The sequence below is a fragment of the Streptomyces sp. NPDC050610 genome (genome assembly GCF_040654875.1).
Taxonomy (GTDB): Bacteria; Actinomycetota; Actinomycetes; order Streptomycetales; family Streptomycetaceae; genus Streptomyces.
Genome location: NZ_JBFAIV010000001.1, coordinates 56,501 through 163,387 on the forward strand (window position 1 = coordinate 56,501; position 106,887 = coordinate 163,387).

99 protein-coding genes and 1 tRNA gene (1 of these 100 running past the window's edge) are annotated in these 106,887 nt (G+C 70.9%); 56 read left to right on the top strand and 44 right to left on the bottom strand.

Annotation, left to right across the window (positions count from 1 at the left end):
- From AB0I22_RS00265 to AB0I22_RS00275, 3 genes are all read left to right on the top strand, one after another.
- On the top strand, positions 1-2,159 hold the 3' portion of the coding sequence (locus AB0I22_RS00265; RefSeq protein WP_363128326.1) for a (Fe-S)-binding protein. Its footprint begins 106 nt before the window's first position; the window shows 2,159 of its 2,265 coding nt (coding positions 107-2,265); the start codon falls outside the window, past its left edge; it ends in the stop codon at positions 2,157-2,159.
- Positions 2,160-2,309: 150 nt separating this feature from the next.
- Positions 2,310-2,888, top strand: a complete 579-nt coding sequence (locus AB0I22_RS00270; protein WP_363128327.1) for a Uma2 family endonuclease — start codon at positions 2,310-2,312, stop codon at positions 2,886-2,888.
- Positions 2,889-2,991: 103 nt separating this feature from the next.
- Entirely contained in the window at positions 2,992-3,486 is a 495-nt protein-coding gene (locus AB0I22_RS00275) for a MarR family winged helix-turn-helix transcriptional regulator (RefSeq protein WP_363128328.1), read from the top strand.
- Between the two features lie 92 nt (positions 3,487-3,578).
- Here the strand turns inward: AB0I22_RS00275 and AB0I22_RS00280 are convergent, their stop codons facing one another.
- The 8 genes from AB0I22_RS00280 to AB0I22_RS00315 form a co-directional block, all read right to left on the bottom strand.
- A complete protein-coding gene (locus AB0I22_RS00280; protein WP_363128329.1) occupies positions 3,579-4,541 on the bottom strand; it encodes a hypothetical protein in 963 nt (320 codons plus the stop codon).
- Positions 4,542-4,983: 442 nt separating this feature from the next.
- Positions 4,984-7,554: an FtsX-like permease family protein gene (locus AB0I22_RS00285; RefSeq protein ID WP_363128330.1), complete on the bottom strand. Its 2,571-nt coding sequence runs from the start codon at positions 7,552-7,554 to the stop codon at positions 4,984-4,986.
- A 115-nt stretch (positions 7,555-7,669) separates the two neighbouring features.
- Complete coding sequence (locus AB0I22_RS00290) at positions 7,670-8,485, bottom strand: ABC transporter ATP-binding protein (protein WP_363128331.1); 816 nt, start codon at positions 8,483-8,485, stop codon at positions 7,670-7,672.
- 294 nt (positions 8,486-8,779) lie between these two features.
- On the bottom strand, positions 8,780-9,457 hold the full coding sequence (locus AB0I22_RS00295) for a response regulator transcription factor (RefSeq protein ID WP_363128691.1): 678 nt from the start codon (positions 9,455-9,457) through the stop codon (positions 8,780-8,782).
- A gap of 50 nt (positions 9,458-9,507) precedes the next feature.
- Complete coding sequence (locus AB0I22_RS00300; protein ID WP_363128332.1) at positions 9,508-10,947, bottom strand: histidine kinase; 1,440 nt, start codon at positions 10,945-10,947, stop codon at positions 9,508-9,510.
- A gap of 308 nt (positions 10,948-11,255) precedes the next feature.
- Positions 11,256-11,465, bottom strand: coding sequence for a DUF397 domain-containing protein (locus AB0I22_RS00305; RefSeq protein WP_363128333.1), 210 nt, complete (start codon positions 11,463-11,465; stop codon positions 11,256-11,258).
- Between the two features lie 27 nt (positions 11,466-11,492).
- A complete protein-coding gene (locus AB0I22_RS00310) occupies positions 11,493-11,693 on the bottom strand; it encodes a DUF397 domain-containing protein (RefSeq protein ID WP_363128334.1) in 201 nt (66 codons plus the stop codon).
- Between the two features lie 11 nt (positions 11,694-11,704).
- Complete coding sequence (locus tag AB0I22_RS00315; RefSeq protein ID WP_363128335.1) at positions 11,705-12,613, bottom strand: helix-turn-helix transcriptional regulator; 909 nt, start codon at positions 12,611-12,613, stop codon at positions 11,705-11,707.
- Between the two features lie 184 nt (positions 12,614-12,797).
- Between AB0I22_RS00315 and AB0I22_RS00320 the strand changes: the two genes are divergently transcribed.
- Together AB0I22_RS00320 and AB0I22_RS00325 are read left to right on the top strand one after the other, a co-directional pair.
- The gene (locus AB0I22_RS00320) at positions 12,798-13,280 is read left to right on the top strand and encodes an ATP-binding protein (RefSeq protein WP_363128336.1); all 483 of its coding nucleotides are present in this window, start codon (positions 12,798-12,800) and stop codon (positions 13,278-13,280) included.
- 102 nt (positions 13,281-13,382) lie between these two features.
- Entirely contained in the window at positions 13,383-14,465 is a 1,083-nt protein-coding gene (locus AB0I22_RS00325; protein ID WP_363128337.1) for a Yip1 family protein, read from the top strand.
- Positions 14,466-14,543: 78 nt separating this feature from the next.
- Here the strand turns inward: AB0I22_RS00325 and AB0I22_RS00330 are convergent, their stop codons facing one another.
- Entirely contained in the window at positions 14,544-15,041 is a 498-nt protein-coding gene (locus tag AB0I22_RS00330) for a phosphoribosyltransferase (RefSeq protein ID WP_363128338.1), read from the bottom strand.
- A gap of 84 nt (positions 15,042-15,125) precedes the next feature.
- Entirely contained in the window at positions 15,126-15,701 is a 576-nt protein-coding gene (dcd, locus tag AB0I22_RS00335) for a dCTP deaminase (protein WP_363128339.1), read from the bottom strand.
- Positions 15,702-16,181: 480 nt separating this feature from the next.
- On the opposite strand from dcd, the gene AB0I22_RS00340 reads away from it, so the two are divergent.
- Positions 16,182-16,255 (top strand) — tRNA-Gly (locus AB0I22_RS00340).
- A 161-nt stretch (positions 16,256-16,416) separates the two neighbouring features.
- On the opposite strand, the gene AB0I22_RS00345 is transcribed toward AB0I22_RS00340, so the two are convergent.
- Complete coding sequence (locus tag AB0I22_RS00345) at positions 16,417-16,833, bottom strand: FtsK/SpoIIIE domain-containing protein (RefSeq protein WP_363128340.1); 417 nt, start codon at positions 16,831-16,833, stop codon at positions 16,417-16,419.
- A 559-nt stretch (positions 16,834-17,392) separates the two neighbouring features.
- Between AB0I22_RS00345 and AB0I22_RS00350 the strand changes: the two genes are divergently transcribed.
- The 4 genes from AB0I22_RS00350 to AB0I22_RS00365 all read left to right on the top strand — a co-directional run bounded on the left by AB0I22_RS00350 (position 17,393) and on the right by AB0I22_RS00365 (position 21,805).
- Entirely contained in the window at positions 17,393-18,181 is a 789-nt protein-coding gene (locus AB0I22_RS00350) for a restriction endonuclease (protein ID WP_363128341.1), read from the top strand.
- 616 nt (positions 18,182-18,797) lie between these two features.
- Positions 18,798-19,628 carry a PIG-L family deacetylase gene (locus AB0I22_RS00355; RefSeq protein WP_363128342.1) on the top strand — a complete coding sequence of 277 codons (831 nt, stop codon included), beginning with the start codon at positions 18,798-18,800 and terminating at the stop codon, positions 19,626-19,628.
- Between the two features lie 926 nt (positions 19,629-20,554).
- Positions 20,555-21,349: a DUF1684 domain-containing protein gene (locus AB0I22_RS00360; RefSeq protein WP_363128343.1), complete on the top strand. Its 795-nt coding sequence runs from the start codon at positions 20,555-20,557 to the stop codon at positions 21,347-21,349.
- Between the two features lie 51 nt (positions 21,350-21,400).
- Positions 21,401-21,805 (top strand): nuclear transport factor 2 family protein, encoded by a 405-nt coding sequence (locus AB0I22_RS00365; RefSeq protein WP_363128344.1) that lies wholly within the window; start codon positions 21,401-21,403, stop codon positions 21,803-21,805.
- A 271-nt stretch (positions 21,806-22,076) separates the two neighbouring features.
- Here AB0I22_RS00365 and AB0I22_RS00370 read toward each other — a convergent pair whose 3' ends face one another.
- The 5 genes from AB0I22_RS00370 to AB0I22_RS00390 all read right to left on the bottom strand — a co-directional run bounded on the left by AB0I22_RS00370 (position 22,077) and on the right by AB0I22_RS00390 (position 26,706).
- Complete coding sequence (locus AB0I22_RS00370) at positions 22,077-22,340, bottom strand: hypothetical protein (RefSeq protein WP_363128345.1); 264 nt, start codon at positions 22,338-22,340, stop codon at positions 22,077-22,079.
- A 158-nt stretch (positions 22,341-22,498) separates the two neighbouring features.
- On the bottom strand, positions 22,499-22,915 hold the full coding sequence (locus AB0I22_RS00375) for a prevent-host-death protein (protein WP_363128346.1): 417 nt from the start codon (positions 22,913-22,915) through the stop codon (positions 22,499-22,501).
- Positions 22,916-23,041: 126 nt separating this feature from the next.
- Positions 23,042-24,544, bottom strand: coding sequence for a Na+/H+ antiporter NhaC (gene nhaC, locus AB0I22_RS00380; protein ID WP_363128347.1), 1,503 nt, complete (start codon positions 24,542-24,544; stop codon positions 23,042-23,044).
- A 201-nt stretch (positions 24,545-24,745) separates the two neighbouring features.
- Positions 24,746-25,954, bottom strand: coding sequence for a P1 family peptidase (locus tag AB0I22_RS00385; protein ID WP_363128348.1), 1,209 nt, complete (start codon positions 25,952-25,954; stop codon positions 24,746-24,748).
- Positions 25,951-26,706, bottom strand: coding sequence for a GntR family transcriptional regulator (locus AB0I22_RS00390; RefSeq protein WP_363128349.1), 756 nt, complete (start codon positions 26,704-26,706; stop codon positions 25,951-25,953). Before AB0I22_RS00390 ends, AB0I22_RS00385 begins: the two co-directional genes overlap by 4 nt.
- A 272-nt stretch (positions 26,707-26,978) precedes the next feature.
- Between AB0I22_RS00390 and AB0I22_RS00395 the strand changes: the two genes are divergently transcribed.
- The 6 genes from AB0I22_RS00395 (at position 26,979) to AB0I22_RS00420 (ending at position 31,373) form a co-directional block, all read left to right on the top strand.
- Positions 26,979-28,025: an asparaginase gene (locus AB0I22_RS00395; protein ID WP_363128350.1), complete on the top strand. Its 1,047-nt coding sequence runs from the start codon at positions 26,979-26,981 to the stop codon at positions 28,023-28,025.
- Positions 28,026-28,629: 604 nt separating this feature from the next.
- Positions 28,630-28,899, top strand: a complete 270-nt coding sequence (locus AB0I22_RS00400) for a prevent-host-death protein (RefSeq protein WP_363128351.1) — start codon at positions 28,630-28,632, stop codon at positions 28,897-28,899.
- The gene (locus AB0I22_RS00405; RefSeq protein WP_363128352.1) at positions 28,889-29,347 is read left to right on the top strand and encodes a type II toxin-antitoxin system VapC family toxin; all 459 of its coding nucleotides are present in this window, start codon (positions 28,889-28,891) and stop codon (positions 29,345-29,347) included. Before AB0I22_RS00400 ends, AB0I22_RS00405 begins: the two co-directional genes overlap by 11 nt.
- Positions 29,348-29,472: 125 nt before the next feature.
- On the top strand, positions 29,473-30,219 hold the full coding sequence (locus tag AB0I22_RS00410; RefSeq protein ID WP_363128353.1) for a DUF1838 family protein: 747 nt from the start codon (positions 29,473-29,475) through the stop codon (positions 30,217-30,219).
- Between the two features lie 138 nt (positions 30,220-30,357).
- Complete coding sequence (locus AB0I22_RS00415; protein WP_363128354.1) at positions 30,358-30,705, top strand: transcriptional regulator; 348 nt, start codon at positions 30,358-30,360, stop codon at positions 30,703-30,705.
- A complete protein-coding gene (locus tag AB0I22_RS00420) occupies positions 30,702-31,373 on the top strand; it encodes a nucleotidyl transferase AbiEii/AbiGii toxin family protein (RefSeq protein WP_363128355.1) in 672 nt (223 codons plus the stop codon). The genes AB0I22_RS00415 and AB0I22_RS00420 overlap by 4 nt, the downstream gene beginning before the upstream one ends.
- 158 nt (positions 31,374-31,531) lie before the next feature.
- Here AB0I22_RS00420 and AB0I22_RS00425 read toward each other — a convergent pair whose 3' ends face one another.
- Together AB0I22_RS00425 and AB0I22_RS00430 are read right to left on the bottom strand one after the other, a co-directional pair.
- Positions 31,532-33,283, bottom strand: coding sequence for a BCCT family transporter (locus AB0I22_RS00425; protein WP_363128356.1), 1,752 nt, complete (start codon positions 33,281-33,283; stop codon positions 31,532-31,534).
- Between the two features lie 297 nt (positions 33,284-33,580).
- A complete protein-coding gene (locus tag AB0I22_RS00430; RefSeq protein ID WP_363128357.1) occupies positions 33,581-34,864 on the bottom strand; it encodes an FAD-dependent monooxygenase in 1,284 nt (427 codons plus the stop codon).
- Positions 34,865-34,960: 96 nt separating this feature from the next.
- Here AB0I22_RS00430 and AB0I22_RS00435 point away from each other — a divergent pair, with 96 nt between their 5' ends.
- Positions 34,961-35,620, top strand: a complete 660-nt coding sequence (locus tag AB0I22_RS00435; RefSeq protein WP_363128358.1) for a PadR family transcriptional regulator — start codon at positions 34,961-34,963, stop codon at positions 35,618-35,620.
- Positions 35,621-35,706: 86 nt separating this feature from the next.
- Here the strand turns inward: AB0I22_RS00435 and AB0I22_RS00440 are convergent, their stop codons facing one another.
- The 3 genes from AB0I22_RS00440 to AB0I22_RS00450 all read right to left on the bottom strand — a co-directional run bounded on the left by AB0I22_RS00440 (position 35,707) and on the right by AB0I22_RS00450 (position 40,692).
- Positions 35,707-37,050 carry a lanthionine synthetase C family protein gene (locus tag AB0I22_RS00440; protein ID WP_363128359.1) on the bottom strand — a complete coding sequence of 448 codons (1,344 nt, stop codon included), beginning with the start codon at positions 37,048-37,050 and terminating at the stop codon, positions 35,707-35,709.
- The gene (locus tag AB0I22_RS00445; RefSeq protein WP_363128360.1) at positions 37,047-40,382 is read right to left on the bottom strand and encodes a lantibiotic dehydratase; all 3,336 of its coding nucleotides are present in this window, start codon (positions 40,380-40,382) and stop codon (positions 37,047-37,049) included. Before AB0I22_RS00445 ends, AB0I22_RS00440 begins: the two co-directional genes overlap by 4 nt.
- Positions 40,383-40,563: 181 nt before the next feature.
- Positions 40,564-40,692 (bottom strand): hypothetical protein, encoded by a 129-nt coding sequence (locus tag AB0I22_RS00450; RefSeq protein WP_363128361.1) that lies wholly within the window; start codon positions 40,690-40,692, stop codon positions 40,564-40,566.
- A gap of 581 nt (positions 40,693-41,273) precedes the next feature.
- On the opposite strand from AB0I22_RS00450, the gene AB0I22_RS00455 reads away from it, so the two are divergent.
- Together AB0I22_RS00455 and AB0I22_RS00460 are read left to right on the top strand one after the other, a co-directional pair.
- Positions 41,274-42,263, top strand: coding sequence for a CoA ester lyase (locus tag AB0I22_RS00455; protein WP_363128362.1), 990 nt, complete (start codon positions 41,274-41,276; stop codon positions 42,261-42,263).
- Between the two features lie 131 nt (positions 42,264-42,394).
- A complete protein-coding gene (locus AB0I22_RS00460; RefSeq protein WP_363128363.1) occupies positions 42,395-42,970 on the top strand; it encodes a hypothetical protein in 576 nt (191 codons plus the stop codon).
- Positions 42,971-42,985: 15 nt separating this feature from the next.
- Here the strand turns inward: AB0I22_RS00460 and AB0I22_RS00465 are convergent, their stop codons facing one another.
- Entirely contained in the window at positions 42,986-44,596 is a 1,611-nt protein-coding gene (locus AB0I22_RS00465; protein ID WP_363128364.1) for an MFS transporter, read from the bottom strand.
- Positions 44,597-44,971: 375 nt separating this feature from the next.
- On the opposite strand from AB0I22_RS00465, the gene AB0I22_RS00470 reads away from it, so the two are divergent.
- Positions 44,972-45,478, top strand: a complete 507-nt coding sequence (locus AB0I22_RS00470; RefSeq protein WP_363128692.1) for a MarR family winged helix-turn-helix transcriptional regulator — start codon at positions 44,972-44,974, stop codon at positions 45,476-45,478.
- Between the two features lie 301 nt (positions 45,479-45,779).
- Here the strand turns inward: AB0I22_RS00470 and AB0I22_RS00475 are convergent, their stop codons facing one another.
- Positions 45,780-46,277: an NUDIX domain-containing protein gene (locus AB0I22_RS00475; protein ID WP_363128365.1), complete on the bottom strand. Its 498-nt coding sequence runs from the start codon at positions 46,275-46,277 to the stop codon at positions 45,780-45,782.
- Between the two features lie 103 nt (positions 46,278-46,380).
- Complete coding sequence (locus tag AB0I22_RS00480; protein WP_363128366.1) at positions 46,381-47,301, bottom strand: LysR family transcriptional regulator; 921 nt, start codon at positions 47,299-47,301, stop codon at positions 46,381-46,383.
- 138 nt (positions 47,302-47,439) lie between these two features.
- On the opposite strand from AB0I22_RS00480, the gene AB0I22_RS00485 reads away from it, so the two are divergent.
- Positions 47,440-47,913, top strand: coding sequence for a nuclear transport factor 2 family protein (locus AB0I22_RS00485; protein ID WP_363128367.1), 474 nt, complete (start codon positions 47,440-47,442; stop codon positions 47,911-47,913).
- A gap of 155 nt (positions 47,914-48,068) precedes the next feature.
- Here the strand turns inward: AB0I22_RS00485 and AB0I22_RS00490 are convergent, their stop codons facing one another.
- A complete protein-coding gene (locus AB0I22_RS00490; protein ID WP_363128368.1) occupies positions 48,069-48,455 on the bottom strand; it encodes an STAS domain-containing protein in 387 nt (128 codons plus the stop codon).
- Positions 48,456-49,046: 591 nt separating this feature from the next.
- Here AB0I22_RS00490 and AB0I22_RS00495 point away from each other — a divergent pair.
- Both AB0I22_RS00495 and AB0I22_RS00500 read left to right on the top strand, forming a co-directional pair.
- Positions 49,047-49,520: an ATP-binding protein gene (locus AB0I22_RS00495; protein ID WP_363128369.1), complete on the top strand. Its 474-nt coding sequence runs from the start codon at positions 49,047-49,049 to the stop codon at positions 49,518-49,520.
- Positions 49,521-49,852: 332 nt separating this feature from the next.
- Positions 49,853-50,272, top strand: coding sequence for a metalloregulator ArsR/SmtB family transcription factor (locus AB0I22_RS00500; protein ID WP_363128370.1), 420 nt, complete (start codon positions 49,853-49,855; stop codon positions 50,270-50,272).
- Positions 50,273-50,368: 96 nt separating this feature from the next.
- Here the strand turns inward: AB0I22_RS00500 and AB0I22_RS00505 are convergent, their stop codons facing one another.
- Positions 50,369-51,769 carry a nitrate/sulfonate/bicarbonate ABC transporter ATP-binding protein gene (locus tag AB0I22_RS00505; RefSeq protein ID WP_363128371.1) on the bottom strand — a complete coding sequence of 467 codons (1,401 nt, stop codon included), beginning with the start codon at positions 51,767-51,769 and terminating at the stop codon, positions 50,369-50,371.
- Positions 51,770-51,843: 74 nt separating this feature from the next.
- Entirely contained in the window at positions 51,844-53,598 is a 1,755-nt protein-coding gene (locus AB0I22_RS00510) for an ABC transporter permease subunit (protein ID WP_363128372.1), read from the bottom strand.
- 572 nt (positions 53,599-54,170) lie between these two features.
- On the opposite strand from AB0I22_RS00510, the gene AB0I22_RS00515 reads away from it, so the two are divergent.
- Together AB0I22_RS00515 and AB0I22_RS00520 are read left to right on the top strand one after the other, a co-directional pair.
- Complete coding sequence (locus tag AB0I22_RS00515) at positions 54,171-55,820, top strand: NRAMP family divalent metal transporter (protein ID WP_363128373.1); 1,650 nt, start codon at positions 54,171-54,173, stop codon at positions 55,818-55,820.
- A gap of 292 nt (positions 55,821-56,112) precedes the next feature.
- Positions 56,113-57,507 carry an alkaline phosphatase gene (locus tag AB0I22_RS00520; RefSeq protein WP_363128374.1) on the top strand — a complete coding sequence of 465 codons (1,395 nt, stop codon included), beginning with the start codon at positions 56,113-56,115 and terminating at the stop codon, positions 57,505-57,507.
- 97 nt (positions 57,508-57,604) lie between these two features.
- Here the strand turns inward: AB0I22_RS00520 and AB0I22_RS00525 are convergent, their stop codons facing one another.
- A complete protein-coding gene (locus AB0I22_RS00525; protein WP_222974187.1) occupies positions 57,605-57,808 on the bottom strand; it encodes a cold-shock protein in 204 nt (67 codons plus the stop codon).
- A gap of 399 nt (positions 57,809-58,207) precedes the next feature.
- On the opposite strand from AB0I22_RS00525, the gene AB0I22_RS00530 reads away from it, so the two are divergent.
- Positions 58,208-58,552, top strand: a complete 345-nt coding sequence (locus AB0I22_RS00530; protein WP_363128375.1) for a MerR family transcriptional regulator — start codon at positions 58,208-58,210, stop codon at positions 58,550-58,552.
- A gap of 19 nt (positions 58,553-58,571) precedes the next feature.
- On the opposite strand, the gene AB0I22_RS00535 is transcribed toward AB0I22_RS00530, so the two are convergent.
- A complete protein-coding gene (locus AB0I22_RS00535) occupies positions 58,572-58,793 on the bottom strand; it encodes a hypothetical protein (RefSeq protein ID WP_363128376.1) in 222 nt (73 codons plus the stop codon).
- 247 nt (positions 58,794-59,040) lie between these two features.
- Between AB0I22_RS00535 and AB0I22_RS00540 the strand changes: the two genes are divergently transcribed.
- The 5 genes from AB0I22_RS00540 to AB0I22_RS00560 are packed head-to-tail and all read left to right on the top strand — an operon-like array spanning position 59,041 to position 63,226.
- Positions 59,041-60,618, top strand: a complete 1,578-nt coding sequence (locus AB0I22_RS00540) for an ATP-binding protein (RefSeq protein ID WP_363128377.1) — start codon at positions 59,041-59,043, stop codon at positions 60,616-60,618.
- Positions 60,615-61,016 (top strand): roadblock/LC7 domain-containing protein, encoded by a 402-nt coding sequence (locus AB0I22_RS00545; protein ID WP_363128378.1) that lies wholly within the window; start codon positions 60,615-60,617, stop codon positions 61,014-61,016. The genes AB0I22_RS00540 and AB0I22_RS00545 overlap by 4 nt, the downstream gene beginning before the upstream one ends.
- Complete coding sequence (locus tag AB0I22_RS00550; protein WP_363128379.1) at positions 61,013-61,369, top strand: DUF742 domain-containing protein; 357 nt, start codon at positions 61,013-61,015, stop codon at positions 61,367-61,369. The genes AB0I22_RS00545 and AB0I22_RS00550 overlap by 4 nt, the downstream gene beginning before the upstream one ends.
- Positions 61,350-61,958, top strand: a complete 609-nt coding sequence (locus tag AB0I22_RS00555) for an ATP/GTP-binding protein (protein WP_363128380.1) — start codon at positions 61,350-61,352, stop codon at positions 61,956-61,958. The genes AB0I22_RS00550 and AB0I22_RS00555 overlap by 20 nt, the downstream gene beginning before the upstream one ends.
- Positions 61,955-63,226: a cytochrome P450 gene (locus AB0I22_RS00560; protein ID WP_363128381.1), complete on the top strand. Its 1,272-nt coding sequence runs from the start codon at positions 61,955-61,957 to the stop codon at positions 63,224-63,226. The genes AB0I22_RS00555 and AB0I22_RS00560 overlap by 4 nt, the downstream gene beginning before the upstream one ends.
- Before the next feature lie 15 nt (positions 63,227-63,241).
- Here AB0I22_RS00560 and AB0I22_RS00565 read toward each other — a convergent pair whose 3' ends face one another.
- From AB0I22_RS00565 to AB0I22_RS00585, 5 genes are all read right to left on the bottom strand, one after another.
- Positions 63,242-64,480, bottom strand: a complete 1,239-nt coding sequence (locus AB0I22_RS00565; protein WP_363128382.1) for a cytochrome P450 — start codon at positions 64,478-64,480, stop codon at positions 63,242-63,244.
- 175 nt (positions 64,481-64,655) lie between these two features.
- Entirely contained in the window at positions 64,656-65,060 is a 405-nt protein-coding gene (locus tag AB0I22_RS00570; RefSeq protein WP_363128383.1) for a rodlin, read from the bottom strand.
- Between the two features lie 180 nt (positions 65,061-65,240).
- Positions 65,241-65,648 (bottom strand): rodlin, encoded by a 408-nt coding sequence (locus AB0I22_RS00575; RefSeq protein WP_363128384.1) that lies wholly within the window; start codon positions 65,646-65,648, stop codon positions 65,241-65,243.
- Between the two features lie 161 nt (positions 65,649-65,809).
- Entirely contained in the window at positions 65,810-66,949 is a 1,140-nt protein-coding gene (locus AB0I22_RS00580) for a HoxN/HupN/NixA family nickel/cobalt transporter (protein ID WP_363128385.1), read from the bottom strand.
- A gap of 190 nt (positions 66,950-67,139) precedes the next feature.
- Positions 67,140-67,634, bottom strand: coding sequence for a universal stress protein (locus AB0I22_RS00585; protein WP_363128386.1), 495 nt, complete (start codon positions 67,632-67,634; stop codon positions 67,140-67,142).
- A gap of 235 nt (positions 67,635-67,869) precedes the next feature.
- Here AB0I22_RS00585 and AB0I22_RS00590 point away from each other — a divergent pair, with 235 nt between their 5' ends.
- Entirely contained in the window at positions 67,870-68,931 is a 1,062-nt protein-coding gene (locus tag AB0I22_RS00590; protein ID WP_363128387.1) for an alpha/beta hydrolase-fold protein, read from the top strand.
- A 136-nt stretch (positions 68,932-69,067) separates the two neighbouring features.
- Here the strand turns inward: AB0I22_RS00590 and AB0I22_RS00595 are convergent, their stop codons facing one another.
- On the bottom strand, positions 69,068-69,481 hold the full coding sequence (locus tag AB0I22_RS00595; RefSeq protein ID WP_363128388.1) for an ATP-binding protein: 414 nt from the start codon (positions 69,479-69,481) through the stop codon (positions 69,068-69,070).
- A gap of 250 nt (positions 69,482-69,731) precedes the next feature.
- Here AB0I22_RS00595 and AB0I22_RS00600 point away from each other — a divergent pair, with 250 nt between their 5' ends.
- From AB0I22_RS00600 to AB0I22_RS00610, 3 genes are all read left to right on the top strand, one after another.
- The gene (locus AB0I22_RS00600) at positions 69,732-70,583 is read left to right on the top strand and encodes a helix-turn-helix transcriptional regulator (protein ID WP_363128389.1); all 852 of its coding nucleotides are present in this window, start codon (positions 69,732-69,734) and stop codon (positions 70,581-70,583) included.
- A gap of 12 nt (positions 70,584-70,595) precedes the next feature.
- Positions 70,596-70,787 carry a hypothetical protein gene (locus AB0I22_RS00605; protein WP_363128390.1) on the top strand — a complete coding sequence of 64 codons (192 nt, stop codon included), beginning with the start codon at positions 70,596-70,598 and terminating at the stop codon, positions 70,785-70,787.
- A gap of 63 nt (positions 70,788-70,850) precedes the next feature.
- A complete protein-coding gene (locus tag AB0I22_RS00610) occupies positions 70,851-71,042 on the top strand; it encodes a hypothetical protein (RefSeq protein ID WP_363128391.1) in 192 nt (63 codons plus the stop codon).
- 50 nt (positions 71,043-71,092) lie between these two features.
- On the opposite strand, the gene AB0I22_RS00615 is transcribed toward AB0I22_RS00610, so the two are convergent.
- The gene (locus AB0I22_RS00615) at positions 71,093-72,328 is read right to left on the bottom strand and encodes an alpha/beta hydrolase-fold protein (RefSeq protein WP_363128392.1); all 1,236 of its coding nucleotides are present in this window, start codon (positions 72,326-72,328) and stop codon (positions 71,093-71,095) included.
- 171 nt (positions 72,329-72,499) lie between these two features.
- Here AB0I22_RS00615 and AB0I22_RS00620 point away from each other — a divergent pair, with 171 nt between their 5' ends.
- The 7 genes from AB0I22_RS00620 to AB0I22_RS00650 all read left to right on the top strand — a co-directional run bounded on the left by AB0I22_RS00620 (position 72,500) and on the right by AB0I22_RS00650 (position 80,490).
- On the top strand, positions 72,500-74,263 hold the full coding sequence (locus AB0I22_RS00620; RefSeq protein ID WP_363128393.1) for a phosphatidylglycerol lysyltransferase domain-containing protein: 1,764 nt from the start codon (positions 72,500-72,502) through the stop codon (positions 74,261-74,263).
- Between the two features lie 100 nt (positions 74,264-74,363).
- Positions 74,364-75,677 carry a sensor domain-containing protein gene (locus tag AB0I22_RS00625; RefSeq protein ID WP_363128394.1) on the top strand — a complete coding sequence of 438 codons (1,314 nt, stop codon included), beginning with the start codon at positions 74,364-74,366 and terminating at the stop codon, positions 75,675-75,677.
- Complete coding sequence (locus tag AB0I22_RS00630; RefSeq protein WP_363128395.1) at positions 75,665-76,360, top strand: response regulator transcription factor; 696 nt, start codon at positions 75,665-75,667, stop codon at positions 76,358-76,360. Before AB0I22_RS00625 ends, AB0I22_RS00630 begins: the two co-directional genes overlap by 13 nt.
- Positions 76,361-76,740: 380 nt before the next feature.
- Positions 76,741-77,676: a radical SAM protein gene (locus tag AB0I22_RS00635; RefSeq protein ID WP_363128396.1), complete on the top strand. Its 936-nt coding sequence runs from the start codon at positions 76,741-76,743 to the stop codon at positions 77,674-77,676.
- Between the two features lie 3 nt (positions 77,677-77,679).
- Positions 77,680-78,816, top strand: a complete 1,137-nt coding sequence (locus AB0I22_RS00640) for a protein-L-isoaspartate(D-aspartate) O-methyltransferase (protein WP_363128397.1) — start codon at positions 77,680-77,682, stop codon at positions 78,814-78,816.
- Positions 78,817-78,877: 61 nt separating this feature from the next.
- Positions 78,878-79,198, top strand: coding sequence for an antibiotic biosynthesis monooxygenase (locus AB0I22_RS00645; RefSeq protein WP_363128398.1), 321 nt, complete (start codon positions 78,878-78,880; stop codon positions 79,196-79,198).
- 122 nt (positions 79,199-79,320) lie between these two features.
- Positions 79,321-80,490 (top strand): glycoside hydrolase family 88 protein, encoded by a 1,170-nt coding sequence (locus AB0I22_RS00650; RefSeq protein WP_363128399.1) that lies wholly within the window; start codon positions 79,321-79,323, stop codon positions 80,488-80,490.
- On the opposite strand, the gene AB0I22_RS00655 is transcribed toward AB0I22_RS00650, so the two are convergent.
- Entirely contained in the window at positions 80,480-81,421 is a 942-nt protein-coding gene (locus AB0I22_RS00655; protein WP_363128400.1) for an NADP-dependent oxidoreductase, read from the bottom strand. The genes AB0I22_RS00650 and AB0I22_RS00655 overlap by 11 nt on opposite strands.
- 197 nt (positions 81,422-81,618) lie before the next feature.
- Here AB0I22_RS00655 and tatA point away from each other — a divergent pair, with 197 nt between their 5' ends.
- Entirely contained in the window at positions 81,619-81,918 is a 300-nt protein-coding gene (gene tatA, locus AB0I22_RS00660; protein ID WP_363128401.1) for a Sec-independent protein translocase subunit TatA, read from the top strand.
- A gap of 100 nt (positions 81,919-82,018) precedes the next feature.
- On the opposite strand, the gene AB0I22_RS00665 is transcribed toward tatA, so the two are convergent.
- Entirely contained in the window at positions 82,019-82,435 is a 417-nt protein-coding gene (locus AB0I22_RS00665; protein ID WP_363128402.1) for a hypothetical protein, read from the bottom strand.
- An 8-nt stretch (positions 82,436-82,443) separates the two neighbouring features.
- Positions 82,444-82,962, bottom strand: a complete 519-nt coding sequence (locus AB0I22_RS00670) for a SigE family RNA polymerase sigma factor (RefSeq protein WP_363128693.1) — start codon at positions 82,960-82,962, stop codon at positions 82,444-82,446.
- 315 nt (positions 82,963-83,277) lie between these two features.
- Here AB0I22_RS00670 and ligD point away from each other — a divergent pair, with 315 nt between their 5' ends.
- A complete protein-coding gene (gene ligD / locus AB0I22_RS00675; protein ID WP_363128403.1) occupies positions 83,278-84,171 on the top strand; it encodes a non-homologous end-joining DNA ligase in 894 nt (297 codons plus the stop codon).
- Between the two features lie 422 nt (positions 84,172-84,593).
- Positions 84,594-86,642 (top strand): VWA domain-containing protein, encoded by a 2,049-nt coding sequence (locus AB0I22_RS00680; RefSeq protein ID WP_363128404.1) that lies wholly within the window; start codon positions 84,594-84,596, stop codon positions 86,640-86,642.
- Here the strand turns inward: AB0I22_RS00680 and AB0I22_RS00685 are convergent.
- Together AB0I22_RS00685 and AB0I22_RS00690 are read right to left on the bottom strand one after the other, a co-directional pair.
- Positions 86,581-87,858: an ATP-binding protein gene (locus tag AB0I22_RS00685; RefSeq protein ID WP_363128694.1), complete on the bottom strand. Its 1,278-nt coding sequence runs from the start codon at positions 87,856-87,858 to the stop codon at positions 86,581-86,583. The two genes, AB0I22_RS00680 and AB0I22_RS00685, sit on opposite strands and share 62 nt — an antisense overlap.
- 14 nt (positions 87,859-87,872) lie before the next feature.
- A complete protein-coding gene (locus AB0I22_RS00690; protein ID WP_363128695.1) occupies positions 87,873-88,526 on the bottom strand; it encodes a response regulator transcription factor in 654 nt (217 codons plus the stop codon).
- 269 nt (positions 88,527-88,795) lie between these two features.
- On the opposite strand from AB0I22_RS00690, the gene metG reads away from it, so the two are divergent.
- The 4 genes from metG to AB0I22_RS00710 all read left to right on the top strand — a co-directional run bounded on the left by metG (position 88,796) and on the right by AB0I22_RS00710 (position 94,487).
- A complete protein-coding gene (gene metG, locus AB0I22_RS00695) occupies positions 88,796-90,526 on the top strand; it encodes a methionine--tRNA ligase (RefSeq protein ID WP_363128405.1) in 1,731 nt (576 codons plus the stop codon).
- A gap of 415 nt (positions 90,527-90,941) precedes the next feature.
- Positions 90,942-91,595, top strand: coding sequence for a response regulator transcription factor (locus tag AB0I22_RS00700; protein ID WP_363128406.1), 654 nt, complete (start codon positions 90,942-90,944; stop codon positions 91,593-91,595).
- Between the two features lie 31 nt (positions 91,596-91,626).
- Positions 91,627-92,319, top strand: coding sequence for a DUF4255 domain-containing protein (locus AB0I22_RS00705; protein ID WP_363128407.1), 693 nt, complete (start codon positions 91,627-91,629; stop codon positions 92,317-92,319).
- Between the two features lie 128 nt (positions 92,320-92,447).
- Positions 92,448-94,487: an ATP-binding protein gene (locus tag AB0I22_RS00710; RefSeq protein WP_363128408.1), complete on the top strand. Its 2,040-nt coding sequence runs from the start codon at positions 92,448-92,450 to the stop codon at positions 94,485-94,487.
- Positions 94,488-94,581: 94 nt separating this feature from the next.
- Here the strand turns inward: AB0I22_RS00710 and AB0I22_RS00715 are convergent, their stop codons facing one another.
- A complete protein-coding gene (locus AB0I22_RS00715; protein ID WP_363128409.1) occupies positions 94,582-95,985 on the bottom strand; it encodes a hydrogenase expression protein in 1,404 nt (467 codons plus the stop codon).
- Between the two features lie 342 nt (positions 95,986-96,327).
- Entirely contained in the window at positions 96,328-96,525 is a 198-nt protein-coding gene (locus tag AB0I22_RS00720) for a hypothetical protein (protein WP_363128410.1), read from the bottom strand.
- 154 nt (positions 96,526-96,679) lie between these two features.
- On the opposite strand from AB0I22_RS00720, the gene AB0I22_RS00725 reads away from it, so the two are divergent.
- Together AB0I22_RS00725 and AB0I22_RS00730 are read left to right on the top strand one after the other, a co-directional pair.
- A complete protein-coding gene (locus AB0I22_RS00725; protein ID WP_363128411.1) occupies positions 96,680-97,402 on the top strand; it encodes a GntR family transcriptional regulator in 723 nt (240 codons plus the stop codon).
- A 135-nt stretch (positions 97,403-97,537) separates the two neighbouring features.
- Positions 97,538-98,341 (top strand): aminoglycoside phosphotransferase, encoded by an 804-nt coding sequence (locus AB0I22_RS00730; RefSeq protein WP_363128412.1) that lies wholly within the window; start codon positions 97,538-97,540, stop codon positions 98,339-98,341.
- A 3-nt stretch (positions 98,342-98,344) separates the two neighbouring features.
- Here the strand turns inward: AB0I22_RS00730 and AB0I22_RS00735 are convergent, their stop codons facing one another.
- On the bottom strand, positions 98,345-101,425 hold the full coding sequence (locus AB0I22_RS00735) for a BTAD domain-containing putative transcriptional regulator (RefSeq protein ID WP_363128413.1): 3,081 nt from the start codon (positions 101,423-101,425) through the stop codon (positions 98,345-98,347).
- Positions 101,426-101,864: 439 nt separating this feature from the next.
- Between AB0I22_RS00735 and AB0I22_RS00740 the strand changes: the two genes are divergently transcribed.
- From AB0I22_RS00740 to AB0I22_RS00760, 5 genes are all read left to right on the top strand, one after another.
- Positions 101,865-103,454 carry a phage tail sheath subtilisin-like domain-containing protein gene (locus AB0I22_RS00740; RefSeq protein WP_363128414.1) on the top strand — a complete coding sequence of 530 codons (1,590 nt, stop codon included), beginning with the start codon at positions 101,865-101,867 and terminating at the stop codon, positions 103,452-103,454.
- A 130-nt stretch (positions 103,455-103,584) separates the two neighbouring features.
- Complete coding sequence (locus AB0I22_RS00745; protein ID WP_363128415.1) at positions 103,585-104,028, top strand: phage tail protein; 444 nt, start codon at positions 103,585-103,587, stop codon at positions 104,026-104,028.
- Positions 104,028-104,486 carry a hypothetical protein gene (locus AB0I22_RS00750; RefSeq protein WP_363128416.1) on the top strand — a complete coding sequence of 153 codons (459 nt, stop codon included), beginning with the start codon at positions 104,028-104,030 and terminating at the stop codon, positions 104,484-104,486. The genes AB0I22_RS00745 and AB0I22_RS00750 overlap by 1 nt, the downstream gene beginning before the upstream one ends.
- The gene (locus AB0I22_RS00755) at positions 104,483-104,641 is read left to right on the top strand and encodes a DUF6760 family protein (protein WP_363128417.1); all 159 of its coding nucleotides are present in this window, start codon (positions 104,483-104,485) and stop codon (positions 104,639-104,641) included. Before AB0I22_RS00750 ends, AB0I22_RS00755 begins: the two co-directional genes overlap by 4 nt.
- A 6-nt stretch (positions 104,642-104,647) precedes the next feature.
- On the top strand, positions 104,648-106,887 hold a 2,240-nt coding region (locus AB0I22_RS00760; protein ID WP_363128418.1), incomplete at its 3' end, for a hypothetical protein.

Below are 106,887 nucleotides of genomic sequence, written 5' to 3' on the forward strand. Positions count from 1 at the left end.
CCGTACCCGCCGGCTCCCGGACCGACGACCCCAAGCAGCGCACCATCACCGTGGCCAAGGAATTCCTCGGCCACACCCGCATGAACCGCTGGGGCGTCGTCGGCGTGGCGCACTGGTTCGTGGCCGTGGGCTTCTTCTCGCTGCTCCTGACGATCGTCAACGCCATCGGCCAGCTCTTCAAGGCGGACTGGATCCTCCCGGTCATCGGCGACTGGGCCCCGTACAACGTCTTCGTCGAGTTCCTCGGCCTGATGACGACGCTCGGCATCCTGACCCTGATCGTCATCCGGCAGCTCAGCCGCCCCGGCGACGCGGGCCGCAAGTCCCGCTTCGCGGGCTCCAACTTCGGCCAGGCGTACTTCGTCGAGGCCGTCATCCTCATCGTCGGCGTCTGCATCCTGACGCTGCACGCCCTGGAGGGCGCCCAGCACCACGTGGACGGCTACGAAGCCTCGTTCTTCGCCACGTACCCGCTGGTCGCCGCCTTCAAGGGGATGAGCCTCGGGGCGCTGCAGAACCTCACCTACCTCTTCGCGATGATCAAGATCGCGACGTCCTTCATCTGGATGATCACGGTCGCGCTCAAGACCGACATGGGCGTGGCCTGGCACCGCTTCCTCGCCTTCCCCAACATCTGGTTCAAGCGCGAGGCGGACGGCGACGTCGCGCTCGGCGCGCTCCAGCCGATGGTCAGCGACGGCGTGCCGATCGACTTCGAGGACCCGGACGAGAACGCCCAGTTCGGCGTCTCGCAGATCGAGCACTTCTCCTGGAAGGGCATCCTCGACTTCTCCACCTGCACCGAGTGCGGCCGCTGCCAGTCGCAGTGCCCCGCCTGGAACACCGGCAAGCCGCTCTCCCCCAAGCTCCTGGTCATGGCGCTCCGCGACCACGCCCACGCCAAGGCCCCGTACCTGCTCGCGGGCGGCGGCAAGGACGAGGAGGGCAACGAGAAGGCGACCGCGGAACAGCTCGCGGACGTGCCCGCGGCGGCCCTCGCCGAGGCCGAACGCCCCCTGATCGGCACGCTGGAGGAGAACGGCGTCATCGACCCCGACGTCCTGTGGTCCTGCACCACGTGCGGGGCGTGCGTGGAGCAGTGCCCGGTCGACATCGAGCACATCGACCACATCGTCGACATGCGCCGCTACCAGGTGATGATCGAGAGCTCCTTCCCGTCCGAGGCGGGCACGATGCTCAAGAACCTGGAGAAGAAGGGCAACCCCTGGGGGCTCGCCAAGAAGCAGCGGCTGGCGTGGACCAAGGAGGTCGATTTCGACATCCCGGTCGTCGGCAAGGACGTCGAGGACCTCACCGAGGTCGATTACCTCTACTGGGTCGGCTGCGCGGGCGCCCTGGAGGACCGCGCCAAGAAGACGACGAAGGCGTTCGCCGAACTGCTCAACATCGCGGGCGTCAAGTTCGCCATCATGGGCGGCGACGAGGCGTGCACCGGCGACTCGGCGCGCCGGCTGGGCAACGAGTTCCTCTTCCAGCAGCTCGGTCAGCAGAACGTGGAAATGCTGAACATGGCCTTCGGCGAGGACGCCGAGGAAGGCGTGAAGGTCGAGAAGTCCAAGAAGAAGATCGTCGCGACCTGCCCGCACTGCTTCAACACGATCGCCAACGAGTACCCGCAGCTCGGCGGCGAGTACGAGGTCATCCACCACACCCAGCTGCTCCAGCACCTCGTGGACGAGGGCAAGCTCGTCCCGGTGACGCCGGTCGAGGGCCTGATCACGTACCACGACCCGTGCTACCTCGGCCGCCACAACAAGGTCTACACGCCGCCGCGCGAGATCATCGCCAAGGTGCCGGGCCTGCGCAACGAGGAGATGCACCGCCACAAGGAGCGCGGCTTCTGCTGCGGCGCGGGCGGCGCGCGCATGTGGATGGAAGAGCGCATCGGCAAGCGCGTCAACAACGAGCGCGTGGACGAGGCCCTCTCCCTCAACCCGGACATCGTCTCCACCGCCTGCCCCTTCTGCCTCGTCATGCTGACCGACTCGGTCAACGGCAAGAAGAACGACGGCAAGGCCAAGGAGTCCATCCAGGTCGTGGACGTCGCCCAACTGCTGCTGGAGTCGGTCAAGACCCCGGCGGACCCGGCGGACGAACCGGAGAAGACGGACGAGCCGGAGCCGGCGCCGGTGAAGTGACGTAAGTGACATAACGGAGCACGCGGGCGGTACGTGCGTACGTACGCCTCGACGGCCGGTCCTCGCACATGGCGGGGACCGGCCGTTGTCGTAGGCGGGTGCGACGATGTGCACGCACTGAGCCCACGCCCGACGGACGGAGTTCGGATCGTGAACTACGCCTACGCCAAGGCGCGCGCCGCCGCCGACGAACTCCTTCAGCACGCTCCCGATGCCGTACGGGGCATGGAGATCAGAGGCAGCCACCTGATCCTGATGATGCCCCGATCGGGCACCCATGAGCTGACGGCCTGGAAGCTGCGGCGCCAGCTGGACCAGCAGGTCGCGGACGGCCTGGCGGCCCATACGGGCGGAGGTGTGGAAGACGCCTCGCTCGGCATCCTGTGCAGCCCGGATCTCATCGTCCTTCCGGTGGCCGCGATGGACACGCCGGGCGGCTTCCGCCCTCGGGACCTGCTGCTGGCCGGGGAGATCGTCGCTCCTTCCGCGCACATCGACGAGTACGCGTGGAAGACGCGCGGCTACGGGGCCATGGGCGTCCCTCTGTACGTGGTGGTCGATCCGCGCGAGGGGACCGTCGCGGTCATGTCCGACCCGGGCGTCGGCGGCGACGGCCGGCACCGCTACCGGGCCCGCCACGACTACGCGTTCGGGGACAAGGCGGCTGTCGGGCCGTGGACGATCGATACGTCGGAACTGCCGCTGTACGGCCCCCGGCACGCCTCTTGACTTAAACCTTGGTTCAACTTTTAGCGTGGTCGTAACAGCTCATCGCGAACGAGCGCGAGACGCGCTCGGGTTGCTCCCGAGCCGACCGTGAAGGTGAAGCCTCATGACGACGCCCGTAGCCCCCGTAGCCGCCCCTTCGCCCGCCGACCCGGACGCAACGGACGAGGTTCTCGCCTCGCAGCCGATCGGGTACTGGAGCGGGGTCGCGCACCAAGCGGTCATCAAGCACCTCCGTGACGCGATGGCGCGACAGGGGATCACTCAGCCGCAGTGGTGGATCCTCAACCAGGTGGACAGCAGCCCGAACGGCCAGACGCGCGAGGAGCTGGCCGACCGGCTCGCGAGCGTCGCCGACGGTCCGTACGAGATCTCGCGCTCGGTGGATCTGCTCCTCCACCAGGAGTGGCTGGCCGCCGGCGAGGACGGCCGCTTCCGGCTCACCGACGCGGGCCGCGCCGCCAAGGCCCGTATCAAGCAGCTCGTCATAGACCTCCGCGCCGAGATGCACGACGGCATCAGCGACGAGGAGTACGTGGCCGCCCTCAAGGTCCTCCGCCGCATGATCCGCAATATGGGTGGTGTGGACGCGCTGCGTTGACGGGGCGCGCCCGGCGGGCTGTGGTCGCCGGGCGCGTCGTCTGCGGCGAGCTCTCAGGACGACCTCTCAGAGCGATGTCTCAGGGCGATATCTCAGGCAGCAGTGCAGTGTTTCTGCGCGTCCACGCGCACCTTGCGCCCGGTGAACTCCTCCACGATGGCGATGTTCTCCGGCGCGTAATTCGTCGCCGTGATCTTGTCGGCGTCCTTGCTGCCCAGCTTGCCGGTGTAGGGCGCGGACTTGTCCAGCCAGTAGGCCGTCCGCAGGAACTGCGTCAGGACCAGGTCGCGCAGCTTGGGCTCGGCCTTGATCTTGGCCCAGTAGTCGGGGTGCCGGTCCTTGGCGACGCGCAAGTAGAGCAGCAGGTAGCGCAGGTTGGTGGCGGCGATGTCGCGGGCGTTACTGGCGCCGACCCCCTTGATGTACTCCTGGAGCACCGTCACCGCGGGCAGCCCCGTCAGCCCGGCGTTCTGCTCCGCCAGCACCCCCTGGAGCAGGTACGAACCCTGCGTGCTGTCCCGCAGGTAGATGTCGTCCATGGAGGCGGAGAGCCTGTCCTTGATCAGCGGCAGGATCTCCTTGCGGGGGAAGCCGCCGTGCACCGGCACCGTCAGCGCCTGCTGTCCGCCGTTGATCCACGCCGCGATGCTGACGTCCCACTTGGTCCGGGACGGGTCGAGGTCCCACATGTGGGTCTCCTCGTGGATCGCCACCATCATCGACTCGGCGAACCCCTCGAAGCTCCGCTTGTTCACGAACTGGTCCCAGTACTTGTCCTTCGCCTGCGCGACCGCCAGCGCCTCCCCGCTGGGCCAGCGCCGCTTGTACACGGCCTGGAGAGTCCGCATCCAGTTCGAGGAGTTGAAGGCCGCCTTCAGGTCGCCGACGTCGGCGTTCGGCTGCGACGGTTCGCCGTAGCAGTAGGGCTCGGCGGAACCGGAACCGGAAGCGGGCGCGGGACCGGCCGACGCGGTTCCGGACACGGCCGCGGTGCCCGACCCGAGGGCCAGGACAAGACAGACGGTCAGCAGGCGGGGGGAGTGTCTACGGCTCACGAGGACCTCGTCTCGTAGCAACGCGTGGGGATGCGACCGGGCCGGGCGCCGCACCGCCCGCGGCCCATCGCCCACCGAACCTACTGCCCCGCACGCCCCACGCCCACTGCCATCACCCCATAGCATTCGGGCATCGCATAAACGGGCATCGCATCCGCGCATTGCATCCGGCGTCAGGTGGGCGGAGTCGACGGGCGTGTTCGACGGGCGTGTTCGACGCGGTCCCGCGTATGCCGGCCACGAACCAGGTGTGCTCGACTGCCAGTTCGTCCATGGGTACGAGCACGATGCCGACGGAGTCCGGCGTGCCCTCGGCCTCCGGCCGGACGACCCCGAGGACCGCCCATGCTCATCAACCCTCTGGCCGACGACGAACTGGGCCAACTGCACAACGCCCTGACCACGACCGCACCGAACCGACCACCCCGTCACCCGTCCCCCTCTACACCTCCGCCACAGCCTCCAACGGGCTGAGGGCAGCGGCCCGCCGGGCGGGCAGGGCGGACGCGACCGCGCCGACGGCGAGGGAGAGCAGGACCACGAGGGCGAGGGTGCCCCAGGGGAGGGCGAAGGAGTACTGCGGGATCGCGCCGTTGGCCAGCCCGCTGACCTTCCACGCCCCGAACAGCCCGCCGGCCAGCCCGAGCAGGGTGCCGAAGGCGGCGACGCAGACGGCCTCCAGGCGGATCATGCGCCGGACGCCGGAGCGGTCCATGCCGATGGCGCGCAGGACCCCGATCTCGCGGGTGCGCTCGGAGACCGACATGGCGAGGGTGTTGACCATGCCGAGCGCGGAGATCAGTACGCCGATGGCGAGCAGCCCGAACACCATGGTCATCAGTTCGCCGGCGACCCCGGCCTGCTCCCGGACGAGCTGGGCACGGCTTTGGACCTTCAGCAGCGGGCTGCCGCCCACGGCCGCGCGCAGGCGCTTCTCCAGGTCCTTGGAGACCGCGCCGTCGGCGGTGCGGACCAGGACGCGCTGCACGGAGTCGCGCAGGTAGCCGTGTTTCTGCACGTCGGCGCGGTAGCCGAGGACGTCCTCGGCGGTGGGGTTGTCCTGGTAGACGCCGACGACGGTGTAGAGCTCGTCCCGGTCGCCGGTTCCGGGACCGATGCTCGCCTTGACCTGCCGGCCGGTGGTGACGTGGTGGTCGCGGGCGAAGCTGCGGGAGACGGCGAGCTTGCCGGGTCCGAGGTCCTTGGCGGAGCCGCTCAGGTAGTGGAGCCCCATCACGTCGTCCACGGTCTTCGGGTCGACCCCGGAGACGCTCTTGACGTGGGGCCCGGCGGCGATGGTGGAGTCGGCCACGGCGGAGGCGGTCCGTACGCCGGGCACGTCGGCGACCCGCCGGACGGCGGCGGAGTCGACGGCGGTGGTGGTGGAGCGGGTGCTGATGACGTAGTCCGCGCTCAGTCCGGCGGCGGCCTGGGCGTCCAGGGCCTCGCTCGTGGACTGGTTCACGACGGCGAGGCCGGAGACCAGCGCCGTACTGATCATCAGGGCGACGGCGGTGGCGGCGGTACGGCGCGGATCGCGCAGCGTGTTCTCGCGGGCGAGATCGCCCACGGCGCCGAAGCGGGTGAGGAGCCGGCCGAAGACGCGGATCACCGGGCCGGCGAGCAGCGGGGCCAGCACGATCAGACCGGCCACGAGGATGCCGCAACCGAACATCGCGGTTTGCAGGTTGGCATCGGTGGCGCTCGTCGCGCCGCTCAGTGAGAACAGCAGCCCCACGCCCACGACGGCCAGGACCAGGCCGACCGCGCCGCGGACACGGGCGGCCACGGCGGACGGCGGCTGTTCGGCCGTACGCATCGCCTCGACGGGCGCGATCCGCGCCGCGCGGCGCGACGGCAGCCAGGCGGCGAGCACGGTGACGCCGACGCCCACGGCGAGCGAGGCGAGGACCGCGGTCGGGCCGATCACCAACGGCCCGCTGGGCAGCGGCTCGCCGGACGTCTCCAGTACGTGCGGCAGCACCGTGGCCACGCCCAGGCCCAGTACGAACCCGAGTACGGACGCGGCGACCCCGACCAGGGCCGCCTCGGCGAGGACCGAGCGGACCACCTGGCGGCGGGTGGCGCCGATCGCCCGCAGCAGTGCGATCTCGCGACCGCGGCGCGCCACGAGCATGGTGAAGGTGTTGACGATGAGGAACGTGCCGATGAACAGCGAGACGGCGGCGAAGAGCAGCGGAAGGCGCTCGTAGCTCTTCGTCTTGGTCCCGATGAAGAGGGACTGCTGGTCGGCCAGGCCGGCAGCGGTGGTGGCCTCGGCGCGGCCGGCCGGCAGCACGGCGGCGACCCGTTCGGACAGTTGGAACTGGTCGGTGCCCGGCGTGGCGGTCAGGTCCATCCCGCTGTAGCGCCCCGGCGCGGTGAACAGCTTCTGGGCGGTGGCCATGTCGAACAGCGCCAGGGTGGTGCCCCCGGCGTTCACCTTGCCGTCCTTGGTGGACACCAGCCCCACCAGGCGCGGCTTGAGGACCGGCCCGTCCACGGCGAGCGTGACGGTGTCGCCGAGGGAGTAGCCGCCGGCCGCCGCGGTCCCTCGGTCCAGCGCGACCTCCCCCCTGTCGCGCGGAGCGCGGCCCGCCGTCAACGGGTAGCGGCTGTCCTCGCCGTCCGGGCCCGGTACGTAGGCGGCCCCGGACCCGCCCGCCGGGCTGTCGCCGTGCATCGGCGTGCCGTCCTTGGCGGCCAGGGTGGCCGAACCGTCCGCCTCCGGGCGGACGGAGGCGACGCCGGGAACGGCGGACAGCTTCCGCGCCAGAGCGTCGTCCATAGCTCCGTACTCCTCGCCGACGGCGTCGCCCGGACGGAATTTCGGGATCACGCTCACGGCGATGTCCGCGTAGTTCTTGGACATGGAGGCGCGGTAGGCGGCGGTGGTGGAGTCGGCGAAGACCAGAGATCCGGAGATGAACGCGACACCGAGGCAGACCGCGAGCACGGTCATGATCAGACGGGCCTTGTGCGCGAGAACGTTGCGCAGGGCTGTTCGCAGCATGGTGGGCTTTCGATGTATGGGGAGACGCGCGGGAAGGCGTACGGGGAGTCGTACGAGGGGTCGTACGAGGATGGGGCGGGGAAGCGGCGTACGGGGGGGAGGAACGGCCGTACGGTCAGCGGGCGCGGTGGCCCTGGGCCTCGAACGCGAGCATCCGGTCGAGCACGGCGTCGGCGGTCGGCTCGTACAGCTCGTCCACCAGCCGGCCGTCGGCGAGGAAGACCACCCGGTCGGCGTGCGCGGCGGCGACCGGGTCGTGGGTCACCATCACCACCGTCTGCCCCAGTTCCCGCACCGAATCGCCCAGGAAGCCCAACACCTCGGCGCCGGAACGGGAGTCGAGGTTGCCGGTCGGCTCGTCGGCGAACACGATCTCCGGACGGGACACCAGCGCGCGGGCGACGGCGACGCGCTGCTGCTGGCCGCCGGAGAGCTGGGCCGGGCGGTGCGCGAGGCGTCCGGCGAGCCCCACGGTGGCGACGACGGTGTCCAGCCAGGCCGCGTCGGGCCGCCGGCCGGCGAGGCGCAGCGGGAGCGTCATGTTCTCCAGCGCGGTCAGGGTGGGCAGCAGGTTGAACCCCTGGAAGACGAAGCCGACCTTCTCCCGCCGCAGCTCGGTGAGTTGACGGTCGTTCAGCGAGGCCAGTTCCACATCGCCGATCCGGGCCGAACCCGAGGTCGCCGGGTCGAGGCCCGCCATGCAGTGCATCAGCGTCGATTTACCGGACCCGGACGGCCCCATGACCGCGGTGAACCGCGCCCGCGCGAACTCCACGGACACCGAGTCCAACGCGGTGACCTGGGTCTCGCCCTTCCCGTACGTCTTGGTCAGATCGGTGGCGCGGGCGGCCGATCCGGTGCCGTGGGCACCGGGAGAACCGGGAGAACCAGGAGCACCGGAAGCTCCGCGGGAAACGAACATCTGCGACATGAGGACTCCGCCTGGGGGCCTGGGGACGGCGGCCCGCGGCCGACGCGCGGGCTGGGGGGACGTACCCAGCCTCACGCCTCCAACCTGCGGAAAAGTCGTTCCGCAGGCGGTAGTTGAGCTCTGCCGAAGAGGAGAGTACGAGCCGCCCGCCCCTGCCTTTCGGCAGACCTCCGCCGACCCGTTCTCTGCCGTTGGTCGGGCCCGCGGCACTGCCGGGAGAGTGCCGGCCGAACGCGCCCCACACGCGCTCACGCCGCATAGTGCCGAACAGCCGGAGACCAGGGGACGGGATTGTCAGGGACACAGCCCGGCACGGTGCGCGAGGAGGGCCGCCTGCACCCGGCTCGTCGATCCGGTCTTCTCCAGGATCGCGCCCACGTGCGTCTTCACGGTCCCGATGCCGATGGCCAGCCGTTCCGCGACGTCCTGGTTGGACAGCCCCTCGCCGAGCATCGCCAGCACCTCCCGCTCGCGCCCGGTGAGCCGCGCGATCCGTTCGTCCCGCGCGGCCGGGTCGTCGGCGCGCGACGCGCCGCCGCGCAGCATCCGGGCGATCACCGACCCGGTGACCCCGGGCGAAAGCACCGCGTCGCCGGCCGCCGCGGCGCGGACCGCGCTGATCAGTTCCTGCGGCCCCTCGTCCTTGAGCAGGAACCCCGCGGCGCCGTCCCGCAGCGCCCGCAGCACGTTCTCCTCGTCGCCGAAGGTCGTCAGCATCACCACACGCGGCGCCGGGTCGAGCGCGAGCAGCGGCCGGATCGCGGCGAGCCCGTCGCAACCGGGCATCCGGATGTCCACCAGGGCGACGTCCGGGCGGTGCGCGGCGGCCTCCTCGACCGCCCGGTGCCCGTCGGCGGCCTCGGCGACCACGTCGATGCCGTCGGCGTGCCGCAGGATCAGCCGCACCCCGTGCCGGATCATCGCCTCGTCGTCGGCGAGCAGGACACGGATCGGTTGTACGGGCTCGGTCATCCGGACGGGCTCGGTCATCCGAACAGGTTCCGTCATCCGGACAGGCTCGGTCACGGGGTCTCCCAGGGCGAGGCGTCCCGTACGGACGGGACGGTGAAGCGGTCGATGGAGATGAGATGCGACGAGGCGTCGAAGCAGTACCGGGTGACGGCGAACTCGCCGGGCCGGGGGTCACGGCCGGCGGGCGGGTAGACGCAGCCCGCCGTACCGCTGGGTCGCGGCGGTTCGTGCCCGGTGGCCGCGGCGCGTTCGGCCGCGCTGTCGAAGACCCCCTTCAGCTCCTGGTACGACATCCCGAGGCGCGGCTTCGGAGGCGGGGTCAAATGCCTCGGCTGGCCGTACACCAAGGCGATCGCGAGCGCCATCAGCACCCACAGCCCCGCCGTCCCGAGGCCGAACGTCAGCACCCTGGCGGTGCGCGGCCCGCGCGACAGCGCCGCGGCGTCGTCGCTCGCGGCCGACACGGAAGCCCTCGCGCCGCCGCCCCCGAACTGGTTCCCGGCGGCTGCGTCGTCCGGTTCCGCCGGGATGGCCGCGATCACCTGGAACCCGCCGGACGGCAGCGCGTCGGCCTCGAAGGTGCCGCCGAGCAGTTCGACCCGCTCACGCAGGCCGGTCAGCCCGCGCCCCGTACCGGCCTCGGACGGTGCGCCGGACGGAGCGGGCGGCGCCCCATTGCGGACCGTCACCCGCACCGTCCGGTCGTCGTGCTCGACCCGCACGGCGACATGGGCGGCCGTCGCGTACCGATGTACGTTCGTCAGCGCCTCCCGCACCACCCGGTGCACCGCGCGCCGCACCCGCGCCGGGCATCCGTCGAGGTCAAGGCCGCTCCACTCCAGCCGTACGCCGATCCCGCCGTCCCGGGACTCCGCTACCAGCGCCTCGACGTCCGCCCGGGTGCCGGTCGCGTCGGTGAGCGCGTCCGGGCCCGTGTCCCGCCCGAGCGGGCCGAGCACCCCGAGCGCCTGCCGCAGTTCGCCCATCGCGTCCCGAGTGGCCCGCCGGACGAGCACGGCCTCCTCGCGCAGCTCCGGCGCGGCCCGGTCGAGGGCGAGTTCCAGGCCGCCGGCGTGCAGCGAGACGAGGCTGAGCCGGTGGCCCACCAGATCGTGCATCTCGGCGGCGATCCGGGCCCGCTCCTGGGTACGGGCCTCACTGTCCGCGAACCGGCGCGCCCGCTCGGCCTCGTCACCGCGTTCGCGCAGCGCCCGCAACAACCGCGCCTGCTGCCCGTACACCGTTCCGACCAGCCCCGGCACCACCACGGCCGTCGCCGCCAGCACCACCCCGAGCTCCAGCCCGTAGACGGCCGTCCCCGCACCGACCGAAGAGCCGGTCGCCAGCCCCGACGCCATGACCAGCAAGCTCGCGCCCCCGAGCCGCCGGGTCCGGTGGCGCGGCCGAACCGTGCCGAGCGCCACCGTGTACGCCGTCGCCGCCAGCACCGGACCGACCACGGGCGCCGCCCCGGCAAGAACGGCGAGCACGGCTAGTACGGCATCGGCCCCGCGCCGCCGCAACGGAAAGAGCCCCACCGCGACCCCGACCGCACCCACCTGAAACCAGACGTGCGGCAGATTCCACAGCCCCCGCGCAACCGCCAACAGCCACAACGCGGCAACCGCCACCCCGACCGTCTCCGCCACGCCCCGCCCCACGGCCCCCGGCGGAGGACGGACGGAACGGCGGAAACGGCTGGTAAGGGGCACGCCACCCAGTATCGAACGCTACGGGCACGCAAACATGGACCTCAGGACCGATCCGCCCCTCTGCCTTTCGGCAGAGCCGACCGTCCCTATGCGCGGTGGCCCGCCTGGCCTGCCTGGCCCGCCTTTACGGCCCGCAGCAGCGCGCGGAGGGCGGCCGGGGTGGCGGCGATGACGTCGCTGGGGGCGTCACTCTCACGGAGCCACACCATGCCGTCGACGGCAGCCAGTTCAAGGCAGTTGTCCCCGTCGTCGCCGCCCGAGAAGGAGGACTTCTGCCATTTCGCGGCCCTTGCCATTTCCTCGCTCCTCACAGCTCAGCCACCTCAGGCGAGGCGGCCTGACTCGCCGGCCTTTACGGTCCGCAGAAGCGCGCGAAGCGCAGCCGGAGTGACGGCAATGACGTCGCCGGGGGCGTCACTCTCACGGAGCCACACCATTTCTTCGACGCTGGCCAATTCAAGGCAGTTCGCCCCCTCACCCCCGCCCGAAAAAGAAGACTTCTGCCACCCGATGGTCCTGGTCATCTGCCTACCTCTCACAGTTCGTTCACCATTTGCCGCAGGAAGTCCCGCGACTCCTCAACTCCGAGCGAAGCCGCCTCAACCTTGCGAAAGAGACTGCCGAACCTCGCGACCTGCGATCGCGCGTCCAGGAAGCCCCCACCAAGGGGTGCGTCGAGTTGCACAGTATCGAGCTGCGGAACGGGGCCGCCCGCATGAAGCATGGAGCAGTTGGCCCCAGCGAAGCCGTCGACGCTAAAAGGAATCACGCGTACGGTGACGTTCTCCCACTCGGACATTTGAAGGACCAACTCGATCTGAGCACGGGCGACCTTGCTGTCCACCACTTTGAAACGCAGCGCCGCTTCGTGGATCACAGACCTGTATTCGGTGGGGGCATCCCCTGAAAGCACAACACGCCGATGCATCCTGTGCGCGACACGAGAATCGATCTCACCCTGCGGCATCGGAGGCACCAAGTACCCGAAGACCGCCCGCGCATACTCCTCAGTTTGCATCAGGCCAGGAATGTTGACGATGTCTATCGTGCGCAGGAATCGTGCATGGTGTTCCAGTTCGGCCAGATCGAGAAACCCCGACGACATGGCCCCCCGGTACTCCTCCCACCACCCGCGCCCACGCTCCATTGCCATGGCGACCAGCGCGTCGACCAGATCACTATCGGCACAGGCGTAGTTCGACGCGAGCCGACGCAAGCGCTCTTCGCTGATCCCCGCCCGCCCCGACTCCATCTGACTCATCTGGATCGGGTTGGTCCCCAGCAGCCCCGCGGCTTCGCGCGCGGTCATGCCTGCCGCCTCACGCAGCTTTCGCAGTTCCGTGCCCAGCCGCTCCTGACGTGCGGTGGGTTGTCTCCTCGGCGGCATGCGTTCCCTTCTCCGTAGCTGGACAAAGTCTGCCGCGCTTGCGGCACTTGGGTCCATTCACACCTACGAAGGAACCACGAGTCTTAAGCTTGCGACGGGAGAACCTTAGGCCCTACTGTACGTAACGCGCTACCCGCACAGTGCTCACCGATAAGCCGGAAGCGCACCGTGCCCGCGCGTCCAGCGCGGGTCGCGACAACGCCACCGCACGGCGCACACCCCCCACGGCACGGAGGCCCGTATGACGAACTCCGCTCACTCAGAAGAGACTTGGGACTACACCCTCTACGTCCCGCACGACACCCGCGCAGCGGCCATCGCCCGTGTGACCCTGCGGGCGGTGCTCACCCTCCACGACCTCCCCGATCTCATCGACCGGGCCGAACTGCTCGCGACCGAACTGCTGTCCAACGCGCTCCGCCATACGGACGGGCCGGCATCGATGCGCCTGTGGTGGTCGCACGGAAAACTTCGCATCGGGGTCTGGGACACGAACCCGACGCCTCCCCACCTCCGAGAGGCAGCAGAGACGGCGGAGGCGACACAGGCAACCGACGAGGAAACGGGGCGTGGGCTTCAGCTCGTGACGCTCTGCTCGGACGACTGGGGCTGGTACGGGCTCGGGGAGGAGTTCTTCGGGTTCAAGGGCAAGTACGTATGGTGCGATCTGACGGGTGAGGGACCGCTGGCCACCACCGTGCCGAGGTACCTGACCAGCGCTTGAACCCCCAGTTTTCCCTTAGGGGATGTCACAGCTCGGCAGCAATGCCGGGCTGTCCGCCCAGGCCCGGCACCGTGGTTCGACAGAACGGGTACGTTCGAAAGCGTGGCTGGATTCAGGATCGGACGCGGACGGGACTCCCAGTCCGCACAGCAAGGGCAGCAGCGCCCCGGGCAGCAGCAGAACCCACCCCCGGCGCAACCGCCGTATGGGCGGCGACAAGGTCCGTACGACGGCCACCAGGGAGGTGGGGGCGGCGGCCAGGGCCAGCAGTGGCAGCAGTCGGGGGGCCATGGCGAGCCGGAGTACTTCGGCGGCCCGCCGACGGCGTACGGGCAAGGGCCGGGTCCGGGATCGGGCCCGGGGCCGGGCAGACCCCATGACCCGCACTACGGCCGAGGCCAGACCCAAGGGCAGGGGCAGGGGCAAGGTCAAGGGCAGGGACAGGGACGTCAGGACAACCCTGGTCACACCCAGCAGTTCGGCGTGGGAGAGGGACCGGGCGCGTACGCCCCGTACGGCGGCCAGGCCCCGTACAACGACGGCTCGTACAACGACGGCGGGTACAACCAGGGCCCGTACAACGACGACGGTTACGACGGCGGCAACACCTACCAGGCCGGTCAGGCGCCCCCGCCGCCCGTCGGTCCGCGGTTGCCGTGGAAGGACCTGCTGAGCGGCATCGTGCTGCGGCCGAGCGCCACGTTCTGGCAGATGCGCGATCACCAGATGTGGGCGACCGCGATCACGGTCACGTTCATCTACGGCCTGCTCGCCGTCTTCGGCTTCGACAAGGCGCGCCGGGATGTGCTGAACGCCACGCTGTCCAACAGCATCCCGTGGGTGCTGACGACGGCCGTGATCGTCGTCATCGCGAGCCTGATCCTGGGCACGGTGACGCACACGCTGGCGCGGCAGCTGGGCGGTGACGGGGAGTGGCAGCCGACGGTGGGGCTGTCGATGCTGCTGATGTCGATCACGGACGCGCCGCGGCTGCTGTTCGCGATGTTCCTGGGCGGCGACAGCCCGTTCGTACAGGTGCTGGGGTGGGCGACATGGCTGGCGGCGGGGGCGCTGTTCACGTCGATGGTGAGCAAGTCGCACGATCTGCCGTGGCCGAAGGCGCTGGCGGCGTCGGCGATCCAGCTGGTGGCGCTGCTGACGATCATCAAGCTGGGCACGTTCTGACCTGACGCCCGATCCGTACGCACGGGGGCCCGGCCGCCAAATGGCAGCCGGGCCCTCCGTACGTTCCGTACGTACTCTTTAAGCGTCGAGAACCTGGCCGTCACGCCGTACGACGGGCGGCTCGACGCTCCACGGGAAGTTGATCCAGTCCTCGGTGTGCTTCCAGACGTACTCGCACTTCACGAGGGACTGCGGCTTCTCGTAGATGACGGCGCAGCGCACGTCGGCGACGTGGCCGGCGCAGAAGTCGTGGACGAGCTTGAGGGTCTTGCCGGTGTCGGCGACGTCGTCGGCGACGAGGACCTTCTTGCGGCTGAGGTCGACGACGTTGGGGACGGGCGGCAGCATGACCGGCAGGTCGAGGGTCTGGCCGACGCCGGTGTAGAACTCGACGTTCATGACGTGCAGGTTCTTGACGTCGAGGGCGTAGCCGAGGCCGCCGGCGACGAAGAGGCCGCCGCGCGCGATGGACAGGATGATGTCCGGCTCGTAGCCGTCGTCGGCGACGGTCTGGGCCAGCTCGCGGATGGCCTCGCCGAAGAGCGGATACGTAAGGTTCTCGCGCTTGTCACTCACTGCCGTGCTCTACCTGTTCCCTCTGCGATGTCCGTGGTGTCCGCGGTGTCTGCGATGCCTGCGGTGTCTGCGATGCCTGCGGTGTCAGACCTGGGTGCGGTGGAAGTTCTGGAAGGAGCGGGAGGGCGTGGGCCCGCGCTGCCCCTGGTAGCGGGAGCCGTACTTGGCGGAGCCGTACGGGAACTCGGTCGGCGACGTCAGCCGGAACATGCACAGCTGGCCGATCTTCATGCCGGGCCACAGCTTTATGGGCAGGGTCGCGACGTTCGAGAGCTCAAGGGTGACGTGCCCGGAGAAGCCGGGGTCGATGAAGCCGGCGGTGGAGTGCGTCAGCAGGCCGAGGCGGCCGAGGCTGGACTTGCCTTCGAGGCGGGAGGCGACGTCGTCGGGGAGGGTGACGACCTCGTACGTGGAGGCGAGCACGAACTCGCCGGGGTGCAGGATGAACGCCTCGTCCCCCTCCGGCACGACCTCACGCGTCAGGTCCGGCTGCTCGACGGCCGGATCGATGTGCGGGTACCGGTGGTTCTCGAACACCCGGAAGTAGCGGTCGAGCCGCACATCGATGCTCGACGGCTGCACCATCGACTCGTCGTACGGTTCGATACGCACCCGGCCGTTGTCGATCTCGGTCCGGATGTCCTTGTCTGAGAGAAGCACGCCACGAGGGTACGCGCACGCCGCGGGCCCGGCCCAATCGGACCGGGCCCGCGCGCCGCCCAGACGCGGCTCTCTCTTGGCTATCGCTCCTCGGCAGCGACCGGCACGGAGTGCCGGAGCCGGGCGCATCGCGGACAGCGCAGAAGCCGCCCAGGGCCGATCCGTCCGGCGTTGAGGTGCTGCATCGGGAACGACGCGGTGCTGAACACGTGCCCTTCGGCACAACGGACGACGGTGCGCTCCATCGAGTCCCTTTCCCCATGTACGTGAAAGACAAAAGCCACATTAGGGGATGGCTCGGGCGCACTCACACGCGGCACTCCGACCGACTTCCGCGCCCACACCGTACGCCCCAACTCCCGCACCCCGCAGCCGCATCCCCCTCCCCCCACACAGCACAAAACCCCACGGCAAATGCGCCGAGGGGCGGCCATGGGGTACAGTGTGCGACGGTACGAAGCCCCGCTCACGGGGCTCCGTGCGGGTGTAGTTTAATGGTAGAACATGAGCTTCCCAAGCTCAGAGCGCGAGTTCGATTCTCGTCACCCGCTCCACGACAGACCCCCAGGCCGGCGGCCCGGGGGTTGTTTGTCGTCCGGACCACGCTAGGCGTCGCGTGCCAGATGCCTGAACATCAGCGTCGCTCCGACCTTCACGCCCTTCCCTCATCCGCGCGTACGCGTGCGTCGACGCCGGTCGCCACGTCCTTCACCACTCACTCGTCGAGTGCTGGTAAATCAGCGCGCCCCCGCTCCGATATGAGCCGGATGAGGACGGGCAACATGTCGGCCGCCTGTGCGGGATCAGCGGCCGGGGCCAACAGGCATGGGGCGAACGGGGCCAGTTCCACCCCGCGCTTGCAGTCGATCCCGACCTGCGCGACCGATTGCCAGGCAAGGCCGGTGATCAGATGGCGCAGGAACATGGACTTGCCCGAGAGGGTGGCCCCGAGGGTGAGTTGGTGCGGGGTGGTCCGGTAGTCGCGCACGAAGGGCGTCGCGTCCTCCCGCATCTCCACCGGCACCTTGAGGAAGTCGCCGCCGATCTCGCGCGGCATGCGCACTTTTCGCAGGATGTCGAAGCCGACGAGCCCCAGGTCGACCACGCCGGGCTTGACGACCCTCACGTGCACGGCGTGAACTCCCCAGGGGTTCGGCGGAGGCGTCGTCGTCGGCCGGTCCCTGGTCGGAGGCGAGCCGGAGCCGACACGTAAGCCGGTGGCCGTCGGCCGCAGGACGCCCCGGCAGAGCGGGACCGGCCGGACTTCCCGGCGGGTGAGTGCCTGAGTGGCCCAGGCGCGGAGGCGGGAGGGCGGGACGGTCAGGCCGCAGGAGTCCATGGCGGACCCATACGTACTGAGCAGCCGCACGGCGACGACCGGCAGGCCGACGGTCGGCCAGTACGCAGCGGGGTGCCGGGCCCGGAGGTAGGCGGCCCCGCCAGCCGCAGCCGTCGCAGAGCCGCCTACCTCCATCAGCGTCGTCAGATCGGTTACAGGACTCAGGCCGCCTCGGGGCAGGCAGAGGCTGCCCGATCCGCTGGCGCGCGTAAGGCCCCCTGCCCCCTCGCGCCAAAGCAACTCTTGCCCAAAGCCGCTCCGCCGACCGCAGTGTCACGGCAAGGTTGCCAGTGTCGACCGCTAGCGTCAGCACGGGCAGAGCCGAGTAGAAACCAGCAGGGGAGCGCCCAAGATGCCGAACTCCGGAGAAACTTTCGAAAGCTATATCCAGTTCGTCTACCAAACACTACTCAACAACAGGGGAGAGAATATCTCCGTAGCCCGCAGGGCCACCGTGCGGGACAACCACGGAAATACCTACAACATTGACGTATTCTACGAATTTGACGTCGCAGGAGTTCACCATCGAGTAGCAATTGAATGCAAGGACACTCGTCGCCCCGTCGAGCGCGATGAGGCAATTTCTTTCGCCGGAAAAATTCGCGACCTCCCCAGCACGATTGGGATCTTCATCTCAAAGAGTGGCTTTCAGCGAGCGGCGAAAAAGTACCTGGAAGATCACGGCATCGTACACTATTCCGGTGGGGATCTACCACACCTTGGGCAGGTTGTCGCCTCGATGATCTCATCGATCGCACTGCCCGGCAATTCAGCCACTGGCCAGCCATTTTGGACCTTAATGGGGGGTAATGACGGAGAGCCTGACGGAACTTGGCGAATGATTCCGTTGCAGAGTGAGAGCGGAGAACAGGAGGAAGCTTTCCCTCTCTTCTTTTCAAAGCCTCAAGCAGAGGCTTTTCGCGCGCGGTGCGCACCAGAGGCATGCGTTCGAGGAGTCGAGCAGGGCATGCTTAGATTCTTGATGCTTTGCGCAAACAATGAGAATCGCCATTTTGTCGTCTTTCGCCCTGCGCTAACCGACGATGGCGTACGACTCGGCCCGGAGGTCTGGACTCCACGTGAACTCGCCAGTGAGTTCTCCACAGAGGACATCTCAGTCAAGATGAAGGGCTCTCAATGAAACTTGCAGGCCCCTTCCCACGGAATCGTATGACGCGACGTGATTTCACAAGAAGTGATGCGCCTGGGGTTTCACCCCGCCGATTGGCTCCGCATCACATCGCACCAGAACGACCGGTGAAGCGCGGTCAACAGGGGGCACCACACTGTGCGCACCACCCGGCAGAAACCCAGCATCCGACCAGCTCAGACCCGCAGTTGCCATCAAATGATCAGTGATTCCCAAGCATAGAGCGCGAGTTCGATTCTCGTCACCCGCTCCACGACAAACCCCCAGGCCGGCGGCCCGGGGGTTGTTTGTTGTCCGAACCGGTTCAGGGACTCCGCACCGCCTCCGCGCCACCTACGCATCAAAAGTCTTCGTGCAGGTCGTGCCTGTACCTCGTTCGCGTTGGAACACCGGCGTCCGGAAGGCCAAGCGGCCTCGCCGGGAACAACCGGTCCGGCCCGCACGGTTGCATCGACGGAGAGACCGGCGCCGCACGGGCGGGGAAGCCGGCACGGAGACCACAAGGTCGTCCGGCCCACCAGGATTCGGCCCCGGGGCCCGGCCCCGGGATCGCGGTACGCCCGCCGCGCACTCGGACCAAGACCCATTTCCGCAGGAGGACTGTTCCATGACTGACTGGCCCTTGACGCTCATGGCCGTACACGCCCACCCCGACGACGAGGCCACCAGCACGGGAGGGGTCCTCGCGCAGTACGCGGCGGAAGGCATCCGCACGGTTCTCGTGACGTGTACCGACGGCGGTTGCGGTGACGGACCGGGGGGCGCCAAGCCGGGCGATCCCGGGCACGATCCGGCGGCCGTCGCCCTGATGCGACGTCAGGAACTCCAGGCGAGCTGCGACGCCCTGAAGATCAGCGACCTGGAGATGCTGGACTACGCCGACTCCGGAATGATGGGCTGGCCGAGCAACGACGCCCCCGGGTCCTTCTGGCAGACCCCCGTGGAGGAAGGCGCCGCCCGGCTCGCGGAGCTCATGGAGCACTACCGGCCCGATGTGGTCGTCACCTACGACGAGAACGGCTTCTACGGCCACCCCGACCACATCCAGGCCAACCGCATCACGACGGCGGCGCTGAAGATGACCGACCTGACACCGAAGGTCTACTGGACCACGATGCCCCACTCGGCGATGCAGCGGTTCGGGGAGCTCATGCGTGAGTTCGGGGACATGCCGGAGCCGGACCCCGCCGAGCTCGCCGCGCTGGCCGAGATCGGCCTGCCCGACGACAAGATCACCACGTGGGTGGACACCACCGAATTCAGCGGTCAGAAGTTCGATTCGCTGGCGGCGCATGCCAGCCAGGGCGAGAACATCTTCTTCCTCAAGATGGGCAAGGAGCGGTTCGGCGAGTTGATGGGCATGGAGACCTTCGTACGCGTCCAGGACACCACCGGCGCGGCCATCCCCGAGAACGACCTCTTCGCCGGACTACGCTGACCCGCTCGTCCGGCCGGGGCGCGGGAGGACCGGCCCCATCGGCCTCCCGCCCCGTCCCCCTCCGAAGGGCCGGCACATCCGGGTGGACCAGCTCCCAGCCCCTGCCCAGGCCGACCGTCTTCCCGGACTCGGCACGGCGGGGCCGTGCCACAACGTGTCAGTAGCGGCGGCCTTCGGCGCTGCATCGTCGGGTCCACCCCCGCAGTCGCGGGGAGCAGAGGACGTCAAGGAGCTTCTGCTTCTCGTCGTTGGGTCCATCCCCGCAAGCGCGGGGAGCAGCCTGACTGACCTGCGGGTTTCCCACGAAGCCAGACCACTTTGAACCAACCCCCGTGCCACTGCGTGCCAGGAGGGGCGGTGAGCAGCGGTCAAATAGGGCTCCGCGGACGGCCCCGAGCTTTGTTGTTTTCTGCACCACATCAAACACCGCGTGCCCGCTCCGTGCCCGACGCCTTTTGCAGCACTGCCCAGTAACGGGTGGGAGCTTCCTGTCGGGTGGACATGCCCCCAACGTGTACACGACTCCCAGTCACAGGGCCCGGGGTCGCTTCCTCGCGTCGATGCGGGAACACGGTCACTCAGCGCGGCGCGCTACCCGGCTTTGCCGTAACGGCAAACAATTTCGCTTATGTACTCGGGCCGGACGCAGCATCCGAACCACCGACCCCACCGGTCGGTCCGCGACCAGTCGGGCGTGCGCGGTGACGCGCCGTATGACGGCCCGCCGTCCACCGTCCGTGACCGTGCTGCGGCTGCTCTCGACCGGCCGTCGAACCGGTTCGGGGGTTCCCGGCCGGCGGTGGGTCCTGACGGCGGTCGCGAGCGACCGCCACATTGGAGGGGAGAACGCTGTGTCCAGTGATTGCTTCGGGGGCGAAGGAGCGTCGACCGGCTACGACAGGTGGCGTCGTAGCCGGTGGGAGGAGATGGCGGGCCCGGACGGGAAGGCGGGCCGCATCGCCTATCGGTTGATCACGGAACCGGGGCAGGAGGTCCCCGAGGTTCCGGGGCGGTGGACGTCCACCGGTTTCGCGGGGAGCCTGACGCTGACCGCGGCCCGTGCGGAGGGCGTGTCCGTCGGTGACCAGGCCGTGGACGGCACCGTGGAACTGACCAGCGCCAGCCGCCTGTCCTTCCCCGGCGGGCGGCGCGGCACCGTAGAGGAACTGCGGGGAGCCCATGTCCTGGTCGTGTGGGATCCGACCGCGCCCACTCTCGTCGGCCTGCGCGGGATCGAGGCGTGGCCGTGGGACCCGGCCTGGGCCGTCGAGGCGGAGTACCGTCCGGCGGATGCCGGGCGTCTCCTGGAAGTGACCCGGCTGACCAGCCCGAGTATGCGCGACGCCCTCCCGGCCCCTGGTGACTTCGTCTTCGATCTGCGAGGCGAGCGGCACACGCTCCGGGCGTTCGGGGTGGGCGGCGACACCCTGCTGATCACGTTCACCGATGGCACCAGCGGCACGGACACGCCCGGCATGGGCCGGTGGTTGATCCTGCCCGAGCCCAAGGACGCCGCGAGCACGGCCCGTATCGACTTCAACCGGGCTGTAGTCCCCCACCACGTGTTTTCGGCGGCCTTCCCCTGCCCGCTGCCGCCCCCGGAGAACCACCTCCCCCTACGCGTCGAAGCGGGGGAACGCGCGCCCGTCTTCGAAGAATTCGAAGAAGAAGCCGCCATCGAAGAAGCGGTCATCGACGCCGCGACCGGCCCCGCCGCCTGACATTCGCCGTTTGACATTCGCCCCAACCGGCGTACCCCGAAAGGAAATACGATGACATCCGACCAGGACCTTCGCGCAGCAGCGGTGCACTACCTCCGACAGTGGGAGGTGCGGGACTACGCCGCGATGCGGTCCCTGTGCACCGACACCGCCACCGTGTGGCACAACGACGGAAGCGGCGACCAGCCGATCGACGAGAACATGGAACTGCTCAAGCGGCTCGCCGCGGACGTCGACACGCTCCGGTACGACGTCGTGCGGCAGTTCCAGGACCGCGACGAAGTGCTCCAGCAGCAGGTACTCCGTCTGACGGCGACTGACGGGTCCCGCAGCGAGGTGCACGCGGCGATGTACTTCCGGTTCGACGGCGGCCTCATCGACCGCATCGAGGAGTACTTCAACGTCGTACCGATCAACGAATCCGTACCGTCGCCCAGGCCCCCCGCCCAGGGCTGATCGCGGCCGCCCCTGCGAAGCGGTCGGCCGCGGCAGAACCCGATCCCGTACAGAACGCTGTCGGTAGATCCGGGGCCGTGCGTGACGTCGGTCTTCAAGACCTGGTGTGGTCTTGAAGACCGACGTTGTCGTATGGGATGGGTACGAATGCCAAGGCCTGTTTTTCATCCAGATCTCGGACGTTTCAGGGGGTCCGCAGACCCAAGCGCCGAGGTACCAACAGAACCTGCGCCGAACAAGCGTGGTGGGGTTGCCCGTTGCCCGCTTGCGCTCAGGTTCCTTCGGTCCAGTACTGGTGGAGCCGAGTCACCGCGTCCTCCTTGGTCAGACCGGCTACCGCCTCCTCCGAGAGGCCGACCCGATGGATCAGCAAATACACCAGATCCACGGGCAATGCTTCCTTCGGCACCGCCGGGGCTCCCCGGTCCGGTAGCCGACCGTCAAGCACGCAGTCCCAGAATTCGTCCTCGGAGACGTCGAACTGGTGTCGCAGGATGTGGCCCCACATCCCCGCGCCGTAGACCGTACGGTCCACCGGGTGGGAGATCCGCGTACGCAGGATCCGCCGCTCGTACGGCCTCAGCTCATAGGTGGCGTAATGCGTACCGGTACGCCCGCGCGCATCCCGTACTCGCTCCTATTTCTCAACGGCACAGAACTTCTCATGGCGCTCACGGTCCGGCTGCGGTCGGTTCACCGGCCCGTTCCGACCAGCCAGTCGCCCAACTGCTGATCGTCGCTCAGAGCGATCAGCTGTACCAGTCCCCAACTGTCGTAATGATCGGGCGCCGTACGCAGGCGGTCCTGCCAATCCTCCGCATATTCGCGTAGGGCGTCGACCATTTCCCCGATGGCCTCATCGAAGGACGCTCCGTCCGCTGCCACCGGAAGCCCGGGAATGAAGATCGACCAGCCCCCGGGCTCGGCAACAGCCTGGGCCTTCGCCGGGCAGCCCAGTGACAGGTAGTGACGCAGCCGCTCGACATCCACGACCGCGGCGCGGTCGGCATCCCGCCGGACTGTCGCCACTCGTCCCTCACCGGCCGCGTCAAGGAGGTCCTTGAAATGCGTGCGCGCCTCGGTATAGCTCTCGTAGTGCACTGCGGACACGGCGTCCCCCCTCGGGCTCCCCGTCAGGATGCCTCTCCCTGGTACGTACGCCAAATACGTCACGTACCTCCGCAGCCCTCCTCGGCCCGCCTGTGGCGCCACGCACGTCCCGCACGGTGACGGAGGCTAAGGCCGTGCCGGCTCGGTGGGCGTGGTCTCCGGCTGTGTCGACTGTGTCGGCGGCGTCGCCTCGGTCGGTTTGCTTCGGGCGATGCCGATGCCGGTGTAGCCGCAGATCACCGCGAAGACGGCGCCCAGGTAGCAGAGGAAGGCGTACGGCGCGTAGGAGAGGGTGGCGACGCCGAGTGCGGTCGACATGTACATTCCGGCCTCGCTCCAGGGGAGCAGGGGCACCATCACGGTGCCGGAGTCTTCCAGGGTGCGGGAGAGGTTCTTGGGTTCGAGGCCGTGCTCGGCGTAGACCTGTTTGAACGCCTCGCCGGGGATGAGGATGGTCAGGTATGAGGTGCCGGTGGCCAGGGCCACGCCGACCGACGAGCCCACGGTCGCCAGCACGATGCCGCCGGTGCGCCGTACGCGCCTGAGCAGGCGGGCCATCAGGACGTCCATGCAGCCGGCTTCGGTGATGATGCCCGCGAAGGCGAAGCCCGCGAGGCCGATCAGTACGACGTTCGTCATGGAGGCGAGTCCGCCGCGGTTGAGCAGGGTCTCGGCCGCGGCCGGAACGGCATGCGGGACCCCGGCGTGGCCTGCGAGCAGGTCGACGCTGAAGCCGTCGGACGCGGCCGTGCTCAGGTCGCTGATGGAGAAGCCCTGCACCGCGGCGCCGAGCACCGCCGCGACCATGGACGACAGGATGATCGTCGGGAGCGGCGGCTTGCGCAGCACCGCGCCGGCCAGGACGACGAGCGGCGGCAGGAACAGCAGCGGGCTGAACGTGAACGACTTGTCCAGGAAGTCGAGCAGATCCTGCGTCTGGTGGCCCGTTTCCTGCACCGAGCCCGTGTTCTGCGTCAGACCGAGGAAGAAGTAGATGACCAGCGAGACGAGCGCGGCCGGGACCGTCGTGTAGAGGAGGTGGCGGATGTGCGCGAAGAGGTTGGTGCCCGCGACGACCGGGGCGAGGTTCGTGGTGTCCGACAGCGGGGACATCTTGTCGCCGAAGTACGCGCCCGCCACGATCGCGCCCGCCGTCATGGGGAGCGAGGCGCCCAGCCCGCCCGCCACGCTGATGAGGGCGACGCCGACCGTTCCGACCGAGCCCCATGACGTCCCGGTGAGGGTGGAGACGACGGCTGTGATCAGGAACGACACCGGAATGATCCAGTGCGGGTCGATCGCTTGGAGGCCGAGGTCCACCATCATCGGGATGGTCCCGCTGATCATCCAGGTGCCGGTGAGCATCCCGATGGATATCAGGATCAGCAGCGCCGGCATCGTCGAATGGATCTTGCGGCAGATGCCGGCCAGCATCTGCTCCCAGCTCACGCCGAGCCGCAGGGCGAAGGCTCCCGCGAAGGTACCGGCGACGATCAGCAGGATGACGGGGGCGATGTCCAGCCAGACCGTTCCGGTGACCAGGAGGACGATCATCACCACGACCGGGGTGAGGGCCTGGAGGAAGGTCGGCCTGCGCCGGGACGTCTCGGCCGGAGCGGTTTCTGGCATGAGTCGCTCTTTTCGGGGTGGTTGTGGGCGTTTCCGGGTGGTTGGGGGCAGGGTTCAGCCGGCCGCCGGGCGGTCCGGCGCACCGAGGGTCTCTGTGGCGGGGGGCTGCTCCTGCGGCGGAGATTTACTTCTGTTGTGGAGATTTACTTCTGTGGTGGGGGCGGGGGCGGGGGCGGGAGTGTGGGCGGGGGCGAGGCTTGGCTACGGCGCACCGCGCGGCGTACGGGACGCCTGGTGGTGGACGAGGTCAGCGATCCGGTCCGCGGGAAGGGCTGGGGCGTGGTGGCCCCGTACGCCGGTCACCGGGCGGGCGGCGAACAGGGAGCCGAGCACCGCCTCTTCGGTGGCTTCGGCGGCGGCCCGGAAGAACAGGTCGATCAGCGGGCCGTCCTCGGCGAGGGCCGAGGCGGCGCGTACGGGACCCGACGGGCGGTGCGGGACGCGGTGCGTCGTCGACCAGGCCAGGGCGTACTCGCCGCTGCCGTGCTGGACGATGCCGCCGGTACGGGCCAGGCCGACCGTCGCGCGCTTGGCGATGCGGCGCAGCTGACGGGCGTCGGCCGGGGCGTCCGTGGCGATGAGGACTACGCAGGACCCGGCGCCGCGCGCGAACTCGGCCTGTTCCCTGGCCTGATGCGGGGTGAGAGTGCGGCCCACCGGGACGCCGAGCACGGTCAGGTCGTCGGCCAACCCGAAGTTGGCCAGGACCAGGGCGCCCACGGTAAAGGCAGTGCCGCCGCCGGCGTCGACGAGGCGTGAGCTGGAACCGATGCCCGCCTTCCAGCCGAAGGCCACCATGCCGGTGCCCGCTCCCACCGCCCCTTCCTCCACAGGGCCGTCGGACGCCGCCGCCAGCGCGTCGAGGACGTGGGCCGGGCGCACGTGCAGGCCCCGGATGTCGTTGAGCCAGCCGTCGTTGCATTCGAGGACCACCGGGTTGACGGTGCCCGTCGTGGTACCGATCTCCGGGTGCCCGTCCAGCGCGTGCCGGGCCAGGCCCTCGAAGGCGGAACCGACGCCGAGCGTGTTCGTGAGCGCCAACGGCGTTTCCAGCACGCCCAGTTCGGCTACCTGGCTCAGGCCGGCCGCTTTCCCGAAGCCGTTGACGACCTCCAGGCCCGCGACCGGCTTCTCGCGGAACAGCGATCCGGGCGCTGGGACGACGACGGTCGCCCCGGTGCGTACGGGGAGTTCCGCGTCGTGTTGATCGAACGCATCGGGCGGATCGAGCGGATCGAGCGGATCGAGCGGATCGAGGGTGACGGGCGTATCGATAGTGACGGGCGTATCGATGGTGACGTGGCCTACGCGGACGCCGGGTACGTCGGTGAGGGAGTTCGCCGGGCCGGGAGGCAGGATGCCGGGGGCGATGCCCAGGTCGCGGGGGCGGGGGCGGTTGGCGCGCGTCATGGTGCGGTACGTCCCGACGGCGCGATACGTCCCGAGGGTGCCGTACCTCCCGAGGGTGCCGTACGTCGCGCCACGGGGCGCTCCTCGTCGCCGCCTTCAGGTTGCGCAGCCTGCATGGCCTGCAGCAGTTCGGTTTCCACCAGCGCGAGGTGGGCTTCCATCAGGTTCGCCGCGAGGTCGGCGTCGCCCTCCGCGACCGCCTCCGCCATCGCTTCGTGATCGCTCAGCGATGTCTCCGTGTGAGAGGTCCGCGAGGTGAGGCCGCTGCGCAACACGATCACCTGCTGTTGCACCAGCCACACCTGTTCGGCGATGCGCGGGCTGTGCGCCGCTTCCATCAGCGAACGGTGGAAGTCCAGGTCCAAGTCGTACAGCAGCTTGCGTCCCGTCTCGCGGGCCTTGCGGGAGCGCTCGCACACCTTGCGCAGGCGGGTCACTTCCTGCGGCCGGCGGCGGTGCGCGGCCATGCGTGCCGCCGCGCATTCGAGAGCCGCGCGCAGTTCGAAGAGCGCCGCCACGTCGTCGGGGCGGGCGGCGAAGACGGCGGCGCCCTTGTTGGGCACGTGGACGAGCAGGCCCTCGCTCACCAGCTGCCCGATGGCTTCCCGCAACGGGCCCCGGCTGATGCCCAGGTCACGGGCGATCTCCACCTCGTTGAGGCGGGAGCCGGGCGGTAGCACGCCGGTGAGGATCTGCTCCCGCAGCATCTCCACGACTTGTCCCGCCAAGCCGCGGTGGACCAGTCCGGTCATGGAAATCTCCAAGGGGGCGAGAGGGCGAGGGGCCGGCGCGGTGCTCGCAGTACAGCACTCGCGGGGGCGCGAACTGTCGACAGTCGCCACGAAAAGTGGTGACAGACGACAGTGGACAGGCGGTGCGGACCCGCTGTCAACGGTTGTCCACGACCGTCTTTCATCGTGGGCGGACCATCGACATGTGCGCCGGAAACTGATAACTGTCGACAGTTGGAAGGGCGTAACCCCTCGGCACGGCACGGCCCGCGCAATCGACCGAAGGAACGAACATGACCCCCGCAGCCCCCAAGGAAGACCCCCAGGAACCCGCCGCTCCCGCACGGGCGGCGCAGACCGCCTACCCCGTGCTCGCGGAGGTCTGGCGCGGCGACTTCCTGGAGTCCGTGCACCACGGATCGGTCGTGGCCCTCGACGCCGACGGCCACGCCGTGCTGACCGCGGGCCCCGTCGACACCCCCATGTACCCGCGTTCTTCCAACAAGCCGCTCCAGACCGTCGGCATGCTCCGGGCGGGCCTCGACCTCGACGGCGAACTCCTCGCGCTGGCCTGCGCGAGCCACTCCGGCGAGTCCTTCCACCTCGACGGCGTACGCCGCATACTCGCGGGCGCGGGCCTGACCGAGGAGGCGTTGCAGTGCACCGCCGCACTGCCCATCGGCGCCGAGTCGCAGCCCGCGCACCTGGCCGCCGGGCTCGGGCCGAGCCGCATCACCATGAACTGCTCGGGCAAGCACGCCGCGATGCTGGCCACCTGCGTGGCCGCGGGGTGGCCCGTACAGAACTACCTCGACCCCGACCACCCCCTCCAACTCGCCCTGCGTGCGGCGCTGGAGGACCTCGCCGGGGAGAAGTCGACCGCGGTCGGCGTCGACGGCTGCGGCGCTCCCCTGTTCGCACTCACCCTCAGCGGCCTCGCACGCGCCTTCGCCAAGCTCGCGACCGCCCCCGCGGGCAGCCACGAAGCGCGGGTTGCCGCGGCGATGAACGCCCACCCCGAGTACGTCGGCGGCACCGGCCGCGACGTCACCACCCTCATGCGGGCCCTCCCCGGCGCCGTCGCCAAAGACGGCGCCGAAGGCGTCTACGCCCTGGCCCTCCCCGACGGCTCCGCCGTCGCCCTCAAGATCGCCGACGGCGGCCAGCGCCCCCGCCCCGTCGTCATGACCGCGGCCCTGCGCCACATCGGCGTCGACACCGACACCGACCCCCGCCTCTCCGCCCTCACCACGGCCCCGGTCCTCGGCCACGGCGAACCCGTCGGCTCCGTACGGCCGTCGGGGGTGCTCGCCCACCCAACGCCCGCCCCTCACGCCTGACCGGCCGACCCGGCCCCCTCCTGAAACCTGACCACCCAATCGGACCGCTGCCCCGCTGAAGGCACGGGCGCGGGCATGCGCGGTAAGCACACCGTCACTCGCGCCCGACGAGATCCTCTCGGTGCCGGGGCTGCACCGGACTGCGGCAGTCGGCGGGTTGCGGCTCAGCACTACGCCGAGGACGTGCTGCCCAGGGAACGCTCGGCGTTGTCGACGAGCTCCTTGTATGTGAGCACCTCAACTCGATTCACATGGGTATTGAGTGTGCGAAGTGCTTCGGGCGAATCGCTTCCAGCATCTGGATCAGGGACTCCCTCCCCTGCGATGCCCCCAACTACGCCCCCAAATACCGCTGTTCATGTACCTCCGCGCCATCACGAGGGCTTCCCTCGCGTCCGGATGGACGGCCGCATCCAGTACATGCTCCAGCTGCGAATCCAATGAGAAGTCTGATCTGCCGGGCATGCGACGAGGGTGACCGAAGGGGCAGACGAAGGGGCTCCGAACCGGCCGATGCCATCACCTCGCGCGACCGCCGCTCGCACGATCGGCGGCCCCGGCTTCGCGTGTAGCACCTGGTGCTACAGGGTGCCATACTGGGGCAATGACAGCGCAGCCCGAGATCACCCAGCGCGACCTGCGCAGCCGTTCCAAAGAGATCATGGATGCCGTTCAGGGTGGGCAGGCCTTCACCGTCACACGCGACGGGCACCGGGTCGGGGAACTGACCCCGCTGCGCCGACGCCGGCGGTTCGTCCCCCGCTCCGAGTTCGCCGCCATGTCCCGAACAGCGTCGGGCATCTCCCTGGAGGCGTTCCGGTCCGACCAGGACATCACCGCCGAGCAGGAAGCGGACGATCCCTATGCCCACTGAATACGCGCAGGGGCTGCTCGATACCAACATCGTCATCCTGCGCAAGTGGATCAATGTCGAGGAACTCCCCGCTGAGGTGGCGGTCAGCGCCATCACCCTGGCGGAGCTGTCCGCCGGCCCTCACGAGGTGCGCAGGAACGAGGAGCAGGACGACTACGACGAGCATGCGGAGCGGGGCCGCCGCCTCGACATCCTGCAACGCGTCGAGAACGAGTTCGACCCCATCCCCTTCAACGCCGAAGCCGCCCGCCTCTACGGCAGAGTCTGTGCGGCCGTCATCAGCACCGGCCGCAAACCCCGGCGCAGGGTTGCCGACCTCATGATCGCTGCCATCGCCATCGCCGAAGAACTACCTCTCTTCACCACCAACCCCGATGACTACAAAGGCCTCGACGGACTTCTCACTGTCGTGCCCGTCACCCGCCCCGTCGTCCTTCACGACCGGTAGTACGGGCTGCACGACCGGTAGTCCAGGTCTGCCGCCCCCCGTCCGCACCAGCTGAGCCGGTACACCGCGGGCATCCAAGGTCATCATCGGGACCGTTCGCAGGAGGCTGGGGCACAGTACTCCGTATGACGACACCAACTGAGCTGCTCCGCGACTTCGCCCGGACCCGCGCCTCGCTCGACGGCGAGGAGGTTACGTACTGGTGGTCCGGGGACGTGTACTCCTGGGCGCCCGAGGAGCCCTACCAGCGCGTTTTCGGGTTTGAGGGGCTCAACGTCTCCCGCCTGGTCCAGGACGTCGAGGCCGGGCCGGACGCCTACCAACTGCTCACCCGCGAGGCCGCGTTCTATCTGGACCCTGTCAGCCGCGAGATCCTGGAGACGTGGCAGGACCTGCCGGTGGTGCACGTCTGGAACGACCCGGCGAACCAGAAGTGGCGGCCGTTCCCGATTCCGACGACCGAGCTCGGCGGGCAGGTCTGCTTCAGTCTGGAGATCCCGCTGGCCTATCCGTCGCCGCTGCCGGTGGCCGAGTATCCCGTCCACTCGTCCGGCGACACGTACAAGGCCCTGGAGCTCTTCCAGTTCTTCGCCGACCGCGCCGACCTGGCCGGCCCCGCGCCCAGCGTTCCGGCCACCATGTCGTGGTCCCGGATGTCCCCGTGGCTCCCGTGGATGGCCCGCGGCCAGGCGCCCGGCGGGCTCACCTTCCACTGCCGGGGCCGCAAGCTCGGCTCGTACGCCGAGGTCCCCGAGCGCACCCGCGCCTACATCGCCGACCACCAGCCGGAATTCGCCCACGCCCCGGAGAAGTGGAGCGCCCCGAACGAGACCAGCTGGACGTACTTCCGCAAGCTCAACCCGCCGCAGTAGCCACGCGGGCTTCCCCTGCCGCCCAGCCGCCTCCAGCCCTGGTCGGCGGCCCGAGGTTCTTCTGCTGGCAGGTTCCCGCAGGAGCTCGTGTCCGCGGATCGAGGAGCTCAGCATCGGCTCTTCCTGGATAATCGGCGTATGGCAGTACAGCCCGGTCTTTCCGATCTTCGCCGCGCCAAGTTCGCCCGGCGCTTGCCCGCAGCGCTTTCCGAACTTGTCGGCCCTGAGCACGGCACCGTCAGCCTGCCGCTCCACCTGGCGTGGTCGGGGCTGACCACGTTCGACGTCGATCAGCCCCGACTGCGGATGAGCTATTACCGCATCGTCCTGGCCGAAGGCTTGCACGACGACCTGGTCCAGTACCTCAACCGGGACCTTCTCATCAGCCTGTGGCCCACACTCCGCACACTGGTCAGCCGCGATGTCCGTGCGGTCTGGGAGAGCTCCTTCGACGAACTGGCCCAGAGCGCGCAGGCCGCCGCGTGAACCTCACCGATCTGCACCGCCGCTTGCTCACCGACGTGCTCGCCGTGGGCGGTGCCTACCCGCTGGCGCTCACCGGCGGCTACGCGGTCCAAGCGCACGGCCTGGTCGACCGGCTCAGCCAGGATCTCGACGTCGCTACCGAGAATCCGGACCGTATGGAGGACATCGCGACTGCCGTACTCACCGGACTGGAACAGCGTGGATGGCACGTCAGGGCTCTGGAGACAGACCCGCTGTCCGCACGTTTGATTGTCACGGATCCTGGCAGTCGTGAGGAGTGCGAGGTCGACATCCTCAAGGAGGCGCTCTGGCGCCCTCCCGTGCGCACCGAGCACGGCTTGGTGCTGTCCCTTGAAGACGTCGTCGGCACCAAGGTCCGCGCACTGGCCGGCCGGGGACTCGCCAGAGATCTGATCGACGTACAGGCCGCCGCAGATCGTTGGACCCACGTCGAACTCGAAGAACTCGGTCGACGCCACGCCCGCGACTCCTTCGACCTCGGCGAGCTCCAGGCACGGCTGGTCGGGTCCGACTGGATCGACGACACGGAATTCGCCGCCTACGGCCTCGACGGGCGAGCGATCGACGAGCTGCGGCAGTGGGCGCAGAAATGGGCGGACGGCATCGGGGAGCGGTTGCAGGAGCTTGAGGCTCCGCACGAGGACTGATGGCCTCAGGGATACCGGCCGTCGGGCAAGTGCGCGGCTTCCGGTTCACCGTTGACCGACGCAGTCCAGCAGACCCCGTATTACGCGCATCCCCCGCACCGGTTGGACCGGTGCGGGGGATGCGCCTACTTCGGCGGATCAGAGGTGTTGTCGTCCGCTCACTCGGTGGTGACGGTCGACTTCGCCGGCTCCGGTTCCGGCATCGTCTCCAGTTCCGGCTCCGACTTTGCCTTCGGCTCCGGCTCCAGCTCCGGCTCCCTTGGCAGGAGGCCCTGTTCCCGTGCCATCTGCTTGGCCACGCGTGGGGCTGTCCACAGGGTGGGGAGCATGATGAAGCCGACGGGGACGGCGGTGACGACGATGAAGGATTGCAGGGCGGTGATGCCGCCGTCGCCGACGAGGATGAGTACGGCGGCGGCCGCGCCCATGAGGAGGGCCCAGAAGGCTCGTACGGCTCGGGTGGGTTCGCCGGACTTCGTGCCGGCGGCGGCGATGCTGTAGGACATCGAGTCGGTGGTGGTCACCACGAACGTGATGGTCAGCAGGAGCAGCGCGACCGCGACGACGGCGCCCATCGGGAGGCGTTCGGCCATGGAGATGACGGCGGCGTCCATGCCGACGGACTTGAGGGGGCCCGAGATCGTGCCGGGGTGCTTCTGTTCGAGGTAGATGCCGGTGCCGCCGAAGACGGTGAACCAGAACATGGTGGCCAGCGGCGGGATGATCGCGGTGGAGATCACCAGGTCGCGCACGGTGCGGCCCTTGGAGATGCGGGCCACGAAGATGGACATCAGGGGCCCGTAGCCGAGGAACCAGCCGAAGAAGAAGACGGTCCAGGAGCCGAGCCACTGGTGGTCACCGCGGTTGAGGGACAGCGGCACGAAGTCCTGTACGTACTGGCCGAGTCCCCCGAGGAAGGAGTCGAGTACGAAGCCGACGGAACCGAGTACGAGGAAGACGGCCATCAGAGCGACGGCGAGCCAGATGTTGGCCCGGCTGAAGAACTGGATGCCCTTGTCGATGCCGCTGGCCACGGACGCGACGGCGACGACGGTCAGCAGGACGATGACGCCGAGCTGCACGGGGTAGCCGCCGGAGATGCCGAACACCTTGGAGAGGCCGTACGAGACCTGGAGGCCGAGGAAGCCGATGGGGCCGACGGTGCCGGCCACCACGGCGATGACGCAGACGATGTCGACGGCCGCGCCCAGCCGGGAGTGCCGGACGCGTTCCCCGAGGATCGGGTACAGCAGGGTCCGCGGGCGCAGCGGCATGCCGCGCTCCTGGCCCCGGATCATCACGATCGAGGCGAGGGTCCCGAGGACGGCCCAGGCGAGGAAGCCCCAGTGCGCGAAGCTCTGGGAGAGCGCCGCGTTCGCCGCCTGCTGCGTGCCGCTCTTGACGCCTTCGTAGAAGGGGGGCGTCTCGACGTAGTGCTGTACGGGCTCGCCCGCCGCGAAGAAGACGCCGCCGCCCGCGAGCAGCGTGGACATGATCATCGCGATCCACTGGAACCGGCCGTACTCCGGCCGTGCCCCGGCCCCGCCGAGGCGCACCTTCCCGTACCGGGAGAATCCCAGCCACAGCGCGACGCCGAACGTCGCGAGCAGCAGCACCTGCCACAGCGGGCCGAACCAGCGGGCGACGAAGGTGAAGACGGAGTTCACGGCGTCGCCGGTGGCCGTGGGCGCGATCAGCGCGGACAGGACGAAGGCGATGAGCAGGCCGCCGCTGACGGCCAGCACCGGGATGTCGGTGCTGCGCCCGATGAGGTTGGTGAGTCTGGAGCGGTTACGTTCTCCGGGCGGCGGAGTCGCCGTCGGATGGCACTCTTCGTCGCCGCCCGCGGCCGGCCCCGCCTCGGCGGGGGCGTCCGCGCGGGCAGCGGTACGGGCATGGGGACTCGGCATGGGATTCCTTGCTGAAGGGGTCATTCCGCGCACGGGGGCATGACGCACCACAAGGACTCACGCGCTCACAAGACGCAGGACCGCTCGGTGCGCGGGTCAGTGGAAAGGCTCCTATCCGTGGAGCTATGCGGTCAAATCGGGTCCGGGATCATGCGCCCCGAGACCCCTCCTGCCCCTTTTTGACCTGCGGATTCCCGGTTCCGGTGAGTGCGGTGTTGATGAAGGTCACGCTCCACGGCCGGGGTGTGGGTCCGGCCCAGGTCTGTGACCTGGGCCTTCTTAATTGAAGATCAGGGATCAGGGAGTGGCGGGCTCCGGTGTCGTCGCCCTCTCCCGCCAGTCGATCCGGTGGAAGTGCAGCGGGCGCAGCATGTCCTCCAGTGCCGGGAAGGCCGGGGCGGCCTTCTTGCCGGACTTGACCTCGTTGACGGCCGCGGCGTTCTCGCCGATCACCTCCACGCGCGGCCGGCGCAGCGCCTCGTACGTAGCGAACGCCGCTTCGTACGAGGGCAGGTCGCGCAGGCAGCGGGCCAGTTCGACGGCGCTCTCCAGGGCCAGCGAGGCGCCCTGCCCGGAGCTGGAGGACGGGGCGTGCACCGAGTCGCCGACCAGGACCAACCGGCCGCGGTGCCAGTGCGGTACGGACGGCATGCGCTCCATCGGGCCGACCGCCATCAGGTCGGCCGGGTCGGCGTGCCGCAGCATCCGTTCGCCCGGCACGTGGCCGGTGTACAGCTCGCGCAGCCGGTCCAGCCACTCGGCGGAGGGCGTGCGCGCCACCTCCGCCTGGGTCGGCGGGGTGTCCGTGGGCAGCCCGGCGAACCAGATCAGCCGCCCGTCCGCGGCTCGCCAGTGGCCCATGAACGTACGGCCGAAGGCGAAGTGCATCACGCCCGGCTCGGCCCCGACGCCGCAGTCCGCCGGCGCGTAGCCGCCGAAGCTCAATATGCCGCCGTACTCGGGGGCCGGGGCCAGCGGGTCGATCAGGGTACGGACGGTCGAACGGATGCCGTCGGCGCCGATCAGGATGTCCGCGGTCGCGGACGTTCCGTCGGCGAAGCGGGCCACGACGCCGTCGGGCGCCTCCTCGGCGGACACCAGCCGCTTGCCGAACTCGAAGCCGATGCCCTCGGCCACCGCGTGGTCCGTCAGCGCCCGGAACAGCCGGTCGCGCCGCAGGGTCAGCAGGGGCGGCAGTTCGGGGAAGCCGCCGAAGCTTGTGAGGCGGTTGCCCGCGCCGTCCGACATCACCATGCCGGGCACCGGGTGCCCGACGGCCCGTACGGCCGTGTCCGCGCCGACCGTCTCCAGCACGGCCAGGCCGTTCGGCGCCAGCCCGAGCCAGGCCCCGACGCCGTCCGCCGCCGCGGGGTACGCCTCATACACCGTCGCCTCGACGCCCGCCTTGCGCAGCGCCAGCGCCGCCACCGGGCCCGCCACTCCGCCGCCTATGACCAGCGCCGTACGGACGCCGGAACGGGCCTCGGAACGGACCTCGGGACGCCTGTCGGAACGTTCGTCGGAACGTCCGTCGGAACGGACGCCGAAGCCGTGATCCCTGTGGTCCCCGTTGTTGCTCATAACCCCTCCTGTGGGCTCGTCGCCATCCTCACCTCGCCATAGTTACAGAGTTACTAGTTTCATTGCAACTAGTCCTCTGGTCACTACCATGGCCTGATGACGACCGCCCCCGTGAAAAGCTCCCCGCTCGGCCTGACCGTGCTCGCGCTGCTCCATTACCGGCCGCTGCACCCCTACGGCATCCAGCAGCTGCTCAAGCAGTGGGGCAAGGAGCAGGTCGTCAATGTGGGCCAGCGCGCCGGGCTGTACCGGACGATCGAGCGGCTCCAGGCCGGCGGGCTGATCGCGGTCCGGCAGACGGAACGCGACCAGCAGTACCCCGAGCGGACCGTCTACGAGGTCACCGACGAGGGGCGGGCCGTCACCCGCGAGTGGCTGGAGCAGATGCTGGCCGTGCCGAAGGCGGAGTTCCCCGTCTTTCCGGCGGCGCTGTCGAACATGCTCATGCTCGACCCCGGCGAAGTGACCCCGATCCTCGAACGGCGGGCCGCCCACCTCGCCGAACAGCGCGCCGGACTGGAGCACGCCTTCACCGAGACCCCGCCCGGCCTGCCGCGCATCACGATGATCGAGAACGAATACCTGCTCGCCGTCCTCGGCGCCGAAGAACGCTGGCTGCGCGGGCTCATCGACGATCTGCGCGACGGCCGCCTGACCTGGTCGCGGGAGATGCTCACCACGTTCGGTGAGGCTTCGGGGGAGGCTACCGGGGCAGTTTCCCCCGAAGCCTCCGGACAGGCTTCGGAGTCGGAGTAACGGTCGGCTGCGTCTCGACCGCTTCAGCTCGCGTCCCAACCGGTGCAGTCCGTGTCCAGACCGTTTCAGCTCACGCCCCGACCGTTTCAGCTCACGAGGAGAGCCGCGTCCCAACCGCTCGCCGGCCGGGCGTCCGTCGCGTAGGCGTGGAGGGACAGGGCGATGCCGGCGGCCCCCGTCAGCAGTCCGACCCGGTTCTCCACACCGTTCTCAAAGCGATAGCCGTACGGACGCCGGGCGTCGTAATCCGCGAGGAGCCGTGCGGCCAGAGCATCGCCCCGCGCGGCCAGGCGGGCGCTGCCGCTTTCGGCGGCCATGACGCGGCAGATGTGCAGCAGCCCCGCCCGGCCATGGCAGAGGGCGTTGTCCGTCACCCGGCGAGGGTGGTCCAGGTCGGCGGCGAGCGCTTCGACCGCGGTCCGGCGCAGGTCGGCGCGGTCCAGGGCCTGGCCCGCGCGGAAGAGTGCGACGGCGGTGCCGGGCGTGCCGTAGCACCAGGCGGTACGGGCGGGTGGGGGCGGCGCCGCGCCGTACCGCTCCAGGGGCATCAGCGCGGGCCAGCCCCCCTCGCCCGTGCGGTGGGCAAGTAGTTCCCGGGCCAGGGCGGCCACCGCTCTCCGCGCTCCGGGAACGTGGACGCCCGCGCGCAGCGCCGCCGACAGGACCGCCAGCGGGCCGCTGATGCCGTGCGCCAGGCCGAAGTTGACGTGGCCCCGGGGGTAGGCCGGGTCCGGCGTCGGGTCGCCGGAGGGCCCGGACGGGGACCACCAGCCCGGTGCCGGTTCGCCGTTCACCGGGAGTGGGCGGGCCAGGCGGACCAGGTAGGACAGCGCCTCGGCCAGTGTGTCGTGGTGCTCCGCTCGCCGGGAGAGCAGCAGGCGGGTCAGGCCGGTGACCCCGTTGGCCAGGTCGTACCGGGAGCAGGGCACCCCGGCCCGGCCCTGTTCCAAGCGGTCGCGTTCGCCCTTCAGGGCACGCCGGAGCGCGCGGTCCAGCACCGGGTCCAGCCGCTCGAACAGGCCGCCATAGCCCTGCGGCGTCCGCCGGGCGGTGTGCGCGGCGAAGGCCAGCGCCGGTACGCCGTGGTAGAGGGCGGTGGCTGCCGGGCCGGGCAGATGGGCCGCCGCGGCGGCCAGGTGCGCGTGGGCGGACGCTCGTAACGCCGGGTCGTGGTGCGCGAGTTCGGCGAACAGCAGGGCCACACCGGGGTGTCCGCCGTCCAGACTCAGCGGCGACCAGGCTGAGGCGGCCGAAGAAGTCGAAGAAGCCGAAGCGGCTGAAGCAGTCGAGGTGGCTGAAGCGGTCGAGACGGCTGAAGCGGTGCGCTCGGGGTCCGCCAGTCGGGACGCCAGTTCGGCCGCCACCTCGGCGGCCCTGGCGCGCAACTCACTTCCCCCTGACGGCATTTCGACCGTAGAGACTGACGTCATCGGGCATGCCTCGCGCGGTCGGTGTGGGCCTGGGCCGCGCCGCGCGCCACGGCGTGCGCGAGGCGTTCGGCGTCCCGGTCCGCGCCGACCAGCCGGTTGTGGTGCATGTGCAGCAGGGAACTCAGCACGTGGTCCGGTTCAGACCAGCAGCGGGCGCCCGGCTCGCCCAACGGGCCCAACTCCTCCAGTTCCCGCAGCAGATGTCCGTAACGGGCGGTCGCCTCGGCACGCCGTTCCCACAGCGCGCGCAGCGTCTCGTCGGCGGCCGGGCCCGGACCGGGGCGATAGGGATCGATCAGGGGGAGCGCCTGGCGGCGGCGTCGCCGGAACGCCTGATGGCACTCCTCGTCCTTCGCTATCGACCGCAGCAGCCAGGCCGCGCCACCGCACTCCGCTTCCGTCTTCCTCTCCCCTTCCGCATCTCCCTCCCCCGCCGCATCAGCCGTCTCGTGGAACGCGCGCGCCAGGTCCGCGAAGCCCGCCGCCGCGAGCAGCAGCGGTTCCGTGGCGTCCCGGCGGTCGTAGCGGCGGCGCAGGTGTTCCAGTACGGCCACGCTGTCGGCGTGGAAGACCCGCTCCGCCGCCGCCATGGCCTCCGGCCCGCCGTAACGTTCCAGCTCCGGGTCGTAGCTGTCCCACACCACCCGGCCGATCATGCCGCTCTCGTGCAGCGCGGCGGCGGTCTGGTGCAGCCGGGGCAGCAGTTGCCGCGCCAGTACGGGCGACGGGGCGTGGAAGCGCAGCCGCAGGTGCGGGCCGCCGGCGTCGCTGTAGCGCAGGAAGAACCAGCGGTCGACCTGCGCGGGAAGGTCGCCGAGCAGCGGTGGCAGATGGGCGGCCAGCAGTTCCTCGTGCAGTTGGGCGGGTGCGTAGAGGCTGGCCTGGAGCCACTCCCCGCCCGGCAGGTGAACGGTCCCGGGCGGGCGTGCGGGAGCGGGGCGACGGCGGGGGGCCGGGCCCGAGGCACTGCGAGAGACCGGGTCCGAGGGGCGGCGAGAGGCCGGGTCCATCTCCGGATCATTCGAATGGCCGAAGCGCGGAACCCTCCGCAGCGGAATGACCACCTCTGCGTGGTGTGTCCCCGCCGCCCCCCGCAGCCACCCGTCCGGCGCCCCGGCCGCGTCGGCGGGCGTCTCGCGCAGTTCGGACTGGTCGGTGCGGAGCAGTTCGTGCCGCAGCAGTTCCGGGTGGCCGGGCCGGGCCAGGTCGAGCTGTACGTAGCGGTCCGCCCAGCCGACCTGCACCCGGTCGGGCACGCGCCACTGCCGCTGCCAGCGGCGGAACGCCTCCCACCACCGCGCGAACGGCGCACCGGGATCGCGCAGTTCCGCGTCCGGCCGCCAGCGCGCCGGGCTCAGGACCGTACGCCCGTAACGGACCCGCGGCAGGTGGGGCAGCATCTCGGCGCCGCTCCAGTGCCACATCTGCCAGCGCCGCCGCCCGCTCGCGGCGACCTCGCACACGAAGCGCGCCGCGTTGGGCAGGTCCCACCGCGGGTTGAGCATGTGGAAGACGGCGGGAGCCACCGGGCGGCCGGTGGCGGCCTCGGCCAGGTGGAGGCGCTCGTGGTCGGCGCGTACGGACAGGTCGCGCGGGTCGAGCACGCCGGGGTCGTCGGGGTCCGCGAAGCAGCCCACCGGCAGGAGGCGGTCCAGCCAGCGCGGCACCTGCGCGACGTTGCCGACCCGCGACCGGCCGGGGCGGAAGGCGACCTGCGCGCGCAGCGCGTCCCCCGGGCTCGCCTCCTCCCCTTCCCGTACGAGCGCGGCGACCTCGGCCTCGGCCTCTTTCCCCATCAGGTAGCCGAACCGCCCCAGCATCGCCCCGGCCTGCCGCGACCCGTTGGCCAGTACGAGCCGGAAGTCGCCGCCGGCCAGCGCGTCGGCGTCCGCCGCCAGCAGGTGGGCGCCCACCTCCAGCGAGGCCGGAGGCAGGCCGTGCGCATCGGCCGGCAGGCGCACCAGCGGGTGGTCCTCGTCGAGTACGACCTCACCGTCGCCCGTCAGCACCGCCTGCTGGGCCAGCGCCGCCAGGGCGCGGTCGCGCTCCTGGTCCGGAGGGTCGGCGGGGGCGCTGCGCGTACTGGGCGGGCGCAGATATCCGGCGGGCGCGCCCAGTCCGACGGCGGGGTCGAGTACGTCCGTCAGCGATACGAGGCGGTCGGTGCCGTAACGCTCCAGGAACGCCCGGTGGTACTCGCGCAGATGCGCCGGCCCCGCCGTGCGCGGGGCGAGCCGCCACAGCAGTTCCGCCGCGCGGGCGGCCTCGGCCGCGACGGCGGCGGGCAGCCGGGCCTCGGCGTCCAGCGCGAGATCGACGTGCAGCGGGTCGGACGCTCCGTGCAGCCGCCGCATCCGCGCGGAGAGTCCGCCCAGCGCCGGGCCGCCGTGGCCGAGCGGAGTGGCGGCGTACCGCTCCAATCCTTCTTTTACGGACGTCAGCTCGGCTCGTTCCGGCAGCGCCTGCCCAGGTATCCCGGCGCTGGCGCGCAGTACGTAGCCGAGCGGGTCGACCTCCTCCAGCGGCGGCCGGGCCCGCGTCAACAGGATCTCCTTGCCGACCAGTTGGGCCAGCACGCCGTCCACCGCCTGCGCAGTCGCGCCGGGGAACCGCTCCAGGAGCCCTTGGGCCAGCTCCGCCCCGAGGACGGGACGGCGGGCCAGTTCCAGGACGGCCGCGACCACGGAGGTGTGGCGCACGCTCACGTCTTGGACGGTGCGGGCATCGGCCTCATGGCCACCCTCGGCGGACTCGGCGGACTCGGCGGACTGCGGTACGTACGGCAGCACCAAGCGTCCGCCGCGCACCCGGCACAGCGAATTGGCCACCACTTCCAGCCGGCGCAGCACGTCGGGGCGCCGCTCCCAGGCGGCGACGAGGCCGGTCAGCCACTCGCGGTCGGGGCGTACCGCGCGGCGGTGCGCGGCGCCGAACCGCACCGCGGGCGCCTCGCCCGGACCGGCGAAGCGCACCGGGGCGACGCCGGCCATCAGCCCGAACGGCGTGGCGCGCGTACTCATCCGCAACCGGTACAGGGTCAACGCCCGCACCGCACGGCGGAGTTGGGGCAGACTCGCTTCCTCACCCGCGTCCAGCACCCGGCTCAGCAGCCCGGCCAGGGAGGGGCTGGAGACCGCGACCGCCTCTCGTACGAACGGGTCGGCCGCCAGGGCGCGGAGGGAGGCGGTGAGGCCGGCGGCGGATTCCTCCGCGGGAACATCGACCTCGCCCGCCGCCGGACCATCGGCCGTAGGGACGGACGCGTGCACCGGGAGCACCGGAGCGCGCAGCATGCCGATCCCGGCGACCTCGTAGCGGAACTGCTGGGACACCTGCGCGCACTCCTCACCCGGACGCGGCGCGGACAGCAGCGCCCGCCCGCTCTCCGCTCTCCGCTCGCCCGCCCACCCCTCAAGGGCCGGGGCTCATCGGCACCTCAGGGGCCGGGGCCCGGCGACACCTCAAGGGCCGGGGCCCGTCGGCTGCGCGCCGCGGGCCCCGGAACTGCCGGAATCAGTGGCAGATGAAAGTGATGACGCTGGTGGTCTCGGCCTTGGGGTCGTTGTCCCCGTTGTCGGCCTCCTGCTCGGTGACGGTCTCACGGAGGTCGAGGTCGAATTCTTCCATCAGAGCGGTAGGCATATCAGCTCTCCTATGGTGGGAAACGAAGTCAGTGCGCCACGGGGAAATAGGACACCGGCGGCCGAAAAGCTTCGGCGCAATACGGTGAACTCGCCGCACTCACCTGCTGGTTGATCAGGCGTTGGCAACCGTAGAACCGCCCGATCAGGGCTGTCAACAGGCACGGGGCCCTTAACGAACCCCTTACTCCACCCAAACTGAATGCCTGCCACTCATATGCATGTATCAGCCTGGCACCCATGCGGGGTAAACGCGATAAGGCTCAGAAGTTCCTCAACAAAAAGGACGTAAAGCCGAATGGCCTGTACCAACCGAAGGCCGGTGCTACACCGCCCGACAGCCCCCGCATTGCCGATCTCATGACGAAACCGATAGAGATGTTTGACGTCTTCATAAAGTGACCGGCCGGTACAACTACTGTGCGTCCAAGCCGACTCGCCCAATGCCACGTCGATGCCGTCGATGCCGTCGATCGAGGTAGTCCCGTACGAGTGCGCATCTCCGTAGCCACCGGGACGCCGAGGCGACGAGGCGACGAGAGGACGGGGCGCGTCACAGGGGCCCGTGGCGACCGGGGCAAGATGCAGGACGAAGACGATGCCCCGCAGCACCCGTACAAAGCAGATACAAAGCAGAACCAGGAGTACCCCGTGCCCGACCCGCTCGCGCGCCCGAACCCCCGCCCCCGCCGCTCCGTGCTCTACATGCCGGGCGCCAACGAACGCGCCCTGGAGAAGGCCAAGTCCCTCCCCGCCGACGCCCTCATCCTCGACCTGGAGGACGCCGTCGCCCCGGACGCCAAGGCCGCGGCGCGCGAGCGGGTCGCGGCGGCCGCCGCCTCGCGGGAGTACGGCCACCGCGAGGTGACGATCCGCGTCAACGGCCCCGGCACCCCCTGGCACGCCGACGACCTGCGTGCCGCCGCGGCGGCCGGCCCGGACGCCGTCGTCGTGCCCAAGGTGGACTCGGCCGCGACCGTACGAGCCGTCGAGCGCGCCCTCGAAGCGGCCGGCGCCCCCGACCGCACCGCCGTCTGGGCCATGCTCGAAACCCCGCGCGCCATGCTGGACGCCCGTACGGTGGCCGCCGCCGGCGAACGGCTCACCGTGCTCGTACTGGGCACCAACGACCTGGCGAAGGAGCTCCACGCCGAGCACGTACCCGGCCGGGCTCCCCTGCTGACCTCCCTTTCCCTCTCCCTCCTGGCGGCCCGCGACACCGGCAGGGCGATCCTGGACGGGGTCTACAACGACGTGCGCGACCTTGAAGGGTTCGAGGCCGAGTGCGTACAGGCGCGGCAGTTCGGCTTCGACGGGAAGACCCTCATCCACCCCTCCCAAGTCGACCCCTGCAACCGCGTCTTCGCACCGTCCGACGCCCAGGTCGACCACGCGCGACGGGTCATCGACGCGTTCGAGGAGGCCGCCCGCGCCGGTCGCGGCGTCGCCACCGTCGACGGCCGCATGATCGAGAACCTGCATGTCGAGGACGCCCGCCGCATCCTGGCCGTCGCGGCGGCGATCGACGGAACGGCCGACGGAACGGTCTTCGGGACCGTAGACCGGCACTAGAAACCGCCCATCGGCGACCGGGCGAGCGCACCCCCAATCCGAGGCCGAAGAAACCGGGGCCAAGGCGTGAAGGCACGAAGACGCGAAGACGCGAGGACGCCAAGGCACGAAGGCGCGAGGAGCAGCACAGCATGAGCACGAGCATGAGCACGGCCCGTACCGTCACCGACGTCCTTCAGCCCCGCAACGTCCTGCTGATCGGCATGCTCGGCATCGGGCTGGCCGCGGCCGGCGACTGGACCGGCCTGCTGTGGGGGCTTCTCGGCGCCCTGTGCGCCGGGATCGTTCCCGCCGGGTACATCGAGTGGGAGCGCAAGCGCGGCACCTGGGGCGACCGGCACGTGGTCGACCGTACGAAACGGGGGCCGATATTCCTCGTGATCCTCGGCTCCATAGGCGCCGGAGCCGTGATCATGGTTCTCGGGCACGCGCCGACGGCCATCCTCCTGGCGATGCTCGCCCTCTGGGCGATGACCGTCGTCCTCCTGGCCGTCAACGCCGTCTGGAAGATCTCGGTGGACTCGGCGGTCGCGTCGGCCGTCGTGGCGCTGCTCGCCGTCGTGCACTCCCCGTGGTGGCTGCTCGCGTACGCCCTGGCCATCGCCGTGTGCTGGTCCCGCGTCGCGCTGCGCTACCACTCCGTCGGTCAGACGGTCGCGGGGGCGACCCTCGGGGCGGCCACGGCGGGCGCGCTCCTGTTCGTCTGAGCCGCTGCACGGGCGTCACGGAGAGGGCAGCCGGCCCGTACGGTCCGTACTACTCGCACCACCTGCACCACCCACGCCACCTGCACCACCTGCACCACTCGCGCCACCCGTGCCACCCGTGCCACCCGCGCCCATAGTCCCCAGGCGGGCGCACAGGCACGCGGCGGCGAGGGCGAGGGCGGCCAAGGTCAGAGCGGTCGCGTCGAAGGAGTGGGCGAAGCCCGCGGCGGGGACGGGCTCGGCGGGGTTCTCCGGGTTGGCGCCCAGCACCGCGCGGTACAGGGCGCCGATCGCGGCGACGCCCAGCGCCATCCCGGCCTGGGTCACGGTGTTGAGCACCCCGGACCCCGCGCCCGCGTCGTCCGGGTGCACCCGCGCCAGCACCGTGTCGATCAGCGGCGCCACGACCAGCCCCTGCCCGAGTCCGGAGGCCCCCATGAGCGCGCCGAGCAACCAGCTCTGCGTGCCGGGGAGTTCGGAGGTCACGGCCGGTACGGCACACAGAGCGGCGGCCATGATGGCACCGCCCGCCACGGAGACCTTGATGCCGAAGCGGGCCGCGAGCCTGCGGCAGGCGGCGGACGCCACGACGAACCCGAGGCCGAGCGGCACGAAGACCAGGCTCGCCCGCATCGCCGACAGCCCGAGCCCGGACTGGAGGTGGTAGGTCAGGACCAGGAACAGCCCGGCGTTGCCGGCGAAGAAGACGGCCACCGTCGCCATGCTGGTGGGGAACCCGGGGGCACGGAGCAGCCGGCGCGGCAGCAGCGGTTCGGCGCCGGTGTCCTCCAGCCGCCGCTCCCAGCGCAGGAGAGCCGCTGTCAGCAGCACGCCGAGGGCCGCGCTCGGCCAGGTCCACCACGGCCGGCCCGCGTCCGGGCCCATGACGAGCGGTACGAGCGCGAGCGGCAGGATCAGTGCGGTCAGCACCACTCCGACCAGGTCCAGGCGCGGCCGTTCGGCGCTGCGGCTCTCGGCCAGGGCGGGCACGGCCGCGGCGAGGACGGCGATCCCGATCGGCACATTGATCAGGAAGATCATGCGCCAGCCGAGCCCGGCCACATCGAGATCGAGGAGAAGCCCGCCGCCGACGAGCCCGGCGATGACGCCGAGGCCGATGGCGGCCCCGTACGCGCCGATCGCGCGGGCCCGGTCGCGCTCGGCCGTGAACCGCGCCCTGATGATCGACAGCACCTGCGGCGTCATGAGCGCCGCCGCCAGCCCCTGGAGCACCCTGGCCGCGATCAGCGCACCGGGGGTGGGGGCGAGGGCACAGAGCAGGGAGGTCGCGGTGAACGCCGCCACGCCGTACTGGAACACCTTCTTGCGGCCGGCCCGGTCCCCGAACCGGCCGCCGGCGACCACGCCGGCCGCGTAGGCGATGACGTAGCCGTCGATGATGAACTGGGTCTGCCCGAATCCGGCGCCGAGGCCGGACTGGATGGCCGGGGCCGCCACATTCACGATGAACATGTCGATCTGGCTCATGAACATCGCGAGGAGTACGACGCCGAGCCCCGCCCACGCACGGCGGCCCGCGCGGGGCGCCGGGGCCCCTTCGCCGGGGCCGGCACCGGTCCTGGGCCCGGGCCCGGCCTCGGTCGCCTTGCCCGTCGGTACGGTCACGCCGCCCCCCTTCGCGAGGGTGGCATACTGAGGCCGCCCGCTCGTTTAGCTCTGAATTTAGAGCTAAACGTACACGCTCGCTGGAGGAATCGCATGCACCGGGGAGAACAGCCGGCCCAGCCGCCCGAGGAAGCCGACCGCCCCGCCGACCAGGGCGGCTCCGAGCAGGACGGCCCCACCCAGTTCGACCCCGACCAGAACGGTCCCGGCCAGAACCGTCCCGCCCAGACAGGCCCCGACCAAGCCGCTCCCGACCAGGCCGCCTCCGAACAGACCGGTCCCGACCAAGCCGGTCCCAACCAAGCCGGTCCCAACCAGGCCGCCTCCGACCCGGCCGTCTCCAGCGCGCCGGCCACCTCCGACCAGGTCGACGAGATCGCCGCCGCGTGGCAGCGCGAACGGCCCGGCACCCCGGTCGACGCCATCGGCGTCGTCACCCGCGTCTGGCAACTGGCCAAGCTCTTCGGCGACGACCGACGCCGCGTCCTGGCCGCCGTCGGCATCGACTCCGCCACGCTCGACCTACTCAGCGTCCTGCGGCGCGGCGGCCCCCCGTACACCCTCAGCACCCGCGAGCTGGCCGCCCAGTCCCTGGTCACCGCGGGGGCGATCTCGCAGCGGCTGACCAGGGCCGAGCAGGACGGACTGGTGACCCGCCGCGGCGCGGGCGGCCGTACGCGGGCCGTACTGGTGGAACTCACCCCGGCCGGACACGACCTCGTCGAGCGAACGGTCGACCAGGTCCTGACCCGCGAGGCCACCCTGCTCTCCGGCCTCCCCGAAGCGCGCCGCGACGAACTCGCCGCCCTGCTGCGCACCTTGCTGGAGGACGTACAGGAACGCGTGGGCCAACACGGGGTGTCGCATGTAGGCGGCCCCTGACCGCGACGGGCACGGGCCTGTAAACGCAGTATTTCAGCCCCGCCGCCAACACATGGCCGAAGCTTGACTGTTCGCGTTCGGACTGTCGCCCTAGGGTGACATTGCCCGGTCCCGACATCGCGGATTTTGTTCGCACACGTCGGCTCCGCGCCCGTCTGCCAGCGGTCTTCCCCGGGAGATGGGGGCCTCCCCCGTGGTCCCCAAGCGTCCGGGGAAGGCCGCTTTCCCATTACCGCCTTCCCGCTCCCCGCCTTCCCACCCTTCCGCTTCCCGCTTCCCGCTTCCCGCTTTGGCCGAACCGCTAGGTTCCCGGTCGCACAGCGAGATAACGGTCGAATGCCTCCCGGGCGTCGGGGACGAACGTCTCGCTCCGGACCAGCTCTACGAGTTCGGGTTCCGTCAGCCAGTCGTGCCAGGCGATCTCGTCGGGGTCAGGCGTGACGGGTTCGGTCACGACGGCCTCGTGCAGGGCAAGCCAGTACGGGCTGATCGTTCCCGCACACTGGAACTTGAACACGAACCTCAGCCGGCAGCGGACCCCCAGCTCCTCCGCCAACTCCCGTGCGGCGGCCCGTTCGTAGGACTCGGCGACCTCGACGGCCCCGCCGAGCATCCAATTGAAGTGGCCCGGGAAGCGTGAGGTGTTCTCGGAACGGCGGTGTACGAGCGTCCGCCCGTCGCCATCACGGCACACGATCGTGGCGATGCGGTGCAGCCAGCCGTTGCGGATCGCGTCGCCCCTGCTGACGATGCCCAGGACTTCGTCGCGGTCGTCAACCCGTTCAACAAGTTCACCCATGGGGCACAAGATGCCATGGAGCAGCGGGGGCCAGCCGGAATCAGCGGTTCGGCAGGACTTCACAGCGCAGGCCGGACGGCTGCTGCCGCAGGCCGGGCGCCTGTTACCGCAAGGCGGACGCCTGTTGCCCCAGGTCGGAAGCCTGTTGCCGCAGGGCGGCGACAGCCGCGTCGGCTTGCGCGGAGCGCCGTTCGTCGGTCACCGCGACGGTCGCGCGCCCCTGCCAGTGACGGTCCTCGACCCGGACGACGCGCACGCCGGACGGAGCGGAGGGGACCGCCATGCCCGGCAGCAGGCAGACCCCCAGACCGGCGGCCACCATCCCCAGCCGGGTGGACCAGCCGCGCGCCTCATGAACGACGACCGGCCGGACGAGGGTCGGCCAGGCGCCGTAGTACGGGGTGTCGCCGACGGCGCTCTCGACGATCCAGCCGTCGTGGCGCAGCTCGTCGGCCCGTACCAAGGAGCGGGAGGCCAACGGGTGATGCCGGGGCAGGGCGACCCGTAGGTCGTCCTCCAGGAGCGTTTCCTGACGCAACCCGTCGAGGTCGTGCTCCTGCGGCCCGGCGCACACTCCCACGACGGCGACGTCCAGCCGACGGGAGCGCAGCCGCCTCAGAAGAGTGGGGGTCGATTCCTCCGTGAAGCGGACGGTCACATCAGGGTGTTCGTCCGCCAGTTGCGCGAGGGCCCGGGGCGCCAGGGCCACCGCTGCGGCCGGGGTCGCGCCGATGGCCACGCTGCCCGTGACGCGCTGCCCCAGTGCGCCGACCTCGCGGACGGCGGCGTCGAGGCTCGCCAGCACATCGGCCGCGTGCCGCGCGAAGGCTACGCCGGCCTCCGTGGGCGTGACCCCGCGCGCCCTCCGCTCGAAGAGGGCCGTGCCCACGGCGGCCTCGACGAGCCTCATCTGCCGGGATACAGCCGATTGCGTGTAGCCGAGGGAGGCCGCCGCGTCGCTGAAGGAGCCCGTCGCGGCGACCTCACGCACCACCCGCAGCCCAACGAGAGTCACGTCCGTCATGTGCTCCACCCTATGCCGAGGTATTCCCATAAGGCATATCTGACGTTCTCAATCATCATTTGTTCGCACACCTGAGGACGTGCACGCTGGGTCTCACACACCGCCGGCAAACAACCACACGACATGGGAGGACCCGCGATGGAAGACACACGGGACGCACACCACGCACGAAACGCACAGGACTCACAGGACGCACAGGACTCGCACAAGAAGGCCGTCATCGAACACTTCCTGGGCCTCTACGCCAAGGGGCGGTGGGGAGCCGCCGACAACACGGAACCGCTGGACCAACTCCTGGACTGCCTCACCGACGACGTCGAGTGGTGGATGAGCGGGGCCCCAGGCGACGGTTACGTCACCAAGGACCAGTTCCGCACCCTGTTGGAACCGCTCGACTCACTGACGGACGGCCCCTTGGTCATCACGCCCACCGAATGGACCGTCCAAGGCCCCCGGGTCGCCGTGGAGGCGTACTCGACGATGAAACTGAAGAACGGGCGCGACTACCGCAACCGCTACCACTTTCTCTTCGAGATCAGCGGCGACAAGATCAGCAAGTACCACGAGCACCACGACACGGCGCACGTGAACAGCACGATGTGGGCTGAGTGAGAACGACCCCCGAGGGGGCGCCCCGCCCCGGACCGGGCCCCGCTCTCCACCGGCCCAGCTCCCCACCGGCCCCGCTCCCGGCCAGCTCCCGCTCCCGACCGGCGCCCGTCCCCGACCGGCCCCCGTACCCGGCCGGGCTGCGTCTCGCCGAGCGGCTACGCCGACACTCCATGGCCGCCCCGGTGCTCGGCAGCGGCCTCCAGTGCCACCGGCAGGCCGTCCAGCACGGTGAACGAGCGGTCGAGGCGGGTGAGGCGCAGGACCCGCCAGACCCTCGGCGAGGGCCGTACGATCCGCAACGCGCCGCCCTTGTCCGCCACTTGGTGCTTGATGCGCAACAGCATTCGCAGGCCGCTGGCGTCCAGAAAGGTCACCGCGCGCAGGTCCACCACCACATCCGGACAGGACCGGTCCAACAGTGACTCCACGTGACCGGCCAAGGTCACGGTCGACCAGATGTCCAACTCTCCGTACAACTCGATGACCAGCGTCTCGTCGGCAAAGCGTTCCCTTAGAAGGAAAGTTTTCTCTGCGTCACCCATGACCTTCCCCCGGTGGCTCCGGTGATTTCCCGCCAGTAACAGAGCGTTGAAGTACGCGTCGCCACCGAGGTCCGGGGTGGCCTCAAAGCGCTCTGCTCTCATCATGCCCCGCAACGGGCCACTTGTACCGCCCCGGACCGTACGCATACAGCGGCAACAAGCCCTGGACGCGCACTTTTGCCGCTACCGGGCCCCTCGCGGCCCCTCCGCGAGGCGGCGGCCCTGGACCGTTCCCCACACCTTTCCCAATCATCACCCTCTGTAATCATCCTTCCGTGTCAAGCTCAATCGGAAAACCCACTTTTCCCAATGACGCCTGAGCTACGGTGAGTTGATGGCATCTCACCCTGCGCATTCGGCGGGACGGAGCGGTCGCGCGCGAAGGGCCCGGCGGCCCGGCGCCGGACCGCCGGCGAGACGTACGGCCCGTGGCATCGCGCACCAGCAGCGCCCACCGCCCCCGCCATCACCGGCCTCAGCTAGCACGTCCCCACCCGCGTCCGCCCACAACGGCCGGACGGGAGCTTTCAACGGCTGGACGCCGCCGGGCGGTTCGACGGCCGTACGCGTCGCATCCAGCACGGAGACCTCATGATGATCATGACCCCGCCACCACCGCACCCCTCCCCTTCGCCGTCCCCGGCACGCCCCGCACCGGCCTCCCCCGCCGCCGCGCACCAGGACTTCCCCGGCGAACTCCGCTGCGTGGGCGCCGCCCGCCGCTTCATCACCCAGCACCTGCGCGACAGCTCGTACGAGCCGCTCATCGACGACGTCGTGCTCCTCGTCAGCGAGCTCGCGGGCAACGCCGTCGTCCATACGCGCTCCGGCGACCCCCGCGGCACCTTCACCGTGCGGCTGCGGCCGACCCGCTCCGCGCTGCGGATCTCCGTGCTCGACCAGGGGGGCCGCAAGGTTCCGCACGTCCGGTACGGCTGCGGCGAGCGGGGCCGGGGGCTCGGCCTGGTCGCCGCCATCGCCGACCGCTGGGGGACGGACGGCGACGGCGACGGCCGGACCGTCTGGTTCGAGGTCTCACCGCCGGCCGGCGGCCACGGCGCCTGACGGCGCGCGCCGCCCGCCCCGCACCACGGCACCGTTACACATGCGAATCGGCCGGCCACTCAAACGAATGCATTCCTCACCTAAAAAGCGAAACCCGACGGAACCCACAAGTCGCCGTACCCCTCTTTGACTTCAGAGAGTTCCTTTTCCCGGAGCTCCACGCCCAGCCGCTCCGAGCCGCGGACCCGCCCCACGCGCCGCCGCTCGGAGCCGAATGGACGGGGTCCTGTCCGTACACCCCCGAACGGCGGGACCCCGTCACCCACCCCGACCGCCCCATGATCGTTTCTGGGCCGCCCCGTTCCGCACCCACGGCCGGTTACGATACTTGCATGGGAGCGCAAGTTGAGGCATGGGATTCCGCCGCGGCCGACCGGGCGATCGCGGTACTGAAGGCGGTGGCCGACCCGACGCGGTACCGCCTGCTGTGGGCGCTGAGCCGCCAGGAACTCCCCGTCGGCAGCCTCGCCGAGATGCTCGGCGCGCACGTCGCCGCCGTCTCCCAGCACCTGGCGAAGCTGCGCACGGCCGGGCTGGTCGAGTCCCGCCGCGACGGCACCCGCATCTACTACCGAGCCGTCGGCCCGCACGTACGGGGCCTGCTGGAAGAGGCCGCCCTCGCGGCCTCCGCCTCCTTCGAAGACCCCGAACCCGCCGGCGGCCCCCCGGCCACCGCCGCCCGAACCCGCACAGCACGAGCCACAGCCCGAGTCCCCAGCGCTGCCCGGGCCCGCCGGCCCCTCGCGGAGTAACCGGACCGCAGGCCGGGCCCCGCGCCCGTACGGCCCCGAAGCCCGTACGGCCCCGGAACCCGTACGGGCGCAGAACCCGCAGCCCCGCACCCCCCGTCACCCCGCGGCCTCGCCGCCCCCCTCGTCCAGGCGGTACTCCTGCGGGTCGGCGTCGAAGGAGTACAGCTCGGCGTAGCGGCCCCAGTCGGTGGCTGTTTCCAGCTGCTGTTCGACCTGTTCGCTGGTGTAGTGGTGGGCGAGCAGGTCACGGAAGAAGCCCGCGCGGAGGGTGCCTTCGGGGTTCTGGCGGAGGCTGGTGGTGATGAGGCGGACGAGGGGGGCGTCCCAGGCCGCTTCGGCGAAGATCTTCTTCGACTGCTGGACGTCGGCCCCGGCGAAGGTGGTGCCGCGTTCGGTCAGCAGCAGGTCGTCCTCGCTGACCGTGGCGAGGTCCAGGAGTTCGAGGGCGTCCACGAGCGGGAGGAGGTCGTCGATCTCCAGTCCGAGGTCGTCGGCGAGGTCCGGGAGGTCGAAGCGGCCGCCGCGGTGGGCGACCATCTCGGCGAGGCCGGACAGGCCGTCGACGCTGGCCGTGGGCAGCGGCGTGTTGGCGGGGGTGCGCTTCTCCATCTCGACCGCTTCCGTACGGCCGGGGATGCGGGTCTCCTTGGCCCGGCCGGTCATCGTCCGGTACACCCGGTCGATGAGGTCCTCGAATTCGGCGGACTGCCGGTCGCGCGGGCGGTCCAGGCCGACCTCGAAGGTCTCGCGGATGGTGCCGGGGCGCGAGCCGAGCACGACGATGCGGTCGGCCATCAGCACCGCCTCCTCGATGTTGTGGGTCACCAGCACCACCGCACGGGTGGGGAACTGGCCGGACTCCCACAGCTCCATCAGCTCGCCGCGCAGGTTCTCGGCGGTGAGCACGTCCAGCGCGGAGAACGGCTCGTCCATCATCAGCACGTCCGGCTCGACGACCAGCGCGCGGGCGAAGCCGACGCGCTGGCGCATGCCGCCGGACAGCTCCTTGGGGTAGGCGGACTCGAAGCCGTCGAGGCCGATCAGGTCGATGGCCTGCACGGCGGCCTCGGCGCGGGCGTCGGGGGCGACGCCCCGGGCCTCCAGGCCGAGTTCGACGTTCTGCTGGACGGTGAGCCACGGCAGCAGCGCGAAGGTCTGGAAGACCATGGCCGTACCGGGGTTGGCGCCGGTCAGCCGCTTGCCGCGGTACGTGACGGCGCCGGAGCTGGCCGGGATGAGCCCGGCCAGGCAGCGCAGCAGCGTGGACTTGCCGGAACCGGACTTGCCGAGCAGCGCGACGATCTCGCCGGCCCGGATGTCCAGGTCGATGCCGGCCAGCACCGGCAGTTCGCGGTCCGCCCCCGCGTAGGACTTGGTGAGGCCGTCGGCGGCGAGCAGCACCTCGCCGTCCGCGGCGCGCGGCAGGACGGTGGGGGCAGAGCTGTTGGGGTTGTTGGGGTGCGTCGCGCGCATGCGGCGCAGGATGTTCAGGGCCATGACGGGCTCCAGAGAGGAAATCGGAAAGGTTCCGGAAGATTCAGGGGGCTACGAGCGTCAGCTCGCCCACGCGCTCAGAGCGCGTATCGCGTATCCGCCAGCCGGTACAGCCGCCGCCACACCAGGCGGTTCAGCCCCACCACGTACACGCTCATCACCGCGACGCCCGCGAGCAGATGCGGGAAGTCGCCGTCGGCCGTGGCCTGCGCGATGTACGCGCCGAGGCCGGTGGCGGTGAGCGTGGTGCCGCCGAAGGTGACGACCTCGGAGACGATCGAGGCGTTCCAGGCTCCGCCGGACGCGGTGATGCCGCCGGTGACGTACGCGGGGAAGACACCGGGGAGGATGAGCCGCTTCCAGCGCTGCCAGCCGCGCACACCGAGGTCGTCCATGGCCTCGCGCAGATCGGTGGGGATGGCCATCGCACCGGCGATGGTGTTGAAGAGGATGTACCACTGGGCGCCCAGCGCCATCAGCAGGATGCCGCCGATGTCGATGGACAGGCCCGTCTTGAGGAAGAACCAGACGGCCAGCGGGAAGAGGAAGTTGGCGGGGAAGCTGGCGAGGATCTGCACCAGCGGCTGGGCGATGCGGGTCAGTTTGGGCGAGAAGCCGATCCACACGCCGATGGGCACCCAGACGACGGTGGCCACGGCGACGAGCACGACGACCCGGGCGAGGGTGGCGAGGCCGAGCAGCAGCGGTTCGCCGAACACGCCCAGCCCGGTGCGCTCGTGCAGGTAGCCGCCGAGGTCGATCAGGCCCCAGAGGATCAGGCCGCCCGCGACGAGGGCGAAGGCGATGTCGCCGGTGCGCTGACGCCGGGGGTCGATGTCCAGCGGCCGGTCGTCGATGCCGAAGACGCGGCCGGCCCGGGCAAGGGCGCGTGCCGTCGGGCGCAGTACGCGGCCGAGCAGCTGGGACCAGTTGGAGCGGCGCAGGAACGCGAGGACGTAGCTGCGCTGCACCTCGGTGGCCTCGGACTGCTCGTTCTTGAACTTCTCCGCCCAGGCGGTGAGCGGCCGCCAGAAGAGGAAGTTCACGCCGATGACCATGACGGCCATGGTGAGGATCGCCCAGCCGACCTTGCCGAGGTCGCCGTCGGCGATGGCGGCGCCCGCGTACGAGCCGACGCCCGGCAGCGCGTAGTCCTTCTGGTTCACGCTGATCGCCTCGGACGCGACGAGGAAGAACCAGCCGCCGCCGAAGCTCATCATGCCGTTCCAGACCAGCCCGATGGCCCCGGCGGGCAGCTCCACCTTCCAGAACCGCATCCACCGGGTGAACCGGAACGAGCGGGACAGCTCGTCGAGTTCGCGCGGCAGCGAGGTCAGGGAGTGGTAGAAGCCGAAGGTCATGTTCCACGCCTGCGAGGTGAAGATCGCGAAGATCGACGCGCACTCCAGGCCGAGCAGGGAGCCGGGGAACAGGGCGATGAAGCCGGATACCGCGACGGTCAGGAAGCCGAGCACCGGGACCGACTGGAGGATGTCCAGGGCCGGGATCAGTACGCGTTCCAGGCGGCGGCTGCGGGCGGCGGCGTAGGCGTAGACGAAGGTGAAGACGATCGACGCGGCGAGCGCGACGAACATCCGCAGCAGGCTGCGCGCCGCGTCGTACGGGAGCTGCGAGGGGTCGGTGTCGACCTTCGCCGACTGGCTGGTGGAGAAGCGGACGGTGGTGCCCTGGCCGACCTTCAGGGTCAGGTAGAGCAGTACCAGGACGGCCGCGGCGACCACCACGTCCACCCAGGTCAGGCGGGTCAGCCGGCCCTTGAGGCGGGACTGCGGCGACTCTCGTGAGGCGGTGGGGTTCGTACGGAACGACATGACGGGAACCTCCGAACCACAGTGGGCATGACGCCGCGGCCCGTGCGTGGCAGGCGCGCCGACGGCACGGGCGGGAGCCGCCCAGCGTGCGGTGAAGAATCGGTGGGGAAGTACGGAGAGCGGGCCGGGGCCTTACGGCCGGGCGGGCGCTCTGCCGCGCGGCGCGGCGGGGGTCCGGCGCGCCGTCGGGTCAGCGGCTGCCGAGGAGGCAGCGCGGACTGGGAGGGTCGGCACCCATGGCTGCCTCCGTTCCGTTGCGTCGTTCCCCTGGAGCCGAGGTCGGCTTCGGGTTCAGGTCCGGGCCGGTTTCACGTGAAACCGAACCTGCATTCGTACGAGCCGGGGCCGGGCCCGTATGAACCGGCCGAGTCCAGGTCGCATCACCGGCAGTCTGCCGCTAATTGCGTTTCTACGCAAATAAGCCGGACCCTCGTCAAGACTCCGTCAAGTAGTTGCGTCAATGTGCAAGTATATGCCTACACTCCAGCCGTCCAGCGGGAACCGGGAGACGCCTCGCCAGGCGAGGCGCGTTCCCTCCGGAGCCCGGAAGGAACGGGCACAGGAGTCCCGTCATGACCGACCTGACCACCGCGGCGGCTCGCCCCACCGCTGCCGCCACCGCCACCGCCTCCACCGCCCCGCACGCCATCCGCGGCGCGCTCGGCACCATCGAGGCCGGCGACACCGCCCCGCGCCGCGGCCCGTCCGCGAAGTTCAAGACGCTGCTCGCCGTCGTCGGCCCCGGCCTGATCGTCATGGCGGCCGACAACGACGCGGGCGCGTTCGGCACCTACGCCCAGGCCGGACAGGACCACGGCACCCGGCTGCTGTGGACGCTGCTGCTGCTCATCCCCGTGCTGTACGTGAACCAGGAGATGTCGCTGCGGCTCGGCGCGGTGACCGGCGTCGGGCACGCGCGGCTCATCCTGGAGCGGTTCGGGAAGTTCTGGGGCGCGTTCTCCGTCATCGACCTCTTCCTGCTGAACGCGCTGACCCTGGTCACCGAGTTCATCGGCGTCGCCCTCGCCGTCGGCTATCTGGGACTCCCCCGCACCGCGAGCGTGCTCCTCGCCGCCGCCGTGGTGATCGCCGTCGCCGCCACCGGCTCCTTCCGCCGCTTCGAACGGGCCGCGATCGGGCTGGTCCTGGGCTCCCTGCTGCTCGTACCGGTCTACTTCCTCACCCACCCGGCCACCTCGCGCGCCGCCCACGACTTCGTCGTGCCCGGTCTGCCGCACGGCTCCCCGCTCTCCGACGTCATGCTGCTGATCGTCGCGATCGTCGGCACCACCGTCGCGCCCTGGCAGCTCTTCTTCCAGCAGTCGTACGTGGCCGACAAACGCGTCACGCCGCGCTTCCTGCGGTACGCGCGGGCCGACCTGGCCCTCGGCATCGCCCTCGTGATCATCGGCGCCGCCGCCCTGACGGGGATCGGCGCGGCCGCCTTCGCCGGGACCGCCGGGGCCGGGCACTTCACCGACGCCGCCGGGATCGCGCACGGCGTCGAGCACAGCGCGGGCCGGCTGGCGGGCGTGCTGTTCGCGATCGCGCTGCTGGACGCCTCGGTCATCGGCGCCGCCGCCGTCTCGCTGTCCAGCGCGTACGCGCTCGGCGACGTCCTGGGGTTCCGGCACTCCCTGCACCGGGGCGTGCGGGGCGCGGGCGTCTTCTACGCCGTCTTCGCCGGGCTCGTACTGGCCGCCGCCGGGACCGTGCTCGTCCCCGGCGCGCCGCTCGGCCTGCTCACCGAGGGCGTGCAGGCGCTGGCCGGGGTGCTGCTGCCGGCGGCCACGGTCTTCCTGCTGTTGCTCTGCAACGACCGCTCCGTGCTCGGTCCGTGGGTCAACGGCCGCTGGACCAACGCCGTCGCCTGCCTGGTCGTCGCGGTCCTGGTGACCCTCTCCCTCATCCTGACCGCCTCGGTGCTCTTCCCCGCCCTCGGGACGGCCGCGATCCTCGGCACGGCGGCGGCCTGCGGGGGTGCGGGGCTGCTGGCCGCCGGGTACGCGGAGGTGCGCCGCATACGAAAGGGGTGGGCGCGCGGCGGGCGGCCCATCGACCGTACGGGCAGGGCCGGTTGGCGCATGCCGCCACTGGCCGCGCTGCCCCGGCCCCGGATGTCCACCGGCCGCCGCGTGGGGCTGACGGCGCTGCGTACGTACCTCCTCGTGGCGGCGGTCCTGGTGGTCGTCCGTACGGTGCAGCTGGCCGCGGGCCGCTGATCCGCCCGCCCCCGCCCTTTCGGCCGCGTCCATGGTTCGACGGTTCGGAATCAGCCAGATCGCCGGACCGGGAGATGACCGCGCCCACATACCCGCACAGTGTTCACCCCCATGAATTGTCATGAACATCGACTTCAGCGGGGCAATGCATTCCGCATAACCAGCGGAATGGGCAATTCCGCGCCGCCCGCCAGGGCCTTGGTCGCCTTCAAGCCATCGCGTCGTCACTCTGGATTCACCAGTCGCTGCTGTGCTTCACTCCGTCGGCATCCGGCCGGCCGAAGAGAGGGAAATGCTCGTGCGAAGACTGCGCCTGACCCGCCGCCATGTCACATGGAGCGCCGCCGTGGTGCTCGCGACCGCCGTCGCCGTGCCCGCCGGGGCCAGTGCCTTCGGCCCGGCGGACAAGGTCCGCGCCGCCGTCAAGGACGGCCCGGCCAAGAACGTCATCCTGCTGATCGGTGACGGCATGGGCGACTCGGAGATCACCCTCGCGCGCAACTACACCGTGGGCGCGGCCGGCCGGCTGAACATGGACACGTTCCCGATGACCGGCGCGTACACGACGTACTCCGTCGACAAGCACGGCAAGCCGGACTACGTCACCGACTCCTCCGCCAGCGGCACCGGCTGGGCGACCGGCCACAAGACCGTCAACGGCCGGGTGTCGAAGACGCCGGACACCAACAAGGCGATACCCACACTGCTGGAGATGGCGCAGCACGGCGGCCTCGCCACCGGCTCCATCACCACCGCCGACCTCACCGACGCGACCCCCGCGGTGCAGGCGTCGCACGTCACCGACCGCGACTGCCAGGGCCCCGAGGACATGAAGAAGTGTTCCGTGGACCGCATCAGCAAGGGCGGTCCGGGGTCGATCGCGGAGCAGAGCGTCAACCACAAGGTGGACGTGCTGCTCGGCGGCGGCAAGGGCCACTTCGACCAGAAGGTCAAGGAAGGCCAGTACAAGGGCAAGACGGTCACCGAGCAGGCGAAGAAGCTCGGCTACCAGGTCGTCACCGACGCCAAGGCGATGAAGAAGGCCAAGGCCGGTCAGCCGGTGCTCGGCCTCTTCGCCGACTACGACATCCCGATCGAGTGGACCGGCAAGACCGCCACCGGCAAGGGCACCGACCCGCAGCGCTGCGTCACCAGCAACCCCAAGCGCCCCAAGGGCACGCCGACCCTGGCCGACCAGACCACGCAGGCCATCCAGCTGCTGGAGGCCAAGCAGGCGAAGAAGGGGAAGCAGGACAGGAAGGGCAAGAAGGCCGACAAGGGCTTCTTCCTCCAGGTCGAGGGCGCCAACATCGACAGCGAGGACCACGCCGCCGACCCGTGCGGCCAGATCGGCGAGACGGCGGCCTTCGACCGCGCCGTGAAGGTGGCGCGGGACTACGCCAAGCAGCACCCCGACACCCTGGTGATCACCACCGCCGACCACGGCCACAGCAGCCAGATCGTGCCGGTCGACACCGACCCGGCGGGCATGAGCTCCACCCTGGTCACCAACGAGGGCCGGCAGATGAAGGTCAGCTACGGCACGGCCCCGGTGGGCGAGTCGCAGGAGCACAGCGGCACGGAGGTGCGCATCGCGGCCGAGGGCCCGGAGGCGTACCGGGTGCTCGGGGTCACCAACCAGACCGACCTCAACACCACGATCCGGACGGCGCTGAACCTGGGCTGACGGACCACGGGCCCGCTCGTGAGAGCGGGCCCGTCATACGAGCTGGGGCCCGCACCGTGACGGTGCGGGCCCCAGCTGCGAGGTACGTCGAACGACGTCAGGCGGGAACGATGTTCTCGGCCTGCGGGCCCTTCTGGCCCTGCGTGACGTCGAAGGTCACCTTCTGGCCCTCCTGGAGCTCACGGAAGCCCTGGGTGGCGATGTTCGAGTAGTGGGCGAAGACGTCGGCGCCGCCGCCGTCCTGCTCGATGAAGCCGAAGCCCTTTTCCGAGTTGAACCACTTCACAGTGCCGCTGGCCATAATAATTCTCCTTCTGGGGCAGAGCCGAGGATGCACACCACGTGAATCCCGCGTAGCCGCGATGTTGCCCCATCCGGAATATTTACCGGCAAAACAAAAATGCGCCTTCGACCCGCAGGTCAGAGGTGCACAGAGTTCTTCGGGAACCACAACTGCAACTGGCTCGACGATAGCACGGCCCAGCCGATTGCGACCGAAAACTTTACAGCTCCGTTAATCGGTTCAAGAATTCTGGGTGTGCGCTTCGATGAATTCTGAAGGCGTCCGGCGAAAGATTCTGGACGCGGCCCAAGACGATATCTACAGCCGCCACGATAGACATGCGCGCACGGCCTCGCTAGCTTTGAGGGGTCACGCAGACACTTGAGCCCCGTCTCGCGCTCACGAAGACAAGGTGCGATGCCCCACACAACCCGCCCGGCGGCGCCCGACAGATTCGATGACGACGACTACCCCGCCTACACGATGGGGCGCGCCGCCGAAATGATCGGTACCACCGCCGCTTTTCTACGCACTCTGGGCGAAGCGCACCTGATCACGCCGCTGCGCTCGGACGGCGGCCACCGCCGCTACTCCCGCGGCCAGCTGCGCATCGCGGCCCGCGCCCGCGAGCTGGTCGATCAGGGCACGCCGGTCGAAGCCGCCTGCCGCATCATCGAGCTGGAGGATCAGCTCGACGAGGCCCGGCAGCTCAACGAGGAGCTGCGTCGCTCCGCCGGCGCGCCGCCGGACCAGGGGTCCTGACTGGCGGCGCCCCGGGGCCTCAGAGCTTGTTCAGCCTGGCGAACGGCGTGGTGAGCCGCTCCTGTCGGGAGCCGAAATCCACGAGCACGGCAAGGTCGTCCTCGACCCCGACGATGCGCCCGAGGCCGTACTGGTCGTGCGTCACCCGCTCGCCGACGGCGAACTTCTTGGGCGGGCTGACGGTCGGTGCGCTGAAGGGGCTGGTGGGCAGATGGCGCCTGGGCGCGGCTGATTTCGTCATTGCGGTCAGTATGCGCCCGCGGGGGCGCGCCCGTCACGCCTCAACGCCCCTCTCTCCCAAGCGAAACGGAACGTCCAGGTCAGTGCGGTGCACGGGCGGCGGCCCTGATATGGCACCCGGTGCCAACGTCACCCTTCGGACGGCTAGTTGCCGCGCCACGCGGAGCGGATATGGTGCTGAACGATCTCCGCAACGCCTCGCGCTGCCTGGCTCCCCACGCCATCAACCGTTCACAAGGACCTGTTTGATGTCAGCACTCATATCCACCCGCCAGCAGGCAGTACGCCCACCCGTGGGGCAAGCGCTGCTCGTCCTGCTGGCCGCGGCCGCCGTCACCGGCGGCCTGTGTCTCTGGGCGGCGCTGGCCGCCCCGGTCTCGGTGCAGGCCCCGGTGGCCTGGTGCGGTGGGGCCGCCGCCGCGCTGCTGAGCCTCTCGCTCGCCATGACCGCGCACAGCGTGCGGACCGCGCGGGCCCGGCGCGACCAGATCGCCGCGCTGGAGGCGGAGGCCGGCCGGCTGGCCGACGACACGCTCCCCGCGCTCGTCGCCGTGCTGCGCCGGGGCTCGTCCGTGGACACCGCGCTCGCGCACGTCAGACAGCCCGCGGACGGCGCGCACCGGCGGATCGTCCGCATCCTGGCCGAGGAGGTCGGCCGGGGCGAGCGGATGCGGGCCGCCGCGATGTCGGCCTGCGCCAACGCCGCCGGGCGCGTCCAGGCGCTGGCCACCAGCATGCTCGCCGACCTGCGGGACATGGAGCACCGGCACGGCGAGGAGGTCCTCGGCGACCTGCTCAAGCTCGACCACAGCACCGCGCAGGCGGGCCGCCTCGCGGACAGCATCGCCGTGCTCACCGGCGCCCGCTCGGGCCGCCGCTGGACCAAGCCGATCGCGATGGAGTCGATCCTGCGCGGCGCGATGGGCCGCATCAGCGCCTACCGCCGGGTGCGGCTGCACTCCAGCAGCACCGCCGCGGTCGCCGGGCACGCCGCCGAGGGCATCATGCACGCACTCGCCGAGATCATGGACAACGCCACCACCTTCTCGCCGCCCTCCTCCGAGGCGCACGTCTATGTGGAGGAGGCCCAGGCCGGCGTCGTGATCACCGTCGAGGACGGCGGGCTGGTCATGAGCGAGGCCGCGCTGCGCCGCGCCGAGCAGGCCGTGTCGTCCGAGACCCTCGACCTGCTGACGCTCTCCGGCACCCGGCTGGGCCTCGCGGTGGTGGGCTGCCTGGCCCGTAAGCACGGACTGTCCGTCTCCTTCCGGCCGTCCTCGCGCGGCGGTACGGGCGTGGTGATCCTCATCCCCCAGCAGCTGGTCACCCAGCTCCCCGCGCGGACCGCCCAGGCTCCGGCCCAGGTTCCGGCCCAGGCCCCGGCTCCGGCCCTGGCGGAGCAGAGCGCGCCGCGGCACGCCCGTACGCCCTCCGCGCCGGGTCGCGCGCCCCTGCCCGAGGCCGCGCCCATGCCCCCCGCGGCGCCCGCGCAGGCCCCCGCCGCGCCCGTACAGCCGCCCGTACAGCCGCCCGTACAAGCGTCCACGCCCGTACCCCCGCCGGTGCGGCAGCCCGTACAGCCGCCCGCCCCCGCCCAGGCTCCCCCCGCCCCCGCGCTCGGCGACAGCGGGCTGCCCAAGCGGCGGCGCGGCCAGACGCTGGCCGCCGCGCCCTCCCCGACGCCGTCGCGCGGCGACGCGCCGCCCGCCCGCTCCCGCGAGGAGGCCGCGGCGCGGTTCAGCACCTTCCGCAGAGCCGTCCAAGGCGACAGCTCCGCCACCGCAAACACCCCCACCCCCGCCCGCCCGGAGGACGACCCCCGATGAACACCACCGACCACAGCCTCGACTGGATGCTGGAGAACCTCCTCCAGAAGACCCCGGGGACCCGGCACGCGCTCGTGCTGTCCAAGGACGGCCTCAAGCTCTGCCACTCCAAGGACCTCTCCGTGGACCAGGCGGACCAGCTCTCCGCGATAGCGTCCGGCATCCAGAGCCTGTCGCACGGCGCGTCCGTCGAGTTCGGCGACGGCTCCGGCGGCGTCCGGCAGGCGATGGCCGAGTTCCACGGCGGCATCCTGTTCATCGTGGAGGCCGGGCACGGCGCGCATCTGGCCGTGGTGGCGACGGAGGACGCGGACGTCGGCATCATCGGCTTCAACATGAACGAGCTGGTCGAGCAGATCGGCGAGTACCTCAGCGCCGCCCCGCGCCAGTCGGTATGAGGAGGCTGGGGCCCGACGACGACCCGGACCGGCTCTACACCGTCACCGGCGGCCGCAGCCGCGCCGACGAGAGCCGCTTCGACCTGGTCACCCTCGTCGTCAGCGAATGCGATCCGACCCCGGGCATGCAGTCCGAGCACGCCCGCATCCTCGCCATGTGCCAGTACCCGGTGGCGGTCGTGGAGATCTCCGCGGAGCTGCGGCTGCCGGTCAGCATCGTCAAGATCCTGCTCTGCGACCTGCTCGACGGAGGCCGGATCACCGCACGCCATCCGCGTTCGGCCCCGGCCGCGGCCCAGCTTCCTGACCCCGACCTGTTGAAGGAGGTGCTCGTTGCACTCCACCGTCTCTGAGCCGTCCGCCGGCCACGACCATCTGCGGAGTACCGCGGACAACGGCCTGAAGATCGTGATAGTCGGCGGCTTCGGCGTCGGCAAGACCACGATGGTCCGCTCCGTCAGCGAGATCCGCCCGCTCAACACCGAGGAGACGATGACCCGGGCGGGCATCGGCGTCGACGACCCCTCGGGCGTGGAGTCCAAGTCCACCACCACCGTCGCCTTCGACTTCGGCCGCATCAGCATCAACGACCAGGCCGTGCTGTACCTGTTCGGCGCGCCGGGCCAGGAGCGCTTCTGGTTCCTGTGGGACCGGCTGTTCTCCGGGACGCTGGGCGCGGTGGTGCTCGTCGACACCAGACGGCTCGACGACTCCTGGTACGCGATCGACCGCCTGGAGCACCACCGGATGCCGTTCATCGTGGCCCGCAACGACTTCGGCGACTCGCCCCACACGCTGGAGCAGGTGCGGGAGGCGCTCGATCTGTCCCCCGACGTGCCCCTGATCGACTGCGACGCGCGCGACCGCGACTCCAGCAAGAAGGTCCTGATCGCGCTCGTCAACCACCTCTACGCCCTGTCCGCCCGGGAGACCACACCGTGACGTACCAGCCCCCCTCGCCCGACGCCGTCGCCCCGCCGCCCGGCTGCCCCGCGCACCAAGGGGCCGTGCCGCTGTACGGGGAGGGGTTCCAGAGCGACCCGGCGCGGCTGTACCGGGAGCTGCGCCGCGACCACGGGCCGGTCGCGCCGATCCTGCTGGACGGCGGCATCCCCGCCTGGTTCGTGCTCGGCTACCGGGAGGTGCACCAGGTCGCCGGGGATTCGCAGCTGTTCGCCCGCGACTCCCGGCGCTGGCACGCCTGGGACCGCATCCCGCCCGACTGGCCGCTGATGCCGTACGTCGGGTACCAGCCGTCGGTGATGTTCGCCGAGGGGCCGGAGCACCGGCGGCGGGCCGGGGCGATCAGCGACGCACTGGCCGCCGTCGACCAGTTCGAGCTGCGGCAGATCTGCGAGCGGGTCGCCGACTCGCTGATCGACACCTTCGCCGGGCGCGGCGAGGCGGACCTGATGGCGGACTTCGCGTTCCGGATGCCGCTGCTGGTGGTGGCCGAGCTGTTCGGTCTGCCGGACTCCGAGATACCCCCGCTGGTACGGGACATCGCCGACTCGCTCGACGAGAGCGAGGGGGCCATCGAGGCGCACCAGCGGGTCGCGGCCCGGATGGGGCGCCTGGTGCAGGACAAGCGGGTACACCCGGGGCCGGACGTGCCCTCACGGCTGCTGGGGCACGCGGCGGGGCTGGCCGAGGAGGAGATCGTCATCGATCTGCTCGTGGTGATGGCCGCCGCCCAGCAGCCCACGGCGAACTGGATCGGCAACACGCTGCGGCTGATGCTCACCGACGACCGGTTCGCGGTGACGCTGGCGGGCGGCCGGCGCAGCGTCGGGCAGGCGCTCAACGAGGTGCTGTGGGAGGACACGCCCACGCAGAACTTCATCGGCCGCTGGGCCACCCGCGACACCCAGCTGGGCGGCAAGCGCATCCGCACCGGGGACCTGCTCGTGCTCGGGCTGGCCGCCGCGAACAACGATCCGCAGGTGCGGCCGGACTCGTACGCGGGATCCGAGGGCAACCAGGCCCATATGTCCTTCAGCCACGGCGAGCACTCGTGCCCGTACCCCGCGCCGGAGATCGCCGAGGTGATCGCCAAGGCGGCCGTCGAGATCCTGCTGGACCGGCTGCCGGACGTGCTGCTGGCGGTCGAGGCGCGGGAGCTGGTGTGGCGGCCGTCGGTGTGGATGCGCGGACTGGCGGCGCTGCCTGTCGGATTCACCCCCGCTTACGTGCCGCCAAGCGGGGGCTGATCCGGGCGCGGCCGGCTACGCGCCGGCCGTGGCGGTCACCGGGCCGGGCGTGAAGGTCACCGGCAGGGCTTCGAGTCCGCGGGTGAACAGTCCCTGCTCGGCGGGGCGGAAGCGCTCCGCCAGGGCCAGGTCGGGCATGGCGTCGAGGAGCAGGCCGATGCCGGTCTCGACCTCGGCCTTGGCGAGCAGGGCGCCGACGCAGAAGTGCCGGCCGAGCGCGAAGGCGAGGTGGTCGGCGGCGGCGGAGAAGGCGTTCTTCGCGCTCAGGTCGGTGCGGAAGATGTCGAAGGCGTCGGGGTCGGCGTACCGGCGCTCGTCCCGGCCGGCGGCGCCGATCAGGCAGGTGACCGTGGAGCCCGCGGGCACCGTGCCGCCGCCGATCTCGACGTCCTCGGAGACCTGCCGCATGATCATGTGCACCGGGGGCGTGTAGCGCAGGGTCTCCGCGAAGGCCAGCGGGATCAGGGAGTGGTCGGCGCGTACGGCGGCGAGCTGCTCGGGGTTGGCCAGCAGGTTGCGGACGATGCCGGCGAGGGCCTTGTCTGTGGTCTCGCCGCCCGCGGTGAGCAGCAGGCTGCAGAACGACTTGATGTCCTCGTCGCTCATGCTGGTGCCGTCGATCTCCGCCGAGCAGAGGGTGGAGAGCAGGTCGTCGCCGAGGTTTTCGCGGCGTTCGCGGATGACGGGCAGCATGTAGGCGGCGAACTCCTCGCGGGTGCGGACGCCCTCCGCGTGCACCTCGGGGTCCTGGGAGAGGTTGCCGAGGAACCCGATGATCGCCGTGTACCAGCGGTGGAACCGCTCGTACTCGCCCTGGTCGAGGCCGAGCATGTCGACGATGACGTTGACGGGGAAGCGGGTCGCGAAGTCCGCGACGAGGTCGGCCCGGCCGGTGTGCCGGAAGCCGTCGATGAGGGTGCGGGCGTTGCGCTCGATGACCGGCATGAAGTGGTCCTGGAGGGCGTTGCCGCGGAAGGCGGGGGCCACCAGGGCGCGCCGCACGGCGTGTTCGCGGCCGCTCATCTGGAGGATGGTGCGGCCGTGCGCGGGCTCCAGCTGCCAGTCGTAGTTGTCGGTGGTGAACGCGGGGTCCTTGAAGGCCCGCTCCACGTCCTCGTACCGGGAGACGATGTAACTCTGCATGGCCTCGTGCCGGATCAGCGGGAACTCATCCCGCATGATGCGGTACGCGCTGTACGGATCCGCGGCGAACTCCGGGGAGAGGATGTCCGGCGCGTTTCGGTTCGTCGTCATGGGGCCAAGATCATCGTGAAGCCCACAACTTTTCAATAGCTCCGACATCACGATGCATAACGGGCCCGCCGGACGCCGCGGGCGGAGACGCGACGGGCCCCCGGCCGCGCGTCCGGTGGGACGCGGCGGCCGGGGGCCCGGTGACCGCAGAGCTGCTACGGGCTCCGCCGTACGGTCAGCGGTTGGCCGAGGCGTTGCCCGAACCGTTGCCGGACAGGATCGGGACCTCGTCGAGGATGTGCGACAGCGCGTCGTCGCCGTCGCGGATCGAGGAGTTCTCGGTGCAGGACTGCTGCTGCTGCGAGGTGAGGATCGGCACGTCCTGGACGCCGACGTTGACCAGGCCGACGATCGACTGGGCGCCGAGCTTGCCGAGGCCGATGCAGGGCTTGTTGAGGGAGCCCTGGATCAGGCCGATCTGCGGGCTCATGTAGCCGCCGGTGTGGGTGTTGCCGTAGCTCTGGGAGGCGGCGTTGCCGTTGTTCACGTCGTCGTCGTTGGCGATCGCCATCGCGGGACCCGCGATGGAGCCGACTGCGGAAACCGCCAGGGCCGTTGTGGCGAGAACCTTCTTGATCACGATGTATTCCTTCGCTCCGGGTCGGTGAATAGAGAGCTACCTGCCCAACTCGAAAAGTCCGAGAAGGTTATTACACTTCACTCATTCGGCCCATCAGAACCGGCACTTCCGGAAATATGAAAAGCCCCTGCGGCGGGGCTGCACACCCGCCGCAGGGGAATTCCGGACTCGGTGCCGCGATCAGTGGCCGTTGCCGGAGCCGTTGGCGGAGCCGTTGCCCGACAGGACGCCGATCTCGTCGAGGAGGTGCGACAGCTGGTCGTCGCCGTCCCGGATCGAGGAGTTGTCGGCGCACTGCTGCTGCTGCTGCGAGGTGAGGATCGGCACGTCCTGGACGCCGACGTTGACCAGCGCGACGACCGACTGGACGCCGAGCTTGCCGATGCCGACGCAGGGCTTGTTGAGGGTGCCCTGGATCAGGCTCATCTGCGGGCTCTGCTTGCCGCCGGTGTGCGTGTTGCCGTAGGCGGACTCGGCGGCGTTGCCGTTGTTGAGGTCGTCGTCGTTGCCGACCGCCATCGCGGGGCCGGCGATGGTGCCGACCGCGGAAACCGTCAGGGCTGCCGTGGCGAGTACCTTCTTAAGCACGTCTATGCCTTTCGATCGTCGTGAAGCGCCCCTGCTGGGAAAGCGAACTGAATAACTCCGGCACTTTAGAGAAGTTCCGGGCATTCACTCCTTCGGGCCCTTTGCCCCGCACCGGCATTGAGCGGGCATTGCGCGGGGGCCGGGAAGCGCCGACGACCCTGCTACTGTCCGCGCTCCGCCGCGGCCGGCCGGACTCCGGCGGACCACTTCTCCTCGACGCGGCCGAATCGCCAGATGGCCAGGGCCACGAGCCAGACGGCGGCGAAGAGGCCGACGATGACGAATCCGACCGAATTCAGATCCAGGGAGCCGATCCAGCCGATGATCCCGGTGTCCCAGCCGAGCTGGTCGGAGAGGATCGAGATCAGCTCGATGCCGCCGATGATGACGGCCACGGCGACCGAGAGACCGGTGATGGTGAGGTTGTAGTAGACCTTGCGGACCGGCCGGGAGAACGCCCAGTCGTAGGCGAAGTTCATGAACGAGCCGTCGATGGTGTCCAGCAGGCACATCCCGGCCGCGAACAGCACGGGCAGCGTCAGGATCGCGTACCAGGGCAGATTGAACGCGGACGCGCCGCCGGCCAGTACGAGCAGCGACACCTCGGTGGCGGTGTCGAAGCCGAGGCCGAAGAGGAAGCCGATCGGATACATGTGGCCGGGCTTGCGGACGGCCTTGGTGGCGCGGCCCAGGATCCGGTTCATGAAGCCGCGCTTGTTGAGCTGCTCCTCCAGCTCGGCCTCGTCGTAGTCGCCCTGCCGCATCCGGCGGAACACCTTCGCGATGCCCACCAGCACGGCGACGTTGATCGCGGCGATGAGCAGCAGGAAGCACCCGGAGACCAGGGTGCCGATGAGCCCGGCGGAGTTCTGGAGGGTGGAGGAGTCGCTCTCCACCTGTCCGGCCAGCGCCCGTACGCCGAAGGAGAGCAGCAGGCAGAGCGCGAAGACCACGGAGGAGTGGCCGAGCGAGAACCAGAAGCCGACGGAGAGCGGGCGCTTGCCGTCGGCCATGAGCTTGCGGGTGGTGTTGTCGATGGCCGCGATGTGGTCGGCGTCGAAGGCGTGCCGCATGCCGAGCGTGTACGCGGTGACGCCCATGCCGACGCCGAAGACCGAGCCGCCGACGGCGTAGTGGTGCGGGGCGATGAGCGCGATGAGCGTGAACCAGCCGACGAGGTGCAGGAGGGCGATGAAGCCGACCATGCCGAAGACGTTCCGCCACTCCTTGGGCGTCAGGGAGTCGCGTATCCGGGCCGCCCGGCCCGCCGCCTTACCGTTCCGACCTGCTGAACCGCTCATGAACCAGCCTTCCTCGACCCGGCCCCCGTCGGGACCGTAGAAGGCTCAACACCTTGTTGCAAACACCTCGCAACTGCGGAATCCATGCAGAACGGCCGGGCAAAGCGGGCCATTTCCAGACATCGTTGAGACGCCCGATAACCCCCGCCCACCCGGCCGTGACGGTACTTTTACTCCGTTTTTCCGCTGGTCACGCGCTTTCGGCCGACTCCGGGGAGGCCGTGGCGCCCTCGGTGCCCTCTTCGGCACCGCGCACGACGACCACCGGGCACGGCGCGTGCTGGGTGACGTGGTGGCTGACGGAGCCGAGCAGCGCCGCCCGGAAACCGGCCCGCCCGCGGTCGCCGACCACCAGCAGCTCGGCGCCCTCGGCGGCCTCCAGCAGGACGTCCGCCGGGTTGCCCACGATCACTCTGCGCTCGATCGCCACGGGCGGCTCGCCGCCGAAGGTCTCCTCGATCGCGTCGGCGAGCGCCCGGTCGCCGACCTCCTCCGGCACGTACGCCTCCGGCATCACCGGCATCACGCCCGCCCAGGACCAGCTGGTCAGCGACTCCCAGGCGATCACGGCCTGGAGTTCGGCGCCGGTCAGCGACGCCTGCCGGGCGGCCCAGCGCAGGGCCCGCTTGGAGGGCTCGCCCCCGTCGACACCGACGACGATCCGTCCCGCTGCGGCGTTACTCACTGTCATCTCCCCATCTCCCCGAAACTCTTTGAATCAACGGTTCGCGGTGAATGACCCGGTATGGGCCTGACTGTGATTATCGACGACCGCGTTGCTGGAACGCGCGGCGGGGTGCTCTCGTCTTGACGGCCAGGAGGGAACCAACCCAGCCGTCATAGGTCATATACGGCGATTATGGTCATTTAACGCCGACCGGCGGAGGCGCCGGGCAGCTGAGCAGAGGAGAGCTCACGGGATGAGTCTGACCGGAACACCGTTGTTCGTGGTGTTGATCCTGGCGACCGTGCTGGCCGTCCTGGCCACCCTGCTGGTCTGGTCGAAGATTCCCGGCCCGCGCCCGCTGCGCTGGCTGTCCCGCGTCGTGATGATCGCGCTCTGCCAGCTCACCGCCGTCTCCGTGGTGCTGGTCTGGATCAACCAGAGCTACGGGCTGTACGCGTCCTGGGACGACTGGCTCGGCAAGGACGACGGGGGCGCCCCGGTGGCCATGCCCGGCCCGCCGCCGGAGCGCGCGAAGTTCATCCACAGCGACAGCCGGATGCAGGACACCTACTTCCACGGGGCGCACTCCAAGCTCTCCGGGCAGGTCATGATCTGGACCCCGCCGCAGTACGACAAGCCCGAGTACCGCAAGACCCGGTTCCCGGTCATAACGCTGCTGCACGGCGTGCCCGGCTCCCCGCAGTCCTGGCTGGAACACGGCAAGATGCCCAAGGCGTTCGACAAGCTGATCAAGGAGGACATCGCCAAGCCGGCGATCCTCGTGATCCCGATCGTCAACCCGGGCGGCGTCGACACGGACTGCTCCAACACCCCCGGCCGCAAGGTCGCCACCTGGCTCACCGACGACGTGCCGGAGCTGGTGCGCCACCACTTCCGCACCGAGACCGGCCCCAAGGCATGGGGCCTGGCGGGCATCTCCACCGGCGCGTACTGCGCGGCCAAGCTGCCGCTCCAGTACCCGAAGATCTTCGGCGCCGGAGTCGCCCTCGACCCGGACCCGCTGACCGGCGACCCGGACGTCATCCCCGACCCGGTGCTGCGCGAGCACAACAGCCCGACCTACCTGGTACGCCACTCCAAGGCGGACGTCTCGCTGTTCCTCGCCACCTCGCGGCAGGACCGGGACAGCCCGGTGAAGTACATCAAGGAGTTCGAGAAGGCGGCGGAGGGCAGCCGGGTCAAGGTCAAGACGATGACCATCGAATCCGGGGGCCACAACTACAACACGTGGACGAAGATGTACCCGGCCGCGTTCAACTGGCTGAGCCAGCAGCTCAAGTCCCCGGTCACGTAGACGGAGCACGGACGCCGGGCCGTACGGACCGGGCTGTACGGGCGCCCGTACAGCCCGGTCCGTACGCGCCTACCGCTCCGCCGGGTCAGCCGCTCCGCCGGGTCAGCCGCTCCGCGGGGTCAACCGCTCCGCGGGGTCAACCGCTCCGCTGGAAGGAGAGGCCCGCGATCACGGAGGTCCCGCACGCGGGACGGGGCCGCACGGCCCAGGCGGCGGCGAGGCTGTCGACAAGGATCAGCCCCCGGCCGCTCTCGGAGTCCGTGCCCGGGTTGGCCAGTGCCGGCTTGCCGGTGCCCGGGTCGGAGACGGCGAGCCAGTAGTGCCCGTCGGCGGGCCACAGGACGAGTTCGATGAGTTCCTCGTCCACCCGGCACGCGCCGTGCCGAATGGCGTTGGTGACCAACTCCGAGGTCAACAGGGACAGATCGTCGCCGAGACGCGGACGGAGGACGTCCGGCAGCGATTCGGCGACGGCGCACCGGGCCCGCCGTACGGAGGCGGGGTGGGCGGGGAAGCGCCAGTGGGCAGGTACGAGGGGAATCTCGGGCATGGCGAACTCCACAGCTGTGTGAGGGGTTGGGGTCGCCGGTGGCCTACCGCCCTGGTCGCGCGCACACCCGTCCCAGGGCGGACGGGCATGCTCGCGCGGTGCGCTTCCGGCATCGCGGTGTGTAGCTTGCGCGATACTCACAGTAGGATATGGGGGGCCATATTTTCCATGTGATTCGCAAAATGGCCTCAGTGCGGTGAACTGATACTCAGCGGACCATGCGGACACCGCGCGACACGGAAGGTACGACATGCCACCAAGGACGATCCTCACCCAACGACAGAAGCGCCTGGGATGTGAGCTGCGCAGGATGCGCACCACGGCCGGCATGTCGGCGGAGTACGCGGCGGGACTCCTCGGCGTCGACCGGAGCAGGATCTCCAACATGGAGTCCGGACTGCGGGGGATCAGCGCCGAACGGCTGCGTACGCTGGCCTGCAACTGCGACTGCACCGACGAGAAGTACATCGACGCCCTGGCCGCGATGGCGGAGCCGAGCGAAGCAGGGTGGTGGGAGCGCTACCGGGGCAGCTTGCCCCAAGGCCTGCTGGACATCTCCGAAACGGAGGCCGGCGCGACGCGTCTACGGGGCGCGAACACCGTGCACGTGCCAGGGATGCTCCAGACATCGGAGCACGCCATGGCCATCTTCCGTGCGGTAGTGCCCCAGCTCCCCGAGCACGAGGTCGCGCTCCGCCTGGCACATCGCTCGGAGCGCCAAGGGGTGATCGTCCGCGACAATCCGGTCCCGTACGTGGCCGTGATCCACGAGGCGGCGCTGCGGATGCAGTTCGGCGGACGGGGCGTCGCCCAGGCACAGTTGGAGCACCTGCTGGAGGTCTCAGAGCGGGACAACGTCACCGTGCTCGTCCTCCCCTTCAGTCACGGCGCCTTCCCCGGAGCGGGGCAGACGGTCGTCTATGCCGAAGGCCCCGTGCAGCAGCTCGATACCGTGCAGGTGGATAACTCCCACGGCCCTGTCTTCCTGCACGCCGACGGCCAACTCGCGAAATATCGCGCGCAACTCGACCTTTTGGAAGGCTTGGCACTGCCCCCGGAGCGGTCCCGCGACTTCATCCGCCAGATCGCCCAACAACTCTGAGGAGAGACCAAGATGGCTGACATCACCTGGGAAGCACCCTTCTGCGGCGAGGGCAGCTCCTGCTTCCGCCTCGGTACGGACGCCGCCGGCAACGGCTACATATCGGTCGCCGGCCAAGAGGACCGCTACCTCACCGACTCCCTCGAAGCCCTGCGCACCCTCATCACCGACATCAAAGCCGGCAAGGCCGACCATCTCCTGTAGCCCCCGAAGCGGTCTCGCAACTTCATCCGCCAGATCGCCCAACAACTCTGAGGAGAAGCCAAGATGGCTGACATCACCTGGGAAGCACCCTTCTGCCAGGATGCGAGCAACTGCTTCCGCCTCGGTACAGACGCCGCCGGCAACGGCTACATATCGGTCGCCGGCCAAGAAGACCGCTACCTCACCGACTCCCTCGAAGCCCTACGCACCCTCATCACCGACATCAAAGCCGGCAAAGCCGACCATCTCCTGTAGCCACCGAGGCCCGGGTACGGCTCGTGCAGGTACGAGCCGTACCCGTACCGTCACGCCCCCGGCGGGGCGCTCGGGTCCTTGGTCGGCTGCTGCTGCTTCTTCGGGGCGTTGTTGACGACGTCCTGCGGGAAGGTCAGCTGCTTGCCCATCCACTCCAGGGCCGGGCCGATCTCGCGCCGCCAGGTGGTGAAGTGGTGGCTGCCCTCTTCGAGGATGATCGCCGACTTGCTCATCGGCGCCTTGATCGCGTCGAGGAACTTCTTCGTCTCGCCGTAGTTCTTCTCGCCCTTCTTGCTGCTGGTGACCAGCACCGAGACGCGCGGCACGGGCATGTTCTTCAGCCGCCAGATGAGGTCGTGCTCGTGCTCCTTCTTCTTGGAGTCCGGGCCGGTGCCGAAGAGGTTGCCGGTGGTGAGGTCGTTGGCGATCTTGTAGTCGCCGGACAGGGAGGCCGCCGCCGGGTAGACGCCGGGCTCGCGCATGGCGAGCTGGAGGGCGCAGGAGCCGCCGGAGGAGTAGCCCATCGCGCCCCAGGCACTGGAGTCGTGGCCGACCCGGTAGGTCTGCTTGAGCGCCTCGGGCAGGTCCTTGGTGAAGAAGGTCTCGGCCTGCGGGCCGCCCGGCACGTCCACGCACTCGGTGTCGCGCGGCGGGGCGATGGTGGGGCGGATCATCACTATCACCGTCGGCTGCATCTTGTTCGCGTTGATCAGCTCCGACGCGGTCTGCGGAACCTGGAGATGCTGGGCGAGGTTCATGATCCCGCCGGGGTAGCCGCTGATGACGACGGCCACGGGGAATCGCTGGCGCTGGAACTGTTTCTGGAAATACTGCGGCGGCAGATAGACGAACGCCGGATTGATGGCGTGCGACCGGCGGCCGAGGATCTTCACCGACTGGACCTTGCCGACCTTCTCGGCGGGGCCGTGCGGAATACCCTTTATCTTGTCCAGGCCCTGTGCCCCGGCCGGCTGCACCAGCCCGTCCTTCGTCGCGCCGACGGTCGCGTACGGGCCGCCCTTGCCCAGGTGGGTGACGTTGACGGGGGCCTTGTCGTACTTGCCGAACAGCTCGTTCCACGTTCCGTAGAACTCGAAATTGGCGTTGACGGCGAGCATGAAAGCGGCCACGACGGCCACCTGCGTCACCACGATCGACCCCAGCCGGCCCGCCACGGGCAGCGTCCCGCGCTTTGCCAGGCGCGGCCACAGCCACACCGTGAGACCCACACACAGCACGGCGACGAAAATCACCGTGTACAAGAGTGACCGACTGGTCAGCCCCATATGCCTCTCAACTCCCTGCCCCCGGATGTGGGTACTCATGTTCGGTTCCGGCATTGCTCACCGAAGAAGAGGCGGGATACGACCGGCGGGGTTGCTCAGCACCCTGTTCTTACCCTGCTCTTATCCTTCTCTTCCCGAGCCGTTGTCCAACTGCTCATACGCTGAGCCGCTGTGAGACAACGAGTCGCCTCAGTGGCCGGTTACACCTGCCTGCTCATCGGCCTTCTCGACATCGCCTCGGCCATCAGGCCAGGGATGCGCGAGGGGCGGATAGCCCGAATCACCCATTATCTCCCAGGGTTTCCCGACTCCCTCGCGCGGGCCACCTCGCTCGCCGCGGGAATCCTCCTGGTCATGCTCGCGCGCGGCCTCGCCCGCCGTAAGCTGCGGGCCTGGCGGGCCGCCGTGGTGCTGCTCGGGCCCTGCGCGGTCGTCCAGTCGCTGCGCCACCACGAAATCATCCCCGCCGTTGTCTCGGCCGCCCTCTGCGGAGTGCTGATCGCGTACCGCAAGGAGTTCTACGCACTCGGCGACCCCCGCACCCGCATCCGCGCCGTCTGGAACTTCGTCTTGCTCGGCCTGTGCAGCGTCGGCCTCGGCCTCGCGATCGTGGGCGTACGGGCGCACGAGGAGAGCAGCGGCGGCACCATCGGCTTCGCCGACCGGCTGCAGCAGGTCCTGTACGGCATGGCCGGCCTGGACGGCCCCATCAAGTACAGCAGCCCGCGCGTCGCCGACCTGGTCTCCTTCTGCCTCCTCGCGCTCGGCCTGGTCACCGCCTGCACCACCGCCTACCTCGCGCTGCGCCCCGCCCGGCGCGGCCTGCCGGACCCGGAGGACGGCGAGGAGAAGCTCCGCGCCCTGCTCGACAAGGACGGCGCCCGCGACTCGCTCGGCTACTTCGCGCTCCGCCGTGACAAGAGCGTCATGTGGTCCCCCACCGGCAAGGCCGCCATCGCCTACCGCGTCGTCTCCGGCGTCGCCCTGGCCAGCGGCGACCCCATCGGCGACTACGAGGCGTGGCCCGGCGCCATCAAGGAGTTCATGGACCAGTGCGCCAAGCACGCCTGGACGCCCGGCGTCATGGGGTGCAGCGAACTCGGCGGCCAGGTCTGGACCCGCGAGGGCGGCCTGCACGCGCTGGAGCTCGGCGACGAGGCCATCGTGGACACCAAGGCGTTCAGCCTCTCCGGACGCACCATGCGCAACGTGCGCCAGATGGTCAACCGCATCGAGCGGGCCGGCTACTCCTGCCAGGTCAGGCGCGTACGGGACCTGCCCAAGGAGGAGAAGAAGAAGCTCCGCGAGGACGCCGCCGCCTGGCGCGGCAGCGCCACCGAGCGCGGCTTCTCCATGGCGCTCGGCCGCTTCGGCGCCCCGGGCGACGGCGACTGCGTCGTCGTCACCGCCCACCAGCCGGACGAGAACGGCGAGGACCGCGTACGGGCGCTGCTGCACTTCGTGCCGTGGGGCCCCGACGGCATCTCCCTCGACCTGATGCGCCGCGACCGCACCGCCGAGCCCGGCCTCAACGAACTGCTGATCGTCGCCGCGCTGAAGGCGGCCCCCGGCCTCGGCGTCAACAAGGTCTCGCTCAACTTCGCCGTCTTCCGGGCCGCCCTGGCCCGCGGCGAGAAGCTGGGCGCGGGCCCGGTGCTGCGGGTGTGGCACCGGCTGCTGGTGTTCTCCTCCCGCTGGTTCCAGATCGAGTCGCTGTACCGCTTCAACGCGAAGTTCCAGCCGGTGTGGGAGCCGCGCTTCGTGGTCTACCCGACCAGCCGCGACCTGCCGCGCATCAGCTGGGCCTGCATGCAGGCCGAGGCCTTCGTGGTGCTGCCGCGCCCGGCGGAGCGGCTGCGGCAGTACCTGCGCAGCAAGCCGCGGTACGTGAAGATCCGGCGGGCGCTGCCGATGGCGGGGGTGCAGCGGGGCTGACGCTCCGGTTTTCGGCCGGTCGCCGGTTTCCGGGCCGGTCGCCGGTCCCGGGCCGGGGGTCGGGTTTTCCCTACCGACTCCCGGCCCGCGACGTGGATTAATGGACGGCATGGTCGGCACGGCGAATCCACAGGTCCCCCCGGAGCGGACTGTCGCCGTGTGGCAGGCGATGCGGCGCGGCCCGCGCCGCTTCCTGCTCTCCCTGTGGCCGTGGCGCTGCTGGGCGTACGCGCTCAGCGGCGCGGTCATCGGCGCCGGCGCCCTGTTCGCGCTGGCTCTCCTCGTCGCCATGGGGGTGCTCTTCTCCATCGTCGGCGTGGGCCTGGCGGTGCTGGTGCTCGCCGCGCTGTTCGGCATCCCGGTCGGGGCGCTGGAGCGCCGCCGGCTGCGGCTGGTCGAACCGGCGCCGCTGGAGAACCCGCACGCACTGCTGCGGGGCGCGGGCGGGGTACGGCGGCTGGGCGTCCGGCTGCGGGAGCGGGCGACGTGGCGGGAGCTGGCCTACACCATCGTGTACGGCGTGGTCTTCGCGGGCTCGGGCTTCGGCGTCATGCTGGGGCTGCTGTTCGCCGGCGTCCTGACCGCGCTGCCGGTGCTCGTCGTGCTCCTCGAACCCGGCTCCGTGATGATCCTCGACCGGCCGGTCAGCAGCCCGCTGGAGGCGCTGCTCCCGGCCGCCGTCGGCCTCGTGGGGCTCGCGGGCTGCGCGTACGCGGCGGCGCTGCTGGCCGGGGCGCAGGTCAGGACGGCGGAGTTCCTGCTGTCGGGCCGGGCCGAGGAGCGGCGCGTGGTGGAGCTGACGCGCTCCCGCGCCCGGCTGGCCGACGCCTTCGAGGCCGAGCGGCGGCGCATCGAACGCGACCTGCACGACGGGGCCCAGCAGCAGCTCGTAGCGCTCTCCATGACGCTGGGGCTGGCCGAGCTGGAACTGAACGGCAGCGGCTCCCCCGCCGCCGACCTGGTCGTCCGGGCCCGCGGCGAGGCCCGGCAGGCCCTGTCCCAACTGCGCGACCTGGTGCGCGGCATCCATCCGCAGGTCCTCACCGACCACGGCCTGGACGCGGCCGTGGCGGAGGTCGCGCTGCGCAGTCCGATCTCCGTCACCGTCGACATCGAGCTGCCGGGTCGGCTGCCGGGCGCGGTGGAGACGGTCGCGTACTTCACGGTCACCGAGGCGCTGGCCAACGCCGCCAAGCACAGCGGCGCGACCGGGATCACGGTGGCCGGGAGGGTCCGGCGCGGCACGCTCGTCCTGACCGTCACCGACAATGGCCGCGGCGGGGCGGTCCCGTCCGACGGCACGGGCCTCCAGGGCCTGGCCGACCGTATGGCGATCCTGAAAGGCAGGCTCATGGTGTCCAGTCCGGTGGGCGGTCCGACCGAGCTGCGCGCGGAGGTGCCGTGCTCCGCGTAGTACTGGCCGAGGACTCCGTACTGCTGCGGGCCGGGCTCGTGGAACTGCTGACGCGGGGCGGGCATCAGGTGACGGCCGCGGTCGGCGACGCGGAGGCGCTGGCGCGCGCGGTGGAGCCCGAATCACCCGGCGGCGAGCTGCCGGACCTCGTGATCACGGACGTACGCATGCCACCCGGCCAGCGCGACGAAGGTTTGCGAGCGGCCCTGGAACTCCGCTCCCGCCACCCCGAACTGCCGGTCCTCGTCCTCTCCCAGTACGTGGCCACCGCCTACGCCACCCAGCTCCTCGGCGGCGACGGTCCGGGCGCGGCGGGCCAGCCGGGGGCGGCCGGCCTCGGCTACCTGCTCAAGGACCGGGTCGGGGAGGTCTCCGAATTCCTCGACGCCATTCGCCGCGTGGCGGGCGGTGAGACGGTCATCGACCCGGAGGTCGTCCGCACCCTGCTCGTACAACGGACTGCGTCCCGCCCCCTTGGCCGCCTCACACCGCGGGAGCGGGAGGTCCTGACGCTGATGGCCGAGGGCCTGAACAACCTGACGATCGCTCAGCGGCTGGGCGTCACCGAGGCATCCGTCGTCAAGCACTCTGGCAACATCTTCATGAAGCTGGACCTCGACCCGGCGGAGGGGAACCGGCGGGTGCTGGCCGTGCTGACGCATCTGCGGGGCGGGCTGGGTTAGGCACGGCTCGGCCACCGTGTCACGCCGGGCGGAGAGCTGCCCGGCCTTGACGGCGGGGCGCTACCCGGCCTTGACGGTCTGGACGAACGCCGACCGCGCGGGCAGCGGAGAACATGAGGGCGGGCCAGTAGGGACGCAGGGCTGTCGTATCGTCCAGCGCCAGGACCGTCGCCTTGAGGTGAGCACCCTCAGCTTCAGCGGTCATACGCGCGAACTCCCCCGATTTTCTGGACAGTTCGTGTTGTCCAACCGCCCCTACTGGTGAAGCTGCTCACGCGTACGGAACGCTGCTCTCAGGTTCGGCAGCCGCGCCGCGAAAGGGGCACGGCGGCCGAGCCACCGGTCCTCCCACCCCGGAACAGCGACCGAAGGGGAACGCGTTGACCGCCCTCGCCGAGCAAAGCGCCATTGACGTGACATCGCTCGCGCTGGAGATCACCGGCCAGTGCCAGAACACCTGCCCCATGCACTGCTACGCCCGGTCCGGGCCGGCCAAGGGCCACGGAACCATGACCCACGAGGACTGGTTCACGCTCCTGGACCAGGCCGCCGGCCTCGGCATCACCGCGGTGCAGTACATCGGCGGGGAACCGACCCGCCACTCCCGCCTGCCCCAACTCATCGGCCATGCCGTGTCCTTGGGCATCCGAGTAGAGGTGTTCTCCAACTTGGTCCACATCCGCCCGTCGATGTGGCACGCGTTCGCACACACCGGTGTCACCCTCGCCACCTCCTACTACAGCGACGACGCGGCCGAGCACGAGAAGATCACCGGCGGGCGCGGCTCTTACGCCCGCACGAAGGCGAATATCTCCGAAGCCGTCCAGCGGGGCATCCCACTGCGCGTCGGCGTCATCCACGTACTCGACCGGCAGAACACCGATGGCGCCCTTGCCGAACTGCGGGGACTCGGCGTCACAGGAGAGGTCGGCGTGGACCGGGTACGCGCCATCGGCAACGGCGATACCGCAGGTCCTGGCATCCGCGACCCTTCGGAACTGTGCGGACGCTGCGGCGCCGGCCGCGCCGCCGTCAGCCCCGATGGCATCGTCACCCCGTGTGTCATGTCCCGCTGGATGGTTGCCGGAGACGTCCGGCGGCAGCCCCTCGCCGGCATCTTGACCGGGTCGGCGTGGGCGGACCGTATGGCCGCGATCCCACGCGCCGCGGGGAACTGCGTGCCGGACACCTGCACCCCCAGAGAAGACTCCTGCCAACCTTCACCGGGCGTGGACCCGTGCGTTCCCAAGGACTCGCCCTGTGGGCCCGGCAAGCCCGCGTGCCTGCCCAAGTTCCCGCACCATCCGGAGGCCTGAGACATGACGCTGCCCGACTGGAAGCCCCACGCCGAGCGTCTGGCCGCCGAGGTCACCCACCCGCAGTCCCGCTGGCGCCCGGCGGTGGCATCGACGCCACGTCATGTCTTCGTGCCCCGCTGGTGGGGGGACGGAGCGGACGGCAGAACGCTGGGTGACGGCGCGAGCGGTCCTCGGCGGTGGATGCGCGTCGCCTACAGCAACACCTCTCTCGTCACGCGGATCGGTTCCCGTCACGCCGACCACGCCGAGCCGGGCGAGAAGGCGGACGGTCTGCCCACGTCCTCCTCCACGCTGCCCTGGCTGGTGGTGCGGATGTACCAACACGCGAGGATCGCCGACGCCTCCCGTGTCCTCGTGACCGCCGGCTCCGGCTACGGCACCGCCCTGGCCTGCCGCCGACTGGCGGACAGACAAGTCACCAGCATCGACGTAGACCCGTACCTGGTCGCGGCAGCGGCCGAACGGCTCGACACGATCGGGCTGCGCCCCACTGTCCGGGTCTGCGACATCACCGGCCCGCTCCCGGGCACGTACGACCGCATCGTCGCGACCGTCTCCCTGCCGTCGATCCCCGCCTCGTTGCCGGCCGCGCTGAACCCCGGCGGCCGTCTGGTCACCACCCTCGCCGGCACCGGTCTGGTCCTCACCGCCGACAAGACCGAGGACGGCGGCGCGGTCGGACAGATCGAGTGCGAGGGCGCGGGGTTCATGAGCGCACGCCATGGCGAGGACTACCCGCCAGACCTGTTCGACGTGATGGGGGACTTCGAGGAGAAGGACGACGGCGAAGAGTCCGTCAGCCCTTACCCCGTCATCGATGTCCAGCAAGCGTGGGAACTGTGGTCGACTTTCTCATTGGAAGTTCCGGGCGTAGAACACCGTTTCCGGCAGGGCCAAGGCCGCGGAACGGCATGGATGGCCCACCCGGACGGCTCTTGGGCAAAGGCCTCGGCCATGCGGGACGAACCCGCTCGCGTCATCCAGGGAGGCCCCCGCCGCCTGTGGGATGAACTGGACCGCATCCGCCGCCGATGGCTCGTGGACGGGCGGCTCTACACCTACGGTGCGCGGGCGAGCATCACACCGGACGGCGTGCTGACCCTCTCGCGCGGCGGCTGGTCCGTGACCGTCGGCTGACCGGCCGCACACCGTCACGACGGCCCGACCCGGATGCGGGGAACAAGTGAATGGGGAGCGCATGAAAGAGAGTTACGGTCTTATGGTCCGGTTCACGCTGCGCGACGCCGACGCGGCATCGTCGTTCGACGCGCTGGTCGCCCGGACGCTGAAAGGCATCGATGCGGGGGAGCCGGGGACGCTCGTCTATGTCAGCCACCGCAGCCGGGACGAGCCGCTCGTCCGTGTCTTCTACGAGCTGTACGCCGACCGCGCCTCCTTCGACGCGCACGAGCGACAGCCCCACACGCAGCACTTCCTGGCCGAGCGTGAGCAGTACGTTTCCAGCGTCGAGGTGACCTTCCTCGACGCGGTCGCCGGGAAGGTGCGGGCTCAGCGGTGACGGTGGAGCGGCGGCACGGGCCGTAGGGACAGCGTGGGAGTTTCGTAAGCCGCCGAGTGCACATCCATGGACACGTCAAGGCCCCGCCTTCACGATATGAGCCCCGGCTTGGAGGTGGCTACGTGGACAGACGGCAACTGCTCGGTTCCGGCGCCGCGTTGGCGGCTTCTCTCGCGCTCGGCGGGACAGCGGCCACGGCGCGGGCCACGGCGGCGGGCGGGTCGTACGACGACATCCGCGGGGTGCTGCGCCGCGTGGCCGATCACTGGATCGGGGCGCACGGCGATCCCGGGGACAACGGGTGGGCGCGGGCCACGTTCTTCAGTGGGTTGATGGCGCTGTACCGGCTGACCGGGGAGGACCGTTATCTCGCGTACGCGCGCGGGTGGGCCGAGAAGCACGCGTACGGGCTCAAGGGCGGCGTCGCGACCCGGCACGCGGACAATCAGTGCGCGGGGCAGACGTATCTCGATCTGTACGCGGTGGACCGGGACCCGGATCAGATCGAGGCCATCGGGGAGTCGGTGCGCCGCATGGCGGGAGGGGAGCAGCCCGGCAAGGACGACGACTGGTGGTGGGACGACGCGCTGCACATGGCCATGCCGCCCTTCGCGCGGATGGGGCTGCTGCGCGGGGACGCCCCCTACTGGGACAAGCTGCACCGGCTCTACACGCACACCGCGGGGGCCGAGGGCGGGCCGGGGCTGCTCGACGTGGGGAGCGGGCTGTGGTTCCGGGACAAGCGGTTCCTGCCTGGTGGAATCGTTTCTCCCGGCGGCAGGCCCGTTCTGTGGTCGCGGGGCAACGGATGGGTGGCGGGCGGGCTCGTCAAGACGCTGAAGGCGCTGCCGCGCACCGCCGCGCACGTACCCGAGTACCGGGCCGCCCTGGTGCGGCTGCTGCGCGCCGCCCGTGCGGTGCAGCGCGATGACGGGTTCTGGAACGTCAGCCTCGCCGACCCCGCCCACTTCCCCGGCCCGGAGACCAGCGGCACGGCCTTCCTCGCCTACGGCACGGCGTACGCGCTGCGGGCCGGGCTCGTGCCCGCCCGCGACTTCGAGGCGGTCGCCGTCCGAGCCTGGCGCGGGCTCGTCACCGCCGCCGTGCACCCCGACGGGTTCCTCGGCTACGTACAGGGCACCGGCGACCGGCCCGAGTCCGGTCAGCCCGTCGGCTACGGGAGCACCGCGGACTTCGGCGTCGGGGCGTTCCTGCTGGCCGGGACGGAACTGGCGTTGCTCGCCCGCAGCGGAGAAACCCGCGTCACCCGCGCTACCCGCGTCACACCCTGATCACCGTCTTGCCGCGCGCCCGGCCGCTGCGGCTCGCGGCGAGGGCTGCCGGGGCCTCCTCCAAGGTCGTCTCGTGGCCTATGAGGACCGTCAGCCGGCCCTCGTCGAGCTCAGTGGCGAGCGTGGAGAGGAGCGCGGAGGACGGCGTGTTCTCGGCGTTCAGGGCGCGTACGCCGTGCGGTTCCAGGGCTGTGGCGTCCGCCGCGCCGATGGTGGAGGCGACCGTTCCGCCCGACCGTACGATCCGGGACAGGTCGGTCAGCGCGGCCGTGTCGTCGACCAGGTCGATGATGACGTCCACCCCCTCCGGGTGCGCGGAGAGCACCTGGTCGGCGACCGGGCCCGTGCTGTGGTCGATGGTCGCGGCCGCACCGAGGTCGCACATCAGGACGGCGGCGCCCGGCCGGGCCGTGACGATCACCTCGGCGCCGCGCCCGGCCGCGAACTGGGTCGCGAACGTCCCCACTCCGCCCGTCGCGCCGACGATCAGCACCCGGCTCCCCTCCCGTACGCCCGCCTCCTCGACCAGGTTCCACGCGGTCATCCCGGCGGTCGGCAGCGCGGCGGCGGTCATCAGCGTGGCGCGCGAGGGCGCGGGGGCCACCGCCTCCTCCGCGGTCGCCGCGAAGTCCGCGTACGAGCCGCCGCCCGCGCCCACCCGCATGAACTGGCCGAACACCCGGTCGCCCAATGCGAACCGGTCGGCCCCCGGCCCGACGGCCACCACCTCGCCCGCCCCGTCCACGCCGAGCACCAGCGGGAAGGCGTGCGGCACGGCGTCCCGCAGCATGCCGTCCGCGATCTTCCAGTCAATCGGGTTCAGGGCCGCGACGGCGACGCGCACCAGCACCTCGCCGGGGCCGGGTTCGGGCTGCGGCAGATCCATGACCTGCGGCTCCGCACCGAATTCCGTGACCGCGACTGCCCGCATGGTGATCTCCGATTCGTCTCCGCCCAGCCATCTGGTCCCGTTGCGTCCAACCCTCTCCCCGCCGCGCCCCCACCGCCACCGCTGGGCCGGAACGGGTGGCTTTGCTCACTCTTGATCGCCCTCGCGGTCGCGCAGTACGCCAAGCAGGTGATAATGGGGCAGGCCCACGCATCCCCAGCTGAGAGCGAGACCCCGCCGTGTTGCGCAACGGACTGGAGCCCTGGCACCTGATCGTCCTGGTCGTGGTGGCCCTCCTGGTGTTCGGATCGAAGAAGCTGCCCGATATCGCCCGCGGCCTCGGCAAGTCCGCGCGCATCCTGAAGTCCGAGGCGCGCGCCATGCGCTCCGAGGACTCCCCGAAGACCTCGCCCGCCGAGCCGGCCGCCGCCCCGACCGTCACCCCCGGCCCGCCCGCCGCGGACACCGCGCAGGGGCACCCCGACACCGACCGCGTGCGCACCGCCGCGGAACAGCAGCCGCACCGCCAGTCCGCCTGAGCGGCGGTCGGCAGCACTTCGAGTTCCGGTTTCACCAGATCGCCGGACGGTCCCGCCAGACCGTCCGGCGATCTGGCGTGGTGGCTGATTCACGACTGATCTACGGGGTGAACAAGCGCTCCGTCGCCGGCTGATTCCCCTCCCGGGGGAACTTCGGGGAGCGCGAGCCAAGGCCCGGCGGCGTCCGGTGGGTCTCCGGTGACCCGGTCACCCCATGCTCCGGCGGATTCGGGCCGTGCGTTTCGATCGATACGCGCGGCGTCGGACTCGGCGTGCCGGCCGGGGCCACCGGCAGCGGAGCGCGTTCGGCGCCGCCCGACCGGACCGCGCCCACGGCCATGGTCACCGCGGCCACGACGGCCACCACCCCGGCCGCGGAGAGCGCCGCCCGGCGGCGGCGCAGGCGCCGGCCGCCCTGGATGGCCGCGTCCGTCACGCTGGGCAGCGAAGGCTCCGGCCGCGCGTCGAGGACATCGCGGAAGGCGGCGTGCAGAGCCTCGTCGTCGTGCTCGTCCATACTTCGACTCACCTGCCGGACCTCCCCGTCGATTCGCTGGTCAGGCCCTCGACGATGGTGCGGAGCCGGGTCAGCCCGCGGGCGCTCTGGCTCTTGACCGTCCCCGGCGATATCCGCAGCGCCTGCGCGGTCTGCTCCACGGTCCAGTCCTCCCAGAACCGCAGGACCAGCACGGCCCGGTAGCGGGGCGACAATTCCATCAGGGCCTCCTGCATCATCAGTCGCAACTCTGGTGCGTGCGGCGCGGTGGAGGTCATATCGGGCGGTTCGCCCACCGGATCCTCCCGCCAGCATCCTTTGCGCCGCTGGTCGATGAAAGTACGGGTCAGGATGGTACGTGCGTACGCGTCCACGTTGCCGTCCTTGCGGACCCGGCCCCACGCCGCGTAGAGCTTCATCAACGCGGCCTGGGTCAGGTCCTGGGCCTGGTGCCAGTCCCCGCACAGGAGGTAGGCGCTGCGCCGGAGATGCGCCTGCCGCGTCTCGGCGAACTCCCGGAACTCCCGCTCCCGGACCGCTTCCCTCACCACGTGCCGACCCTTCGGTACTCCGGTCCCCCGCCGCTTCGCTTGCGCGGTGCCCTTTTCTATACATACGGGGCACAGCGCGAGGAGGTTGCATGGTTCGGCGGGAAGATTTCTCCCGTTACGGGGCGCAACGTGTCGGGGCGCAACGTGTCCGGGCGCAACGTGTCCGGGCGCGCTTTCCGTACTCCTCTCACACCAGGGCTCACACCAGGGCTCATGCGCCGCGGGCCGCTGCCGGTGGCCCGGCCCCGCCCGGCTCCGGGGGGCGGGTTCGCCATGTTTGTCATCGGGACGGCCGGGAAACCCGTAGCCACCGTGGGCACGAAACGGAATGTCGAGATCCAGCGGCCGGAGAAGGTGCTCTTCCCCGAGGACGGCGGCGACGGCATCACCAAGGCCGACCTCGCCGAGCACTACCGGGCGGTCGCCCCGCTGATGCTGCCGCACCTGCGCGGGCGGCCGATCATGATGGAACGGCACCCCGACGGCATCGGCGGCAAGCCCCTGATGCAGAAGAACGCGCCGGACTACTTCCCCGACTGGGTACGGCGGGCCGTACTGCTCAAGGAGGGCGGCAAGGTCACGCACGTCGTGTGCGACAACCAGGCGACGCTCCTCTACCTCGCCGACCAGGCGTGCGTCACCCCGCACCGCTGGCTCTCCCGCGCGGACCGCCCCGACCACCCGGACGTACTCGTCTTCGACCTCGACCCGCCCGGCGAGGGCGACTTCGAGACGGTGCGCTGGGCGGCGCGGCGCGTATGCGAACTGCTCGACGCCGTGCGGCTGCCGACCCGGCTGATGACGACGGGCTCGCGCGGCCTCCACGTCCTCTCGCCGCTCGACCGGCAGTCGGACTTCGACTCCGTACGGGCCTTCGCCCGCGATGTCGCCGAGGAACTGGAGCGCCGGCATCCGGACCGGCTGACGACGGCGGCCCGCAAGGCGGACCGGGGCGGGCGTCTGTATCTGGACACCCAGCGCAACGGCTACGCGCAGACCGCCGTGTCCCCGTATGCAGTACGGGCCCGGCCGGGCGCCCCGGTCGCCGTCCCCATCGCCGCCGCCGAACTGGACGACCCCGAACTGCGCCCCGACCGCTGGACGTTGCGGACCGTCGGCGAGCGCCTGGAGGCCGATCCGTGGTCCGGTACGCCCTTCAGAGGCCGGTCTCTGCGCGCGGCGGCGGCGCGGCTCGGGAGGGTCTGAAGGCGCAACACGCCGGGTGGCGGCTAGCCTTACGTATCCGTCCTCCTCGGGGACTTTTCCCCGCACTACGGACATAAATCGCACCCGAGACACGTGAAGGACTGCTCCACATGGGCATTCGGAGTCTGCTGCGGAATGCGTTCGGCCGGTCCAAGACCGGCCGGAACGACGGGTCGCCCACCGAGGCCGCGCCGGGCGCGGCCGGGACGGATACCGGGTCGGCTACCGGGTCGGCTGCCGGGTCGGCTGCCGCCGGGGGAACGGTGGACGGCGGCTCGGCCACCGCCGGTTCCGCTGACACCGGTTCGGCCGGCGCCGGCGGAACAGTCGCCGCTGCCACAAGCGTTTCTGACGCCGAGTCAGCCAGTACGGTCGAGCCGTCGACCGCTCTTACGGACACGGCTGCCGCCGACAGCTCGCGCATGTCCACGGTGACGGATTATCTGACCGACAGCGACGCCGGCCGCTCCGCTTCGGCGGGGATCGAGCGCGGTTCAGCCGCCGGTTCGGCTGCCGCCGAAGACTCGCCGGCCACTCACGTGGATACAGCTGACGCCGGTTCGGCATTGGCCGACAGCACCGCTTCAGCAGCAGACGAGCGCGGCTCCGCCGCAGACACGGCTGACGCCGGATCGATCAGCGCCGGAAGCACCGCCGGGACGGTGGACGAGGCGATCGTCACCGCCGACACAGCTGACGCCGGATCGGCTGCCGCCGAGGGAACGCCGACCGCTGTCGCGGAGTCGGCTGACGCCGGATCGGTCCGCGCCGAAAGCACCGCTGCAACGGTGGACGAGGCGACCGCCACCGCCGGCACGGCTGCCGCCGGGGGCTCGCTGACAGTCCTCGAAACGCCCGCCGAGGCCGGTACGGTCTCCGCCGACTCGGCTGCCGCCGAAGACTCGTTGACCGCTGTCGCGGCAACGGCCGACGCCGGATCGGCTGCCGCCGAGGGCTTGCTGACCACTCACGCGGACGCGTCCGAAGCCGGTTCGACTTCGGTCGAAAGCGCCGTTTCAGCGGCGGACGAGCGCGGCTCCGACGCAGGTTCGGCTACCGCCGAAAGCTCCGCTTCAGCGGCGGGCGAGGTGACGTCCTCCGCGGACGTGGCTGACGCCGGTACGGCTGCTGCCGAGAGCTCGCTGACCGTTCACACCGCGGACGCGGCCGACGCCAGTACGAGTGCCACCGAGAGCACGGCCGTCGCCGAGGGCGCACTGACCGCTCACGCCACAGACTCAACCGACACCAGCACCAGCACCGCCGACAGCAAGACCACCGCCGAGAACTCACTGACCACCCACGCCACAGACACCACCGAGACCGGTTCCGCAGCCGTGGGCGGTGAAAGTGGCGGGTCTCGGGAAGCCTCGGGGACGGTGCTCACCGAGGCCGGGGGGCCCACCGTTCCCGCTCCCTCCCACGAGCCGAACCCCGCCGGAGGCAGTGGCGGCAAGAGGGTGTTCCCCACGCAGACCACCGGTGAGCGGGTGCCCGACCCCGGGCCGCTCTCGCCGATTCCGGACCCGGCTCCGGGGCCGGACGTGCCGAAGCCGGACCCGGAGCCCACCCCGGTGCCGGACCCGAATCCGACACCCAAGCCGGACCCCCGTCCGGCGCCCGGACCCGACCCGGAGCCGCGGCCGCTTCCGGACCCGGCGCCCGCGCCGACGCCCCAGCCCGCGCCCGCCGGAGAGCCCCTCACCACAGACGAAGTCACAGACGAAGCCGTAGCAGCCGGAGCCGGAACCGCAACAGCCGAAGCCCCCGCCCCGGACCGTCGGGACCACCCCCTCGCCCCCCTCCTCGAAGCCGCCGGCACCGCGCTCGGGAAGCAGGGGCTCACCGGGCAGCGGGCCGTCGTCTATCTCGTGCTCGACCGGTCCGGGTCGATGCGGAACTACTACAAGGACGGCACCGTCCAACACCTCGCCGAGCAGGCGCTGGGGCTGTCCGCCAACCTCGACGACGCCGCGGTCGTCCCCGTCGTCTTCTTCTCCACGGACGTGGACGGCACCGCCGACATCGGGCTCGACGACTACGCCGACCGCATCACGGAGCTGCACGCGGGGCTCGGGCACATGGGGCGTACGAACTACCACTGGGCGATCAACGCCGTCGTGGAGCACTACGAGAAGTCGGGGGCGGCCGACCCCGCGCTGGTGATCTTCCAGACGGACGGGGCGCCCACCGGCAAGGCCGCCGCCGAGAAGGCGCTGTGCGAGGCGGCGCGGCTGCCGATCTTCTGGCAGTTCGTGGGGTTCGGGGACCCGGCGGCGAAGGGGTTCGACTTCCTGCGGAAGCTGGACGACCTGGCCGTGCCCGAGAAGCGGGCGGTCGACAACGCGGGGTTCTTCCACGCGGGGCTCGACCCGCGGGCGCTGTCGCACGCGGACCTCTACCGGGAGCTCATGATCGAGTTCCCGGAGTGGCTGACCGAGGCGCGCGCCGCCGGGATTCTCGGCCGCTAGTCTCGCCCAGCCGGACCGTCACCGTGAGGCCGCCTCCAGGGTTGGGGGCGGCCTCCGCCGCGCCGCCGTGGGCGCGGGCGATGGACCGTACGATCGACAGGCCCAGCCCGGTGCCGGCCGCCGAGCCGAGCCGGTCCCGGCCGTCGCCGCGCCGGAAGGGTTCGAAGAGGTCGGCGACCTCGTCGGCCTCGATGAACGGCCCGGTGTTGCGTACGGTCAGCAGCCGCGGCCCCACCCGGACGTCGACGGTGCCGCCCTCGTGGTTGTGGATGACGGCGTTGCGCAGCAGATTGCCGGTCAGCTGGGCCAGCAGCACCCGGTTGCCCCACACCTGCGCGTCCGTGGAGTAGACCGTCAGCTTCACCCCGGCCCGTTCCGCGCGGCCCCGGACGGCGGCGGTCTCCTCCGCGACCACGTCCGCGAGGTTCAGCCGGTCGCGGCTCTCCAGGCCGCGCTCGCTGCGCGCGAGCACCAGCAGCCCGTCGATGAGGCGTTCGCTGCGCCGGTTGGTGGCCAGCAGCGTCGCCTTCGTCTCGGCCAGTTCCTCCGCCGATGGGCGGCCGCCCTCCAGCCCGACCTGGATGGCGGCGCGCTGCGTGGCGAGCGGGGTGCGCAGTTCGTGCGAGGCGTTGGCGATGAACCGGCGCTGGCTGTCGAACGCCCCCTGCAACCGCCCCAGCAGCGCGTCGAGGGTGTCGGCCAGTTCCTTCAGCTCGTCGGCGGGGCCGCTCTGGTCGATGCGCTCGTGCAGGTTCCGTTCGGAGATCCGCCGCGCCTTGGCCGTCATGACGTGTACGGGCCGCAGCATCCGGCCCGCCGTCCACCAGCCGACGCCGACCGCGAGCAGCGCGGTGACCAGCAGCGCCACCACCGACCAGAAGACCAGTTGCTGCGAGGCGGCCTGGCTGACGCCGTCGGAGACCTGGGCGATCTCCCGCATCCGGCGCACCTTGGCGACCACCGGCTCCTCGGTGGCGCTCGGCGACGTCGCCGCGGGGAAGCGGTGCACCGGTACGTACAGCTCCACCGGAGCGCCCGTACGGGCCTGGGCCTGGGAGCGGATGTGGCCGGCCCGTTCCTGGGTGCCGGCGCTGGAGAGGACATTGACGAAGATCAGCAGCGCGGTGGCCAGCACCAGGAAGACCCCGCCGAAGACGACGGCGACCCGGGTGCGGACCTTGTGGCCGTGCGGGCGCTTCGCCAGCGTCCCGCGCATGGCGCGGACCCGGCTCACAGCGCGTACCCGACGCCCTGCTCCGTGCGGATCAGGGCGGGTTCGCCGAGTTTTCCGCGCAGTTTGCTCATGGCGACGCGGACCGCGCCCGTGAACGGGTCGGCGTTCGCGTCCCAGGCCCGTTCCAGCAGCTCCTCGGCGCTGACCGTCGCGCCGTCGGCCTCCAGCAGGATCTGGAGGACCGCGAACTCCTTCGGGGAGAGGTCCAGCACCGCCCCGTCCCGCGTGGCGGTGCGCCGCACGGTGTCCAGGACCAGGCCGGAACGTTCCAGCACCGGCGGCGTGGGGCGGGCGCTGCGCCGCCGCAGCGCCCGTACGCGCGAGATCAGCTCGGGGAACTCGAACGGTTTGGGCAGATAGTCGTCCGCCCCCAGGTCGAGGCCGGACACCCGGTCCTCCATGGAGCCCGCGGCGGTCAGCATCAGGATGCGGGTGCGGGAGCCGGCGGCGACGAGCCGGCGGGTGACCTCGTCGCCGTGCACGCGCGGCAGATCGCGGTCGAGGACGACCACGTCGTAGTCGTGCAGCCCGAGGTAGGCGAGGGCGGCGTCCCCGCTGTAGACGGTGTCCACGGCGAAGCCGGCCCGGCGCAGGCCGGTCGCGACCAGCTCCGCCAGTACTTCCTCGTCCTCGGCGACCAGTACCCGCATGATGGCGTTCATCTCCCTCTGCACCCTTCGCCCCCTTCCAGGATGCGGGTGTACAGGAGGAGATGTTTCGCGAACGTCTCCCCCGGTGCGGTGCATGTCTCTCCCGGCGCCGCGAATGTCTCCCCCGGCGCCGTGGATGTCCCGATCGGGCCGGTGGGCGGGAAAATCGGGGGCGGGTGGTCCGGCGCCCTCCGATACGATATTGACGACCCGCGGTGGATTCGCGGGCCAAATTGTCACACCCGGTACCGACTTGGGAGCAGCCTGCAATGGCTCGACACCTCATCACCAGCGCCCTTCCGTATATCAACGGGATCAAGCACCTGGGCAACATGGTGGGGTCCATGCTCCCGGCGGACGTGTACTCCCGGTACCTCCGCCAGCGCGGCCACGACGTCCTGTACATCTGCGCCACCGACGAGCACGGCACCCCCGCCGAGCTGGCCGCCAAGGACGCCGGGCTGCCGGTGGCCGACTTCTGCGCCCAGCAGCACGACGCGCAGCGGGCGGTCTACGACGGCTTCGCGCTCGCCTTCGACCACTTCGGCCGCAGCTCCTCGCCGCAGAACATCGAGATCACCCAGCACTTCGCGCGCAAGCTGCACGAGAACGGCTTCATCGAGGAACGGGCGATCCGCCAGGTCTTCTCCCTCGCCGACGACCGCTTCCTCCCGGACCGGTACATCGTCGGCACGTGTCCGCACTGCGGTTACGACAAGGCGCGCGGCGACCAGTGCGAGAACTGCACCCGGGTGCTGGACCCCACGGACCTCATCGAGCCGCGCTCCGCGATCAGCGGCAGCGGGGAGCTGGAGGTCCGCGAGACCAAGCACCTCTTCCTCCTCCAGTCGAAGTTGGCGGCGGAGGTCGAGGCGTGGATCGACGTGGTCGGCGACGAGTGGCCCACGCTCTCCTCGTCCATCGCCCGCAAGTGGCTGACCGAGGGGCTGCACGACCGCGCGATCACCCGCGACCTGGACTGGGGCGTGCCGGTGCCGGCCGACGTCTGGCCGGAGCTGGCGGCCGAGGGCAAGGTCTTCTACGTCTGGTTCGACGCCCCCATCGAGTACATCGCGGCGACGAAGGAGTGGCAGGACTCGGCCGATGACGGTTCCCGCGACTGGAAGTCATGGTGGTACGAGGCCGACGACGTCCGTTACACGGAGTTCATGGGCAAGGACAACGTCCCGTTCCACACGGTGATGTTCCCGGCCACCGAGATCGGCACCCGCGAGCCGTGGAAGCGCGTCGACTACGTCAAGAGCTTCAACTGGCTGAACTACTACGGCGGCAAGTTCTCCACGTCGCAGAAGCGCGGCATCTTCACCGGCGACGCCCTGGAGATCCTGCCCGCCGACTACTGGCGCTACTTCATGATGGCGAACGCCCCCGAGTCGGACGACACGTCCTTCTCCTGGGAGCTGTTCTCCTCCGTGGTCAACAAGGACCTCGCCGACACCCTCGGCAACTTCGTCAACCGCGTGCTGTCCTTCTCCCGCAAGCGCTTCGGCGACGCGGTGCCGGCGGGCAGCGCGCCGGGCGAGGCCGAGCGGAAGCTGGGCGAGCAGATCGCCGAGCTGCTCGCCGAGTACGAGGGCCACATGGAGGCGCTCCAGTTCCGCAAGGCGGCCGCCGCGCTGCGGGCGCTGTGGAGCGCGGGCAACTCCTACCTGGAGGAGAAGGCCCCCTGGCTGGAGATCAAGACCGACCAGGAGGGCGCGGCGCTGACGCTGCGTACGGCGATGAACCTCATCCACCTGTACGCGGTGGTCTCCGAGCCGTTCATCCCGGCCTCGGCGAAGGCGATGCGCTCGGCGTTCGCGCTGGCCGACGACTCGGCGACGTGGGTCACGGCCGACGAGGCCAGGGCGCTGGCGTCCGTGCCCGTGGGCACGGACTTCACGGTGCCGCCGGTGCTCTTCGCCAAGATCACGGATGAGGACCTGGAGGGCTACCGCGCCCGGTTCGGCGGCGAGGAGGCCGCGCCGCCCGCCGAATAGCGAGTAGCGAGTAGCGGTACGTACGCGCGTACGGACGAGGACCACCCTCACAGGGGCCGGAAGGCCGCCCTGTGAGGGTGGTCTTTTTCTTGCCGCCGATCGCCGACGCTTGCGGCCGATCGACACCGATCGGCGCCGATCACCGCCGATCGACACCGATCCGCCGCCGATCCGCCGCCGGGGGTGTTGGGCGCGTCACCGCCGGGGCTAGGGTCGCCCCGAGCTCGGTTGTGTGACACGACGAGACGCCCCGAGTGCCCTTGAATACTCCGGTTATGTGAACGTTCGGGCACCAGATGCACACCTGATGGGCACAACGTCAGTGACCCGTTGATCGTTCGGCAATCTTTTGTTGAGCACTACCGAGCACTCTGGGACTGTCGCTATACGGGGGAAGACAAGGAACAGAACACCAGTGCTCGAAAAACGCGTCACGGTGGTCGTCCACGCCGCGGACCCGCTCAGCCGGGCCGGGGTCATCAGCCACCTGCAACATCAGCCCACCGTCGAACTCCTGGAGCGCCCCGGTACGACCGCCGGGGAGGAGCCGCGCGGCACCGTCGCCGTCGCGCTCGTCGACCGTGTCGACGAGGCGGCCGGAGCCGAGCTGAGACGCCTCGTCAGAGGCGGGGAGCAGCGCGTGGTGCTGATCGCGAGCGAACTGCGCGAGCCGGAACTGATGACCGTCGTGGAGTACGGCGTACGCGCCATCCTCTGGCGCCACCAGGCCACGCCGCAGAAACTGCTGCGCGCCGTGCACAGCGCGGCACGCGGCGAGGGGGAGCTGCCGCCCGACCTGATCAACAGACTGCTGACCCAGGTCGGGCGGCTGCGGCGGTCCGCCATGGACTCCGCCTCGTCCTCGTTCGTACCGACGCTGGGCATGGCGCCCCGCGAGGTGGACGTACTGCGGCTGGTCGCGGAGGGCATGGACACCCGGCAGATCTCGGAGAAGCTCGCCTACTCCGAGCGGACCGTGAAGAACGTCCTGCACGCCCTGATGACGCGGCTGCAACTGCACAACCGCGCGCACGCCGTCGCGTACGCGCTGCGGGAGGGATACATCTGATGGCACCGAGGCGACATTCGGGGGACAGCACGTGATTCACGAGGTCGACGAGGCACTGCGGCGCGTACTGCGCGGCGGTGCGATACCGGACACGACCGGCGAGGTCGTGTTCGAGGCGCCCACCCGCGACTGGGCGGCGCGCCGCAACGCGCCCACGCTCAACACCTACCTGTACGACATCCGCGAGGAGGTGGCCCGCCGCGAGCGCGGCGCGATCAACGTCCGGGACGCGTCCGGAATGGTGGTGCGCAGACGCCAGCCGCCGCGCTGGTTCCGGCTGTCGTACCTGCTCACCGCGTGGACGACCCGGCCCCAGGACGAGCACCGGCTGCTGTCGGCGGCGCTGGGCTGCCTGCTCTCGCACGAGATCCTGCCGGCCGCCGCGCTGTCCCCGACGCTCACCGCCCTGGAGGTGTCGATCCCCATGTCGGTGGGGGTGCCGCCCGCCGAGTCCCGTTCCATCGCCGACATCTGGTCGGCGCTGGGCGGGGAGCTGAAGCCCTCGCTGGACGTGGTGATCACGGTGCCGTTCCCGGTCTCGCCCTCGTACGAGGTGGCGCCGCCGGTCACGGAGGCGGTCACGCAGGTCAAGGGCGTCAACGGCGTTCCCGGGGACGCGCAGCCGCGTGTGCTGCGCTCGGTGCCGGGCGACGGCTCCGGGGCGAGCGGCTCGCCGCGCGGCGGGACCCGCGGGCGCGGTACGACGCGGTCGGCGGCGCGGTGAGCGCGGCCACGGACCGTACGAACGGTATGGGCGGTATGGACAGTACGAGCGTTACAGGTGTTACAGGCGTTGCGGGGGGCCTCCGGCCCGACGGGGCGCAGGGCTCGAACGGCGCGTCCGGGGTCGCGGTGCTGCGGCGGCTCGGGCTGCTGCGCGAGCGCGTCGCCGCGCTGGTGGAGCACCGCAGCGCCGACGACCCGACGGCCGACGACCCGCTGCGCGGGCTGTACGTGTCGCCGGAGACCGCCCAGCGGCTGGCGGCGGCTCCGGGGCCGCAGGAGGCCGCCGGTTCCGGCGTCTTCCTGACGGAGGAAGCATCGGGCGACTGGGACACCGGGACCGCCGGGAATGCCGGGACCGCCGAGAACGCCGAGAACACTGCGAGCACAGACCGACTGGTGCGGCTGACGGAGCGGTTCGCGCTCTCGCCGCTCGACGCGCACATCCTGCTGTCCGCGCTCGCCCCCGACGCCGACCGGGGGTTCGAGCCGCTGTACGGCTATCTCAACGACGACGTCGGCCGCCGCCGCGCCACGGTCGCGCTCGCCCTGGATCTCGCGGGCACCGGCCCGTACGACGCGACCGCCCGCGCCCGCTTCCACCCGTCCGCGCCGCTCATCGCGGGCGGCCTGCTCGCCGTCGAGGACGAGGACCGGCCGCTGCCGGGCCGGGCGCTGCGGGTGCCGGAGCGGGTGGTGGCGCATCTGCTGGGCGACGACGCGCTCGACGGCGACCTGGGCGCCGCCGGCGTCCGGCTGGCGCCGCCGAACCCCGCGGAACTGGGGCCGTTCGCGGTCCGGCTCGCCGCGCTCGCCTCGGCCGGACCGCTCGCCGTGCACCTGCGGGAGCGCCGGCCCGGCACCGCGGCCGAGCCCGCCGCCGACGCGCTCGCCGCCGCCGGGCTGCCCGTACTGCGCTACGACCCGACGCGCGCGGGGCAGGACCCCGCGCGGGTCGCGCCCCTGCTGGTGCGGGAGGCGCGGCTGCGCGGGGCCGCCCTGGTGGTGGGGCCGGTGCCGGAGCGGCCCGGACCGCTGATCGAGTCGCTGGCCGTGCCGGACGCCACGGTGGTCTGCTTCGGCTCGGAGCCGTACGACCCGGGGTGGGCCCCGGACACGGCGCTGGTCGGGATGGACGCGCCGCAGGACGTCGTGGACCTCGCGGGCGTGTGGTCGGCGGAGCTGGGCGCGGCCGGCGGCACGGAGTTCGAGCTGGCCGAGACGGTGGCCGCGTACCGGCTGAGCGCCGCGCAGATCCGCCGGGCCGCCCGTACCGCCACCGCGCTCGCCGCCTTCGACGGCGGCCCGCTCACCGCGGCCCATGTGCAGCACAGCGCGCGGCAGCAGTCCGCGCCGCTGCTGGACCGGCACGCGCGGCGGGTGCGCCCGGCGGTCGGGTTCGGCGATCTGGTGCTGCCCGAGGAGCCGCTCGGGATGCTGACCGAGCTGACGCAGCGCGCTCGCCACCGGGAGCAGGTGCTGGGCCAGTGGCGGCTGCGTACGGGCGGCGGGCGCGGGCGCGGCGTGGTCGCGCTGTTCGCGGGCGACTCGGGCACCGGCAAGACCCTGTCGGCGGAGGTCGTCGCCGGGGAACTGGGCCTGGACCTGTACGTGGTGGACCTCTCCGCGATCGTCGACAAGTACGTGGGCGAGACCGAGAAGAACCTTGAGCGGATCTTCGTGGAGGCCGACCGCACGGACGCGGTGCTGCTCTTCGACGAGGCCGACGCGGTCTTCGGCAAGCGCTCGGAGGTCAAGAGCTCCCACGACCGGTACGCCAACCTGGAGAGCGCCTACCTCCTCCAGCGGCTGGAGTCCTTCGACGGGGTGGCGGTCCTGACCACCAACCTGCGGGCCAACATCGACGACGCGTTCACCCGCCGCCTGGACCTGGTGGTGGACTTCCCGTTCCCGGACGAGACGCAGCGCGTCGCGCTGTGGGAGGGCTGCCTGGCCTCGACGCCGTGCGAGCCGGAGCTGGGACTGGACGTGTGCGCCAAGGAGTTCGAGCTGTCCGGCGGCGCGATCCGCAGCGCGGCCGTCACCGCCGGGTACCGGGCGGCGGGCCGCGGCGAGCCGGTGTCGGCGGCGGACGTACGGGCGGGGGCCGAGCGGGAGTACCGCAAGATGGGCCGCCTGGTGCCGGGTCCGGCGCTGGTGTGGACGTAGTCCGACGCGCCGGACGAACCAGATGAAAGCGCCCGGCCGGGAGGAGAACCTCCCGGCCGGGCGCTTTCCTATGACACGTCGCCGCGGCGGGCCGCTACTTCGGGACGATCATCCAGGCCATGTTGTCGGCGCTGTGGTTGTCGCACCCCTGGGTGGTCGCGCCCTTGTCGTTTGCCATGTTGAAGACGCAACTGCCGTCGTCGACGCTGACGATGCGCTTGCGGCCCTCGTCGCCGGGCGCGTCCACGAGCCGCCACTTCTGGTTGACCCGCAGGTTGCCCGTCTTCAGGTCCTCCGGCTTGGCGTGCATGATCTGGAGCAGGTTGGTGTGGAAGCCGTCCGGGTTGACCAGCTTGTCCAGGATGGCGCCGGGGGCGCTGGCGGACTCCAGGGCGTAGGTGTTGTCGTCCTTGTAGTGGTGCAGGATCCACATCTGGTTCTTGCCGAACTGGTCGCCCGTCCACTTCGGGTTCTGGCCGACCTGCGTGCCGTTCTCCTGCTTGCCCTCGTTGGCCTGGAGGTACCAGCCGGTGCCGGACTTGTCCTTGATGGTGAACAGTTTCGGGCCGGCGGGCTTCTTGTGACCGCCGCCGCCACCGCCTCCGCCGTCGCCCTTCTTCTTGTCCCCGTCGTCGTCGTGCTTGTCGGGGGTGGGCGTCGAGGTCGGCTCCTGGCTCGGCGGCGGGCTCGGGGCCTTCGACATCTCGCCCTGAGGAAGCTTGGTCAGCTCCCCCGCCTTCTCGCGGGCCTGCGTGGAGACGCTCGGCTTGTGCTGGAACCAGAGCACCAAGAAGATCATGAGCAGCGCGAGCAGCACGCCGAGAATCGCCATCAGCCAGCGCGGCAGGATGGACGGCTGTACGTACGTACCGCGCAGCTCGGTGGGTTGTGCGACCCCGGCCCGCAGCACGGACAGCGTGAACGGGTGCTTGCGGGTGCCGCCGACCCAGCTGATCGACCCGGCCTTGATCCGCAGCAGGGCGAACCCGGCGCGTCCGGGCGCGACCTGGACGGCCCCCGGATCGGGGTCGACGGACAGCGAGTCGCCGTTGTCGCGGGTGGAGAAGGACGTGGTCAGCGGCTGGTTGCCGAGGTTGTCGACGGCGACCTGCGCGGTGGCGCGCCATCTGCCGCGTACCACGAGCGGAATCAGATCGGTGTTCATCTCGGCGAAGGCGCCGACCGTGATCTGCCCCTCGGCGACGTCGGCCGCCTGCGGCTGCTCACGCGGCAGCACCCGCACACCGAAGGCGACGGGCCCGGCCTTGGCGTCAGAGGTCCGCGGCGGAGCGAAGTCCACCTGGGCGGTGCCCTCGGCGCCCGGATAGAGCCGCAGCACATCCGGCTCGACCCGCCCCCAGCCCGCCGCATCGCCCACCAGCGACAGCCGGTACTCCTCGACGGTGTCCCCCGTATTGCGCACACGCAGGCGCACACCGGCGCTGGAGCCGGGGTCGACGGAGGTCGCGGCCGGTTCCAGTGAAGTCCACATGCTCACCGTCGACAGTGAACGCGACCAGGGCCCCGCGTGCGGCGTACGCACGGGCAGTACCGGGGGCAGCGTTCGGTGCCCGATCAGCCCTTGCGGCCACCGGACCGCTCCGCCGGACCGACACCCCCGCCCCGCCACTCGCCCCGAACCCGCCCGACAACGGAAACCGCCGCCCACGCGCCCGCACGCCGCGTCGGCGGCACCACCTGGGCACGTTAGACGGCACGACGGATTTCGGGGGGTACGCGAGGGCAGAAGTGGGGGCAGAGGGGGTGCCTTCGGGGGCGGGGGGCTGGGCGGCCTGCCCGCCGCCCCGTCTGCCGCCTGGTGGCCGGCGCCCCTGCGTGATCAGGAGTGCCCTTCGGGGTGCCGTCGCATGAGCACGTTGCAGTCGGACACGGTGGTCGCGTCGCCGACGCCGCGTGAGCGGTCCCGCAGGTTCGCGAGTTCGGCGCAGCCCGCGCAGCCCGCGACGGGCGTCGGCTCCAGCGCCAGGCGCAAGGGAAGTTCAATCGGCTCGGGCGAATATCTCTTCGACTCATACATGGTGCGTAGCCGCCCCTCGAACGGTGCGCCCTATCCCCTGGCGGGATTGTGCTCTAGTTCAGTATCCGAGTGGCCGAAGCACTCCCGCTACTGTCCCGAGTGCACTAGTGTGCTCGCACTGACATCGCGTCAACTCGCTTGAGGAGACAGCCGAATGCCCAGCCCCAAAACGTTCACGAAGATCGCCGACCACTTCCGGGAACGCATCCTGTCGGGTGAACTGGAGCCCGGCTCCAGGCTTCCGAGCAACCGGGAGATCGCCGGACAGTGGCAGGCGGCAGCGGCCACCGTCTCCCGAGCGCTGCAAGCGCTACAGGTCGAGAACTACATCCGGACCACCCCGAGGGGCACCTTCGTCGCCGACGACCCGAAGTGGACGCTCTCGGCGCGCGATCGGCTGACGCGAGTCCAGCGGGTGAAGTCGATTCTGGCCGAGGGCGAGACCAGCCGCGTGACCGCAGCCGAGTTGATCGCTCCCCCGCTCTACGTGGCCGAGCTTCTCGACCTTGAGGCCGGGGATCAGGTCGTCCGGCGCGAGTGGCTGGCCGGTCGCGGCAAGACGCGAACGGTCTTCGCGGTGACCTGGTACCCCGCGCCGTTCGCCGCTCTGGTTCCCGACCTGCTGAACACCGCGCCGGGACGTAACCACGGGCTGACGTCGCGGGTCCTGGACGCCACGCATCGTACGATCACGCACGCCAGGGACGACATGCACGCCCGCCCTGCCGACGCGCGGGAGGCGAGCGCGCTGGGTCTCGCCGTGGGGACATCGGTGCTGGCGGGCGCGCACAGGTGGTCGGATGAGCAGGGGGTCATCGAGTACGGGGAGTGGTGCCTGCCGCCTCGGTTCACCATCGGCTACGAGTACATGCCCTGACCGGAAGCACCGCCTACCCGGTCAGTCGACGGGCTGGACCTCCCGTGCGGGTACCGACCCGACCAGGAGACGGCGTCGCGGCGCCCTCCCCGCGCCGCGACGCCGACCGATCGGCCCGTCTGAAAGCCTGTGCGCATGGCCGTGACCGTCGTGGTCTACGAGGATCTGCCCGATCGAGTCCGTGCCGCTGTCGAGGCCGAGACCGGGCCGGTCTTCACTGTGGAGACCGTGTCATCGGGGCTCAACAGCGCTCTGTCGGCGCGGGTGCGCACCGCCGGCGGAAGCGTGTTCCTCAAGGGGCTGCCTGTCGGCCACCGTTGGGCGTGGACGCAGGGGCGCGAGTCCGAGATCAACCCGTATGTCGTCCCGCTCGCCCCGCGTCTGCTGTTCCGCGTCGTCGCCGCAGGCTGGGACGTTCTCGGGTTCGAGGTCGTCGACGGGCGCCATGCCGACTACGCGCCCGGTTCGCCCGATCTGCCCTTGGTAGCGGACGCGCTATTGGAGTTGGGGGGTCTTCGGTGTCCGGACGTCGAACTCCGGCGCGCCGAACAGCGGCTGGCCGCTTACGTGGACCGGCCGGCCGATGCGGACGCTTTCAGAGGCGACGCGCTGCTCCACACCGACTGGAACAACCGGAATGTGCTCGTCGCCGACGGCCGGGCCCGGGTCGTGGACTGGGCCTGGGCCACCCGGGGTGCTGCTTGGCTCGATCCCGCCCACTGGGTCATCTGGCTCATCGCGGCGGGTCACACGCCGGCCGGCGCCGAAGAACTGGCCGGGCGGCTGCCCGCCTGGGGCGCGGCGCCGCCTCGGGCGGTGGACGCCTTCGCGTGCGCCGGCGCCAATCTGTGGACGGAGATCGGCGGCGCCGATCCTGATGACTGGACGCGGAGACTGCTCACCGCGGCGCGGCTCTGGTGGCGGCATCGGCGCGGGTAGAGGTCATGCCGCCGAGTCCGTTTCCTCCGTCGCGAGCAGGGCCGTGATGGCGGCGGACTCGCGGGCGTTGTGCCCCTCCAGGTCGAGGAGGGCGGCGCGCAGGGTGGAGAGGGCGCGGGGCCGGTCGCCGGTGCGCAGGAGGGCGCGGCCTTGGGCGGCGTGGGCCAGGCCGCGGCAGAGGATGTCGCTCAGGCCGTGTTCCATGGACAGGGACCGGTCGGCGTGGCTGAGGGCCGCTTCGGGGCGGTTGGCGGCCAGTTCGGCGTGGGCCAGGCGGGCCCAGCACATGGCTTCCCAGCGGAGGTCGCGGGCGGCGTGGTGGCGGCGACGGGACTCGTGGAAGTACTGGAAGGCGTCGGAGGTGCGGCCGTCGGTCAGGGCGGTGCAGCCTGCCTGGTAGAGGACGTGGGCGAGGGTGTCGGGGCGGCCGAGTTCGCGGGCTCGGGTCACCGCTTCGCGGGTGGCGACGGCGGCCTCCGCCGAGCGGCCCAGGTCGCTGTACGCGCGTGCCTGGTAGGAGAGGACATGGGCGGCGTCGCTGGCGGCGCCCATGGCCTCGAAGAGGGCGTGGGCCTGTTCGAAGGGCCGGATGCCCTCGGCGGGGCGGCCCAGGGCGATGAGGACGATGCCCAGGTCGTGCGCGGCCTCGGCGCTGGTCAGCCGGTCGCCGGACCGCTCCGCCAGCCGCAGGCTCTCGCGGAGCGCGATCTCCGCGCGGTCGTAGGTCTGGATGCCGTAGTGCGGCGCGCCGAGGAGCCGCAGGACGCGGGCGGTGCTGCGGTCGTCGCCGTGCCGGCGGGCGGCGGCCAGGGTCTCGTGGACGCGCGGTTCGAGGCCGTACCGGCGTGCGGTGCCCTGCACCAGGTTGGCCCAGGCGACCAGCAGGTCCACGGCCGGGCGCAGGGCGGCGCGGCTGCCGGCGGCGGCCTGCCGTACGGCTCCGTGCAGTTGGGGGTGGGCGTTCCAGAGCCATTCGCGGGCGGCGCCGGCGTCGGGGAGGTCGCGGCCCGGGGCAAAGGAGCGGTGCAGGTGGTCGGGGACGACGCTGTGCGGGCGGATGCGCCGCATCGCGGTGACGACGGTCGCCAGTACGTGGTCCAACTGCCGCCGCAGCGCCGCGGACCGCTCCTCGGGGCTGTCGGTGCTCTCGCTCTGCCGCCGCGCGAACAGTTTCAGCAGGTCGTGGTAGCCGTACCGGTTGCCGGAGCGCACCTCGGCGAGCCCGGCGTCGACGAGGCTCTCCAGCATCCGCTCCGCCTCGCTCCCGTCCACGCCCAGCAGTTGCGCCACCGAGGACGCGCTGAAGGCGGGCACGTCGGCGAGGGAGGCCAGGCGGAAGGCGCGGGCCAGGTCGGGGGCGAGCGCCGCGTATCCGAGCCGGAACGCGCACTCCACGCCGAGATCGTCCACGCGCAGTTCGTCCAGGCGGCGGCGCTCGTCGCGGAGGCGGGCCGCGAGATCCGCCACGGCCCAGCTCGGGCGGGCCGCCAGCCGGGCGGCGGCGATCCGTACGGCGAGCGGCAACCGGCCGCAGGCGGCGACCAGTTCGCGGGCGGCGACCGGTTCGACGGCGACCCGGTCGGGCCCGGCGATGGCCGCGAGCAGCGCGAGCGCGTCCCGTTCGGGCAGCAGTTCCACGTCCACCAGCCGGGCGCCGGAGAGGGTGATCGTCCGCGACCGGCTGGTGACGAGCACCGCGCACCCGAGGGCGCCGGGCAGCAGCGGGCGCAGCTGCCTGGTGTCGCGGGCGTTGTCGAGGAGTACGAGCATCCGCCGGCCCGCGAGCAGCGAGCGGTACAGCGCGGCCTGCTGCTCCAGCCCGTCCGGCAGTTCGGCGTCGGAGACGCCCAGCGTGCGCAGGAAGTGGGCCAGCGCCGCGGAGCCGCTCATGGCGTCCGGGTCGCCGCCGCGCAGGTCCACGTACAGCTGCCCGTCGGGGAACGCGGCGCTCACCGCGTGCGCGGCGTGCACGGCGAGCGCCGTCTTGCCGACCCCGGCCAGTCCGGTGAGCGTGGCGACCGGCACGGCCCGGCCGTCGGCGGCCAGCAGTGTCTCGCACAGCGCCTCGACGACCGCTTCTCTGCCGACGAAGTCCGAGATGTCGTAAGGGAGTTGGGCCGGTAGCGGCAGACAGGACGCGGGCGCCCCCGCCGGTTCCGAAGCGGGGGCGGGGGCGGGGGCGGGGGCGGATTCGGGGGTCGGCGAATCCGCCGGATGGGTCTCGGCCGGGACCGCGTCAGGAGCCGTCGGCTGCGCCGGGACCCTGATCTCCCATGGCATCTCCGGCGCCGCCGGCATCGCCGGTTCCCCCGCCAGCACCGTGGTGTGCAGGGCCGCCAGCTCCGGGCCGGGCTCGACCCCGAGGTCCCCGGAGAGGATGCGGCGCGTCGCCGCGTACACGGCCAGGGCCTCCGCCTGCCGCCCGCCGCGGTGCAGCGCCTGCATCAGGAGCCCCTGCGCGCGCTCGCGCAGCGGGTGCTCCGCCGCGAACGCCCGCAGCTCCGCCACCGTGTCCGCGTGCCGCCCGAGCCGCAGGGCGAAGTCGAAGAGATCCTCGCGCGCCGTGACGCGCAGTTCGCCGAGGCGGTCGCGCTCCCGCTCCGCGTACGGGCCCGGGAGCCCCGCCAGCGCTGTGCCGTCCCACAGGGCGAGGGCGCGGCTCAGCTCCCGGTGGCCCGCCGCCGGGTCACCGGCCGTGCGGGCCCGCGCGGCGGCGGCGAGCCGCCGCTCGAACTCGGCGGCGTCCAGCCGCCCGGCCGGCACCCGCAGCGCGTAGCCGTCCGGCGTCGACACCAGCAGCCGGCTGGGCTCGTGCTTCCGCCGCGCGGGCTCCAGCAGGGACCGCAGCCGCGAGATGTACGTCCGTACGGTGCCGACCGCGCGCAGCGGCGGGTCCTCGCCCCACAGCGCCGTCATCAGATCGACGAGCGAGGCGGAGCGCCCGTCGCGCAGCAGCAGGACGGCGAGGGCCGCCCGCTGCTGCGGCGAGCCGAGCGCCAGCGGACGGCCCGCCAGTTCCGCCCGTACCGGTCCGAGCAACTGGAACCGAGGCGCCGTACTCGGCCCGCCCTCGTCGCTGTGCACAGCCCGCCCGTACTCCTCGTCCTCGCCTCGCCGGCGCGTATCGCGTTGCCCTTTTGTACTCAGGATCGTCCTCAGACGCTACTCCAGCCGCTGTCCGGCACAGTCGTCGGCCGTCCGGAGCGGGGGCGGCCGTGCGACATGTGCGCCTTTGCCCCGATGTCGCCTCGGGGGCCGGAAGGACCCCTGGTGCGGCAGGTGTCCTTTCGGGCAATGACCCCTGCCCCCGACGACGTCCGTTCGCTCCTTCGGGCCGCCGGGCCGATGCGCCATCGTCGATACCGGACGATCGTCACCACTGGTCAGGACGGGGCGAGTCAGGCCAGGCCATGGGGAGCGCGCGGGAGAGATATCACCGTCAACGGGAGAGATATCACCGCTCTGCGCCGCCCCACCGGTGCCCCGTGCCACCAACTTCACCGTCGCAAGGAGTTCAGCCCCCATGCCCTCTTACCTGTCCCCCGGCGTATACGTCGAAGAAGTCGCCAGCGGATCGCGCCCCATCGAGGGCGTCGGCACCTCCGTCGCGGCCTTCGTCGGCCTGGCGCCGGTCGGTCCGGTCAATGAGCCGACGCTGGTGACGAACTGGTCGCAGTACGTGGCCTCCTTCGGCGAGTTCGCAGACGGGTACTACCTCGCGCACGCCGTCTACGGTTTCTTCAACAACGGCGGCTCCGCCGCCTACGTCATCCGGGTCGGCGGCACGGACCAGTCCGCGGGAGCTGACGGTGGCTCTCAGGGCGGGACGGCGTCCAACGGCCTGGTCAAGGAGCTCGTCGCCGGGGAGCCCGCGGCGCTCGGCTCGTTCAAGGTGTCGGCGATCGCCGGCGGCTCGATCAGCGTCGAGGTGCAGGACGTCGAGGGCGAGGGCGCGGCCGACCGCTTCAAGCTGATCGTCAAGGACGGCGAGAAGGCCGTCGAGAACTTCGAGGTGAGCGCGAAGAAGAGCGCGCGGAACTACGTCGTCACCCAGGTCAAGCAGCGCTCCAAGCTGATCGTCCTCGAAGAGGCCGCCCCGGCCACGCAGCTCGCGAAGCCCGACGCGCAGACCGTCGCCCTCGCCCCGGCCGTGCCGGCCCCCGCGCCCGCCGCCGCGCCGAACACCGGCGCCGAGCTGGAGCAGCTCGCCCCCGGCCGGTTCATCGGCGACTCCGCCGACCGTACGGGCTTCGGCGGGCTGGAGGCGCTCGACGAGATCAACATGGTCGCCGTGCCCGACCTGATGGCCGCCTACCAGCAGGGACTCATCGACCTGGAGCACGTCAAGGCCGTACAGCTCGGGCTCGTCGCGCACTGCGAGCTGATGGGCGACCGGATGGCGATCCTCGACCCGCCGCCGCAGCTCGGCGCCCGGCAGATCCGCCAGTGGCGGCAGGAGGTCGCGGGCTACGACTCCCGGTACGCCGCCCTCTACTACCCCTGGATCAAGGTCTTCGACCCGGCCACCGGCCAGACCAAGACCGTGCCGCCGTCCGGCCACATGTCCGGCGTGTGGGCCCGCAACGACTCCGAGCGCGGCGTGCACAAGGCCCCCGCCAACGAGATCGTGCGCGGCGCCGTCGACCTGGAGCTCCAGATCACCCGCGGCGAGCAGGACCTGCTCAACCCGATCGGCGTGAACTGCATCCGGGCGTTCCCCGGCCGCGGCATCCGGATCTGGGGCGCGCGCACCCTGGCGTCCGACCCGGCCTGGCGCTACCTGAACGTCCGCCGGTACTTCAACTACCTCGAAGAGTCGATCCTCATCGGCACCCAGTGGGTCGTCTTCGAGCCCAACGACCAGGCGCTGTGGGCGCGCATCCGCCGCAACATCTCGGCCTTCCTGGTCAACGAGTGGCGTGCGGGCGCGCTGTTCGGGTCGCGTCCCGAGGACGCGTTCTACGTGAAGTGCGACGAGGAGACCAACCCGCCGGAGTCGGTGGACGTCGGCCGGGTCGTGTGCGAGATCGGCATCGCCCCGGTGAAGCCCGCCGAGTTCGTGGTGTTCCGGCTGGCGCAGTTCTCCGGCGGCGGCGGCGAGCTGGAGGAGTAACCGCCCCGTGTCACCGGCGCGGCCCGCGCCATGGGCCCGGGCCGCGCCGTGGGACCGGCCCGCGCCGCGGGCCGCGCCCCTCGTCCGTACCACTTGAGAACAGCAGGAACAGAAGGAAGAGTGAACTCCCTTGTCGCTTCAGCCCGGTGACGCCCTCACCACACATAATTTCGGCCTCCAGATCGACGGTGTGATGGTCGAGTACCTCCAGGAGGTCAGCGGCCTGACGATGGAGCAGGACGTCATCGAGTACCAGCAGGTCTCGGCGGACGGCAAGCCCGTCGTCAAGAAGATGCCCGGCACCAAGAAGGCCGGCCAGGTCACGGTGACGCGCGGTATGACCCAGTCGTCCTCGTTCAGCGAGTGGATCAACCAGTCCATCGCCGGTGACATGGGCTCCGCCCGTAAGAACGCCACCATCATGATGATGGACTTCCAGAACAACCCGGTGAAGCGCTACAACATGCGCAACGCCTGGTGCAGCAAGGTGGAGACCAACAGCGTCAAGGCCGGCGACGCGGCCGCGCTGACCGAGCAGGTCACCATCGTCTTCGAAGAGCTGGTCATCGAATAATGCGGCGCGAAGGCCCGGCGGCACCGGCGGGCGTGGCGGGACCGGTTCCCGCCGCGCCCGGCCCGGCCGCGCAGCAGGTACGGGAACCCCTGCGCACGGAGTTCGAGTTCGAGCTGCCGCGCGGCTTCGTCGACGAGTCCGGCACCGTGCACCGCAACGGCGCGATGCGGCTCGCGACGGCCCGCGACGAGCTGATCCCCCTGCGCGACGTGCGCGTCCGGGAGAACCCCGCCTATCTGTCGGTGGTCCTGCTCGGCAGGGTCATCACCCGGCTGGGCACCCTCCCGATCGTGCACGACGGAACGGTGGAGAACATGTTCGCCTCCGACCTCGCCTTCCTCCAGGACTTCTACCGGCAGATCAACGCGGAAGGGCACACGCGCGCCGCCGTCGCCTGTCCGCACTGCTCGGAGTCCTTCGAGGTGGAGCTGGCCGGGAGCCGCCTGGGGGAATCGTGACGTACGCGACCGACCGCATCCACGAGGAAGTCGCGTACCTCGCCTACCACTTCCACTGGGGGCTTGAGGACATCCTCGACCTCGAACACGCCGACCGGCGCGCGTACGCGACGCGGATCGCGGACCTGGTGGAACGCGCCGAAGGGAACCAGTGACGGGGCATGGGGTTGTTCAGGAGGAAGTCCCGCCGGACGGGGGCCGACGCGCGGTCGGCCCCGGTCGGCATGCCCGCGACCGCCGAGGCCCCGCAGGCCGCCGCGCCCGCTGCGGCCGCTCCCGCCGAGGCGCGTGACGGGGGCTGGGCCTCCGTGCCGCCCGTGCAGCGGGTGCTCGGCGCGCCGAGCCCGGTCGTCGAGACGGGATTCACCGCCTCGCTGGCCTCGCACCGCGACCCGTCCTTCGGCGGCGAACTGGGGCACGACGTACGGGCCTCAGCGCCCGGCGGCACGATCGGCGGGGTGATCTCGCCCGCCGCCGCCGCGCCGAGCGGCAGCGTGCTGCCCGCGCTGCCGGTCCTGCCGGTGGCCCCGCGCGGCCGTACGGACGGCCCGGCCGCCGCCCCCGAACCGCCGGAGCCGCGCTCCCTGCGCACGGCCCCCGTCCAGCGGGCGCCCGCCCGCAGCCTCACCTCGGCGGCCCCCACCGCCACGCCGCGCCGCCTCCCGGCGGCCCGGCCCACCGATGTCCCCGCTCCGGGCCACACCCCCCGGACGGGGACCGCGGCCACCGACGCGCAACGCACCGCGCCGGTGGCCGAAGCCCCTGTCGCTGTACGGCCGTCCACCCCCGTATCGGCCGTGCAGCGACAGGCGGCGCACGCGGATGCGCCCGCCGCCGCGCCTTCGGGCCCGGCGGGCCCCGCGGCCCCGGCTCCTTCGGAGCCGGGGCCCTCACACTCCGAGGTATCCGACGCACCGGTCCGGGGGCCCGCCATCCAGCGGCGCACCGCCGGCCGCGAGGCCGGGCCCGCCGCCCCGGCGAGCCCGGCCGGTACGCCTCCGACGGTGCAGCGGCGCACTACGAGCGGCGAGGCCGGGCCTCCGGCGGCGCCGCCCTCGGGCCCCGCCGCCGCGCCCACGCCTGCGCCGCAGGCTCCGGGCCCCGTTCAGGCGGGCCCCGGCCCGTCTCCCGTTCAGCGCCGGGCGACGCCCGCGAGCGACAGCACGACGACCCGGCCCTCGCCGCCGTCGCAGACGGGCCCGCCGATCCAGCGGCGCCCTATGACGGGCGGCTCGGCGCCGATCCGCACCGTGGACACGCCGTCGACGGCGGCCGGCCCGACGGGTCGGCAGCGGGAGCCGGGCGACGGTCCCGGCAACGGAGCGGGCAACAGCTCGGCCCCGTCGAGCCCTGCCGACACGCCTGGCCGAGTCGGCCCGGCCATCCAGCGACGGGCCGCGGGCAGGACGCCGGGCGGCCCGCCGGCCGTTGCTCCGACGGGTCAGCCGGGGAAGGCGGGTCAGCCGGGTCAGGGGAGTCAGCCGGGTCAGCCGGGCCAGGGGAGTCAGGCAGGCCGGAGTGGTCCGGCGGACACCCCCGCTACGGGCGGCCCGGCTACGGACGGCCCCGCTGTGCAGCGGAGCACGCCCGGCAACGCCACCGGCACCCCGGCTACGGGCAACCCGGACCAGGGCTCGGCCGCCGACGCGGCGGTACGGCCCGGCCCGGCCATACAGCGACGGGCGACGACCGGCGGGGCCCCCGGCCAGTCGGCCGCCCAGCCCGTACAGCGGCGGACGCCGGGCAACACCACCGGCGACCCGGCTCAGGCCGCCGACACGGCTGGGCAGAGCGGCCCGGCCGTACAGCGGCGAGCGACAACAGGCGGCTCCCCCGCCACCTCAGCCACGCCCGTACAGCGGCACACGCCCGGCAACACCACCTCGGCCGCCGACACGGCAGGGCAGAGCAACCCCGCCGTACAACGGCGAGCGACAACCGGCAACGCCCCCAGCCCGTCGGCCACCCGCCCCTCGACCACGCGCCCGGGCGGCGGTGCCGAGGACTCCACGGCACCGGCCGTGCAGCGCCGACCCGCGACGAGCGGCGACGCCGCGCCCGTACGCGCCACCGGGCCCCAGCCCGCACCGCCCGCGATCAGCCCCCCTGTTCAGCGACGGCCCACGACCGGCGGCGCCGCACCCATCCACACCAGCCACACCCCGAGCGGCGACACCACGCCCGTACGCCCCACCGAAACCCGACCGGCTGCTCCCCCGGCAAGGCCCGCCACCGACAGCGGCACCGGGGACACCGTCCAGCGTTCGGCGACGACCGGCGGCACTCCGCCCGTACGCACCAGCCGAGCCCCGGGCGGCAGCGCCGCAGACTCCGCCGCCCCGGCCGTTCAACGGCGGTCGGCTACGAGCGGCGACGCCACGCCGCCCGTACAGGCCACCAA

Bases quoted from the DNA above. Each gene is read 5' to 3' on its own strand.
- AB0I22_RS00400 (WP_363128351.1), top strand. From the start codon at position 28,630: ATGACAGCGCAGCCCGAGATCACCCAGCGCGACCTGCGCAGCCGTTCC.
- AB0I22_RS00415 (WP_363128354.1), top strand. From the start codon at position 30,358: ATGGCAGTACAGCCCGGTCTTTCCGATCTTCGCCGCGCCAAGTTCGCC.
- AB0I22_RS00480 (WP_363128366.1), bottom strand. From the start codon at position 47,301: ATGACGGACGTGACTCTCGTTGGGCTGCGGGTGGTGCGTGAGGTCGCC.
- AB0I22_RS00725 (WP_363128411.1), top strand. From the start codon at position 96,680: ATGCCCAGCCCCAAAACGTTCACGAAGATCGCCGACCACTTCCGGGAA.
- AB0I22_RS00440 (WP_363128359.1), bottom strand. From the start codon at position 37,050: ATGACGTCAGTCTCTACGGTCGAAATGCCGTCAGGGGGAAGTGAGTTG.
- AB0I22_RS00290 (WP_363128331.1), bottom strand. From the start codon at position 8,485: ATGTCGCAGATGTTCGTTTCCCGCGGAGCTTCCGGTGCTCCTGGTTCT.
- AB0I22_RS00505 (WP_363128371.1), bottom strand. From the start codon at position 51,769: ATGGCCCTGAACATCCTGCGCCGCATGCGCGCGACGCACCCCAACAAC.
- AB0I22_RS00740 (WP_363128414.1), top strand. From the start codon at position 101,865: ATGCCCTCTTACCTGTCCCCCGGCGTATACGTCGAAGAAGTCGCCAGC.
- AB0I22_RS00500 (WP_363128370.1), top strand. From the start codon at position 49,853: ATGGGAGCGCAAGTTGAGGCATGGGATTCCGCCGCGGCCGACCGGGCG.
- AB0I22_RS00360 (WP_363128343.1), top strand. From the start codon at position 20,555: ATGGCGGGCCCGGACGGGAAGGCGGGCCGCATCGCCTATCGGTTGATC.
- AB0I22_RS00535 (WP_363128376.1), bottom strand. From the start codon at position 58,793: ATGACGAAATCAGCCGCGCCCAGGCGCCATCTGCCCACCAGCCCCTTC.
- AB0I22_RS00545 (WP_363128378.1), top strand. From the start codon at position 60,615: ATGAACACCACCGACCACAGCCTCGACTGGATGCTGGAGAACCTCCTC.
- AB0I22_RS00580 (WP_363128385.1), bottom strand. From the start codon at position 66,949: ATGAGCGGTTCAGCAGGTCGGAACGGTAAGGCGGCGGGCCGGGCGGCC.
- AB0I22_RS00410 (WP_363128353.1), top strand. From the start codon at position 29,473: ATGACGACACCAACTGAGCTGCTCCGCGACTTCGCCCGGACCCGCGCC.
- AB0I22_RS00680 (WP_363128404.1), top strand. From the start codon at position 84,594: ATGTCCACGGTGACGGATTATCTGACCGACAGCGACGCCGGCCGCTCC.
- AB0I22_RS00425 (WP_363128356.1), bottom strand. From the start codon at position 33,283: ATGCCGAGTCCCCATGCCCGTACCGCTGCCCGCGCGGACGCCCCCGCC.
- AB0I22_RS00430 (WP_363128357.1), bottom strand. From the start codon at position 34,864: ATGAGCAACAACGGGGACCACAGGGATCACGGCTTCGGCGTCCGTTCC.
- AB0I22_RS00730 (WP_363128412.1), top strand. From the start codon at position 97,538: ATGGCCGTGACCGTCGTGGTCTACGAGGATCTGCCCGATCGAGTCCGT.
- AB0I22_RS00315 (WP_363128335.1), bottom strand. From the start codon at position 12,613: ATGGACCCAAGTGCCGCAAGCGCGGCAGACTTTGTCCAGCTACGGAGA.
- AB0I22_RS00605 (WP_363128390.1), top strand. From the start codon at position 70,596: ATGGCTGACATCACCTGGGAAGCACCCTTCTGCGGCGAGGGCAGCTCC.
- AB0I22_RS00750 (WP_363128416.1), top strand. From the start codon at position 104,028: ATGCGGCGCGAAGGCCCGGCGGCACCGGCGGGCGTGGCGGGACCGGTT.
- metG (WP_363128405.1), top strand. From the start codon at position 88,796: ATGGCTCGACACCTCATCACCAGCGCCCTTCCGTATATCAACGGGATC.
- AB0I22_RS00435 (WP_363128358.1), top strand. From the start codon at position 34,961: ATGACGACCGCCCCCGTGAAAAGCTCCCCGCTCGGCCTGACCGTGCTC.
- AB0I22_RS00540 (WP_363128377.1), top strand. From the start codon at position 59,041: ATGTCAGCACTCATATCCACCCGCCAGCAGGCAGTACGCCCACCCGTG.
- AB0I22_RS00625 (WP_363128394.1), top strand. From the start codon at position 74,364: ATGGACGGCATGGTCGGCACGGCGAATCCACAGGTCCCCCCGGAGCGG.
- AB0I22_RS00655 (WP_363128400.1), bottom strand. From the start codon at position 81,421: ATGCGGGCAGTCGCGGTCACGGAATTCGGTGCGGAGCCGCAGGTCATG.
- AB0I22_RS00385 (WP_363128348.1), bottom strand. From the start codon at position 25,954: ATGACGCGCGCCAACCGCCCCCGCCCCCGCGACCTGGGCATCGCCCCC.
- AB0I22_RS00350 (WP_363128341.1), top strand. From the start codon at position 17,393: ATGCCGAACTCCGGAGAAACTTTCGAAAGCTATATCCAGTTCGTCTAC.
- AB0I22_RS00395 (WP_363128350.1), top strand. From the start codon at position 26,979: ATGACCCCCGCAGCCCCCAAGGAAGACCCCCAGGAACCCGCCGCTCCC.
- AB0I22_RS00720 (WP_363128410.1), bottom strand. From the start codon at position 96,525: ATGTATGAGTCGAAGAGATATTCGCCCGAGCCGATTGAACTTCCCTTG.
- AB0I22_RS00590 (WP_363128387.1), top strand. From the start codon at position 67,870: ATGAGTCTGACCGGAACACCGTTGTTCGTGGTGTTGATCCTGGCGACC.
- AB0I22_RS00510 (WP_363128372.1), bottom strand. From the start codon at position 53,598: ATGTCGTTCCGTACGAACCCCACCGCCTCACGAGAGTCGCCGCAGTCC.
- AB0I22_RS00365 (WP_363128344.1), top strand. From the start codon at position 21,401: ATGACATCCGACCAGGACCTTCGCGCAGCAGCGGTGCACTACCTCCGA.
- AB0I22_RS00615 (WP_363128392.1), bottom strand. From the start codon at position 72,328: ATGGGGCTGACCAGTCGGTCACTCTTGTACACGGTGATTTTCGTCGCC.
- AB0I22_RS00450 (WP_363128361.1), bottom strand. From the start codon at position 40,692: ATGCCTACCGCTCTGATGGAAGAATTCGACCTCGACCTCCGTGAGACC.
- AB0I22_RS00355 (WP_363128342.1), top strand. From the start codon at position 18,798: ATGACTGACTGGCCCTTGACGCTCATGGCCGTACACGCCCACCCCGAC.
- AB0I22_RS00275 (WP_363128328.1), top strand. From the start codon at position 2,992: ATGACGACGCCCGTAGCCCCCGTAGCCGCCCCTTCGCCCGCCGACCCG.
- AB0I22_RS00640 (WP_363128397.1), top strand. From the start codon at position 77,680: ATGACGCTGCCCGACTGGAAGCCCCACGCCGAGCGTCTGGCCGCCGAG.
- AB0I22_RS00320 (WP_363128336.1), top strand. From the start codon at position 12,798: ATGACGAACTCCGCTCACTCAGAAGAGACTTGGGACTACACCCTCTAC.
- AB0I22_RS00550 (WP_363128379.1), top strand. From the start codon at position 61,013: ATGAGGAGGCTGGGGCCCGACGACGACCCGGACCGGCTCTACACCGTC.
- AB0I22_RS00515 (WP_363128373.1), top strand. From the start codon at position 54,171: ATGACCGACCTGACCACCGCGGCGGCTCGCCCCACCGCTGCCGCCACC.
- AB0I22_RS00600 (WP_363128389.1), top strand. From the start codon at position 69,732: ATGCCACCAAGGACGATCCTCACCCAACGACAGAAGCGCCTGGGATGT.
- AB0I22_RS00310 (WP_363128334.1), bottom strand. From the start codon at position 11,693: ATGACCAGGACCATCGGGTGGCAGAAGTCTTCTTTTTCGGGCGGGGGT.
- AB0I22_RS00460 (WP_363128363.1), top strand. From the start codon at position 42,395: ATGAGCACGAGCATGAGCACGGCCCGTACCGTCACCGACGTCCTTCAG.
- AB0I22_RS00685 (WP_363128694.1), bottom strand. From the start codon at position 87,858: ATGCGCGGGACGCTGGCGAAGCGCCCGCACGGCCACAAGGTCCGCACC.
- AB0I22_RS00530 (WP_363128375.1), top strand. From the start codon at position 58,208: ATGCCCCACACAACCCGCCCGGCGGCGCCCGACAGATTCGATGACGAC.
- AB0I22_RS00475 (WP_363128365.1), bottom strand. From the start codon at position 46,277: ATGGGTGAACTTGTTGAACGGGTTGACGACCGCGACGAAGTCCTGGGC.
- AB0I22_RS00525 (WP_222974187.1), bottom strand. From the start codon at position 57,808: ATGGCCAGCGGCACTGTGAAGTGGTTCAACTCGGAAAAGGGCTTCGGC.
- AB0I22_RS00595 (WP_363128388.1), bottom strand. From the start codon at position 69,481: ATGCCCGAGATTCCCCTCGTACCTGCCCACTGGCGCTTCCCCGCCCAC.
- AB0I22_RS00285 (WP_363128330.1), bottom strand. From the start codon at position 7,554: ATGCTGCGAACAGCCCTGCGCAACGTTCTCGCGCACAAGGCCCGTCTG.
- AB0I22_RS00565 (WP_363128382.1), bottom strand. From the start codon at position 64,480: ATGACGACGAACCGAAACGCGCCGGACATCCTCTCCCCGGAGTTCGCC.
- AB0I22_RS00495 (WP_363128369.1), top strand. From the start codon at position 49,047: ATGATGATCATGACCCCGCCACCACCGCACCCCTCCCCTTCGCCGTCC.
- AB0I22_RS00665 (WP_363128402.1), bottom strand. From the start codon at position 82,435: ATGGACGAGCACGACGACGAGGCTCTGCACGCCGCCTTCCGCGATGTC.
- AB0I22_RS00645 (WP_363128398.1), top strand. From the start codon at position 78,878: ATGAAAGAGAGTTACGGTCTTATGGTCCGGTTCACGCTGCGCGACGCC.
- AB0I22_RS00305 (WP_363128333.1), bottom strand. From the start codon at position 11,465: ATGGCAAGGGCCGCGAAATGGCAGAAGTCCTCCTTCTCGGGCGGCGAC.
- nhaC (WP_363128347.1), bottom strand. From the start codon at position 24,544: ATGCCAGAAACCGCTCCGGCCGAGACGTCCCGGCGCAGGCCGACCTTC.
- AB0I22_RS00390 (WP_363128349.1), bottom strand. From the start codon at position 26,706: ATGACCGGACTGGTCCACCGCGGCTTGGCGGGACAAGTCGTGGAGATG.
- AB0I22_RS00485 (WP_363128367.1), top strand. From the start codon at position 47,440: ATGGAAGACACACGGGACGCACACCACGCACGAAACGCACAGGACTCA.
- AB0I22_RS00690 (WP_363128695.1), bottom strand. From the start codon at position 88,526: ATGCGGGTACTGGTCGCCGAGGACGAGGAAGTACTGGCGGAGCTGGTC.
- AB0I22_RS00520 (WP_363128374.1), top strand. From the start codon at position 56,113: ATGCTCGTGCGAAGACTGCGCCTGACCCGCCGCCATGTCACATGGAGC.
- AB0I22_RS00405 (WP_363128352.1), top strand. From the start codon at position 28,889: ATGCCCACTGAATACGCGCAGGGGCTGCTCGATACCAACATCGTCATC.
- AB0I22_RS00610 (WP_363128391.1), top strand. From the start codon at position 70,851: ATGGCTGACATCACCTGGGAAGCACCCTTCTGCCAGGATGCGAGCAAC.
- AB0I22_RS00455 (WP_363128362.1), top strand. From the start codon at position 41,274: ATGCAGGACGAAGACGATGCCCCGCAGCACCCGTACAAAGCAGATACA.
- AB0I22_RS00490 (WP_363128368.1), bottom strand. From the start codon at position 48,455: ATGGGTGACGCAGAGAAAACTTTCCTTCTAAGGGAACGCTTTGCCGAC.
- AB0I22_RS00295 (WP_363128691.1), bottom strand. From the start codon at position 9,457: ATGACCGAGCCCGTACAACCGATCCGTGTCCTGCTCGCCGACGACGAG.